Raw genomic sequence first — 89,921 nt, 5'->3', positions numbered from 1 at the left:
CCGGTGAGCGCTCAAATCGCCTTCGGGTGAAAAAGAAAACCCCACGTTGAGAAAACGTGGGGTTGGTCAGCAGTCTGACGCCACGGCAAGCCGTGGCGTTTTTCTTGTGGCGCGCAGCGGGAAATCAGTCGGCCCAGCTCAAGCCGCCGCTATACCCGACGATCAAAATCAGCAAGCCGAAGCCGATGCGATACCACGCGAACGCCGTGAAATCGTGCGACGCGACGTAGCGCAGCAGCCAGCGCACGCAGACGAAGGCGCTGATGAACGCCGCGATCAGTCCGATGGCGAAGAGGCCGAGATCGTCCACGGTCAGCGTGCGCCAGTACTTCGCCATTTCGTAGATCGTCGCGCCGAAGATGATCGGAATGGCGAGGAAGAACGAAAACTCGGTGGCGACGCGCCGCTCCAGCCCGAACAGCATCCCGCCGATGATCGTCGCGCCCGAGCGCGACGTGCCGGGAATCAGCGCGAAACATTGCGCGAGACCGACCTTGAAGGCGTCGCCGTAGGTCAGGTCGTCGACGGAATGCACGCGTGTCAGCGCGCCGCGTTCGCGCTGGCGCGCTTCCGCCCACAGAATCACGATGCCGCCGATGATCAGCGCCACCGACACCGGCACCGGCGAAAACAGCACCGACTTGATGTGCTTCTCGAACAGCAGGCCGAGCACGATGGCGGGAATGGTCGCGATGATCACATTGATCGTGAAGCGCCGTGCGTCGGCGCGCACCGGCAGGCCCGTCACCACCGAGCCGATTTTCGCGCGGTATTCCCAGCAGATCGCCAGAATCGCGCCGAATTGAATGACGACGTCGAAGGTTTTCGACTGTGCGTCGGTGAAGTTCAGCAAGCTGCCCGCCACGATCAGGTGCCCCGTGCTGGAGACCGGCAGGAATTCGGTCAAGCCCTCGACGACGCCGAGAATCAGCGCCTTCACCATCAATATCCAGTCCATCCGTCAGCCCTTGTTCGCTGTTATCGCCGTTGGTTGTCAAACATGCCGCGCAGAGTTTTCGACTCACTTCTCGACGATCTGCACACGTATGCCGTTTGTAAGGACTGTGATTGTACCGGGTTCGTAAGACACGCCGGCGAACTGGAGTTCTTCGGGCTTGAAGGTGTGAATCGGATAACGGTCGAGCAATTGCGCCGCGAGTTGCGCGCCGACCGACGCAATCTGTTGGTTGTACTGCGCGGCGTCACCGTTGAACTGCGCGGCGTCAACAGTCGGCGACATGAGAATGACCGAACGGCTCGGTGCGTCGTAGCCGAGCTGCGTCGAGAGCGTGAACACGCCCGTCACGGGATTCGGCATGAAAGGGGTCGCGAGGCGCGCATCGACGCGCACCGTCACGCGATTGCGATCCGGTGCCATGCCGGCGACGGGATTGCTCAGGACCACGTCGAAAATCTGCGATGCGGTGCGCTGCAGCGGAAACTTGCGCGCGACCGCGTCCTGAACCTGCTGCGTGGAAAATGTGTAGTGATCCGGAATGAACGGGAATATCGAGTTCGAAGCGGCTCTTGCCTTCGCTGCGAAAGTGAGTGCGGGCAGCGACATCAGCGTGGCCAGCACGAACCGGCGCCGCAGCGGCGCGACGGGTTCCGTCATGCGTGATCCTCCAGTGCTTTTTCTTCACATCTGCGCCGTGCGGCGCGGTCCGGGCTTGGACTGCGGCGCGTCACGACAGTTGCGTCGGCAGCGTCTCACGCTCCAGCCGCTCGATCCACTTCAGCGCATGTTCCCGCGTCTCGCCGCACATCTCGTTCGATGGCTGCAATCCGCCGCAGCAGGCCGGCCTGCGCGGATCGCCGAAGATCTTGCAGCGCAGGTCGCTATCCAGTTGCACGCAACGCTCGCCCGCGCGCTTTCCATGCGGCATGCCCGGAATCGGACTCGAAATGGAAGGCGCGATGCAGCACGCGCCGCAACCTTCGCGGCAGGCATGAGGCGAAGAAACGATCGGCATGACGATACGGGAACGACGAGATCAAACCGGCATTGTCCCACGCCTTCACATTGCGCTTCGTCAATCAATGACGTCGGGCTGCGACCTTATCACGCAACGCCCACACCCGGCCGCCGATTACACTCGGACGATTCCCAGAGGTTCGTCATGTCTCCCGCCGCCCCGCTCTTTCGCCCCGACCTGCTCGCGCGCTACGATGCGCACGGCCCGCGCTACACGTCCTACCCTACCGCTGTCCAGTTCGCCGAATCGTTCGATCCCGCGCATTACCGCGAAGCCGCGCAGCGCGGTCCGGCGAACGCCGACCTCTCGCTGTATTTCCACATTCCGTTCTGCGACACCGTCTGCTTCTACTGCGGCTGCAACAAGGTCGCGACGAAAAACCGCGCGCATGCGCGCCCGTATCTCGATCGCATGAAGCGCGAGCTGGCGCTGCAGGCCGCGCTCTTCGACGCATCGCGCCCGGTCACGCAGCTTCACTGGGGCGGCGGCACGCCGACGTTCCTCTCGCACGACGAGATGGCCGAGCTGATGTCCGCCACGCGCGAACACTTCGCGCTCGTCGACGACACGCGCGCCGAATATTCGATCGAAGTCGATCCGCGCGAGGCATCGGCGGACACGATCGCGCTCCTGCGTGAACTCGGCTTCAACCGCCTGAGCCTCGGCGTGCAGGACTTCGACGAACGCGTGCAGCGTGCCGTGAACCGCATCCAGCCGAGAGAAATGACCGAAACCGTGCTGAACGCCGCGCGCGAGCACGGTTTTCAGTCGGTGAGCGTCGATCTGATCTACGGCTTGCCGCATCAGACCGTCGAGCGCTTTTCGCGCACGCTCGACGCGATCATCGAACTGAGGCCGGATCGCGTTTCAGTATTCGGCTACGCGCACATGCCCACGCTTTTCAAGATGCAGCGTCAGATCGACGAGAGCGCGTTGCCCTCGCCCGCCGTGCGCCTCGCGATTCTGGAACGCGTGATCGCGCGCATGAGCGAGGCGGGCTATGTGTATATCGGCATGGACCATTTCGCGCTGCCCGGCGACGAACTCGCGCGCGCGCTCGAAGCCGGCACGCTCCAGCGCAACTTCCAGGGCTACAGCACGCATGCGGACTGCGATCTGATCGGCATCGGCGCGTCGTCGATCGGCAAGATCGGCGATGTCTACGCGCAGAACGCCCGCGAGCTGGCCGATTACGCGAGCGCGATCGACGCGGGCCAACTCGCCATCGCGCGCGGCGTGCGCCTGTCCGCCGACGACACCTTGCGCCGCGACGTCATCATGCGCCTCATGTGCGGCGGCGAGCTGCGTTTCGACGATATCGCCGCGACTCACGGCATCGACTTTCCCGCGACCTTCGCCGTCGAGCTCGCGCGCCTCGCGCCGATGGCCGGCGACGGGCTCATCGACCTGTCGCGCGATGCGATCCGCGTGCTGCCCGCCGGACGCATGCTGGTGCGCAACGTCGCGTCGGTGTTCGACCGCTATCTCGGGCAAGCCAGCCTGCGGCGTTTCTCGCGCACCATCTGAGCCGCTCGCCGCACGCGTCGGTGGCTTAGAATGTCAGCCACCTTGGGCGGCCCGGCTTCGCGTTGCGGCGCGCCCATCCTTTCACTGCCGATGCGAAGCGCCGGGCACGCCCGGCCTTCTCGCAGACGGCGACGCCACTGCCCGACGCCATGCCGACCACTTCGCCGCAGTTCGCTCCACTCGCTCAACTCGCCGCCGATCTGCGCGCCGGCCGCACGACGAGCCGCGCGCTCGTCGAGGCCGCGCTCGAACGCATCGCCGATCCGGCGGGCCAGGGCTCGACCGTTTTCCTCCAGGTCGACGCCGACCACGCCCGCGCCGCCGCCGATGCGCACGATGCGCTCCTGCGCGCCGGCACGGTGCTCTCGCCGCTCGCGGGCATTCCGGTATCGATCAAGGATCTCTTCGACATCGAAGGCCAGGTGACGCGCGCCGGCTCCAGGGCGCTTGCCGATGCCCCGCCCGCCCGTGCCGACGCCGTGACCGTCGCGCGCCTGCGTCGCGCGGGCGCGGTGATCGTCGGGCGCACCAACATGAGCGAATTCGCGTTCTCGGGCCTCGGCCTCAACCCGCATTACGGCACGCCGCGCTCGCCGTGGCGCGCCGACCCGGCGGACGACGCCGACGCGCGCATTGCGGGCGGATCGTCCTCGGGCGCGGCGGCGTCGGTCGCCGACGGCATGGCGGCGGTCGCGCTCGGCACCGATACCGGCGGCTCCATCCGCATTCCGGCCGCGCTGTGCGGGCTCACCGGCTTCAAGCCGACCGCGAGCCGCATTCCGAAGCAAGGCGGCGTGCCGCTTTCGAAGACGCTCGATTCGTTCGGGCCGATCGGCGTATCGGTCGCGTGCTGCGCGCTCGTCGACCGCATTCTCGGCGGACGCGATCCCGGCGTGCCCGCCACGCGCCCGCTAGACGGCGTGCGCCTCGGCGTGCTGACGAACTACGTGACCGAAGGCGTCGAAACGCCCGTCGCGACCGCGGTGGCCGCCGCCGTGAACCATCTCGCCGCGGCGGGCGCGCTCGTGGAAGACGTGCGCTTCGCGCCGCTCGACCGGCTGCCGGAGATCAATCGCTACCCGCTCGTCGCGATCGAAGCGTATGCGTGGCATCGCAAGCTGATGGCCGAGCGCGGCGGCGACTACGATCCGCGCGTGCTCGCGCGCCTCATGCGTGCCGAAGCGGCCAGCGCCGCCGACTACATCGACCTGTGCGAGGCGCGCGCCGCGATGATCGAGGAAGCCCGCACGACGCTCTGGCAACGTTTCGACGCGATCGTCTGCCCGACAGTTCCGGTGCTGCCGCCGCGCATCGCCGATCTGGCCTCCGACGACGACGCCTTCACGCGCGTCAACGCGCTGATCCTGCGCAATCCGACCGCCTTCAACTTCCTCGACGCCTGCGCGCTGTCGCTGCCCTGCCATCCGCGCGGCGCGGCGCCCGTGGGCCTGATGCTCGCGGGCGCGCCGCATTCGGACGATGCGCTGCTCTCGATCGGCCGCGCCGTCGAAGCCGTGCTGGCGACCACACGTTGAACGCGCGGCGATGCGGCTCTTTTTGCGCATCCGGCGTTCGCGCTAGAATTCCTCGCGATACTCACGCAACTCAGGTGCTTCCTTCTCGAATCGTTGCGAAATAATGAACAACTCTTTACATCACTTCACGATGCATCAGGACGACCGGGTGATGCGCCGCGAGCGACGCCTGCTCGTGCTGCTCGGTTTCGTCAGTCTCGGTCTCGTCGGCGGCGCGCTGTATCTGCAGTTCTTCCATAACGAAGATCCCTGCCCGCTTTGCATCATCCAGCGCTATTTCTTCGTGCTGGTCGCGATCTTCGCGTTCCTCGGCGCGGCGTTTCGCAACTGGCGCGGCATTGCGCTGCTGGAAACGCTCGTCGCGATTTCCGCGCTCGGCGGGCTCGTCACCGCGATTCGCCATGTGTACGTGCAATCGCATCCCGGCTTCAGTTGCGGGTTCGATGCGCTTCAGCCGATCGTGGACGGTCTGCCGCCCGCCGCCTGGCTGCCGCAGGTGTTCAAGGTCGCGGGCCTGTGCGAGACGCCGTATCCGCCGATCCTTGGGCTGTCGCTGCCGCAATGGTCGCTGATCGCGTTCGCGCTCATCTTCGTGCTGGTCGCGGCCAGCCTGCGGCTCAAGCGCAAACTGCGCTCGACGGTGCGGTAATTTCTTCCGGGCGGCCCTTTCGCGCGCCGCCCGTTCTTCCCCGCTTTATCCCCTTCCGCGCGCTTTTCCTTTCGCGCATCAGCGCATCCGCATAATCTTGATACGGGCCCGCCAATCTTTTTGAGATATTGGGGTGTTAAGGTCGTGCCTGGATGGCGATCTACGTGCGCGCAGTCCGATTCGCTCAAAGGCAGCCCGAAGTTTTTCGCGGCAACCCATGAAACGAACGGAAACCGCGTAACGCGCGCCCGGTCCGCAATGTCTTTCTGAATCATGACAACGCAAACCATCCGCTTCTATCAGCGCGGCGCCGTGCGCGAGATCGGCGACGCGCCCGCCACGCGCACGGTGCTTCAGCATCTGCGCGAGACCGCGCTTTGCACCGGCACCAAGGAAGGCTGCGCCGAGGGCGATTGCGGCGCGTGCACCGTCGTGATCGGCGAACTCGACGCGCGCGGCCAGCTTGCGCTCAAAGCCGTCAACGCGTGCATCCAGTTTTTGCCGACGCTCGATTCGCGCGCGCTCTTCACTGTCGAAGACCTGCGCGGCGCAGACGGCGCGCTGCATCCGGTGCAGCAGGCGCTCGTCGAATGTCACGGTTCGCAGTGCGGTTTCTGCACGCCCGGCTTCGCGATGTCGCTGTGGGCGCTCTATCACAGCCATCCGCGCGATGCGGGGCCGCCGTCGCGCGATGACATCGCCACGGCGCTGTCGGGCAATCTGTGCCGCTGCACGGGCTATCGGCCGATCGTCGATGCGGGGCAGCGCATGTTCGACACCCCGCGCCCGCCTTTCGATGCCGACGCCATCGCCCGGCAACTCGCCGCGATCAAGCGCACGCAAACCTTCGAGTATCAAGCCTTCCACGCGCCCGTCACGCGCGCCGAATTCGCCCGGCTGCGCGCCGCGCATCCGAACGCGCGGCTGCTCGCGGGCAGCACGGACGTCGGCCTGTGGGTGACGAAGCAGTTCCGCGAGCTCGGCGAGATGCTCTACATCGGCAACGTCGACGAATTGAAGACGATCGGACGCGACGCCGGCACGCTGACGATCGGCGCGGCGGCATCGCTCGAAGATGCCTACGCGGCGCTCGCCGCCGACTATCCCGAACTGGCCGAACTGTGGACGCGCTTCGCCTCCCGGCCCATCCGCAACGCCGGCACGCTCGGCGGCAATGTGGCGAACGGCTCGCCCATCGGCGATTCGATGCCCGCGCTCATCGCGCTGAATGCGCAACTCGTGCTGCAAAAGGCCGATAAAACGCGCACGATGCCGCTCGACGCGTTCTATCTCGGCTATCAGAAGACCGCGCTCGACGCGGGCGAATTCGTCGCGGCGATCCGCGTGCCGCGTCCGGTCGCCGCCCTGCGCTTTCGCACCTACAAGGTGTCGAAGCGCTACGACCAGGACATTTCCGCGGTTTGCGCGGCGTTCGCGGTCAGGCTCGACGACGCCAACCGCATCACCGAGGCGCGCATCGCGTTCGGCGGCATGGCGGCGACCCCCAAACGCGCCGCGCGCGCCGAAGCCGCGCTGACCGGCAACGAATGGACCGAAGCCGCCGCGCACGCCGCGATGGCCGCGCTCGATGCCGATTTCCAGCCGCTCACCGACATGCGCGCATCGAGTGCGTACCGGACGAAGGTGGCGCGCAACGTGCTGTGGCGTTTCTATCTGGAAACGCGCCGCGACGCCCCGCTCGCGCTCGCCGAAGTCAACGCGTTCGCGTATGGCTCCCATGTGGAGGAAGCGCCATGAACAAGGCCCGCGATCCGATCCAGCTCGAAGACGCCGCCGGCGCCGCGTTGCCGCACGAATCGGCGGCCCTGCACGTGAGCGGCGAAGCGCGCTACACGGACGACATTCCCGAAGCGCGCGGCACGCTGCACGCGGCGCTTGGACTTTCGCGGCATGCGCATGCGCGCATCGTGTCGCTCGATCTGGATGCGGTGCGCGCGGCCCCCGGCGTCGTCGCGGTGCTCACGGCCGACGACATCCCCGGCGAGAACAATTGCGGCCCGGTGCTGCACGACGATCCGATCCTCGCAGCAGGCGAAGTCCAGTATCTCGGCCAGCCGGTGTTCGCCGTCATCGCAGAGACGCACGATCTGGCGCGCCGCGCCGCCGCGCTCGCGAAAAGCGAGGACGTGGTGCGCTACGAGCCGCTCGAAGCCGTCCTCACGCCGCGTGAAGCGAAGGCGCGCAATCAGTTCGTCCTGCCGCCGCTGCATCTGCGGCGCGGCGATCCGGCCGCACGCATCGCGGCGGCGCCGCATCGTCTGAAAGGCGAGTTCGAAGTCGGCGGACAGGAGCAGTTCTATCTCGAAGGACAAGTCGCGTACGCGCTGCCGCAGGAGCAGGACGGCATGCTCGTTCATAGCTCGACGCAGCATCCGAGCGAAATGCAGCAGGTCGTCGCGCATATGCTCGGCTGGCCGACGCATGCCGTGCTGTGCGAATGCCGTCGCATGGGCGGCGGCTTCGGCGGCAAGGAATCGCAATCGGCAGTGTTCGCATGCGTCGCGGCGCTTGCGGCGCATGTGCTCAAGCGCCCGGTGAAGCTGCGCGCCGACCGCGACGACGACTTCATGATCACCGGCAAGCGTCACGATGCGGTCTACGAATACGAATGCGGCTTCGACGACGACGGCCGTATCGCGGGCGCGCGGGTCGAAATCGCGTTGCGGGCGGGCTATTCGGCGGACTTGTCGGGCGCGGTCGCGACGCGCGCCGTGTGCCACTTCGACAACGCCTACTATCTGAGCGATGTCGAAATCCGTGCGCTGTGCTGCAAGACCAACACGCAGTCGAACACCGCGTTTCGCGGCTTTGGCGGCCCGCAAGGCGCGCTCGTCATGGAAGTGATGCTCGACGAAATCGCGCATCGCCTGAAGCGCGATCCGCTCGACGTGCGGCGCGCGAATTACTATGGCATCGGCGAGCGCAACGTGACGCCTTATGGCCAGCCGGTCGCGGACAATGTCATCGCGCCGTTGACCGATGCGCTGATCGCATCGAGCGAATACGCAACGCGCCGCGCGGAAGTCGCCGCGTTCAATGCGAAAAGCCGCGTCCTGAAACGCGGCATCGCGTTCACGCCGGTCAAGTTCGGCATCTCGTTCAACGTGCCGTTTCTGAATCAGGCCGGCGCGCTCGTGCATGTCTACAAGGACGGCTCGGTGCTCGTGAACCACGGCGGCACCGAGATGGGCCAGGGCCTCAACACCAAGGTCGCGCAGGTGGTCGCGAGCGTGCTCGGCATCGGCCTCGCGCACGTGCGGGTGACGGCCACGGATACGTCGAAGGTCGCCAATACATCGGCGACGGCGGCATCGACGGGAAGCGATCTGAACGGCAAGGCCGCCGAAGCCGCGGCGCTCGCGATCCGCGCGCGCCTCGCCGATCTCGCCGCCCTGCAGCTCGGCTGCAAAGCGGCCGACGTCGAATTTCATGGCGGCGGCGTCGAGGCGAACGGCGCGCGGCTGCCCTTCGATCAGCTCGCCGCCGCCGCGTATCTCGCGCGCGTGCAGTTGTGGTCCGACGGCTTTTATTCGACGCCGAAAGTCCATTGGGACGCGAAGACGCTGCAAGGCCACCCGTTCTATTACTTCGCGTATGGCGCGGCCGTGTCGGAAGTCGTCGTGGATACGCTCACGGGCGAATGGAAGCTGCTGCGCGCCGATCTGCTGCACGACGCGGGCCGCTCGATCAATCCGGCCATCGATATCGGGCAGGTGGAAGGCGGCTATATCCAGGGCATGGGCTGGCTCACGACCGAGGAGCTCTGGTGGAACCGCGACGGCCGCCTCATGACGCATGCGCCTTCGACCTACAAGATTCCGGCCGTCAACGATGCGCCCGCCGTCTTCAACGTCGCACTTTATGACAACGATAACGCCGAGCCGACGATCTTCCGTTCGAAAGCGGTTGGCGAACCGCCGCTCCTGCTGTCGTTCTCGGTGCTGCTCGCGATACGCGCGGCGATCGCCTCGGTGGCGCCGGATAACGCCGATGCGCCGAAGCTGCGCGCGCCCGCGACGCCCGAAGCGATTCTCGACGCGCTCGACGCGCTAGCCGTTCCGGCGCGGGAAGCCGCCCCGGTAAACTAGCGCCCGCGACGACCTTTCGACGATTCTTCTCTGGAGCCCCATCGATGCAAGTTTGGCTGAACGACCTGCAACACCTGCTCGCGCACGGCGACGCCGTCGTGCTCGTGACGGTCGCGCGTGTCGAAGGCTCCGCGCCGCGCGAGCCGGGCACGAAGATGATCGTCACACGCGAGGACGCGCGCTACACGATCGGCGGCGGCCATCTGGAATGGAAGGCCATCGAGACCGCACGGCAAGTGCTGAAGGACGGCATGCGCACGCAACGCATGCGCAGGCTGGAGCGTTTCGCGCTGGGCCCGAGCCTCGGCCAATGCTGCGGCGGCGCGGTCGTGCTGGCGTTCGAGCGGCTCGACGTATCGGACCTCAACTGGGTGACGACGCTCGCGAAACGCACGGCGCAGGGTTTGTCGACCGTGCGCAGCGTTTCGTTCGCGCCGCTGCCCGATGCGGTGATGCTCTCCGATCCCGAGCCGGGCGCGACCGACGCCGACTGCCTGTTGTGGGACGGCGCCGGTTTCGACGAAAGCGGCGCGCTGCTCACGGAAACCCTCGCGCCGCGCGACTTCCAGGTCGTGCTGTTCGGCGCGGGTCATGTGGGCGCGGCGCTGGTTCGCGTGCTCGCCACGCTGCCCTGTCACGTCACGTGGGTCGATTCGCGCGACGCGGCTTTCCCGCCCGCGCAGTTCGTGCCGGACAACGTGTCGATCGAGCCGAACGACGCGCCGGACGAAGCCGTCGACAACGCGCCGCCCGGCGCGTACTTCCTCGTGATGACGCACAACCACACGGTCGATCTCGCGCTGGCCGAGTGCATCCTGAAACGCGGCGATTTCGCGTTCTTCGGGATGATCGGCTCGTTCACCAAGAAGAAGCAGTTCGAGCACCGGCTCGCGGCGCGCGGCATCGACCCGGCGCGTATCGCGCGCATGGTGTGTCCGATCGGCATCGACGGCATCGTCGATAAAGCGCCCGAAGTGATCGCCGTCGCAGCGGCAGCCCAACTGCTGCAGGCGGTCGAAGCCCATGCGCTCACAAGGTCGTCGCAGACCGCTTGACCACGCTGTATCCCCTGCAATCGCCCTGATAGAAATAAGCCCCATGAATCCCACACTCGCCGACAAGATTGCGCGCGCGCCCAAAGCCGAGCTGCATATCCACATCGAAGGGTCGCTCGAACCGGAACTGATCTTCGAGCTCGCGAAACGCAATAACGTGAAGCTCGCGTACGACTCGATCGACGCGCTGCGCGCCGCTTACGCATTCACCGACCTGCAATCGTTTCTCGACATCTACTACGCGGGCGCGAGCGTGCTGCTCACCGAGCAGGACTTCTACGACATGACGATGGCCTACGTCGAGCGCGCGCTCGCGGACCACGTCGCGCACACGGAAATCTTCTTCGATCCGCAGACGCACACGGAACGCGGCGTGCCGATCGAAACGGTCGTCGCGGGCATCGACGCCGCCCTGGCCGAAGGCGAGAAGCGCGGCCTGTCGAGCAAGCTGATTCTCTGCTTCCTGCGCCATCTTTCCGAAGAAGACGCGCTCGCGACCTATGAAAGCGCACTGCCGCTCTTCGACACGTACAGCCACCGGCTGATCGGCGTCGGGCTGGATTCGTCGGAGCGCGGCCATCCGCCGTCGAAGTTCGAGCGCGTGTTCGCGAAAGCGCGCGAGCGCGGCCTGAAGCTCGTTGCGCATGCGGGCGAGGAAGGCCCGCCGTCGTATGTCTACGAAGCGCTCGATCTGTTGAAGGTGGATCGCGTCGATCACGGCGTGCGCAGCATCGAGGACGCGGCGCTCGTCGCGCGTCTTGCGGATGAACGCATCGCGCTGACCGTCTGCCCGCTGTCGAACCTCAAGCTCTGCGTGTTCGACGACATGACGAAGCACACGCTCAAGGACCTGCTCGATCAGGGCGTCGCGGTGATGATCAACTCCGACGATCCCGCCTATTTCGGCGGCTACGTCAACGCGAACTACTTCGCAATCGTCGATGCGCTGAAGCTCACGGATCACGAGGTCTACACGCTGCTCCGAAACAGCCTCGAAGCCTCGTTCGTCACCGAAGCGGAACGCGACGGCATGATCGCGCGCCTGGATCAGTACTGGAAGCAATAAAAGAAGAAAGATGGATACCACAGCAAGCACTCAACGCGATAACACCGCGCTCGAACGCTTTTTCGGCATTCGCGCGGCGGGCTCGCGCACGAAGACCGAAGTCGTCGCGGGCATCACGACCTTTCTCACGGCGATGTACATCATCGTCGTCAATCCGGGTATTCTGTCGGCGGCGGGCGTGCCCTTTCCGGCGGCGTTGACGGCGACCGTCATCGTCAGTTTTCTCGGCAGCTGCGCGATGGGCCTCTACGCGCGCAACCCGGTGCTGGTCGCGCCCGGCATGGGCATGAACGCGCTCTTCGCGTTCGTCATGGTGCACGGCGGCAAGATGCCGTGGCAGACCGCGCTCGGCTGCGTGTTCTGGTCCGGCGTGATCTTCGCGGTACTCGCGGCGTTCAACGCGCGCAAGCTCGTCGTCGATGCGATTCCGGCGAATTTGCGGCACGCGGTATCGTGCGGCATCGGCTTGTTCATCAGCCTCATCGGTCTGGTGAACGCGAAGTTCGTCGTCGGCGATCCGGTCACGGTCGTGCATTCGGCGTCGCTGAATCCGGTCGTCATCACGTTCCTCATCGGGCTTGCCGTCACGACGGTGCTCGTCGCGCGCAAGGTCACGGGCGCGCTGATGCTCGGCATCGTGTTCACGACGATCATCGCGATTCCCATCGGCCGCTTCTATGGCGACGGCACCGCCTACTGGCCCGCCGCCATCGCCACGAAAACGCTCGTCAACTGGAACGGCCTCTTCGCCTCGCCGGATTTCTCGGCGGTCATGCAGCTCGACTTCATGGGCGCGCTGAAGGTGATCTACTGGCCGTTCATCTTCGTGATGCTGTTCACGTCGTTCTTCGACGCGCTCTCCACCTTCATGGCGATTTCCGAAGCCGGCAAGCTCTACGACCGCGACGGCAATCCGCGCAACATCCGCCAGTCGATGATGGTCGATTCGTTCTCTGCCCTGATCTCCGCGCCGCTCGGCACGAGCCCGGCGAACGCGTATATCGAATCGGCGGCGGGCATTTCGGCGGGCGGGCGCACGGGACTCGTCGCGGTCGTCGCCGGATTGTGCTTTCTGCCGTTCCTGTTCCTGTCGCCGCTTCTGTCGCTCGTTCCGGCGATCGCGACGGCGCCCGCGCTCGTGCTCGTCGGCGTGTTCATGATGGAAGCGATCACGAAGATCGAATGGCATCGCTTCGACGAGGCCATTCCCGCGTTCCTCGCGATGATCCTGATTCCGCTGACCTACTCGATCACCGACGGCGTCGCGTATGGCTTTCTCGCGTTCGTCGTGCTCAAGACGGCGACGGGGCGCGCAAAGGAAATCAAGCCGGCGATGTGGATCATCGCGGCTTGCGCTTTGGTACTGCTTTCGCAGTTGTAAATTCTAGATATCGGAGACGTTGCACCATGACACAGACCGCCTACCGCGCCCAGTTGCTGACCTTTCGCGAAGACCCCGCGCATGCCGCCGATGGCGCGGTCTACGAGGCCGACGGCCTTCTGATCGTCGAGGACGGCAAAGTGAGCGCGGCGGGCGCGTATGCGTCGCTTCGCGACACGCTCTCGCCCGACGCGACCGTCCACACGATGCGCGACAAGCTGATCGTGCCGGGTTTCATCGACTCGCACATCCACTATCCGCAGACGGACATGATCGCGTCGCCTGCGGCTGGCCTCCTGCCCTGGCTCAACACGTACACGTTTCCGACCGAGCGCGGCTTCGAGAATCCGGCGGTCGCGCGCGAGACGGCGAGCTTTTTCATCGACGAACTGCTTGCGTGCGGCACGACGACCGCGCTCGTCTACTGCACGGTGCACAAGCAATCCGCCGATGCCTTCTTCACGGAAAGCGAAGCGCGCAATCTGCGCATGGTCGCCGGCAAGGTGCTGATGGACCGCAACTGCCCCGAGTTTCTGCGCGACACGGCGCAGTCCGGCTACGACGACAGCGCGGAACTGATCGCGCGCTGGCACGGGCGTGGGCGTCAGCATTACGCGCTGACGCCGCGTTTCGCGCCGACCTCGACCGAAGCGCAACTCGAAGCGTGCGGCGCGCTCGCGCAGAAGCATCAGGACGTGTTCATCCAGAGTCACGTCGCGGAAAACACCGACGAGATCAAATGGGTCGAAAGCCTTTTCCCTGGGCATCGCAGCTATCTCGACATCTACGATCACTACGGCCTGCTGCGCCGCCGCGCGGTGTACGGCCACTGTATCTATCTCGATGACCGCGACCGCGAGCGCATGGCGGAAACGGGCGCGGTGGCGTCGCACTGCCCGACGTCGAACCTGTTTCTCGGCAGCGGCCTGTTCGATTTCGAGAAGGCCGGCGCGTCGAACATGCCGGTCGCGCTCGCGACGGATGTCGGCGGCGGCACGTCGTTTTCCATGCTGCAGACGATGAACGAAGCGCACAAGGTCGCGCGCCTGACGGGCCATCATCTGACCGCGACGCGCATGTTCTGGCTCGCGACCACGGGCGCGGCGCAAGTGCTCGAACTCGACGACAAAATCGGCACGCTCAAGCCGGGCAGCGAGGCGGATTTCGTCGTGCTCGATCCGAACGCGACGCCGCTGCTCGCGCGCCGCACGGCGCGGACCGAATCGCTGGAAGAACTGCTGTTCGCGTTCGCGCTGCTCGGCGACGATCGCGCGGTGTTCGAGACGTATGCCGCCGGCAAGCGCGTGCATTCGCGCGACACGCGCAAGACGGCGAAGCTGGAGCTGGCGGCCTGAAACGCCTGATCCGTCAGCGATTCATCCGACAAGCGGCCCGCGGGCCGCTTTTTTGTCGGCGCGGTTCGTCTGCCCGGCCACGCGAGCGCAAGGTTTTGCTCGACGTTTTGTGCGGATTTGTTGCATTCTCGCTAAAGTGCAAGCTGTCCTGAACATCGCGTCGACATGAAGCACATCGCCCGAATCCGAATCGCCCTCGCCGTGACGCTTGCGTCGCTCGCTGCGCTCGCGCATGCGAAGCCGATCGAAGCGCAGCTCGACTGCAAATCGACCGCGCATGATTTCGTCGCGCCGTTGCAGCAGAGCGGGCTGCTCGAAACCAAACCGATGCGCGTGGAGCCGAACTCGGTCAACGCGTTCAAGCCCGTCAAGGGCGCGACGCTGACGGCGTACGGATTCAAGGTGTATGTGGTCGTGGCGTATCAGAAGGACGATCCGATCTTTCGGCCCGGCAAAGGCGAACCGATCGCCGATTCGGCGTATGGCGTGGTCGTGTGGGGCGGCGACGCGGAAGTCGCGGAGAAAGTGAAGGCCGCGGGCAGCGACGCGGATGTACACCACGTCGCGCCCTTCATCACGGCGATATTCTGCAAGCCGTGATCAGCGCACCAGTTCCACGAACGCCGAGATCAGCCGATCCATGTCGTTCGCGTCGAGCGCGCCCATCGTCGAGATGCGGAACAGTTCCTTCGACAAACCGCCCTGCCCTGCATAGATCACGAAGCCCTTCGCCTTGAGCGCGTCGTGGAGCTTCTCGTAGGTCATGCCCGCGGGCAGCCGGTACGCCCGCAATACCACGGACGATTCTTCCGGCGGCAACGCGCTCGCCATGCCGAGCGACGCCAAGCCCGAGCGCATCTGCTCCGCGAGCTTCGCATAACGCTGATGACGCGCGCGCCAGCCACCCTCTTCCTCGAACTCGCGCAAAGCTTCGACGAGCGCGTAGTACGCGTGCACCGAGGGCGTGAACGGCGTATTGCGCTCGTCCTGCAGCTTTGCGAGCCGGGCGATGCCGAGGTAGTACGTGCGGTTCGCAGCCTTCGCGAGCGCATCGCGCCGCGCAATGACGAACGCCGCGCCCGGCACGCCGTGCAGGCACTTGTTGGCCGTCGCGGCAATCGCGGCGATGCCGCCGCCGTCGAAATCGATGGCCTCCGCGCCGAAGCTGCTCACCGCATCGAGCAAGAGGCCGATGCCGCGCTCCGCGCACGCGCGCGACAGGCGGTCGATCGCGTTCAGGCGGCCGGTCGTCGTCTCGTGATGGATGATCGCGACGTTCGTGAATGTCCCGCCGTCGAGCCGTTCGATGATCGCGTCGATGTCCGGCGCCTGCATCCACTCGTACTTGATGACTTCGTGATCGATGCCGTATTGCTTCGCGATCTGCGCGATGCGATCGCCGTACACGCCGTTTTCCACGACGAGCAGCCGCCCGCCTTCCGGCACGAGGCCGGCGATCATGCTTTCGACCGCGGCGGTGCCCGAGCCCGTCATCAGCACGGCGCTCCATGTGGCCGGATCGAGCGCGTAAGCGGCGACGAGACGCTTTCTCGCCTCGTCCTGAAGATCGAAGAACTCCGGCTCGCGATGACACAAGTCGGTTTGCAGCAGGCTCTGACGCACGCGTTCGGTGAGCGTGACAGGACCGGGATTGAGCAGCAGCATCAACGGCCTCCTAGGTGTTGTTGCAGGCGCGCGCGCACGTCTTCGGGCGTGATCTTCGGGCGCGGCAGGTCGCCCGGCGTGCCGGTTTTGATCGACAGGCGGGCAAAGCGCACGCCGTCGACATCTTTAGCGTCGAAAAGACGGTCGATCACGCCGATGTCGTCGCCATCGAGCGCAAGCGCGTAGCCGCACGCCGCCGCGATCGACGCGAAATCGACGCCGCGTGAAACGGTAGCCTGGCCGCCGGTCGATTCGTGCGCGCCGTTGTCGAGCAGCAGGTGAATCAGGTTCGGCGGGCCGTATGCGCCGAGCGTCGCGAACACGCCCATGCGCATGAGCGCGGCGCCGTCGCCGTCGAGCGCGACGACGCGCAGATCGGGACGCGAGAGCGCGAGCCCGAGCGCCATCGGCGTAACGCAGCCCATCGAGCCGACAAGATAGAGCTGGTTCTCGCGGTCGTCGATCGCGTACAACTCGCGTCCGCAAAAGCCCGTCGATGCGAGCACGACCGTCGAATCCTTCGGCGTGTTCGCGATGACTTTGGCCAGCGCATCGTGACGCGTCACGCGCTCGCCTCCGAAGCGCTGCACGGCCGCCGGCTGCGCGGGCGCGCGCACGCCCGACAAGCCCGTCTGCTTCAGTTCATACGGCGCGACGCTGCCCTTTTGCATGACGAGCGCATACGGACGGCCGGTGCTGTCCATGTACGCCGTCGCGCGATCGAGCGCGGGGCCGATCTCGTCGGCGGCCGTCGGGAACAGCGCCCACGGAATTTCCATGGTGTCGAGCATCTGCGGCGTGATCGGGCCCATCAGCGCGTGCTGCGGCTCGTCGTGGACGCCCGGCTGGCCGCGCCACGTGACGATCAGCAGTTGCGGCAGACGGAAGGTCCACGTCAGCGACGTCAGCGGGCTCACGGCGTTGCCGAGACCGGAGTTCTGCATCATCGCGATGCCGCGGCGCTTACGCTCTTTGGCGAACTCGCCGCCGAGTGCGACGCCCGCGATCAGCGCGACGGCATCGCCTTCGTTCGCCGCCGACACGTAGTTGAGCGTGTCGTCCTGCAGCACGTAGTTGATGAAGGGCGTGAGAAACGAGCACGGCACGCCCGCGTACCAGTCGAAACCGCGCTCGCGCGCCGCTTCGACGAACTGGGCGGCCTCAATCACGCGCGTTCTCCGCGCCTTCGGAGCCGATCGGCGTCTGACCGTGCGCGAAATCGCCCGCGCGGCGGAAATCGTCGAGATCGTTCACGCCGCGCCAGTGGCCGTGCACGTACTGCACTTCGATCTTCTGACCGGCGGCGATCAGCGCGTTCAGCAGCGCGGCCATGTCGAGCTGGTCGAAATCGGTGCGCTGCTGCAGCGTGTCGAGCGTCGCGAGCAAACGCTCGCGCGCGCCGCCGCGCACCTTGATGAGACCCATCCAGCGGCCCTGCGGCGCGCGATTTTCGATCAGCGACTGCCCCGCGCCAACCACGCTTTCGAGCCACACTTTCTGGCCGAAGAGCGCGCGGTCGTCGCCGGTCGAGCAGTACGCGAAGTCGGTGACGGTGTCGCCCGCCTGCGGCGCCTGCGACGAATCCACGACCACGCAGAAATCGCTGTCCGATTCCGTCAGATCTCGCAGGATGTAGCTGCGGAACAGCAGATCGCCGTAGGAAATCACGGTGTCGCCGTTCATGTGCTTCGCGGCGCAGGCGAGCGAGGCGAGCTCGCCCGTCGTTTCATGCCGTTCGTTGACGACGAGACGGATGCCGCCCGACTCGATCGCGTCCGCGCGATATCCGCCGACGACCGTGATGTCGTTGATGCTTTCCTTCTTGAACGCCTCGACGAGATGGCGCAGAAGCGGCTTGCCCGCGACCGGCAGCATGACCTTCGGACGCGCTTCGGTCAGCGCTTCGAGGCCCGCGCCGCGGCTTGCGGCCAGCACGATCGCGCTGCGCTTTTCATTCGCCGCCGTCAGATAGATGTTCTCGGCGGCCGAGTATTCGTCCGCGTCCTGCAAACGGAAAATCTCGTTCACCGCCGCGATGCGGTCTTCCACGTTGACGAGCGTCTCGCTGTCGTGGATTTCCTTCGCAATCGCCTGCATCGCCGACACCGCGCCGCGAATCAGATGGTTCGCCCAGATCACGCAACTGATGCCCGCCTGACGGAACGCATCGGTCGGTGTGCTGTAGTACTTCGTCGGCACGATGACGAGCGGGCCGCGCCCTGCCCACTCACGCGCGAACGTGAGGATCTCGTCCGGCTTCGAGAGCTTCGAATGAATCAGGATCGCGTCCGCGCCCGCCTGACGGTATGCCTCGGCGCGCTTCAACGCTTCTTCCATGCCCCAGCCCGCGATCAGCGCCTCGACGCGCGCGACGATCGAGAAATTGGGATCGCTCTGCGAATCCTTGCCGGCCTTGATCTTGCCGCAGAATTCGTCGATGTCCGCGAGCGGCTGCGCCTCGCCATTGATGAAGCTGTTGGTCTTCGGAAACTGCTTGTCTTCGATGCACACGCCCGCGATGCCGCGCTGTTCCAGCTTCCTCACGAGCCGGCGCACGTTGTTGAAGTTGCCGTAGCCGGTGTCGCCGTCGAGGAGAATCGGCAGATCGCTCGCGTCGGCCATGAATTCAAGGTTGTCGACGACTTGCGTCCAGCTCGCCTCGTTGTTGTCGCGCACGCCGAATTGCGCGGAAATCGACAGGCCCGAGCCCCAGATCGCCTTGAAGCCCGCTTCCTTCGCGATGCGCGCGGAGATGCCGTTGTGCGCTTCCATCAGGAATTCGAGGCGATTGCTTTGCAGCATTTCGCGCAGGCGCATCGTGCGCGAGTAGCCGACCGGGATTTGTGTGAGTGCGTTCATTGTTGCGAGGCTCCTGCAAACTGACGCAGCGCGTTGAGTTGCGGCAGCACTTCGTCGGCCGCGCGCTTCACGTCGTTCTGAAAATCGATTTCGATCCACGGCGCGCCGGTCACATCGGCGATATCGAACACGTGGCGCGGGTTGTCCAAGTTCTCCAGCAACAGGTCGCGCACCGCTTCTTCATGCGGCATCTTCGCGCGGCCCGTCGCGACGTAATCGGCGCAGATTTCGGCGAGGCGCGTGGCGGTCTTTTCGTCGAAGCGGAAAAAGCCCACGGATTCGCCGATGGTGTCGTACGCGAGCCCCGCCGCGACCTGCTTGCGCAACTCGACCGGCACGCCGTTTTCAACGCACAGTTTCACGGGCTCGTCGCCCGCTTCGAAATCGCGGTCGATCAGCAGACGGTTCACGCTGCCGCCCGCGACGAGCGGCGCGAAAATGCGCTCGTCGTAGAGCACGTCGGCGTCCATCAGGAGGACATCGCCGCCGCGCGTCATCGCGTCGCGCGCGGTGTGCACGGACAGCACGCTGCCGAGCGTGAATTCATCGTTGACGACGATTTCGGTCTTCGGCTTCCAGTCGATCGCGGCGAGTTCCGCTTCGATCTGCTCGCTCTTGAAGCCGGTCACGAAGACGACTTCATCGACATTCGCGGCTTTCAGAAAGTGGAGGTGCCGTTCGAGCAGAGACGCATCGCCAAAGCGCAACAGACACTTCGGCTTTTGCTGGCCTTCGGGCTGAACGAGGCGCAAGCCCATCCCGGCCGCAAGAATAATTGCGCGCATGGTTGTGTTCCCTTCGTGGGTGATCAGTCGATATCCGGCACGCGCGCGAGACGGCGGCGCTGCCAGCCTTTTTCAACGAAATGCAGATAGACGATGCCCGGCACGCCGAGCAGCAGCTCGCGCGCGCGCTTGGCGAGCGAGAGCGCGAGCGCCGCCTCGGGCGGCAGGCCGATCAGGCGCGCGAGCAGCAGATAGCCGCCTTCCTGCACGCCGAGCGAGCCGGGAATGGCGAAGGCCGCGCCGCGTATCGCCTGGCCGAGACTTTCGAGCAGGAGCGCTTCGGTCCAGCCGACCGGATGGCCGAGCAGATGCAGCGCAAGCCACACCTCGCCCGTGCCGACGATCCAGCCGATAAAGCTCAGGCCGAAGCTCGACGCCACTTTCGCGCGCTCGCGATACAGCTCGTGCACGGCGGCATCGACGGCTTCGGCGCGCGTGACGAGCGACGACCAGTCGCGCTTGGCCGAAAATTTCGCGGCGATGCCGGAGGCGAAACGCATGGCGCGGCCAAAGAGACCGCGCCGCTGCGCGAGATAGAAGCCGAAGATCATGAGACCGATGACGCCGATCACCGCCAGCACGGCGATCGTCACCGTCGAGGACGAGCCGCCCGCCGCGAAGCCCGTCAGCAGTACGACGCCAATCAGCGCGAAGATGAGTTGCGCGACGGTCTGCATCGTCGTGCTGATGGTGATGACGGCGGCCGCGTCGCGCGCGCGCATGCCGCGCTGAGCGAGATAGCGGACCATCAGCATCGGACCGCCGATCTGGCCGGCGGGCATCAGGCTGTTCACCGATTCGCCGGCCCAGCGCGCGAGCAGCGCGTCGCGCAGGGAGACGTCGCGCTCCTTGCGGGAAAAGAGCACGCTGATCGCGAAGGCATCGACGAAAAGCGGAACGAAGTGAAACGCCGCGACCGCGACGAGCCCCCAGCCGGCGGCGGCGAGAGTCGCCGCGACCGAGCCGAAGCCCTGCCAGCCGAGCAGCGCAATGAACAGCACCACGCCGACCGACAACAGAAATGTGCCCGCGCGGCTCATGCCTGCCCGTTCTTGCCGCCGTTGCGGCGAAAGACCTGCTTGAATCCGAAATACGCGATCGAATCCTTCATGTTCGAGATGAAGCGCTGAAACGGTCGCATGTTCGGGTTCGTCACGTATTCGAACGTGAGCGACACGCGCATTTCGTTCTCGCGAAGGGGCGTCACGCGATGGCGCAGCTTGTCGCCGTCGAAGAACACGAACGCGCCCGGCGGATACTGCACCGCGCCCGGCTGCGCAGCAGCGCCCGGCGTCTTGGTGTGCAGTTCGTATTCGAGCGCGCAGGACGAGTCGTCGATCACGCCGAGCAGCAGCGTGTAGCGGCGGCCATCGTAATACGACGTGTCGTAATGCCAGCCGATATGGTCGCCCGGACGCGTGTAGAAATAGAGCGCGTAGGCGTGCGGATCGTCTTCGGGCGAGAGTTGCAGCTTGTCGCCGGTGAGCGCCTCCAGCCACTTGATGAGCGCCTCGGACCGGTACAGATCGGCGATGAACGGCGCGAGCTTGTCGAGCGTGTGACGGCTCACGCTGCCGCCCGCCTTGTGACCCGGCAGGTAGTTGCGGTTCACGGACGGTAACGTGTCGTGCACGGCGGCGATCAGGCGCTCGGTGTAATCGCGCGGCAGGAAATCCTCGATGTAGAGAAACGAGCCTTGCTTGCCGTACTCGTTGCGCAGCGTCGGCGTGGGCAGCGCGGCGAGGCGCGCGTTCAGCGTGGCATCGATATCGCGCTCCGACAGGCGCGCCGCCTGCGCCGCGCCTCGTTCCTGCATCGGGGTGTTGACCGGAATTGCCGTATCGCTCATCTCACCGCCTGGAAATCGTTGCTCTTATTCGCATGCGACGCTTGCGCGCGCTGCTTCATCTGTTTGCTGACGCGCTGATAGTCAATCGCCACGTACACCGCGAAGAGCGGCGCGCCGATCGCCGCGGCGATCAGAAACGGCGTCATCCCGTTCAGGATGGTCACGACGGGCAGCAGATACAGCACGTCTTCCGTTTCGAAACCGGCCATCGACGCCTGCTTCGTGCCCGACTTGCCGACCATCGACTCGATGCGCATGCGCAGGAAAAAGATCAGCGCAACGGCCACGCCCGCGACGCCGCCGAGCCATTGCGCGGGCAGGAACATCGACGGATGATGCACCGCCACGTAGAACCCGATGCCGAGAAACAGCAGCACGGTCACGAGCGCATCGGCTGCGAGGTCGTAGAAGTGGCCGATCTTGCTCGACTGGCCGCTGATGCGCGCGAGCTCGCCGTCCGTGTGATCGACGAGATTCGACAATGCGATGAGGAGCGCGCCGAGCGTGCAGAGCCAGAACTGACCGAGCGACAGATAATACGCCCCGGCCAGGCCGATGGCGAGGCGCAGCGTCGTCAGATGATTGGGCGTCACCGGCGTGCCGACGAGCGGCGTGACGAGGCGGCGGGCGAGCCGCGCGTCCCACGTCGTGGGCTGGGGAACGGCTTCAGGATTGGGCGGACACGATTTTGTCATCACGGAAATATATCGCTAATTGCGCGAAGCTGCATATATTGCGGCTTCGTAACGCGGCGATAATTCCCAGTTCGATCAAGGCCGCCGGGCGTTTTTGAAATGGCGCGTGGCGATCCCGCGTACGACGGCGCGACGCGCGCCGGAAATTATTTCCGGTGCGTGCGGGCGCCGCCGCCGCCACGCTCATTCGACGGTCTTGGACGCAGGCGCAGGCGCGACGCCGCGATCGGTCGGCGTCAGCGAGGCCGCCGTCTCGTTCGAGATGCCGCCGTTCTTGTCCACGGGCAACGTCACGGTGCGCACGGTGCCATTGCCGAGCGGGAAATCCGCGAGCGCGCTGCGCGTCAGATAAGGCATCGCCTGATAGAGCGAGGGGTCGCCCGTCGAATTCACCGCCGTCACCTTGTAGACCTCGCGGCCGGTCTGGCGGTCGGTCATGCGAATCTGCAGTGCGTGGATGTAGACCGGATAGCTCTGATCGACGTAACCGGTCGGACCCCACGGGCCGTACGGCCCCCAGCCGCCCCATGGCCCCCAGAACGGACGGCCGTAGGGCCCGTACATGGGCCATGGATCGTAATAGACCGGCTGGCGCACCGTCACGAGGTCGCCGCGCACCGAATACCCGAGCGCCACCTGATAGCGCGCGCTCGCGTCCGGCGTCTGCCGGAAGTTGTACTTCGACAGCTCGTTCGCCACGAGCGTCTCGTAAGTCGTCTGCTCGATGCTGTTCTGCTGCTCGCCCTGGCGCGCGAATGCGTAGGTGCGGGTCGCGTCGCTGCCGCTCCAGTCGGAGAAGGCGGTCACCTGCGTCTGCACATAGGTCGTGCAGCCCGAAAGCCATAGCGCGGCGAGTACCAGCAACCACTGGCACAGCGCCTTGATCGGAACATTCATGGTCGTCCTCACTTCGGAAACTGCTCTTCTTAGTTATAGATAGCGCGCGCAATCCGCGCACGCACCCCGGTCATATGCCAAGGCCTGGCAAAGCAGCAGCGGGCGGCGCTCACGATCGACGGGCGTTTTGTACAATGGTTCGACATGCCGCGCCAGCATTCGTGCCGTGACAGAATGTCCGCGCAATGCGCCCGCGCCGCCCCATTCACTTTGAAGATCCCGCCATGTCAACCACGACCGCATCCGCAGTGATCCGCCGCCAGGACTACACGCCGCCCGCGTTTCTGATCGACTCCGTCGCGCTCGAATTCGACCTCGTGCCGGCGCGCACCGTCGTGAAGAGCACGATGACGCTGCGCCGCAATCCCGACGCGCAAGGCGACGCGCCCCGGCTCGAACTGATGGGCGAGCAACTGGAATTCGTGAGCGCGGCGATCGACGGCGTCGCGCACGCGGATGTCCGTGTTCACGAGAACGGACTGTCCATCGGCGGTATTCCCGCGGCGGATGCCTTCGAGCTTAGCATCGAGAGCATCTGCAATCCGGCGGAGAACACGACGCTCTCCGGACTTTATGTCTCCAGCGGCAACTTCTTCACGCAGTGCGAAGCCGAGGGCTTTCGTCGCATCACCTACTTCCTCGATCGCCCCGACGTGATGGCAACCTACACCGTCACGCTGCGCGCCGACAAATCCGCGTATCCGGTGCTGCTATCAAACGGCAATCTGATCGAGGAAGGCGAATTGCCCGGCGGCCGTCACTTCGCGAAATGGGAAGATCCGTTCAAGAAGCCGAGCTATCTGTTCGCGCTCGTCGCGGGCAAGCTCGTGTGCATCGAGGAACGCATCCAGTCGGGCTCGGGCCGGGAGAAGCTGCTGCAAGTGTGGGTCGAGCCGCACGATCTCGATAAAACCCGTCACGCAATGGATTCGCTCATCCATTCGATCCGCTGGGACGAAAAGCGCTTCGGGCTGGAGCTGGATCTGGACCGCTTCATGATCGTCGCGGTGAGCGACTTCAATATGGGCGCGATGGAAAACAAGGGGCTCAACATCTTCAACACGAAGTACGTGCTCGCCAATCCGGAAACGGCGACGGACACGGACTTCTCCAATATCGAGGCCGTGGTCGGCCACGAGTACTTCCATAACTGGACCGGCAATCGCGTGACGTGCCGCGACTGGTTCCAGTTGAGCCTGAAAGAAGGCCTGACCGTGTTCCGCGATCAGGAATTTTCCGCCGACATGGCCGCGGGCGACGCCGACGGCGCCGACGGTGGACAAAGCAGCGCCGCCGCGCGCGCGACCAAGCGCATCGAGGACGTGCGCGTGCTGCGTCAGATGCAGTTCGCCGAGGACGCCGGCCCGATGGCGCATCCCGTGCGGCCGGAAAGCTACGTCGAGATCAACAACTTCTACACGATGACCGTCTACGAGAAAGGCTCGGAAGTCGTGCGGATGTATCAGACGCTCTTCGGCCGCGACGGCTTTCGCCGCGGCATGGACCTCTACTTCCAGCGCCACGACGGTCAGGCCGTGACCTGCGACGACTTCCGTCACGCGCTCGCGGATGCGAATCATCGCGATCTCGCGCAGTTCGAGCGCTGGTACAGCCAGGCCGGCACGCCGCGCGTGTCGGTGCGCGCCGAGTACGACGCCGCGAAGAAGCGTTACACGCTGACGCTCGCGCAGGGCTACGGCGAAGGGTCGGAAGCGGCGCGCGAAACGCAGAAAGGGCCGTTGCTGATTCCGTTCTCGGTCGGCCTTATCGGGCAGAACGGCGCGGATCTGCCGCTGCGCCTCGAAGGCGAGAAGGAGCCGAACGGCACGACGCGCGTGCTCGAATTCACCGGGCGCGAGCAGTCGTTCACCTTCGTCGACGTGAACGAGGCGCCGCTGCCGTCGCTGCTGCGCAATTTCTCGGCGCCGGTGATCGTCGAATACGACTACACGAACGACGAACTCGCGTTCCTGCTCGCGCACGACAGCGATCCGTTCAACCGCTGGGAAGCCGGCCAGCGTCTCGCCACGCGCGAATTGCTCGGGCTCGCCGAGCGCGCGGCCAGTGGCGAAGCGCTGTCGATCGACGATCAGGTGATCGCGGCGTTCGCGCGCGTGCTCGACGACACCACGCTCACGCCCGCGTTCCGCGAACTGGCGCTGATGCTGCCGTCCGAAAGCTACCTCGCCGAGCAGATGGCCGTGTCCGATCCGGCCGCCGTGCATGCGGCGCGCGTCTTCATGAGCCGCCGTCTCGCCTCGCAGTTGCGCGAGAAATGGATCGCGACGTATCAGGCGAACCGCACGCCGGGCGAATACCGGCCGACGCCGGAAGACGCCGGCAAGCGCGGCCTGAAGAATCTGGCGCTGGCTTATCTGAGCCAGCTCGACGATCCGCGCGAAGCGGTCACGCTTGCGCAGGCGCAATACGACGCCGCCAACAACATGACGGACCGCTCGGCGGCGCTTGCGGCCCTGCTGCTCGCGAGCGCGACTCAGGGCGCGGATGCGAGCGTCGCGGACGCGGCGCTGGCGGACTTCTATCGCCGCTTCGAGAACGAGGCGCTCGTCATCGACAAATGGTTTGCGCTCCAGGCGACGCAACGCGGCGGGCCGGACCGCAAGGTGATCGAGATCGTGCGCAAGCTGATGCAGCATCAGGCGTTCAACATCAAGAATCCGAACCGCGCGCGCTCGCTGATCTTCAGCTTCTGCAGTGGCAATCCCGCGCAGTTCCATGCCGCAGACGGCTCGGGCTACGCGTTCTGGGCCGAACAGGTGATCGCGCTCGACGCGCTCAATCCGCAGGTCGCGGCGCGCCTCGCACGCGGGCTCGAACTGTGGCGCCGCTTCACGCCGAAGCTGCGCGAAAAAATGCATGCGGCGCTCTCGGAAGTCGCATCGAAGGCGAAATCGCGCGACGTGCGTGAGGTGGTGGAGAAAGCGCTCGCAGCCTGAGCGCCGTTTCGCCGGGTTTTATCCGATGTTTGACGGCCGCCGCGCGAGGTTCGCGCGGCGGCCGTTCTCGCTTATGGCGGATGCTGTCACATCGACGCGACAGGTCGAGCGGTTAGAATCGTGGATATTCGTCTAACGCTCACGGAGTCCCGCATGTCCTCCATTTCCAGCCGTACCACGCTTTCCAAGTATCTGATCGAGCAGCAACGCGAACACCAGAACCTCCCCGCCGACCTGCGGCTTCTGATCGAGGTGATCGCGCGCGCGTGCAAGCAGATCAGCTACCACGTCAGCAAGGGCGCTCTGGGCGAAGCGCTCGGCTCCGCCGGCAGCGAGAACGTTCAGGGCGAAGTGCAGAAAAAGCTCGACGTGTTGTCGAACGAAATCCTGCTCGAAGCCAACGAATGGGGCGGCAACCTCGCCGCGATGGCATCGGAAGAAATGGAAAAGATCTTCCCGATTCCCAACCGCTATCCGAAGGGCAATTACCTGCTGACGTTCGATCCGCTCGACGGCTCGTCGAACATCGACGTGAACGTGTCGATCGGCACGATCTTTTCGGTGCTGCGTTGCCCGGACGGCGTCGAGCCGAGCGAGCAGGCGTTCCTGCAGCCGGGTTCGCAGCAGGTCGCGGCGGGCTACGCGGTGTACGGCCCGCAGACCGTGCTCGTGCTCACGACCGGTCACGGCGTGAACTGCTTCACGCTCGATCGCGAGCTGGGCTCGTGGGTGCTCACGCAGCGCGACATGAAGGTGCCCGTCGAAACGCGCGAATACGCGATCAACGCGTCGAACACGCGTCACTGGTATGAGCCGGTGCAGCGCTACATCGACGAGCTGAACGCCGGCAAGGACGGCGCGCGCAAGGAAGACTTCAACATGCGCTGGATCGCGTCGATGGTCGCCGATGTGCACCGCATTCTGAATCGCGGCGGCATTTTCATGTATCCCGCCGACAAGCGCGATCCGTCGAAGCCCGGCAAGCTGCGCCTGATGTACGAAGCGAATCCGATGGCCTTCATCGTCGAGCAGGCGGGCGGTGCAGCGACGAACGGCGAGCAGCGCATTCTCGATATCCAGCCGACGAGCCTGCATCAGCGCGTTGCGGTGTTCCTCGGCTCCAAGAGCGAAGTCGATCGCGTGACCCGCTACCATCTCGATCAGAAAAATTGATCTTAGGTATTGCCAAGACGAAAAATGCTCTGCATAATCTCACTTCTTCGTTGCTGACGAACTAAACGAACGCAACAGAGGGGCCGGAATAGCTCAGACGGTAGAGCAGCGCATTCGTAATGCGAAGGTCGGGGGTTCGATTCCTCTTTCCGGCACCAGAGAGAATTCAGGCAGCACATAAAAACCCGCGTACACGCAAGTGACGCGGGTTTTTGCTTTGGTTTGCGCTTTCGCAACAATTCCCTGCGCTGTGCACGCTATTGCGATTTACCGCAAAAATCGGCTTCACCGATTTCACGTTAGCGCTCGCCGCCCGCCTGATTCTCCTTATATGTGCGGTTACGTACAACAACAAGCTATTTTCCGCCCTGCACCATCAAGCGTCAACGCAGGTTTCCCGGTATCGTTATATCCATAGAGGAAAAGCTACAGTTTAAGTACGCGGCGGTCGAGATTGCGCGAAGCCATGCGCGGCGCGGCTCTCGGACCGTTCTCCGCAGCACTGGAAACCGTACTTTTTGCAGCAATGGATTTGAGGGCCGGTAATGATCTACCGACATCTTTACCGGCCCGAAGACGAACGATCATGCGTTGATGAGTTACCCGCGCGATTCGGCTCAAGCCGAAGCCGCCGCGATCCGATAACGCATAACTAGAGGGACCCGTATTTGGTATTCGGCTGTATGCGGCGGCGCAAAAAGCCGCATCGGCCAGTTGGCGCAATTGCCGTAGACATCAAGGAGAGAAATCATGGACGCAAGACCGACGAAAATCCCGACGCCCGACAAGGTGTATTGTCCGGATCCGGAACCGGTTGGCGTCGAATTTCTCGCGACGGAACTGCCCGAGCACGTGCGCGCGTTCTTCGATGAACAGCGCAACTCGTCGCAGTCGAAGTAGGCGGACACGCTGGATCACGCCGTCGTCGTGAGAACGACGCCCGCCGCGCGCGGCGCACACGGACCGACCGGTCCGCGCATGGCTCACGCCAGGACGCGTCGCGCTCTTCGTTCATGACCGCCCGGGCGAGTCGTGTGGACACGGCTCGTCTCTCACATTCAGGTTGAAGCGGGCGGTGCGTTATTCTGGCGCTTTTGCCCGGACACCGATGCGCCGTCGATCGAACACCTCCCTCCTCGCTTCCGCCTTCGCCTGCGTGCTCGCGTTCGCCGCGCCCGCATCCGTGCACGCCGATGGCGACGACACCCCGTTCACCAATATCATCGCGCTCGTTTCGCAACGGCTCGCGCTCGCCGAGCCGGTTGCGCGCTGGAAGTGGGCGAAGCACGAACCGATCACCGACGCGCCCCGCGAGGAGGCGCTGCTCAAACAGGTCGAGGAAAAGGCCAGAGCCGCTCAGGTCGATCCCGCGTTCGCGCGGCAGTTCTTCCGCGATCAGATCGATGCGAGCAAGGACGTGCAGAACGTGCTTTTCGCCAACTGGCGCGCGGTCAGGGCCGCGCCGGAAGAATCGCCGCCCGATCTCGCCAATGACACGCGTCCGAAACTCGACCGACTGACGCAATCGCTCGTGTCGGCGCTCGCTCACGTCGAGCCGATTCGCCACGCCGACGACTGCCCGATGCGCCTCGCCGAAAGCGTCGCGCGATGGAAGCATCTGACGCGCTACAACTCGTCGATGAACGAGCCGCTCATGCGCGCGCTGTCGCACGTCTGCGCGACGGGCGGCGTGGGCGCGGTCGGCTGATCGCGCTTTAGAGCGTGGCGGCGTGCATCGCCGCGGTGAGCGGCGTCACGGCAAGCCCGCGCGCGAGACGCTCGCTGAGCACGCGATAGGTCGCCAGTTCGAAGCCGGACGTGGCCGCGCCCGCATGCAGCGCGCCCGCCTGCGGCAGCGTTGCGGCGGAGCCGAGATAGCACCAGTTGTCGATGACGTGCCACACGCGCTGCCCCGATGCCGCATCGCGCTCTTCGATTGCGATCGCGCCGCCGTACGGCCACGGCGCGCCGCGCATGTCTGCGCTTCGCGACTTCGACGCGCGATTGTGCGCCGGGCGCGCGGCGGCAATCCATTGCGCCTCGGCCAGCATCGCACCGATCTCGCCGCCCGTTGCCTTCCATTCGACGCGGCGCACGAGTGAGGCGAGACGCATGTCCTTCGCCGAACGCCTCGGACCGACGAGATGCGCGCGCACGCGCTGGCGCAGCTTGACGCTGCGGCCTGCGTAGAGCGGCGCGTCGTCGTCGCCATAGAACATGTACACGCCGCAGCCTGCAGGAATCTGCTCGATCGTGTCTTCGTCGATGTGCGCGGCGAGCTGGAACCGCCGCGTCACGCGCTCCAGATGCGTGCGCACCACATCCGGCGCGTGCGCGCTGTGCAGGTGTTGCCAGAACTGCCAGAGCAGATCGGCGTCGGCAAGCGCCCGGTGGCGCGCGGCAGGCACCAGCGCGTGCCGTTCGACGAGCGCATCGAGGCCGTGGCGCGTCTGCTCCGGGTACACGGCGCGGGAAAGCTGCACCGTGCAGAGCACGTCGGGCGCGAAACGAAGCCCCAGACGCCTGAATTCGCCCTTGAGAAAGCCGTGGTCGAAATGAGCGTTGTGCGCAACGAAGAGACGCCCGTTCATCCGTTCGAGCAAGTCCGCGGCGAGTTGCTCGAACGTGGGCGCATCGCGGACCATCGCGTCGGTGATGCCCGTCAGTTGCTGGACGAAAGCGGGAATTGGCTTTTGCGGATTGACCAGCGACGTCCATTGCGAGACGCCCGACGGCCCGACTTCCACGATGCCGATTTCGGTGATGCGGTCCACGCCGAAGGTGCCGCCGGTCGTTTCGAGATCGACGAATGCGATGGGCGCGGAAGGAAAGGCAGAGTGTTCAGACGGGTCGAGGTGCATCGTGGACGGCGTGGGAGGCGGCGCGGAAGGCGGAATGGAGCGTGCGTCGGATTGCCCATTCTAACGCAGCACGGTGTGGTGGGCTTTCGACGGACGCGCTTGAAGATCGATGGATGTTCTGCGCCCTAGAGGCAGCGGATTTCTAGAGCACGGGTTATCGTCTTTGTAGGAAAGCAATAGCGTGTAACCCGTAATAACTTTCCCCGATTACCGGAAATATTTATTTGATCCGGCGCGGACGAATGCCAGTGATCGAGCACGTCTGGGTCGATATTCGGCGAAGCATCGGTCAGGCGACGAAAGACGGAGCGGTAAGGCAAGCCGGGCAAGGCGCGGCGAGCTTTGGCGTCGGTGCGGGCGCAACTGAATACAGCCGTACTTAAAATCACCGTTTTGATTTTAATAATCAAACATCGATTAACAGCAGGACTCTTCCCCGCAAAGTTTCGGGCGCTTCCAATTCGGAATTTTTCCGACGCCCTTCAAATGAAATCATTAAACTTTCTGGAAACGTATTGATAGCACAGTGACGCGCGTGAGAATCAACCCGCCTCTCCACGCACAAGCATTCATTCCACTTGCTCGATTCTCTGGCATTAAGCATTCTGGAAAGTAAGTCGCGACTTAATTGTAATATCGAACATCGTTCGAGTCGCGCGGGTCCTCAATCGCTCACGCCATACGACACCTCATCACAGCCCCGCCCGGCGCGGCGTTCGGACGCATCGACCGCGCAAAAAAAAAGCGCGACCGGGAAGTCGCGCTGACAAAGTTTGGAGATCTTTTTCCGTCAACGAAAAAGTCTGCTTCGGAAAGCAGAATCCGCAGTATAGCGATCCGATCCGAATGTATTACCTGCAAAAATAGCAAACTTCTGTTTCAAATATCTCAACAATGCATTTCTGCCATTCAGCCGCCATTTTCAGCATCGGTTGATGTAGCGCATGCGCAACGTCGATTGGTTGACACCTCTCGCCTTACGGCTTTATTCGCCGGTAAATCATTGTATATAAACAAAAATACACGATGCGACGATCATTGCCGCATCAACAATGGTTTATTGCGGAAATTGGAACGCCTCGTTCTGTAACGCCGTCTTTACACTTCGTCTGGTCCGGAAACAAATGTGTCGCAACGCCGATGCATGCTCATCCGCCCCGCGCCTCTCGCAGCGCGCCGGTTCGAGGTTTCCTCAAGCCTGGGTCCCCGGCCCTATCTGCTCTCGGAGTTACAAAGATGAAAAAGACTCTCATGGTCGCTGCCCTGTCGGGCGTTTTTGCTACCGCCGCCCATGCGCAAAGCAGCGTCACGCTGTACGGCCTGATCGATGCGGGCATCACCTACACGAACAACCAGATCACGACGGTCGGCGGCCCTGGCCACAGCAACTTCAAGGCGACGAGCGGTCAGGTGAACGGCAGCCGTTGGGGCCTGCGCGGCGCTGAAGACCTCGGCGGCGGCCTGAAGGCGATCTTCACGTTGGAGAACGGCTTCAACATCATGAACGGCCAGAACGGTCAAGGCGGTCGTGAGTTCGGCCGTCAGGCGTTCGTCGGTCTGTCGAGCACGCAATTCGGCTCGATCACTCTCGGCCGTCAGTATGACTCCGTGGTCGACTTCCTCGGGCCTCTGGCTCTGACGGGCACGCAATACGGCGGCACGCAGTTCGCCCACCCGTTCGACAACGACAACCTCGACAACACGTTCCGCGTGAACAATTCGGTCAAGTACACGAGCGCGAACTACGCCGGCTTCAAGCTGGGCGCGATGTACGGTTTCTCGAATGAAGCAGGCGGCTTCGCGGATAACCGCGCGTACAGCGTCGGCGCGTCGTACAACTACGGCCCGTTGAACGTCGCCGCAGCGTACATGCAACTGAACAACGTCGGCTCGCCGACGAACAACGTCAACGGCGCGATCACGACCGACAACACGCCGTTCGTCGCTGGCCGTCAGCGCATCTTCGGCGGCGGTCTGAACTACGCGTTCGGCCCGGCAACGGTTGGTTTCGTGTTCACGCAGACGATGCTCGACAACGCTTCGTCGATCACCAGCGTCGGCACGCAAGGCGCCGGCTCGATCAACCTGACCGACGGCCACGTTCGCTTCACGAACTACGAAGTCAACGGCCGTTACAACCTGACGCCGGCTCTGTCGCTCGCCGGTGCTTACACGTACACGGACAGCCGCATCGACGGCGAAAAGCCGAAGTTCCACCAGTTCAGCCTGCAGACGGCCTACGCGCTGTCCAAGCGCACCGACGTGTACCTGCAGGGCGAGTATCAGCACATGACCGACAAGGACAACCTGCCTATCGGCGCAGTGATCAACGGCGTCGGCATGTCGTCGAACTCGAATCAGGTTTCGGCGACGGTTGGCATGCGTCACCGCTTCTAAGATTCAACGGCAGTTCAGTTGTGGAAAAGCCGCTCTTCGGAGCGGCTTTTTTTCGTCTGCCGGTCAGGCAGGCCGCTGCGCTCAGTTCGCGCTCAACTCGGGTAGCGCACATCCAGAATATCGATCTGCTGCACGCCCGCCGGCGTGTGCAAAGCGACCGTATCACCGATTTTCGCCTTCAGGAGCGCACGCGCGACCGGCGAGATCCAGCTCACATAACCACGCTCCAGATCGACTTCGTCCACGCCGACGATCGTTACGGTCTTCACGTCGCCGTCGTCGCCCGCGTAGTCCACCGTCGCGCCGAAAAAAACCTGATCGACGTTCTCCTGCTTGCTGCTGTCCACCACTTCCGCGAGATCCAGGCGCTTGCCCAGAAAGCGGATGCGCCGATCGATCTCGCGCAGCCGCCGTTTGCCGTAGATGTAGTCGCCGTTCTCCGAGCGGTCGCCGTTGGACGCGGCCCACGAGACGAGCCTCACCACCTCGGGCCGCTCGTTGTCGAGAAGCTGCAGGAGCTCGTCACGCAGCCGCTGATGGCCCGCCGGCGTGATGTAGTTCTTCGTGCCCGCCGGAACGTCCGGCTGGCCGAGGTCGAGGTCGTCGTCGGTGTCGTCCGACTCTTTGACAAATGCCTTGTTCATGATGCGGATCGATAACGGAATCTGAGAAGTTCTGGCTTTGCAAACATCAAGTTACCACGCCTCGCGCCCGTTTCGTCGACAGAAAGATCGAAACATCGGCCAAAACCGCTTCCTTTTTTAAATTACCTTGGCTATAATTCCGCTTCTGCGTGCGGCTGTAGCTCAGTTGGATAGAGTACTTGGCTACGAACCAAGGGGTCGTGGGTTCGAATCCTGCCAGCCGCGCCACTTTTTCTGATGTTCTCGAATGAGGGCATCAAGCGCTTAACCACAAGCGCAACGCAGTATAAGCAGTACCGTTTTGCGTGCGGCTGTAGCTCAGTTGGATAGAGTACTTGGCTACGAACCAAGGGGTCGTGGGTTCGAATCCTGCCAGCCGCGCCACTTTTTCTGATGTTCTCGAATGAGGGCATCAAGCGCTTAACCACAAGCGCAACGCAGTATAAGCAGTACCGTTTTGCGTGCGGCTGTAGCTCAGTTGGATAGAGTACTTGGCTACGAACCAAGGGGTCGTGGGTTCGAATCCTGCCAGCCGCGCCACTTTTGAAGGGCCTTCCAAACGGAAGGCCCTTTTTGTTTGTGCGCGCCGGAATGGCCTACTGACGCGGAACCGGGCTGATATCGCCGATATGCCTCTCCGGCGACGGCATATCCTCCACCGGAGCCGTCGCGCTCGATTCACCGATCGGTTCCGCACGCTCGCCAAGCAGCGACTGGGGGCGCCGCAAGTACTCGTCCTCCACCTCGTCGCCGAACGCGTGCCGCACGAACGCGCGCAGCAATGCGATCCGCAGCGACGGTCCCCGCCCTTCCACCGGCTTGCCTTCCTTCCCGAACGTCACGCTGCAGCTCACCTCGCCGCGCCCGTGATCCTGCATCTCCAGCTTGCAGGCGCGCTCCAGGACGACCGATGCGGCCTCCCATGACGTCGATGGCAGAAAGCGTCCGTCCCAGGGCTTGCCGCGGTCGTTGCCGCGGATAGAGAGCGTCTCTCCGCTATCGGTGAAGTGGATTTCGCGGATGAATTCGTGCAGCCCGCGCGCGACCCAGTAATCGAGCGTGGTGCCTTCGAGATCGGAAGTGTTCATGCGGCGCCTTCTCCTGTTCGTCGGACGACGACAGGCATGCATGCCGCGTACCCGCGCCGGCGCGTCAGTAGTCGGCGCGCTCGCGGTCGATGCGCATGCCGCCGTCCTGATTGCGGTGATGCGGTTCGTCGCTCGGACGCTCGCGCGCGATGCGCATCACGTCCGGATTGGTGCGCACGCGGCGCATGACGTTGGCCAGATGCACGCGGTCGCTGACCTGAATCACGAAGCGCAGCAGCTTGGCTTCCTGCGACACGTCCTCGTCCATCGCGATATGCACGATGTTCGCATCCGCCGACGTGATGTCCGCCGCGACGCGGGCGAACACACCCTTCGTGTTCTTCACGAGCACCTTCACGGCGACGTCGAAGAGACGGCCTGGCTGCGGCGCCCATGCGACGTCGATCCAGCGGCCCGGATCGCGCCGGTGGATGCGCTGCGCGACGCGGCATTCCGTCGTGTGAATCGCCATGCCGAGGCCGATGCCGATATAGCCCATGATGTCGTCGCCAGGAATCGGGCGGCAGCACGGCGAAAGCTGCACCGACATGCCTTCGGTACCCGTGATGACCACCGGCGGCGCGGTGTTCGTGCTGTGGTGCTCGCGCGGATGATCTTCGTCATCGGCGATACCGTTCATCAACACTTCGATGCGCTTGGCCATGACCGCCGCCACGCGCCGGCCGAGACCGATGTCCGCGAAAATCTCCTGGCGCGTCTTGTTGCCGGTCCACAGCACGAGTTTTTCCCAGACTTCCGGCGTGACATCCGAAAGCGCGAGGCCGTAGCCCTTGAGACTCTGATCGACGAGCCGCTCGCCCAGTTGCACCGACTCGTTCAGGCGCATCGTCTTCAGATAGTGACGGATGGCCGAGCGGGCCTTGCCGGTGCGCACGAAGCCGAGCCACGCGGGATTCGGTTTCGAATACGGCGCGGTGATCACTTCGACGATATCGCCGCTTTTCAGCTCCGTGCGCAGCGGCAGAAGCTCGTTGTTGATCTTCACCGCGACGCACTGATTGCCGAGGTCGCTGTGAATCGAATAGGCGAAATCGAGCGCCGTCGCGCCGCGCGGCAGCGGCATGATCTTCGACTTCGGCGTAAACACGTAGACCGCGTCCGGGAACAGGTCGATCTTGACGTGTTCGAGGAATTCGCTCGAATCGCCCGCTTCGCTCTGAATGTCGAGCAGCGACTTGAGCCACTGATGCGCGCGCTTTTGCACATCGTTGAGATCGGCGCCGCCATTCTTGTAGAGCCAGTGCGCCGCGACGCCGGCTTCGGCGATCTCGTGCATCTTGCGCGTGCGAATCTGGAACTCGATCGGCGCGCCGAACGGGCCGACGAGCGTGGTATGCAGCGACTGATAGCCATTCACCTTCGGAATGGCGATGTAGTCCTTGAACTTGCCCGGCACGGGCTTGTACAGCGCATGCAGCGCGCCGATGCACGTATAGCATTCGAGCGCGCTCTCGACCACGACGCGAAAGCCGTACACGTCGAGCACCTGCGAAAACGACAACTGCTTGTCGCGCATCTTCTTGTAGATGCTGTAGATCGTTTTCTCGCGGCCGGTGACTTCCGCGTTGATCTTCGCGTCCGCGATGGTGCGCTGCACCGCCTCGAGAATCTTGCCGACCACTTCGCGCCGGTTGCCGCGCGCCGCCTTCACCGCTTTTTCGAGCGTGGCGTAGCGATTCGGATTGAAGTTCGCGAAGGAAAGATCCTGCAGCTCGCGATACGTATTGTTCAGACCGAGCCGATGCGCGATCGGCGCGTAGATATCCAGCGTCTCGCGCGCCACGCGCCGGCGCTTTTCCGGCGGCACCGCACCGAGCGTGCGCATGTTGTGCAGCCGGTCGGCGAGCTTGACGAGAATGACGCGCACGTCGCGCGCCATCGCGAGCAGCATCTTGCGGAAGTTCTCCGCCTGCGCTTCCTCGCGATTGCGAAATTCCATCTTGTCCAGCTTGGACAAGCCGTCGACCAGTTCCGCGACTTTCGCGCCGAAGCGCTCCGCGATCTCCGTCTTGGTCACGCCCTGATCTTCGATCACGTCGTGCAGCAGCGCGGCCATGATCGATTGCGCGTCCAGCTTCCAGCCCGCGCAGATTTCCGCGACCGCGACCGGATGCGTGATGTACGGCTCGCCGCTCTGGCGATACTGCCCGAGATGCGCTTCGTCGCTGAAATGGAACGCCGCCTTGACTTCCTTGATTTCCTCGGCGGAGATGTAGCCGGCGAGCGTGTTCGTCAGTTTCGCGATGGAAACGACGTCGTGCTTGCGCGGCTGTTCAGGCGTGGCGGTCGGGCCGAACAGGTGGCGAAACGACTGTTCGAGGACCGCGTCGATGTACTTGCGCGCCGCATGCGGCTTGTCCGCATCGAGCACCGAATCCTGATCGATGTCGATGTCGGGGTCCACGGCGGCGGAGATGGGCAACGGTGTCTGACTCATCTTCGCCTCCGTGGTGATGTGACGCGTTGGGTTGTCGGTTGCAGAAATTGAAACCGGGATGCCGCAGCCCTTAGACGGGCACCTTCTTCAACATTTCGATGCCGACCTGACCCGCCGCGATCTCGCGCAGCGCGACGACGGTAGGCTTGTCGCGGCTCTCGATTTTCGGCGTGTGGCCTTGTGCGAGCTGACGCGCGCGATACGTCGCCGCGAGCGCGAGCTCGAAGCGATTCGGGATTTGTTTCAGGCAGTCTTCGACGGTGATGCGGGCCATGTTGAGTTCCTTCTCGATATGGGTTTTATTCTACCTTATGTGACCGAACGACCCGGTCACGGCGGCGTGTCAGGATTGCGGCGTCGAATGAATACCGAGATCCACGAAAAGCTGCGTATTGCGCGCGTATTGCGACGTGAAGCGCAGGCGCGTCGCGGCCACGAGACAACGCAGTTCCGCGAGCGCGCGATCGAAGTTTTCGTTGATCACCACATACTCCGCTTCCGATGCATGCGCCATTTCGCTGCCGGCCGCGAGCAGCCGCCGCACGATCACTTTTTCGGAATCCTGGCCGCGTTTCTTGAGGCGGTCTTCGAGCGCGTCGAGCGACGGCGGCAGAATGAAAATCTCCACCGCGTTGCGAAACTGCTTCTTCACCTGCTGCGCGCCCTGCCAGTCGATTTCGAGCAGCACGTCGTGGCCCTGCTTCATCTGATCGGCGATCCACAGCTTCGAGGTCGCGTAATAGTTGCCGTGCACTTCGGCGCTTTCCAGAAACTCGCCGTTTTCGCGCCGCTCCATGAATTCGTCGACGGACACGAAGTGATACTGCACGCCGTTGGTTTCCTTCGAACGCGCCTCGCGCGTCGTGTACGAAACCGACAGCAGAATCTCCTTATCCTCGGCGAGCAGCGCGTTCACGAGCGTGGACTTGCCCGCGCCCGACGGCGCGACGACCATAAACAGGTTGCCGGGATAGATGCCCGTATAGTGGCTGTGCGAGCGGTGCGTGGTATTCGGCATGATGTTGCGTTACTCCAGATTCTGTACTTGCTCGCGCATCTGCTCGATGAGCAGCTTGAGCGTCATCGATGCATCCGCGAGTTCCTTCGCCGCCGCCTTCGAGCCGAGCGTGTTCGCTTCGCGGTTAAGCTCCTGCATCATGAAGTCGAGGCGCTTGCCGACCTTGCCGCCCTTTTGCAGCACGTGGCGCGTTTCGTTCAGATGCGCGGTGAGGCGCTGCAATTCTTCGGCGATGTCGATGCGAATGCCGTACATCGTCACTTCCTGACGAATGCGTTCGGCGATTTCCTCGCGCGGCACGCTCGTCGACGTTCCGCCTTCGTTCGTCGCAATGCCCAGCGCATCCTGCAAACGCTCGACGATCTTCTGCTGATGCTTCGCGATGAGTTCGGGGACGAGCGGCGTGATGCGCGCGACGATCGCTTCCATTTCCGTCACGTTGTCGATCAGCACTTTGCCCAGTGCCGCGCCTTCGCGCGCGCGCACTTCGATGAGATCCGCGATTGCCTGCTTGCCGCATGCGAGCACCGCTTCGCGCAACGTTTCCTGCGATACCGCGCTTTCGGCGAGCACACCGGGCCAGCGCAGGATTTCGCCGGTGCGCATGCGCTCGGCATCGGGAAAGACATCGAGCACGGCGCGTTCGAGCGTCGCGAGCTGCGTGAGCGCCTCGCGGTTGAGCGCGCCCGCGTTTGCCGTCTGCTCGACGCGATTCAGATTGATGCGGATATCGACCTTGCCGCGCGAGAGCTTGGACATCAGCATTTCGCGCAATTGCGGCTCGGTTGCGCGCACGTCTTCGGGCATCCGGAAGTTCAGATCGAGAAAGCGCGAATTCACCGTGCGCAATTCCACCGATACACCGACGCCCGAACCGCCCGCGCCATTGGGTCCCGCGCCATCCGCGACGACTTCGCGCGTCGCGCTGGCATAGCCTGTCATGCTGTAGATCATGGTACGTCTCGCGATGTGAGCCTTCCTTGCGAAGGCCGATTCAACGAAACGCCCGGCGCTCTCGAAAGTGCTTTGGGGATGGCACGCGTTTGGCGGCCGGGCGAGGAATCCGCATTATCCCATTTTTGTCGCGCGGCCCGCCCGGTCGGCATGTCCGCCACCGACGCCTGCCGGTGAATAACGATAAAATCGGCGGCGAATGACGATAAACATCGCTGGGATTTCCCGTCCAACTTTCTCGAACCCGATCCATGACCGACTCTCCCCTGCTCAAGCCTTCTCCCCCGCGCCCGAGCGGCCGCCGCGCGAATCAGCTGCGCGACGTGCGCATCACGCGCAATTACACGAAGCACGCGGAAGGCTCCGTGCTCGTCGAATTCGGCGATACCAAGGTGATCTGCACGGCCAGCATCGCCGAGCGCGTGCCCGAGTTTCTGCGCGGACGCGAACAGGGCTGGCTCACCGCGGAATACGGCATGCTGCCGCGCGCGACCCACACGCGCAGCGACCGCGAAGCCGCGCGCGGCAAGCAGACGGGCCGCACGCAGGAAATCCAGCGTCTGATCGGCCGCGCGCTGCGCTCGGTGTTCGATCTCAACGCGCTCGGCGCGCGCACGCTGCACATCGACTGCGACGTGATTCAGGCCGATGGCGGCACGCGCACGGCGAGCATCACGGGCGCGTTCGTCGCAGCGCACGACGCGGTGAGCAAGCTGCTCGCGGCGGGCAAGATCGCGAAGACGCCGGTGAAGGACTTCGTCGCGGCGATTTCGGTCGGCATTTTCGAAGGCGCGCCGGTGCTCGATCTCGACTACGACGAAGACTCGCAATGCGATACCGACATGAACGTCGTGATGACGGGCGCAGGCGGTTTCGTCGAAGTGCAGGGCACGGCGGAAGGCGCGCCCTTCACGCGTGACGAGATGAACGAACTGATCGCGCTCGCGGACAGCGGCATCCGCGCGCTGATCCTGAAGCAGAAGGAAGCGCTGGAGAGTCATGGTGTCTGATGCGCATGGTCTGAGCCGCGTCGTGCTCGCATCGAACAATGCGGGCAAGCTGCGCGAGTTCGCATCACTCCTGGATGCGGCGGGAATCGAGCTGATCGCGCAGGGCGAGCTTGGCGTGCCCGAAGCGCCGGAACCGCACGCGACGTTCGTCGAGAACGCGCTGGCGAAGGCGCGGCATGCGTCGGCGCTCACCGGCCTGCCCGCGCTCGCCGACGACTCCGGCCTCTGCGTGCGCGCGCTGGACGGCGCGCCGGGCGTGTACTCCGCGCGCTATGCGTCGATGAACGGCGAAGCGAAAAGCGACGCCGCGAACAACGCGAAACTCGTCGCCGATCTCGCCAACCACGCCGATCGCCGCGCGTACTACTTCTGCGTGCTCGTGCTCGTGCGTCACGCCGACGATCCGGAGCCGCTCATCGCCGAAGGCCGCTGGCACGGCGAAGTGCTCGATGCGCCGCGCGGCGCGCACGGCTTCGGCTACGACCCGCACTTCTTCCTGCCGGCGCTGAACGCGACCGCCGCCGAACTCGATCCCGCGCGCAAGAATGCGCTGAGCCATCGCGCGCTCGCGCTGCGCGATCTGCTGCAACGACTGAAGGAACTTGCGTGAGCGCCGGACCGAAGACGATCAACGTGGTGCAGGCTTTCACGTCGCCGGGCAGCATCCGGCTGACATCGCTGCCGCCGCTCTCGTTGTACGTGCATTTCCCGTGGTGCGTGCGCAAGTGCCCGTACTGCGACTTCAACTCGCACGAATGGAAGGACGACGCGTTTCCCGAGGAACGTTATCTCGACGCCTTGCGCGCCGACCTCGAAAGCGCGCTGCCGCTCGTGTGGGGACGGCAGGTGCATACGATTTTCATCGGCGGCGGCACGCCCTCGCTCCTGTCGGCGAAAGGGCTAGACCGGCTGCTTTCGGACGCGCGCGCGCTCCTGCCCATCGACGCCGACGCCGAGATCACGCTCGAAGCGAATCCGGGTACTTTCGAAGCGGCGAAGTTCGCGTCGTTTCGCGCGAGCGGCGTGAACCGTCTGTCGATCGGCATCCAGAGCTTCAACGAGGCGCATCTGAAGGCGCTCGGCCGGATTCACGATGCAACGCAGGCCCGGCGCGCCGTCGAGATCGCGGCGAAGCACTTCGACAACTTCAATCTCGATCTGATGTTCGCGCTGCCGCAGCAATCGCTCGACGAATGCAGGCACGATATCGAAACGGCCATCTCGTTCGCGCCGCCGCATCTGTCGCTCTATCACCTGACGATGGAGCCGAACACGGTCTTCGCCAAGTACCCGCCCGCCCTGCCCGACGACGACGCTTCCGCCGACATGCAGGACTGGATTCACGAGCGCACGCGCGCGGCGGGCTATGAGCGCTACGAAGTGTCGGCGTATGCGAAGCCGCACCGGCAGAGCCGGCACAACCTGAACTACTGGCGTTTCGGCGACTATCTCGGCATCGGTGCGGGCGCGCATACGAAGCTGTCGTTTCCGTCGAAGATCCTGCGTCAGGCGCGTTTCAAGCATCCGGCGAGCTATATGGATCACGCGCTTGCGCCCGATGAAACCCCGATTCAGGAAGAACGCGAAGTCGGTCCGCGCGATCTGCCATTCGAGTTCATGCTCAACACGCTGCGTCTCGTCGAAGGCTTTCCCGTGCATGCGTTCGTCGAGCGCACGGGTCTCGCCCTGTCCGCGATCGAGCCCGCGCTCGTGCAAGCGGAGAAGCGCGGGCTGATTACGCGCACCATCGAGCGCATCGCGCCGACCGAGCTCGGCCAGCGCTTTCTCAACGATCTACAGGAGCTGTTCTTGAAGGACTCGAAGAATTGAGCGCGCCGACGATGACGCCGGGCTCGGTGATGCGGCATCGCCCGTTCGCGCTTTTCTGGACCGCGCGGGTGATGTCTTCGGTGGCGTTTCAAATGATGTCGGTCGCGATCGGATGGCAGGTGTATTCGATCACGCACAGCGCCTACGCGCTCGGTTTTGTCGGTCTCGCGCAGTTTCTGCCGATGTTCGTGCTGACGCTCGTCGTCGGGCACGTTGCGGATCGGTACGACCGGCGCACGATCGCGTATGTGTGTCAGGCTATCGAGGGCGTCGGCGCGCTTGCGCTGTGCCTCGGCGCATGGCACGGCTGGGATAGCGTCGCCCCCATTTACGCGATCGCGATGATCACCGGCGCCGCGCGCGCGTTCGAATCGCCGTCGATGGCGGCGTTGCTGCCGAACCTCGTCGCGCGCTCACAACTGCAGCAGGCGACCGCGTGGTCGACTTCGGCGAACCAGACCGCGATGATCCTCGGTCCCGCGATGGGCGGCCTGCTGTACGGCCTCGGCGCGCTGACCGTGTATGGCGCGGTGACGATCGCGTTTCTGGGCGCGGCGTCGGCGGTCGCCGCAATCAGGATCGACGAGGCCGTGCGCATGCGCGCGCCCTTGTCGTTCGAAGCGTTGTTTTCCGGCATCGGCTTTATCAAGAGCAAGCCGGTGATTCTCGGCGCGCTGTCGCTCGATCTGTTCGCCGTGTTGCTCGGCGGCGCGACGGCGCTCTTGCCGGTGTACGCGCGCGACATTCTGCATACCGGCCCGTGGGGGCTTGGCGTATTGCGCGCGGCGCCCGCCGTGGGCGCGCTCGCCGGGTCCATCTGGCTCGCGCATCATCCGCTGCGCCAGCGCGCGGGCACGGCGCTGTTCGGCGGCGTGATCGCGTTCGGCATCGCGACGATTCTGTTCGGCTTGTCGCGCGATATCGGATTTTCGCTGCTGGCGCTGGCGGCACTCGGCGCGTCGGATGTGATCAGTGTGGTCGTACGCTCATCGCTCGTGCAGTTGCAGACGCCCGACGAGATGCGCGGACGCGTCGGCGCGATCAATTCGCTGTTCATCGGGACGTCGAATCAGCTCGGCGAATTCGAATCGGGCATGACGGCGGGGCTGTTCGGCGCGGTGCCGGCGGTGCTGATCGGCGGAATCGGCACGATTGCCGTCGCGTTTTTGTGGATGCGCTGGTTTCCCGCGCTGCGGGCGACGAAATCGCTCGAAGGGTGACGTTCCTCTCTTCGCCGATGAGTTGCGCTACAATACGCGCCTTGCTGGAGGTGTGGCCGAGCGGTTTAAGGCACCGGTCTTGAAAACCGGCGAAGGAGCGATCCTTCCGTGAGTTCGAATCTCACCGCCTCCGCCAGAAGTGAACAGAAAGCCTCGTAAGTTCAAAGACTTATGAGGCTTTGTCGTTTCTGTTCTCGCCAGACTCATTCAGCGGAGCGTACCGCCGGGCTAGTCGAAGGACTCGGGGGCAATCTTGCCCTGCGTGATGACCAAATGCGCTGCGTTGACTCCGGGCGCGAAAAAACGCCAATCTTCCTCTTCCTGTATTGCATCGGGGATTACTGTGAGACGCAACTCATGCGATAGAGAAAGCAACAATCCACTTGCTTCGTTCACTGCGACGGATTCAACAGTTGGCGCGACGGCGTCTCCGAATAACAACTGTTGAAGGCGCGCAACGGTAGCACTCGCTTTCTCATCGCCTCCTCGAAGGTCGTCTTCCGTTGCAGCAACACGCCCAGCTTGTTCAAGTCGCCATGCACATTGGACGTGAAGCGCCCACGCACCCACATGTTTCACGGCCCCTCTGAAGTTGGTCACAGGACGCAGCGCACCGAATCCCAAGGTGAGCATGTCGGCAGCATGGTTTACGCTGCTCAACTCTAGCCCTTGAAGTACCGAGAGACGTCGCTCGATTTCCTTTCCAGAATTAATCATCAAATTATTCCACTTTTGATTTGCGCGGTTCACCAGAGATCAAACATGTCCTTCGCGCGCTCCATGATTTCGTGATAGCCGAGGCCCTCGCCCGAAATTTCATCGTGGAGTTGCCGGGCTTGACCGGGAGTCAGGCGCAAAATTCTCGCAATGTCATTAGTTTGTTTGTTCTGTGCTTGATTGTTGCCGGGCGTGCCTTGACTACCTGCAACGTCTACAACATCCGTGCTTAGCGTGTCCGGCTGATACTCGAACGGCTGCGCGTCACTAAGCGGTGAACCGCCATCGCTGTCGTCAGCATCCCCGAAGCTTTTGAGCGTCGACTCGCTGTCGCTGTCATGGTCGAAACTCGCGCCGCCGAGCGCAGCTACTGCGACTGCTTCGACAGCCCCCAGCCAATCGGAACCGCTGCCGCCACAGCTGCCGTTTGCGTCACCTGCGCCGGATGCGAAGTCGCGCGCGGAACCAAGGTCAGAGCGGAGCATATCGGAACCGAACCCCGAATCGACATTGGCGCGCTTGAGCGCCGCGAACTCGCGCAGGTCCAGAACTTCGTCGCTCTTGGCATTGAAGCTGACGCCGCCGGCTGCCTTTGGCCAGTATTGCGGCGCATACCACTTGTACACCTCTTGCCCGCTCCACCAGTACCGTTTGCGATTGATCGCGGGCACGAGGCGGCCATCCTGAACGGCGCGGCGCAGCACACGCGTGATGCCGTCGCCATCGACCGGAACATCCCAACTCGATACCCGCAACTCGTGACGAATGAAATCGACATACCGCCGGAACTCGGTGCTCAGGTATGCGCTACGTCGATCGATGCGCGGCCGAAACAGCCGGTCGAAATCTCGCCGGTCTTGCGCGATCTGCCTCTGTTGCTCTTTCTCCTTATTGCCGCGCTCTTCGTAGGGCAGGTCTCCGTATGGGTGAGTCCGCCACATAAACCAGTCAATCTGATGAAACTCGCGTCGAGTCATCAACGTGCATTGCCAGCCAAAGCCGCCTGACAGCGGCACATACAGCGCATTGAACGAGCGGCCCCATTTGGGAAACGCCATGTCACCTCCATATTTGACAGGATTGCTAATTCTAATAGGCAGCAATTTGCTGTCAGTGGAGACGTCTCAAAAACGAAGTTCTCTACGGACACCGCGAAGACTCAACCTGAACCGTGCACGGTGACGATGCGGTGTATCGCCCCTCGCCTTGCCACGCAGCGACCGTCACCAAAGCGTCTCATTTGACTTCAGTTCTTTCAGCCGCTTGTCGTCAACACCAAATTCAGACAATACGCATATCCGATACTCCCCACCCCACGTACATTGCCCTTGTCTCCATCCCGAGTTTTCCCCCATTCTCGGGTAACGGAGACCTTCAATGGGTAAGGTTGGATTTTGGCCTCGCAGCGCGCGAGGCCAGTTTTTTTCCATCACCTGCAAATCGATGTGAACACGGCGGCCATGGCGCCATCTAACCGCCTCATCGAGACAACGCGGAGAACCGCCCATGAAGTCACGCCGCCTCATGCCCGTCCTCTTCGGCTGCGCCATCGCCGTGAGCCTGCCGACGCATGCCCAGCCTCAGCACAACGCGCAATGGCGCGCGACCGAAGCCACGTTCTTCGATCTGATTCAGAACGGATATGGAATCGTCGCGGTAACGAGTGTCGCCGCGCGAAGTACGGGCTTGCCCGAAGACACCTACGTGCTTCAGAAAACCAATAGCGTCTATCGCTGCGTGGAAACGCGGGCGGCCGAGACCGGCACGGCCCGATCGACCGCGCCCCTACGCTGCGCCGAGCTAGTCAAGCCATACACGGACTGACTCGAAAAATTCAATTGTCGTCCGACCTGACGGGCGGACGCACATGCGGAACGGGCTCCGCTTTGGCCGCATCCGTCTTCGGCGCGCTTCGCTTCGAGTCGCTCTTCACATGCGTCGCGGACGCCGGTTGCTGCCGGGCGGGCGCGCCCGACGGCGCAGGTTGGGTTTTGCGTGACATGATCTTCTCCCGAGAAGCCGGGGACATCCCCTTGATACCTTAGCACCGCCGCGCTCACGCCGCGCACGCGCACCGCGGCGGGTCTCAGCCGACCTTCAGGCGACCTTCAGCCGACGGGCGCTTCGCCCTCTCCCGTCTGCTTCCCGGGCCGGTCGTTCGGGCCTTGCTTGCGGTTTTCGTCATCGCGCTCGGGCAACTTGCTTTTTTCGTTGTCGCTATGCTCGACTGACTTGCCGTCATCCGGCCGATTCGTCTCGGTGCTCATGGCTCCCTCCTCGATTGCTTTCAGATAGTTCATGGGCAGCAAATCTCGCGCCCGAACGCGCGGCGGCGCACATTTTCGTCTCACTCTCCGTCTTTGCAGCGACTACCATTGAAGTAACGTCATCTTTTCGATGCTTGCGATGTTCGCGTCACGCTTTCGCCTTGTCGTCATTGCGCTCACCGGCGCACTCGCGATGAGCGCCTGCACGATCACGCCCCCGCCGGGCGTCGTGGCGACGCGTGCCGTCGCGCCGCCCGCGCCCGGTCAGACGCTCGACCAGTACAAGGCGCAGATCGCGCAGCGCATCTTCGAACGCAATCCGTCGCTCGTGCTCAAGGGCACGCCGCAAGCGATGCTGCGCTCCTTCGTGCTGGTGTCCTTCACGGTGGACCGCGGCGGGCGGGTCGTCGAATCGTCGGTATATCGCACCAATGGCGACGACGAAGCCGAGGCCACCGCGCTCGCGTCGCTGCGCCGCTCGGCGCCCTTGCCCGCGCCGCCCTCGCGTCTCCTGAACGGCAACGGTCAACTGGAGCTCTTCGAAGGCTGGATGTTCAACGACAACGGCCAGTTCCAGCTCCAAACGTCGCACTCGCCCCAGGCGACGAGCCTCGATTGATTGGCGCGCGCCGCGCACGCTCGTTATAATTTTTGACACCCCTGCCGGACCGCGTCCGGCGCCGCCTTCGCCTCGCGCCCATCCCGCGTGACGCGCGAAGCGCCCGAGCGCAGCCAGGCTGCGCCGTCATCGCACGCGCTACTCGCGCCGTCGAACCCATCGCATCGCAATCCTTACAAAAAGCCGACGCGCATCGGATCGCCCTTGCCCGGCGATGCGCGCGACAATGCTTCGCACCACGGCAACACGACAACGGAGACACTATGGCCGCACCCTCGCTTTCCGCCGCACAGCCCGGCGACGGATCTCAAAGCGCGTCGCGCGTAATTTTCGCGAGCTTCATCGGCACCGCGATCGAGTTCTACGATTTCTATGTCTACGCGACCGCCGCCGCGCTCGTCATCGGGCCGGTGTTCTTTCCGCACGACTCGCCCGCCGCGCAGGCGCTCTCCGCGTTCGTCACGTTCGGCATCGCGTTCTTCGCGCGGCCCATCGGCTCGTTTCTGTTCGGCCACTTCGGCGACCGCATCGGCCGTAAATCGACGCTCGTCGCCTCGCTGCTGGTGATGGGCGTCTCCACGACGCTCATCGGCTTCGTGCCCGGCTACGATTCGATCGGCAGCGCGGCGCCGATCCTGCTGTGCATCCTGCGCTTCGGGCAGGGCATCGGGCTTGGCGGCGAATGGGGCGGCGCGGCGCTGCTCGCGACGGAATACGCGCCGCAAGGCAAGCGCGGGCTCTTCGGCATGTTCCCGCAACTCGGGCCGTCGATCGGCTTTCTCGCGTCGAACGGGCTGTTCTTTGGCCTCGCGCTCTCGCTCACAGACGAGCAGTTCCGCAGCTGGGGCTGGCGCGTGCCGTTCATCGTCAGCGCGGTGCTGGTCGCGCTCGGCCTCTACGTGCGGCTGAAGATCGCGGAAACGCCGGCGTTCCGCGCCGCCGTCGAGCGTCACGAGCGCGTGAAGGTGCCCGTCGCGACGCTCTTGTCCAGCCATCTCGCGCCGACGCTGCTCGGCGCGTTCGCGATGGTCGTCTGCTACACGCTCTTCTACATCTCGACGGTGTTCTCGCTGTCCTTCGGCGTCGCCAAGCTGCATTTCGCGCGCGAGACGTTCCTCGGCCTGCTGTGCTTCGCCGTGCTCTTCATGGCGATCGCCACGCCGATCTCGGCCATCGCCAGCGACCGCTTCGGGCGCAAGCCGGTGCTGGTCGTCGGCTGCGTCGCGGCGATCCTGTCCGGCTTCGCGATGGCCCCGCTCCTCGGCAGCGGCAACACGATCCAGGTCGCGCTCTTTCTCACGATCGAGCTGTTCCTGATGGGCGTCACCTTCGCCCCGATGGGCGCGCTTTTGCCCGAGCTCTTTCCGACCAACGTCCGCTACACGGGCGCGGGCGTCGCCTACAACCTCGGCGGCATTCTGGGCGCGTCGGTGGCGCCGTATATCGCGCAACTGCTGGCGAATCGCGGCGGACTGTCGTGGGTGGGCGGCTACGTGTCGGCTGCGGCTGCGGTGAGCCTCGTCGCGGTGCTGTGCATGCGCGAGACACGGCATATCAAGCTGGACTGAAGCAGCGGCGAACCGGCGCGCTCAGCGATCGCGCCGGTTGCTGATGTGCGCGGGCAGCGGCCCTTTCATGACGGGAAGGCGCGACGCCTGCCGCTCGGCGACCTTCGCGCGCGCCGCCTTCGCCGCCTTGCGATCCGCCCAGAAGCGCGCAAGCCACAACAGACTGGCGATGGCGATGCCGTCGGCGATGAGTCCGAGAATCCAGTGCGACGGATAGCGCCCGAGGCCGAGCACGCCCATCGCGCGCAATGCCGAATCGAGCACGAGCGAAACGCACGCGCCCGCGATGAAGCACACGAGCCCTTGCTGCCCGATCGTCACGATGCCCGGCAGCCTGCGCGCGAGGCGGGCGACCCAGCCCGCATACACCGCGCGGGCGACGATCCAGGCGATCGCCGCGAAGCTCACGATGCGCAGCGTCGCGAGGTTCTGCTTCATGTATCCGGGCGGCGCTTGCGTTTCGAGGAACAGCTTGAAGAACGCGAACGTCAACGCGAGGGCGATCGCGCCCGCCGTCAGCCAGCGCGCGATCTTGCCGGCGTGGAACGTGCCGCTGACCGGCTGAATGCGCGCCAGCACGCCGGTCATGAACATCAACTGCCACGCGAACGGATTGAACGACCACGCTTCCCCGTACGTGCCGGGCAAAAAGCGCAGGAGCGGCATGGCCGCGAGCCACACGAGCAGGCTGCCGAACACGGCGACGACCGGTCTTTTCTGAGCAAGCGGCACGATCACGGGCACGGCCAGCGCGAAGACCGAATACATCGGCAGTACGGCGGAGAGATACGGCTGCTGACGCAGCAAGGCGATGTCGACGACGAGGCCGGCCGGGCGCGCGAGGAAGGCGGGCCATTCCGTGTACTGGACCATCGGCGTATCGATCTTGAGCGCCATCAGCAGTCCGCCGCCGATCAGCATGAGAAACGCCGTGAACAGATACGCGCGATAGATCTCCCAACTGCGTTTGAAAAAGCGTCGGCGGGCCGCTGAATCGCTACGGCGAGTCGCAAGCGCCGTATAAGCCGCCGCCGACGCATAACCTCCGAGAAATACGAATACTTCGGCGGAATCGCAAAATGCGTATTGATGCAGCGTAAAGCGCGATAGCACGCTTCCCGTTATATGGTCCACCGCGATAATGAGCAGCACGATTCCCCGAAAGAAATCGACTTCGAGAGAACGCGTCGGGGAAGTCATCTGGCGAATGCTCCACGAACCTGCGGTTTCGGCGCGCCGCCGGAATGGCAATGGCGCATATAGGGGGTTTGTACTGAGTCTGAAAAGAAAATTCCCTGAATCAGCAGGTATTTAAATTAACACTCGATGCCCGTCGGCAAGCTGGCGGGAAAATGACTTTTTCGTCCGCTTTCCAGTAAAAACGTCGCTGCTTATACTCGAAGAAGCTTGAAAAAAGTTCGACAGATCGCCTTACGCAACGGGAGAGGCCATGAATATTCATTTGCAAAGCGCGCATCTCGTCGCGATCGTCACCATTGCGCTTGTGACGGCGCTGCTGCTCGCAGTGAAGTTTCGTCCGGCGACTTGGCGCGGCGTCGTTCTGGAAGCCGTCGTGGCGAACGTCGGCGCGATTCTGGCGGTACTCGCCTTCGAAGTGCTGACCGCGTGATCTCGCCGAGCCTGCGGAAATTTTCATTTCGATTGAACTTTTCTCCGCGCGTACGCTCGTAGCAAGTACTGCTGTGTGCGTGGTCCGGCTTTCGGACCTGAACGCGGCTCTCTTCTCCTCTCCGCTCCTGCTTATGCGGGAGCGTTTCTTGGGCGCCCGGCGAAAGCCTCGCGCCTCTTCTTTTTTCTGGCCCCTTCGTTCGCCGCCGCCGTGTGAAGACGCGCGACGGCGAATGAACGGGCTATGCGATTCAGATCCAGTGACCCGGAATGTAGCGGTACCGCCCGCGGAACGGCGCCCACACGCCCGGCGCCCAGCGCGCGCCCGGCCGCACGGCAATCCAGTGGCCTGGCACCCACACATAGCGGCCTTCCCAGTTCCAGTGTCCCGCATCCCACACGAAGCCGGCGCGTGCTGCCGGAACAGGCTCGAAACGCGGCGCGGGCGGCGCGCTCGGTGCAACGATCACCACGTCGGCGAACGCTCCGGACATGCTCACGACGCAGGCGGCAAGCAACGCGGCCCGGGCAAGCAGATGACGACAGGACAGTTTCATGATCGACCTCGTTTTCCTAAAGACATTGAACGCGCGCGTGGTGCGCGGATGAAGGCTTCGCGGCTAAGAAACATCCGCGTCTTTTCTCAATGTGCGAGGGAGAACGCGCGATGACACGCGCGGAAGGTCGATCAGGTTGAATTTGGAACAGTTTGTCGATGATTGTCCGACAAATGTCACAGCGAAGGCGCGACCGCTCGATGCATCATGCAGTGCTACGCAAACGATAACGCACCAGGAAAAAGAGCCGGAATCACATGATTCCGGCTCTTTTCGAGAAACATGGCGCCGCATGCGCGGCGCGCGGCATCACGCCTGCGGAATCTCTATCTTCACTTCCAGCACTTCGAGGTCGTCCTGACGTTCGAGGCTCACTCGAATATCGTCATCGGAAATCTTCACGTACTTCGAAATCACGGCAACGAGTTCTCGTTGCAACGCCGGCAGATAATCGGCGGCGGCTTTGCCACCCGCGCGCTCGTGCGCAATGATCAACTGCAAGCGTTCCTTCGCGACCGAAGCGGACTTTCTTTTCTCGCCCAGCAAAAACGAAAGAATCGACATTGCGTCCCCTTACTTGGTGCCGAAGATGCGTTGCAACAGCCCTGGCTTCTGATAATCGGTGAAGCGCAGCGTCTTTTCCTCACCGAGGAAACGCGACACCACGTCCTTGTACGATTCGGCGACATCCGTGCCGTCCAGATGCACCGCCGGCAAGCCCTGGTTCGATGCATGCAGCACCGCTTCCGATTCCGGAATCACGCCGATCAGGTCGATGCGCAAGATCTCCTGAATGTCCGACAGCGACAGCATCTCGCCTTCGGAAACGCGTTTCGGGTTGTAGCGCGTGATCAGCAGATGCTCCTTGACCGGCTCTTTGCCTTCGATCGCACGCTTCGTTTTCGACGACAGGATGCCGAGAATGCGGTCCGAGTCGCGCACGGACGACACTTCCGGATTGGTCACGATGAGCGCTTCGTCGGCGAAGTGCATCGCCATCAGCGCGCCGGATTCGATACCCGCCGGCGAATCGCAGACGATGTATTCGAAGTCCATCTTGATCAGTTCCTCGATGACCTTCTCGACGCCTTCGAGCGTGAGCGCGTCTTTATCGCGCGTCTGCGAGGCCGGCAGGATGTAGAGGTTCTCGCTCTTCTTGTCCTTGATGAGCGCCTGATGCAGATTCGCTTCGCCCTGGATGACGTTGATCAGGTCGTACACCACGCGGCGTTCGCAACCCATGATGAGGTCGAGATTGCGCAGACCGACGTCGAAGTCGATCACGGCCGTCTTGTGGCCGCGCAATGCGAGCGCCGATGCGAAGCTCGCGCTGGTGGTCGTCTTGCCGACGCCGCCCTTCCCCGAAGTCACCACAATGATTTTTGCCATACAAGTACCTTGTGTTCGTCAAATAGGTCCGCTCGCGCTGTCTTCGAGCGCGCGCCGCGGGAATCGGGCGCGCGAGCCGATACAACTCGTCAGGTCAGCCGCAGCGGTTCGATCATCAGTTTTTCTTCTTGCAGCCAGATCTGCACCGGCTTGCTCGCGACATCGGCGGGCAGCGGGTTCTCGGTCGTCCGATAGATGCCCGCGATGGAAATCAGTTCCGGCTCGAGACAGGTGCAGAAGATGCGCGCGTCGAGATTGCCATGCACGCCGGCGAGCGCGCGGCCCCGCAACGGCGCATAGATATGGATATTGCCTTCCGCGATCACCTCGGCCCCGTACGACACGAGCCCGAGCACGATCAGATCGCCCTTCGCGTAGACCTGCTGGCCCGAGCGCAGCGGACGGTCGATGATGGTCGCGGGCTGCGGCAGGCTCGCGGGCGGCGGTTCCTTCGCGACCGCCGCTTCGATCACGGCGGCGGCTTCGGTGTTCGGCTTCGCTTCGTCGGCCGAGGGCTTGGGCGCGCCGCGCCTGTCGCGTGCTTCGAGAATCGGCAGGCCGCCTTCGTTCGCCCATTGAATCGCCCACGTCTGCGCGGGCAGCGCGACGATGCCGATCGGACGCATGCGCACGCTCTTGAGCAAGGCTTCGAGATCGACGAGCGAGACGCGCTCCTGTTCGGCGAGACGGCGCACGTCGATGGCGACGACATCGCCTGCGAAGAATTCGGGAGTCGCCTCGAAGCGCCGCGTGAGTTCAGTGCGCAGGGCATTGAGGTCGGGAGTCTTGACGACGAAGAGAAGCGTGTCGACGGAGCCGCTGCGCAGTTCGAAGAAGGGCGTTTTGTTGAGCGACATAGGAACGGCCAAAAATTTTGCGTATTTTACAGGCGTTGTCGCACACGGCCATAATTTTTAGGACCGATTCAGCTATCGATAACGAGAAATGCGGGCGCGAAGTGCGCACGACAGGCACGCGGATACCGGGCACAGGACACGCACTGACGTGCGTTAGAGGTCGTCTTCGGCCTGCATGTGACGCACGAAGAGCGACTCGGCTTCTTCCTCGTGCGACGGCATCGCGCGGCGCTCGCCCGTCGGGCCGAAACCGAGACGCTCGTAGAAGCGCATCGCGGTGCGGTTTTCCTCGGAGATCCACGCATGCACCTCGGCGGCGCCCTGCGCGGCGAGCCATCGCGTCGCGACGTTCATGAGCAGCTCGCCGCCGCGCAGATGCCGCACGGCGGGCGCGACCCAGAGCGCGCTCACGAATGCGCGCGCGCCCGGCGTCTCTTCGATGTACGCGTGCACGAGACCGCAGGGATGACCTTCCGTGTAGAGCAGGAACGTCGCGAGCCGCGGCGAATTCGCATGCAGCGCCGCGGTTTCTTCGAACGACGACGGGTCGACGAGCAGCGCATCTTCAAGCGTTTCGCCGAAAGCGTACGGCGCTTCGCGCAGCGATGCCGTGCGAAGCTCGCGCAAAACCGAACCTTGTTGCGCGGCGATGCGGCTGACGGTCAATGAGGGACTCATGCGTGCGCTCATGCAGACTATTTCTCTCTGGCTTTCAGGCTCTTTAGCGCGTGCGGCTCTGTCGGCCGGTCCGGCGCGCAGGCCATTGGCATAGCTTCAACCGAACGGGCGTACCCGTCAATTCCTAAATCCGGGAAACTGCTTTACAACGCACACGGGCGTAGCCCGCGGCGCTCAGGGCGCTTCATAAGCGCCGGTACCGTCCGGCCACGGCGTGAGGAGTTCGAAGCCCTCTTCGGTCACGGCGACCATGTGCTCCCATTGCGCCGAAAGCGAGCGGTCCTTGGTCGTCACGGTCCAGCCGTCGCGCGATTGCTGGGTGGCCGCGCGGCCCGCGTTGATCATCGGCTCGATGGTGAAGACGAGGCCCGGCTTGAGGCGCAGGCCCGCGCCGCGCTGGCCGTAGTGCAGCACTTGCGGATCTTCGTGATAGACGCGGCCGATGCCGTGGCCGCAATACTCGCGCACCACGGAAAAGCCTTCGCGATGCGCGACGCTCTGAATGGCCGCGCCGACGTCGCCGAGCGTCGCGCCCGGGCGCACTTCGCGGATGCCGGCGACCATCGCTTCATAGGTCGTCTCGGTGAGGCGGCGGGCTTGCTCGCTCGGCGCGCCGGCGTAATACATGCGGCTCGTGTCGCCGTAGTAGCCGTCCTTGATGATCGCGACATCGATGTTGATGATGTCGCCTTCCTTCAATTCTTTCGGTCCGGGAATGCCGTGGCACACGACGTGATTCACCGACGTGCACACCGTTTTCGGAAAACCCATGTAGCCGACGTTGGCGGGGATCGCTTTCAGTTCGTCGACGATGAAGCGATTGCAGATGGCGTCGAGTTCATCGGTGGTGACGCCCGGGCGGACGTGTTCGGCGATCATCGCGAGGACTTCGGCGGCCATGCGGCCGGAGATGCGCAACTTTTCGATGTCTGCGGGGGTCTTGAGCGTGATGGCCATTGAGCAATGCGATGGGTTCGTGCCGGGTTCTTGCTGCCTGGCGCGGGCGTTTTCGCCGGTGTTTGCGGCGGGCGGCGCGCGAGGACAATGGGGCCGATGATAGCACTCCCGCGCAGCGCCGCCTCTCGAAGGACCGCCTGGGCGCGGCATTTCGGGGTTGCCGCGCTCATCGCGCGCTCTTGTGGCGAGCGCGCGTTTGTGTTTTAGTGGCCCGTTTTCAGACTTGCCGGAGCGTTATGACCTTGCATCGATTTGCCTTCTTCTGCGCGGCGCTGTCGGGCGCGGCCGCCCTTGCAGCATGCAGTTCGACGAGCGAGCCGGAGCTGCGCGCTTCGAAGCCCGTGATTCACGTTTCGTCGGCGCGGGCGGCGTCGGATATATCGAGTTGTCTGCAGCGGATGATTCCATCGGCGCAAGCAAGACGCGATCAAGGCTCGACGGAGTTGATGGTCGGATCGAATGCATGGCTCGTGACGCTGACGCCTTCGGTATATGGATCGGTGGTGAAGGTGCAGCAGTCGTCGAGTGACGATGGTGGCGTGCCGGAGCCGGAGCTTCGGTTTGATATTGCGAGGTGTACGACTTGAGGGGCGTTTTCTAGGGGTGGGGTTGGTGATTTGGTGTTTTGGATCATGAGGTTATGATCTAGGGTTTCCTCCGCGTGCGCGGAGATAGACCTTAGAGCGACTGAAGTTAGTGATAGATTGATCGGTTTCCTCCGCGTGCGCGGAGATAGACCTTGCAGCGTGCAAAAGACGAAGAATCGCGCAGCGTTTCCTCCGCGTGCGCGGAGATAGACCGACGCGCGAAAGTTCAACGACGCGCGCTTGTTCGTTTCCTCCGCGTGCGCGGAGATAGACCTTGACGATGACCGTACCGCCCGGAATGTACTGAGTTTCCTCCGCGTGCGCGGAGATAGACCCGCCGACGATGTGTTAGTAAGCGCCGTCGTCAAGTTTCCTCCGCGTGCGCGGAGATAGACCCTCGTCTTTCCTGGCAGACGGTTCTGTGTTCTCGTTTCCTCCGCGTGCGCGGAGATAGACCCCGCTCATAGGTCGGACCCAACGGCATCGTCAGGTTTCCTCCGCGTGCGCGGAGATAGACCCGACATCAGCTCTGCCGTGCTGGCCTCGCTGGGGTTTCCTCCGCGTGCGCGGAGATAGACCCCCGCCGACTCGCGCGAAACGCCATTCGCAAAGGTTTCCTCCGCGTGCGCGGAGATAGACCGTGAAAAAACAACCTGTGGAGTTTGTTGCAACCGTTTCCTCCGCGTGCGCGGAGATAGGCCCACGTGACTCTGGAAGGCGAACGCTGGGACAGCGTTTCCTCCGCGTGCGCGGAGATAGGCCTCCATCGCTCGCGTATCACGATGCCATCGCGATGTTTCCTCCGCGTGCGCGGAGATAGACCCGTGCTGCCGATCCTGCAGGACAAGAACAATCAGTTTCCTCCGCGTGCGCGGAGTTAGGCCTGTCGAGGCTCGATCTGCACGCCGCACAGCGTGTTTCCTCCGCCCCCAGCGGAGCCCCAAAACAAAAACCCCGCAAGCCTGACGACTTGCGGGGTTTTCAGATTTTGGCGGAGAGGGTGGGATTCGAACCCACGGTACGGGAAAACCGTACGCCTGATTTCGAGTCAGGTACATTCGACCACTCTGCCACCTCTCCGGCTACCAGTTCATTTGACAACTTACTGGCCTTCGTGAGCCGGTCGTTGCTCAACGAAGAACGAAAGTATATCGAACTCTTCCGACCTTTCCAAGCCCCTTTTTGCAAATAGGTGTCAAACGGAAGCTGCGACTTCGATCCGTTCCGCACCGCGCATGTACGGGCGCAACGCGGCGGGAATCGTCACCGAACCGTCCGCGTTCTGGAAGTTCTCCAGCACCGCGACGAGCGTGCGCCCGACCGCCAGCCCCGAGCCGTTCAGCGTATGCACGAACTCCGGCTTGCCCTGCGCGTTGCGAAAGCGCGCCTGCATCCGGCGCGCCTGAAACGCCTCGGTATTCGAGCAGCTCGAAATCTCGCGATACGTGTTCTGCGCCGGCAGCCACACTTCGAGATCGAACGTCTTCGCCGCCGAAAAGCCCATGTCGCCCGTGCACAGCGTAATCACGCGATACGGCAATTCCAGCTTCTGCAGAATGGTCTCCGCCTGGCCGACCATCTCGTCGAGCGCTGCGTACGAATGCTCCGGCGACGTGACCTGCACCATCTCGACCTTGTCGAACTGATGCTGGCGAATCAGACCGCGCGTATCGCGTCCGTACGAGCCCGCCTCCGAGCGGAAGCACGGTGAATGCGCGGTGAGCTTCACCGGCAGCGCGTCCGCTTCGAGGATGCTGTCGCGCACCGTGTTCGTGAGCGAGATCTCCGACGTCGAAATGAGGTACTGCGTGACCGTGTTCTCGTCGCCGCCCTTCTCGACGCGGAACATGTCGTCGGCGAATTTGGGCAACTGGCCCGTGCCGTAGAGAATCTCCGGATTCACGATGTACGGCGTGTACGCCTCGGTATAGCCGTGCTGCTCCGTATGCGTGTCGATCATGAACTGAGCGAGCGCGCGATGCAGCCGCGCAATCTGCCCGCGCAGCAGCGTGAAGCGCGCGCCCGACAGCTTCGCGCCGGTTTCGAAGTCGAGGCCGAGCGGCGTGCCGACATCGACGTGATCGCGGACTTCGAAGTCGAACGCACGCGGCGTGCCCCAGCGCCGCACTTCGACATTCTGCGTTTCGTCGTTGCCCACCGGCACGCTTTCGTGCGGCAGATTCGGCACGGTCAGCATCAGGTCCGACAGACGCTTCTGAACGTCATCCAGCTTCGCCGCCGATTCCTTCATCGTGTCGCCGATGCCGCTCACTTCCGCCATCACCGCCGACGTGTCCTCGCCGCGCCCCTTCATCGCGCCGATCTGTTTCGACAGGCTGTTGCGGCGTGCCTGCAGTTCTTCGGTGCGGGTCTGGATCTCACGGCGCTCGGCTTCGAGCGCGGCGAACGCGGCGACGTCGAGCGTGTAGCCGCGATCGGCGAGGCGCTTCGCGACGCCGTCCAGGTCTTTGCGGAGGTGTTGGATGTCGAGCATGGCGGGGGCTGCTTTGATAAGTAATCGGAAACGCCGATTTTAGCGCACGGTCATCGCGCGCCGGTCGCAAACGCGCACCGGTCGGCGAAACGCCGAATGCGTGTGCGCGAAACGGCCGCGCGCGGCTTCAACGCCCGGACTTCAGCGTTTCTTCTCCTCGCGATGCTCGCGCCGCCAGGCCTCGTCGAGTTCGGCGAGCCGGTCGAGCTTTTCGCCGATCTTGCCTTCGAGCCCGCGCGGCGTCGGCCGGTACCAGTGCGGATCGCGCATGCCGTCCGGGAGATAGGTTTCGCCGGCCGCGTACGCGTCGGGCTCGTCGTGCGCGTAACGGTATTCGTGCCCGTAGCCGAGCTCCTTCATCAGCTTGGTCGGCGCGTTGCGCAGATGCACCGGCACCCCGCGCGACTGATCCTTGCTCACGAAGCGCCGCGCCTCGTTGTACGCGTTATATCCAGCGTTCGATTTCGGCGCGACCGCCAGATAAACCAATGCCTGCGCAAGCGCCAGTTCGCCTTCGGGCGAGCCGAGCCGCTCGTACGTCTCGGCTGCGTCGAGGGTAATGCGCGCGGCGCGCGGATCGGCGAGGCCGATGTCTTCCCACGCCATGCGCACGATGCGCCGCGCCATGTAGCGCGGGTCCGCGCCGCCGTCGAGCATGCGGCAGAACCAGTACAGCGCGGCGTCCGGATTGCTGCCGCGCACCGATTTGTGCAGCGCGCTGATCTGGTCGTAGAACGCGTCGCCGCCCTTGTCGAAGCGGCGCAGGTTTTCCGCGAGCGCGCTGCCGAGCAGCGCGCCGTCGACGTCGGTCTGCTTTTGCTGCGCCGCCGCGCGCGCGACGATTTCCAGATTGTTCAGGAGCTTGCGGCCGTCGCCGTCGGCGGAACCGATGAGCGCGTCGCGCGCTTCGTCGGTGAACGTGAGGCCGCCGAGCTCTTTCGTCGCGCGTTCGAGCAGTTCCTTCAGTTCGTCGGCGTCTAGGCTCCTCAGCACGTAGACCGCCGCACGCGACAACAGCGCGCTGTTCACCTCGAACGACGGATTTTCAGTGGTCGCGCCGACGAACACGAACAGGCCCGACTCCACATGCGGCAAGAACGCATCCTGCTGGCTCTTGTTGAAGCGATGCACTTCATCGACGAAGACGAGCGTCTGATGCCCGTTCGCGCGATGAATCTGCGCCGTCTCCACCGCCTCGCGGATATCCTTCACGCCCGACAGCACCGCCGAGAGCGAGATGAATTGCGCATGGAACGCGTCGGCCATGAGGCGCGCGAGCGTGGTCTTGCCGACGCCGGGCGGGCCCCAGAGAATCATCGAGTGCGCCTCGCCCGATTCGAACGCGACGCGCAGCGGCTTGCTCGGTCCGAGCAGATGCTTCTGGCCGATGACGTCGTCGATGGTGCGGGGGCGCAGGCGCTCCGCGAGCGGAACGGTGCCACGGTTTTCTTCGAACATGTGCTTGGGTCGGCGCAGCGAATGCGCGTGAGCGTCAATCGGCGCTTGCTCGATTGGCGCGGGTGAATCAAAGACGGCGATAATCTTGCCCTTTTCCGGCGCGCGTGCCCATTGGCCAAATGGCCAGGTTGTCGCGCAAGGCAATCAGACCGCAGAATCGGACAATTATGACAGCCGGGCGGGCGTACGCGTTCAGCCCGTCCGGACAATATAGGGAACCAAACCCATGCAGCAAGAGACTATCGGCCAACACGACGACAGCGCCACGTACGCGCCGCTCACGCCGGTGCCGCCCGAGCGGCGCGCGTTCGGCACGAGCGATGCCTTCGCGCTGTGGTTTTCGCTCGGCATCGGCCTGCTCGTCGCGCAGGCGGGCGCGCTGCTCGTGCCGGGCCTGTCGCTGCCGCACGCGCTGGTGGCGATCGCCATCGGCACCTCGATCGGCGTCGTGCTGCTCGCGCTTGCGGGCGTCGTCGGCACGGATACGGGGCTCGCGGCGATGTCGTCGCTACGCCCGACGCTCGGCGTGCGCGGCGCGTCGGTGCCGGCCGTGCTCAACGCGATCCAGCTCGTCGGCTGGGGCTCGTTCGAAATCATCGTGATGCGCGATTCCGCCGATGCGCTCGCGAAGCAATCCTTCCATTTCTCGATGCCGCTCGTCTGGACGCTCATCTTCGGCGCGCTCGCGACGCTGCTCGCGGTGAGCGGACCGCTCTCCTTCGTGCGGCGCTTTCTGCGCTCCTGGGGCATCTGGCTGCTGCTCGGCGGCGCCGGCTGGCTCACGTGGAATCTGCTCGCAAAGCACGATATTTCCGCGCTGATGTCCCGTCCCGGCACGGGCGAGATGGCGTTCGGCGCGGGCATCGATCTCGTGGTGGCGATGCCGCTTTCGTGGCTGCCGCTGATCGCCGACTACACACGCTTCGGCAAGAGCGCGGGCGGCACGTTTCGCGGCACGCTGCTCGGCTACGGCATTGCGAACCTGTGGTTCTATGCGCTCGGCGCGATCTACGGACTCGCGGCGGGCGGAGGAGACGCGCTCCTGACGACCGCGTTCGCGCAGGCGGGCGGAGGCCTCGCGCTGTTTCTCATTCTGATCGACGAAACCGACAACGCTTTCGCCGACATCCATTCCGCCGCCGTTTCGACCGGCACGTTCTGGGCGCGCGCCAGCGTGCCGATGCTCTCGTGCGCGTTCGGCGCGCTGTGCACGCTGGTCGCGCTCGTCGTCGAGATGGGCAAGTACCAGAACTTCCTGCTGCTCATCGGCTCGGTGTTCGCGCCGCTGTTCGGCGTCGTGCTGGCGGATCACTTCATCGTGCGAAAGCGCCGCATCGACGCCGCCGTGCTCGGCGACGTGCACGGCCGCTACGGCTATTCGGGCGGCTGGCACGTGAGCGCGTTCATCGCGTGGGGCATCGGCATCGCCGCGTATCACGCGATCAATCAATGGCTGCCGAATCTCGGCGCGACGCTGCCCGCGCTCGCACTCGGCGCGGTGTGCTATTTGCTGCTGGTGTCGGGCAAGCGCCGCGCGTACGCGTAGGCGCTATTTCGCCGTCCGGTACTCCACGCCCGGCAGCACGCACAGCAGTTCGAACGCGAGATTCGCGCCGAGCAGCGCGGTCGTGCCGAACGGGTCGTAAGGCGGCGCGACCTCCACGAGATCCGCGCCGACGATATTCAGCCCGCGCGCGCCGCGCACGATTTCCAGTGCCTGCGGCACCGTCAGCCCGGCAATTTCCGGCGTGCCCGTGCCCGGCGCGAAGGCCGGATCGATACCGTCGATATCGAACGTGATGTAGACCGGGCCGTCGCCCATCTGCGCGCGCACTTCCTGCATCAGCGGCGCGAGCGATTTGTTCCAGCACTCTTCGGTCTGCACGACGCGAAAGCCCTGCTCGCGGCACCAGTCGAAATCGCCGGCTTCGTAACCCGTGCCGCGCAGGCCGATCTGCACGACGCGCGAGCAATCCAGCAAGCCCTCTTCCACCGCGCGGCGAAACGGCGTGCCGTGCGCGATCTTCTCGCCGAACATGGTGTCGTTGACATCCGCGTGGGCGTCGATGTGAATCAGCCCGACCTTGCCGTGCTTCGCGTGAATCGCGCGCAGGATCGGCAGCGCGATCGTGTGATCGCCGCCGAGCGTGAGCGGCTTGCAGCCGTGCTTCAGAATTTCGCGATACGCGCGCTCGATGCGGTCGATCGAATCGAGGAGGTTGTACGGATTGATCGCGACATCGCCCAGATCCGCGACGCGCAGCGAGTCGAACGGCGCGGCGCGCGTCGCCATGTTGTAAGGCCGCAGCAGCACGGATTCGCTGCGCACCTGACGCGGCCCGAAGCGCGCGCCCGTGCGGTTGGACGTGCCGAGATCGAACGGCACGCCGACGAAACACGCATCCAGCCCTTCGGCCGACGGAACGTGCGGCAGACGCATCATCGTCGTGATGCCGCCGCAGCGCGGCATCTGGTTGCCCGACAGCGGCTGCGGGCGCTCGGCGCGCTGTTCGAGAAAGTGCGAATCGAAGTGTTCGGCGGGCGCGAAGAGCGAAGACGGCGAGGTCGTATTCATGGCGTCGAATGAATGTTCGTTGCGATACGACCATTATCAGCCGCTTTTCGGCGAAGTTAAAATGGCGACGAAAATACCTTAACATCGATATTTATCGATGTTTCGCCGCCGCACATGTTCACTCACCTTTCCGATCTCGATCTGCGCCTGATCCGCGTCTTTCTCGCCATCGTCGATGCGGGCGGCGTGTCGTCCGCGCAGGCCACGCTCAACGTCGGGCAATCGACCATCAGCACGCAGCTCGCGACGCTCGAAACGCGGCTCGGCTACCGGCTCTGCGAACGCGGGCGCGGCGGCTTCGCGCTCACTTCGCGCGGCGAGCAGTTCGTCGATGCGTGCAGGACGCTGCTCGCGGCCGTCGACACGTTCGATTCCACCGCGCGCAACGTCGGCCGGAAGCTCGTCGGCACGCTCACGCTCGGCATGATCGGCAACACGCCTGTCAGCGCGAATGCACGCGTGAGCGAGGCGATCGCGCGTTTCCGGCAGCGCGACGAATCGGTGCGCCTCGCGGTGCTGGTGCGCTCGCCCGGCGAGCTCGAAGAGATGCTGCTGTCGGAGCGGATTCAGATGGCGATCGGCTATTTCTGGCATCGCGTGCCGTCGCTGGAATACACGGAAATCTTCGCGGAGGATCAACTCGCGTATTGCGGACGCGAGCATCCGCTGTTCGCGCGCGCGGGGCGTGTGAGCGCGGCGCAGGCGTTCGAGCACGACTGGGCGTGGCGCAGCTATCCGCTGCCCGAAGCCGGCGAACTCGTACCGCGCCATATCGGAGCGGTCGCGGACAACATGGAAGCCGTCGCGATGCTGGTGCTCTCGGGCCGCCACCTCGGCTATCTCCCCGAGCATTTCGCCGCGCCGTATGTGAAGGAAGGGCTGCTTGCGCCGCTGAATCCGAAAACGATGCGCTATCGCGTCGCGTTTCAGATGGTCACGCGGGCGACACGTGCGAGCGGCGTGCGCGGCGCGAAGCGCGAGATCGTGGAAGCGTTCATCGAGGACATGCAAGCCGCGCATTCATGATTTTTAGCAGCAATTTAAACGATGAAACTGCTTTTTTGCACCGACAGTTTTTGACAATTTAGTTATCGAAAGTACATTGTCAGAACAATCAGATTTCTCCTAATATCAGCTCGCGCGCATCTCAAAAATAAGCCGAAGCACGACACGCGATATGTCCAACAGGGGGAAACGATGATGAAACGAAACGGTGCACATGTGACACTGCTGATCGCTCTGACAGGCGCGTCGGTCCTTTACCCGATGACAGGCGCAGCGACGACTCGGGTCCCGGGCGGCGTCATCACATTCAGAGGCGCGTTGGTCGCGCCGCCGTTCGATGTGTCCATCGGAACTACGCCAACGCTGGGCGTATCGACCGCCGAACAGACGCGCAGCGGCGAGTCGTCCGGCAACACCCTATACGTCACGTACGGCGCCGATCCACGCAATCCGCCCAACGCGGACGTTTCCCTATCGGTTGCGGGCCACGCGACGAACGGCGGCCAGGCGCTTGCCGCGAGCTTTAGCGACGGCAAGGGACGCAAGATGACGCCGGGTATCGGCGGGGAATACCACCTCGGCGCACTCGGCGGAACGCTGGCGATACGCGCGAAGGACGATGCATCTTCCTCCGCCACACGCGTGACGATCGTGACGAACTATCGCTAGCGAACGTGCGGCTCGCGCGAGCCGCACTACGAAGGCGTTACCCGTTGATCACGTCCGCGCCCTTCGGCACGGTGAACTTGAAGGTGTCGCTCTTGATCGGCGGGTTCTTCTGAATGTTCGAGAACGTGAGGAGCGTGACGTTGCCGAACACGTCGTGCAACTCCATCGCCTGCAGGTTGCCGTCCTTGAAGCCGATGCCGACCGTCTCGAACTGCGTGTCCTTCGACTTCGGCGTGAGTTCGAGCCAGTCGATGCCGCCCTTCTCGCCCGCATCGCGCAGGTTGAAGTTCTTGTCCAGATCGTTGCTGCCGAAGAGAATCGCCGCGGGGCTCGCGCCGAGCGCGCCGCCGAGCGTGCGCACCGTGACCTGATTCAGATCCTTGTCGTAGACGTAGAGCTTGTCGCCGTCGGCCTGAAGGACTTGCGAATACGGCTTCTGATACGACCAGATGAACTTGCCCGGACGCGCGAACATGAAGGTGCCGCTCGACGTCGCGCCCTTGGTCGGCACCGCGTTCGAGGTCGCGCCGTTGTTCGTCTTGCCCGGCGCCTTGATTTCCTGCTGCGTGAAGTCGCCGCGCGCCGCATGAACCTGCGACACGAACGCCTTCAACTGCTCCGTGCCGCTCGCGAACGCGTGCGACGCGAACAGCATCGACGCCGAAAAGATCGCCGCGCCGAGCGCCTTCGTGAAGGGATTCCCCGTAAATTGCTTCATCGTTATGTTCTCCGTTGGGACGCGCGCGTCATTCCGCCTCGACGCTTGCGTCATTCCGCATCGCGCGCCGGCGAGAGGATTTCGCGGTTGCCGTTCGACGACATCGCCGACACGAGCCCCGAGTTTTCCATCTGTTCGAGCAGACGCGCCGCGCGGTTGTAGCCGATGCGCAAGTGCCGCTGCACGAGCGAGATCGACGCGCGCTTGTTCTTGATCACGACCTCGACGGCCTGATCGTACAAAGGATCCGACTCGCCGTCGGCGCCGCCGGTTCCGCCCGCGCCCGCCGAGCCTTCGTCGCCGTCGCCCGCGAGACCGCCTTCGAGAATGCCCTCGATATAGTTCGGCTCGCCGTGCTCCTTGAGCTTCTCGACGACGCGATGCACTTCCTCGTCCGACACGAACGCGCCGTGCACACGCACCGGCAGACCCGAGCCCGGCGGCAGATAGAGCATGTCGCCCATGCCGAGCAGCGATTCCGCGCCCTGCTGATCGAGAATCGTGCGCGAATCGATCTTCGACGACACCTGGAACGCCATGCGCGTCGGCACGTTCGCCTTGATGAGGCCCGTGATGACATCGACCGAAGGCCGCTGCGTCGCGAGAATCAGGTGGATGCCCGCCGCGCGCGCTTTCTGCGCGATCCGCGCGATCAGCTCTTCCACCTTCTTGCCGACCACCATCATCAGGTCGGCGAGCTCGTCGATCACCACGACGATGTTCGGCAGGCGCGTGAGCGGCTCGGGTTCGTCGGGCGTGAGGCTGAAGGGGTTCGGAATCTTTTCGTCGCGCTTCTTCGCTTCGTCGATCTTCGTGTTGAAGCTCGCGAGATTGCGCACGCCCATCTTGCTCATCAACTTGTAGCGGCGCTCCATTTCGGCGACCGCCCAGTTGAGCGCGTGGCCCGCCTGCCGCATGTCGGTGACGACGGGGCACAGCAAGTGCGGAATGCCTTCGTAGACGCTCATTTCGAGCATCTTCGGATCGATGAGGATGAGGCGCACCTGATCCGCGCTCGCCTTGTAGAGCAGCGAGAGGATCATCGCGTTGATGCCGACCGATTTGCCCGAGCCCGTGGTGCCCGCGACCAGCAAGTGCGGCATCTTCGCGAGATCGGCGCAGACCGGATTGCCGCCGATATCCTTGCCGAGACCCATCGTCAGCGGCGAGGCGCCGTTCGCATAGACCTCGGAGCCGAGAATCTCGGAGAGCTTGACCGTCTGGCGGCGCTGATTCGGCAATTCGAGCGCCATGAAGTTCTTGCCCGGAATCGTCTCGACGACGCGAATCGACACGAGCGACAGCGAGCGCGCCAGATCCTTCGCGAGACCGACGATCTGGCTGCCCTTCACGCCCGTCGCCGGCTCGATTTCATAGCGCGTGACGACCGGCCCCGGATACGCCGCGACCACGCTCACGTCCACGCCGAAATCCTTCAGCTTCTTCTCGATGAGGCGCGACGTGTATTCGAGCGTGTCGGCAGCGATGGTTTCCTGCGTCTTCGGCGGCGGATCGAGAAGCGCGAGCGGCGGCAGCGTGGAATCGCCCGGCAAGTCCTTGAAGAGCGGCACCTGCTTTTCCTTCTCGGCACGTTCGGAGCGCGCGGGCGCCGGCGCGGCGGGCACGATCATCACCGGCTCGTGATCCTCGCTTTTCTCGCGCGAACGCACGACCTTGCCCTCGCGCTTGGACGCGGCTTCCTCGCCGAGCTTGCGGTCCCGGCCGGCTTCGCGGCGCAATTGCGCGCCGGTGATTGCGTTGAGGATGCCGTCTCCGACCTTCTCGCAGACCGACAGCCACGAGAAGCGGAAATACAGCGACAGGCCGATCGCGAGCGCGATCAGCAAAAAGAGCGTTGCGCCGGTGAAGCCGAGCGCATGCGAGACGTGCCGCGCGACGACATCACCCACTACACCGCCCGGCGCGCGCGGCAACTGCACCTTGAGCGACCACATGCGCAGCGCCTCGATGCCGTCGGAGGCGAGCAGCACGAGCACGAACGCGAAGGCTTCGGCGAGCCAGGTGCGGTCTTTGGGCGCGTCTTCATCGACGGCGGGCGGCTGCGTGATTTTTCGATAATTCGCGATGATGCGCCGCGCGAGCAGCACGATCAGCCAGTACGAAGACAGCCCGAAGACGAGCAGCAGGATATCCGACGTATAAGCGCCGACGCGCCCCGCCCAGTTGGCGATGTGATCGACGCTCACCGCGTGGGTCCAGCTCGGGTCCTTGCGGCTGTACGAGAGGAGCGCCATGACGAGGAACAGTCCGAGGGCGACCTGGAGAATCCATCGAATCTCGGTGAAGAGCCGCGACATGCGGTGCGGCAATGCCTGCGGGCTCGCGGAATAAGTAGCTTTGGCCATTGATTCGGTGTCGCTTTCTTGCGGCCTCTCGCCTGTTGCGCGGGGCCGCATGGAACGGTGGCCTATTGTAAACGCTGCATTGCGGTGAAAGGCGCAAAAACGGGCGGCTTCTTGCAACCTGTAACACTCGTCACGGCTGCGTCATCTGCGCGAATCCGCGCTGATCCACGCATTTCGCCTATCAATCCGATTGAAAGGTTCACTCGGAAGGCTTTTCCGGCGGCCTTTATAATGCCCCTTTTGCACCTAAATACGGTTCAGCGGAAGCCTCGACGCGCCTTTTGCCGTCACCGCTGGCGTCGCTATTGCTGCATCGCAGACGCCAGACAGGCTTCCAGACTGACCATCGATAACGGACCATCATCATGTCTTCGCCCAAACACGCCAAAGTGCTGATTCTCGGTTCCGGCCCCGCCGGCTACTCCGCCGCTGTCTACGCCGCGCGCGCGAACCTGTCGCCGCTGCTCATCACGGGCCTCGCGCAAGGCGGCCAGCTGATGACCACGACCGACGTCGAGAACTGGCCGGGCGATCCCTCGGGCGTCCAGGGTCCCGAACTGATGCAGCGTCTCGAAGAGCACGCGCGCGCGTTCAACACCGACATCGTGTTCGATCACATTCATACCGCGAAGCTCAACGAGCGTCCGATGCGCCTCATCGGCGACTCGGGCGAGTACACCTGCGATTCGCTCATCATCGCCACGGGCGCGTCGGCGCAGTATCTCGGCATGCCGTCGGAAGAAGCGTTCATGGGCAAGGGCGTGTCCGCCTGCGCGACCTGCGACGGCTTCTTCTATCGCAACGGCGAAGTCGCGGTGATCGGCGGCGGCAACACGGCCGTCGAGGAAGCGATCTATCTTGCGGGCATCGCGAAGAAGGTCACGGTCGTGCATCGCCGCGACAAGTTCCGCGCCGAGCCGATCCTGATCGACCGGCTGCTCGCGAAAGAGAAGGAAGGCGTCGTCGATATCAAATGGAATCACGTGCTCGACGAAGTCCTCGGCGACGACTCCGGCGTCACCGGCCTGCGCATCAAGGACACGCAAAGCGGCCAGACCACCGATCTCGCGCTGCAGGGCGTGTTCGTCGCGATCGGCCACAAGCCGAACACCGATCTCTTCGCCGGCCAGCTCGAAATGAAGGGCGGCTACATCATCACGAAGGGCGGCACGAGCGGCGACGCCACCGCGACGAGCCTCGCGGGCGTGTTCGCGGCAGGCGACGTGCAGGATCACGTCTATCGCCAGGCGATCACGAGCGCGGGCACGGGCTGCATGGCCGCGCTCGACGCGCAGCGCTATCTTGAGACCATCAACGAGACGCCGACGCCGCATTCGATGAGCCACGAAGCGGATCGCTGATCGACCCTTCGACGCGAACGGCGCGCGGCGAGCCGGTAAAATGAATGCCAGCCGTCTCGCGTGACGCACGCTGGTCAGCAACGGGCCACGGTTCGCGCCGCCGGCCCGTTTTTGTTTCGGCGCGCGTGCGCCGCGGTCCGAGCCCGATTTTCGACGATTTCCGCTGGCCGAACGATGCCGAAGAACCTCCCCCATCCGAACGAACCGAAAGCCCGGCAGAAGCCCGCGCCGCGGCCCGTCGAGCCTGCGCCGAGCAAGCCGGCCGACGTCGCCGCGGCCGTCCGGCGCGAGGGGCTCGCGGGCCTGTCGTCGCTGAAGCGCGCGCTGAAGGACAGCGCCGAGAAGCGTGAAGTGCAGCGCGTCGCGGCGGTGCGCGCCGAGCGCGAAGCCGTCGCGGATGCCGACGAGTTCCGTCGCGCGATCGGCGAAGTCGAGCGGCTCAAGACGCCGCCGCGCACGACCATCACACGCGTGCCGCCGCCGCCCGAGCCGCTGCAAAGCCGCCGCGACGAGGAAGCCGTGCTGCAGGAAGCGCTCTCCGACGAATACGACCCGGAAAGCCTGCTCGATATCGATGAAACGCTGTCCTACTACCGTCCCGGCATCAGTCAGGAAGTCGTAAAGAAGCTGCGGCGCGGCGCGTGGATCGTGCAGGCGCAACTCGATCTGCACGGCATGCGGCGCGAGGAAGCGCGCGAGGCGCTCGCCGAATTCATCCGCGAAGCCGTGAAGCGCGGACTGCGATGCCTGCGCGTGATTCACGGCAAAGGTCTCGGCTCCATCGGCAAGGCACCGGTGCTCAAGGGCAAGGTGCGCGCGTGGCTCGTGCAGAAGTCGGAAGTGATCGCGTTCTGTCAGGCGCGGCCGCACGACGGCGGCGCGGGCGCGGTGCTCGTGCTGCTGCAGCCGGGCGGCGCGCCGCGGCATCACAACCATCCGCAGGACAAAACGCAAGGGCAGCGCCTCGGCAAGAACCCGCATCCGGGGCCGGACAGTGCATCCTAGACTCAGCCTCGCCATTGCGGTCATGGAGGCGCTCGCGATTTTCGCGTACGCCTTCTCCGGGCTCATCGAGGCGCGCAAGCGCCGGCTCGACGCGGTCGGCGCGTTTCTCGTCGCGCTCGTCACCGCGTTCGGCGGCGGCACGGTGCGCGACGTGCTGCTCTCGCGCCGCCCGTTCTACTGGGTCGAGCACCAGGATTACGTGCTCTTCATTTTCGCGATGGCGATTTTCGCGCCATTCTTCCTGCGTGTGACCTCGCGTCTGTTCGATCAGCGCGCGCTCCTCGTCACCGATGCGGTCGGGCTCGGTCTCTTCAGCGTGTCGGGCACGTCGATCGCGCTCGACGCGCAAATGCCCGCCTTCACCGCGACGATGATGGGTGTCATCACCGGCGTGTTCGGCGGCGTTCTGCGCGACGTGCTCTGCAACGAAGTACCGCTGATCCTGCGCGACTCGCGCCCCTACGCGGTCTGCGCGTTCGCCGGCTGCTGGATCTATCTCGGGCTCGAACGGCTCGACGTCGACACGATCTACAACGTGCTCGCGTCGACGGCGTTCATCCTGCTTGCGCGTCTCGTCACCTACAAGTTCGATATCCGTCTGCCGCACTAGCGGCCCGCGACAGACGGCGCTCGCGCGAAACGGGCGGGAAAACCCGTCCTTTTGCTACAATCGCGGAGTTTTCAAGCCCCGCATCCGGCCGCGATGCAACCGCTCCGGTCGTCATCACGCACACAGAACATGAACATCGAGCAAGCGCGTTTCAACATGATCGAGCAACAGATTCGTCCGTGGGAAGTGCTGGACCAGGACGTGCTGAACCTGCTCGCGATCGTCAAGCGCGAGAACTTCGTTCCCGCCGCGTACCGCAACATCGCTTTCGCGGACCTCGAAATTCCGCTGCCCGGCGGCGAGCGCATGCTCGCGCCCAAGATCGAAGCGCGCATCCTGCAGGAGCTCGCGATTCACAAGGGCGAAACGGTGCTGGAAATCGGCACGGGTTCCGGCTACATGGCGGCGCTGCTCGCGCATCGCGGCCGCAGCGTGACGACGGTCGAAATCGCCCCCGAACTCGCCGATTTCGCGAAGCAGAACCTCGCGGCCAACGGCGTGACGAACGTGGAAGTGATCACCGGCGACGGCGCGCTTGGCTGGAATCAGGGCGCGCCTTACGACGTGATCTGCGTATCGGGCGGGCTGCCCGTCATTCCGCAGGAATTTCTGGAGCAGCTGAAAATCGGCGGGCGCATCGCCGCGTTCGTCGGGGCCGCGCCGGTCATGAAGGCGCAAATCATCACGCGCGTGGACGAAAAGCAGTTCCGCGTGTCCGATGTCTTCGAAACGCTCGTCGCGCCGCTGAAGAACGCGGTGCATCCGTCGCTCTTCAAGTTCTAAGCCGAAAGCGCGGCGCCGGCCCGGCCGGCACCGCGCGTCCTGCCGGAATCTCCATGCAAAACCTGACCGCACCCGAACTCGCCGCGTGGCTCGCGGATGCCTCGCGCCCCGCCCCCGTTCTGCTCGACGTGCGCGAGCCCTGGGAAATCCAGACGGCGCAGATGGCGAACATCGTGTCGATCCCGATGCGCGACATCCCCGCGCGCAGCGAGGAGTTGGACGACGAAGCACAGATCGTCTGCATCTGCCATCACGGCGCGCGCAGCGCCCAGGTCGCGATGTTCCTGGAATCGCGCGGCTTTACGAAGACGTTCAACCTGTACGGCGGCATCGACGCGTGGTCGCGTCAGGTCGATCCGTCGGTTCCCACGTACTGATCTTTTCTCGGGCCGTGCGTCATCCCGCGCTCGACCACAGCGCCGTGCCCTGCGGCGAATAGATCACGAGATGACCGTCTTTCTGGATCAGCGCGTACGAGCCGGGAACGTTCGTGCGCGTCTGCCAGACCACCGCGCCGCTGCTGTCGTACATCACCAGATTGCCGTCTTCCTGCATGCGCAAGCGCACGCCAGGCGCGCCGCTCACCTTCGATGACCAGATCGTCGAACCGTTGAGCACGGCGACGAGAAAGCCGTCCCCCTGCAGGTTCAGCCGCACATTTCCGCTGCATGCCGGCAGCGATCCGCCCATCGCGATGCCCTCTCCCATCGAGAGGCGGCCGCACGCGCTTGCCGAGCTGATCAGCGGCAGCGAGGCGAACCAGGACAGATCGACCGCATCGGCGATCGCCTGCATGCCCGCGTCGTTCGGATGCAGGTTGTCGCCGCTGTTGTAGGCACGCGCGAACGCGGTGGACGTCGCGCTGCCCGCCGGATCGCCCAGCGCCGCCGCCTGGTCCAGCACGGCATCGCACCCGCTGGCATTCTTGTCGCGCAGGAACGCATTCACCGTCTGGCGTGTTGTCTCGATGTCCGGCGTCCACTCGTCCAGGCCTTGAAACGGCGTGAGCGTCGAGCAGATCGCCATCACTTTCGCCTGGTTCGCCTGCGACACGAGCTGCTGATAGGCGTCCATGATCCGCTGCGCACTCTGCGGATTGCCGTTGACGAGGTTGTTCACCGCATCGTCGGAAATGATCACCCACTTCACGTTCGTCTGCCCGATGACGTCGCGGCCGAAGCGCGTCAGGCCGGCCTGGCCGTTGCCGTCCGCGAAAAGCTCGTTTCCGCTGATGCCCTGATTCAGCACGCCCACGTTCATGCCCGCGCGGATGAGCCGTTCCGCGAGCCGGTTCGGCCAGCGGCCGTTCGTGTTGGGCGTGGACGAGAAGCCATCCGTGATCGATGCGCCGAACGTCGCGATCGCGCCCGTCGCGGCGGCGTTCATCACGTCGAGGCCGGTCAGAAAGTAGTACGACTGCTCGCCCGCCGCGTTCACGACGCCCGCTGCGAACTCCGTGTCCGCGCTGACGTCGCCGGGCGCGATGTAGTTGTCCTGCAAGCCCTGCATGTGGCCCGTCGAGCGCGGCGGCGTCTTCGACGGCACATGGAAGCTGATGGCGAGGTCGTCGAGCGGCAGCACTTCGAACGCGACCGCATCGCTTTGCACCGTGCCGCCCACCGGGATCGTCACATACGGCTGACCCTTGAACGTCACCGGCTTGTCCGTGCCCGGCACCGTGCGCGGGCCGCTCGCACGGCGTGCGATATGCACGTCGCCGAGCGTGACCGGCTGCGTGCCGAAGACATTGGAAAACGTCATCCGCGCCGCCGTGCCGCCGATGCTCGTATGCACGATGTGACGAATCGTCTGGTTGTTGAAGCCGGGATCGCCCGTGATGTCGGTCGAGGCCGCCCAGGTGCCGGTCCACGGTGCATTGGTGATGACGCCCTGCGCGAAATAGTGCGATGTATCGGGCCACGACAGAAACACAGCCAGCGCGAGTCCGATGAACCTATGAAGTCGTCGTTTCACGTCGCCTCCTGTGTGATGGGCAGCGTCGCATCGAATGCGCGCAAGCCATCATTCAAATTGTTGGTGTGGAACTAGACCATGCGGCCAGATCGATAGCCGTGCGCTGGCGTACAGACAGCGGAAAACCCCAAGTCGAAAAAGAAAGAGCCGCATGACCGTTCGTCATGCGGCTCGTTTTTCGAGCGACCGATGTTGGTTGTTATCAGACGATATTCATTGCCAGCGCGCTCGCGCGGTAATGCTCCGCCGCCTTCTGCGCGTCGCCGAGCTGCTCGTGCAGACGGGCGAGCGCGCGATGCGTGCGGATCTTGAGCGGTTCGTTGTGCTCGGTATCGGCGAGCTTGAGCGCCGATTCGAGGAACGCCTGCGCCTTGCCCCACAACTGCTGATGCAGGCACAGCCGCCCGAGCGTGAAGAGCAGATCGGCGTCTTCGGAGCGCTCCTTCTGCCAGGCCTCGGCGCGCTGGATCAGCGGGAAGGCATCGCCGCCGACGACGCAGTCCGGGTAGCGCCGCAGCAGCCGCGCGTCCCAGTTATGCGCGAGCGCATCCTCGACGATCTTCCTCGCCTCCGCGCGCCGGTCGAGCGCGATCAGCAGTTCGGCGGCGAGGTCGGCGAGACGCGGCGACTGGCGCTCGGTCGCCGACAGCGACTGCCACAGTTCGAGCAGCGCGTCGGGATTGTGGCGCCGGTCGCGCAGCAGGTTTTCCGCCGCCACCTGACGCAGCCGCACCGCGACCGCCGGATGCAGCGCCTCGCGCTTTTCCAGCATGCGCACGAGCTTCAGCACCTCGCCCCAGTTCTTCAACTGCTGCTGGGCGCGCAGCGCGATCTGCTGCGCATGGATGCGCCGGCCGCCCTGCGCCTGCATCTCGGTGAGCGCGACGAGCGCGCCGTCGGCGTCGCGGCCATCGGCGCGCATGTCGGCGGTGGCCATCAGGCGCGCGTCCTGCCAGTCCGTGCCGGCAACCTGCGCGAGCCATTCGTCGCGGCGCGCGTACTCGTGCAGACGATGCGCCGCGTTCGCGCCGATGAGCCCGGCCGCGCCCTTGTTGGATTCGGCGGAAAGCGCGTCGCGCGCGGCCTTTTCCGCCTTCGAGAAGCGTCCGGCATACAGATGCCCGATCGCATCGCGCAAGGAGGCATTCGCCTTCGCGAGCTTGCTGCGCGCGCGGTACGCGGCCACGCGCGCCGGCATTTTCCATACGCCGCGCACCGCGCGGATGATCCCGTAGAGCACGATGAACAGCACGACGAGCGCCACGACGAACAGGTTGAGCGACACGTCCACGCGATACGGCGGCATCACGAGCAGGATTTGCCCGCCGTTGAAGCCGCCGACGGTCGCGATGATCACCGCGAAGGCGAACAGCAGCGCGAGCCAGATGAGTCCTCGAATCGTCATCATCCGCCTCGCTTGAACTGATGGACGGCGGCAAGGCTCGCGTTCAGATTCGGCACGGCGACGGCGAGCGACGCCTGATCGACCTGCTTCACGAGATCGCGCACGGCCTGAACCTTTTTCGACGATGCATCGAAGTAGCGCGCAAGCGCGGCGTCGGCGGCGCGCAGGTCCGACTTGAGCGTCGGCTCGCTGCGCGAAAGCAGCGACAGACGCGCGGACAACAGTCGCAGCTTCACGTTCTCGCGCACGAAATACCCCTGATCGGGCGATGTGAGCATGGCGTCGGCGTTGTCGATGCGCCGCACGGACACGAGGCTCGACAGTTGCTGGCCGATGCCGCCCGTGATCTGACGCCACAGCACCTTCCAGCGCGGCTCGCCGGTCGCCGCCGCGATCGACGCGCTATCGGCCGGCTCGGCGGCCTGCGCCCGCGCGCGCTCGATCGGCGCTTCGCCGGACAGCGGCAACTGGCCGATCTGGTCGATGGCCGTGTCGAGCTTGATCGCGAGGCCGGTGAGGTCGGTCGTGGGCGCGGATTTCAGCTTGTCGATGTCCGCCGCGATCGCCTTGCGGATCGCCACGACTTGCGGGCCGGTGGTCGAAGCGAGGCGCTCGTCGGCGCTTTGCAGCGCGAAGAGCGCGAGCTGAACGTTGCCGGTCAGTTGCAACTGCTGGCTCGCGCTCGACAGAATCTGCTCGACTTCGGCGACCGTCCAGTCGTCGCGATTGCTCGCGAGATCCTGATATTGCTGCTGCAGCGCCTGGCTGTGCGCTTCGGCGTCCGCAAGCTTGCCTTGCAGCTGGATGATCTGCGTGTTGAGCGTGGTGGTCGCGCTCGCGGCCTGATCGGCTTTCGCGCGCAGATCGGCGTTCTGTTCGTCGGCCTGGGCGAGACGTTGCGACAATTGCGTGTCGGCGCGATCGAACTTGCGGTTCAGCACGAAGGCGCCCGCGCCCGCCGCCACCGCCAGAATGACGACCACGAGCCACAACAACACGATGCCCGCGCCGCCGCGATGCTTCTGCTGCTCGAAAGGCGTGAAAGGCGTGTTCGGCGGCAGGGGCGGTGTCACGTTCGGCTGAGGTGAAGCTTTCTTGGAATCGTTCGAATCAGTCATGCGTGATTGAGCCGTTTCATAGGCCGTTGAGTGAGCCGGCGCGGTGGCCGGATTGGCGTGCGCCGGCGCGGATGGGGAATGAACCGAGCTCGATGCGCTCGCTCGTGCGTGGGCCTCCGCTTCGCGTTGCGTTTCTACGGCCGGGAACAGCGCTTCCAGCGAATGTGCGATGCGTTCGTCGCCCGCGCCGGACACCGTAATCCTATCAAAACCCGCTCCCCGCGCGGCTTCGGCGATGCGCGGATGCGGGCACACGAGCGGCGCGCGTTTCAGGCGCGCGATTTCGTCGGCGGTGAGATGCTCGTGCGCGAGTTCCGCGAGATTGCGCACGCCTTCGGAACTCGTCAGCAGCCATGCGTGCGGCTGCCCGGCGAGCAGTTCGTGGATGCGCTCCCACTTCTGCATGGACGGTTCGGGCAGCACGCGCCGGTACGCGCTCGCCTTCTCGACCTTCGCGCCGGCTTCCGCGAGGCGCTCGGCGAGCCATTCGCGGCCGCCGTCGCCGCGCACGATCAGCACGCGTTTGCCTTCCAGACCGTTCGTGCCGAAATGCGCTTCGATGGCCGTATAGAGCGCTTCGGAATCGAAACGCGGATCGGCGTCTTCCGCCGATGGGCTGATCACGCGATGCGACGGCGCTGTCACGCCCTGCCGCGCGAGCGCCGCGACCGAGCCGGGACCGACGACCGCGACCGGCAGATCCGCGGGCCACGGCGCGCCGAGCCGCCCGAACGCATGATCGATCGCATTCGGCGACACGAACACGACGAGCGCATAACGCCCGGACGCGTCCGGCGGCAGATACAGCTCGTCGAGCGCGGCGCGCAACGGCGCGTCGTCCGCGATGGGGGCAATGTCGATGAGCGGGAATTCCAGCGTCTCGAATCCGGCGCTCGTGAGGAGCGCGAGCAGCGCGGACGACTGTCCGCCCGGACGCGTGACGACGACGGTGGCGCGGCGCTCGCTCGCCATCAGGAGGCGGGCCCCGAGGGCGCGGTGTTCGGGCCGTCCGTGCGGCTCATCGTCGTGAGCGCGTTGACGATCTCGATCGCGCCCTGCGCCTCGAGATCCGCCGAGACGCGTTGGCCCAGCGCGAGCGCGCCGGCGAGATCGGGCGAACGGACGGTCTCTTCGGCGCGCAGCACGCGACGGCCATCGGGCATCGACACCGCGCCGCGCAGAAAGAGCGCGCCGTCGCGCCATACGGCGTGGGCCGCGAGCGGCACTTCGCAACTGCCGCCGAGCGCGCGCGAGACCGCGCGTTCCGCTTCGACCGCGAGCGCGGTTTGCTCATCGTGCAAGGGCGCGAGCCATGCGGCCATGTCGGCGCGATCCGCGCGAATCTCGATGCCGAGCGCGCCCTGCCCCGCCGCCGGCAGACTGTCGGCCGGATCGAGCAGCGCCCGGATGCGCGCTTCGAGACCGAGCCGCTTCAGGCCAGCCGCCGCGAGAATGATCGCCGCGTACTCGCCGCGATCGAGCTTGGCAAGACGCGTGTCGAGATTGCCGCGCAGCGGACGCACATCGAGATCAGGAAAGCGCGCGCGGATCATCGCTTCGCGGCGCAGGCTCGACGTCCCGACGATGCTGCCCGCGGGCAGCGCCGCGAGCGATTCGAAGTGCGGCGACACGAAGGCGTCGCGCGGATCTTCGCGCTCGAGAATGGCGCCGAGCGTGAAGCCTTCGGGCAGTTCCATCGGCACGTCCTTGAGCGAATGCACGGCGAGATCGGCGCGGCCGTCGGCGAGCGCGGCTTCGAGTTCCTTGACGAAGAGACCCTTTCCGCCCACCTTCGACAAGGTGCGATCCAGAATCTGATCGCCGCGCGTCGTCATTCCGAGGATTTTCACGTCGCAAGATGGATATAATTTGTGCAGCGCACACCGCACATGCTCGGCCTGCCACATCGCAAGCCGGCTTTCCCGCGAAGCGATCGTGATGCTTGCGGGCGGTGTCGTGGAATGCGTCTCGGAATTCATTGATGCTCGATCGAATGACGGGATGGATGAATAGACATTAGCGAACAATGGTAGCACGCACGCCACGGTCCACCGACACACGGGCAGCGCGCGAGAGCCTTGTCCGGTGCGCCTTTCGGGGCGTCCACGGTGTGTTTTCACCGGCGCGAACGGCAGCGGTTGCCGCCTCGCGCGCGATGAACGCGCCGTGGCGCGCCCGACGCCGCGGCATGCATTCGCCGGTTTGACGCACGGCCGTTCGCGCGGTGTGCGGTTTCCTGTCCGATGCGGCGCCCTCTAAAGGTTGCGGCATCCTGTCGATGTGCCTGGCTTCGCAGCTTCTGAGAGGAACCCAACGTGACGTCTTCTGGATCGGCTCGCCCGACGCGCCGCAATGCCGCATCGCCCCAGTCTTCCTCCTCCGACGCGCCCCGCCCGGCGTCGTCGCCCATCGTCACGAAGGCCGCGAAGGCCGCAACCGCGGTGAAAGCGTCGAAAGCGGCCATCGCGCCGAAGCCGGCGAAGAAAGCCATCGCCGCGAAAACCGTTCGCGCAAAAACACCGCGCGCGAACGGCACGCCGGCGCCGAGACCCGCGAGCCGCACGCGCGACGACAAGGACCGCCCGCTCTTCGAAGACATCCGCTTTCTTGGCCGGCTGCTCGGCGAAGTGCTGCGCGAACAGGAAGGCGACGCCGTGTTCGATGTGGTCGAGGCCATCCGTCAGACGGCCGTGAAATTCCGCCGCGAGGACGACGTCGAAGCCTCCCAGACGCTCGAAAAGAAGCTGCGCGCCTTGTCGCCGGAACAGACGGTTTCGGTCGTGCGCGCGTTCAGCTATTTCTCGCATCTCGCGAATATCGCGGAAGACCGTCATCACAATCGGCGCCGCCGCATTCACGCGCTCGCCGGTTCGGGCTCGCAGCCCGGCACCATCGCCTATGCGATCGAGCGCATGCGCGAGCACAAGAACATCAGCGCGACGCGCAAGATGCTCGAAAAATTCTTCGGCGATGCGCTGATCGTGCCCGTGCTGACCGCGCATCCGACCGAAGTGTCGCGCAAGAGCATTCTCGACGCGCAGCACGACATCGCGCGCCTGCTCGCCGAGCGCGATCAGGAACTGACCGCCCGTGAGCGCGCCAATAACGCAGCCGTGCTGCGCGCGCGCGTGACCTCGCTCTGGCAAACACGCATGCTGCGCGACACGCGCCTTTCCGTGACCGATGAAATCGACAACGCGCTGTCTTACTACCGCGCGACTTTTCTCGCGGAAATCCCCGGTCTTTACGCCGATATCGAAGCCGCACTTGCCGAGCACGGCCTGCCCGTGCGCCTGCCGCCGTTCTTCCAGATGGGTAGCTGGATCGGCGGCGACCGCGACGGCAATCCGTTCGTCACGGGCGAAACGCTCGAAACCGCGATCACGCGTCAGGCGATCGTGATCTTCGAGCACTATCTGGAAGAGGTGCACAAGCTCGGCGCGGAACTGTCCGTGTCGAATCTGCTGGCCGGTTCGAGCGATGCACTGAAAGCGCTCGCCGATGCGTCGCCCGATCAGTCGCCGCATCGCACGGACGAGCCGTACCGGCGCGCGCTCATCGGCATCTATACGCGGCTTGCCGCGAGCGCGCGCGTGCGGCTCGGCGAAGGCGTGGTTTCGGTGCGCAGCGCGGGACCAGGCGCGCCGCAGATTCGCGCGACGCCCTACGCCGATTCCGCCGAGTTCGTGGGCGATCTGCACGTGCTGGTCGACTCGCTTGCCGAACATCACGGCGAGTCGATGTCGATCCTGCGTCTGTCGCCGCTCGTGCGCGCGGCGGAAGTCTTCGGCTTCCATCTCGCGAGCATCGACTTGCGGCAAAGCTCGGACATCCACGAAGCCGTGATTTCGGAACTGCTCGCGCGCGCGGGCGTGGTCGCGGATTACGCGTCGCTGTCCGAAGAGCAAAAGCGCGAGGTGCTGCTGAAGGAACTCGCGCAGCCGCGTCCGCTGCGTCTTCCGTATGCGCAGTATTCCGATCTCGCAAAAAGCGAGCTCGGCGTGCTTGAAGCGGCCCGCGAGACGCGCGAAAAATTCGGCGCGCGCGCGGTGCGCAACTACATCATCTCGCACACGGAAACCGTCAGCGACCTGCTGGAAGTGATGCTGCTGCAGAAGGAAACCGGCGTGCTGCACGGCTGCCTCGGCGCGAAGGACGATTCCCCGCGCGACGGCCTCATGGTCATTCCGCTCTTCGAAACCATCGAAGATTTGCGCAACGCGTCCGTCATCATGGGCGAGTTCTTCGCGCTGCCGGGCATCGACGCGCTCATCGAGAATCAGGGCAACGAGCAGGAAGTGATGCTCGGCTATTCCGACAGCAACAAGGACGGCGGCTTTCTCACGTCGAACTGGGAGCTGTATCGCGCGGAACTGGCGCTCGTCACGCTCTTCACGGCGCGCGGCACGACGCTGCGGCTGTTCCACGGGCGCGGCGGCACGGTCGGACGCGGCGGCGGCCCGACCTATCAGGCGATTCTGTCGCAGCCGCCCGGCACCGTCGACGGGCAGATCCGCCTCACCGAACAGGGCGAAGTGATCGCGAGCAAGTTCGCCAACGCGGAGATCGGGCGGCGCAATCTGGAGACGGTGGTCGCCGCGACGCTCGAAGCCTCGGTGCTGCCGCACGAAAACGCGCCCGCGCAACTGCCGCAATTCGAAGCGGCGATGCAGACGCTTTCCGACTCCGCGATGGCGGCGTACCGCGCGCTCGTCTACGAGACGCCCGGCTTCACCGACTACTTCTTCCTCTCTACGCCGATTTCGGAGATCGCGGAACTGAACATCGGCAGCCGGCCGGCTTCGCGCAAGCTGCAGGACCCGAAGCAGCGCAAGATCGAGGATCTGCGCGCGATTCCGTGGGGTTTCTCGTGGGGACAATGCCGTCTGCTGCTCACGGGCTGGTACGGCTTCGGCAGCGCGGTGACGGCCTATCTCGACAAAGCCGGCTCCGACGATGAACGCGCGAAGCGCCTCGCCATGCTGCGCAAGATGCACAAGACGTGGCCGTTCTTCAAGAACCTGCTGTCGAACATGGACATGGTGCTCGCGAAGACCGATCTCGCCGTCGCGTCGCGCTATGCGCAGCTCGTCAGCGACAAGAAGCTGCGCAAGCTCGTGTTCGACAAGATCGTCGCGGAGCACCAGCGCACGTGCGACGTGCTCGGCGAAATCACCGGGAAAGCCGATCGTCTCGCCGACAACCCGCTGCTCGCGCGCTCGATCAAGAACCGCTTCCCGTACCTCGATCCGCTCAATCACCTTCAGGTGGAACTGCTCAAGCGCCACCGCGCCGGCGATCAGAACGTGCGGCTGCGGCGCGGGATTCACCTGACGATCAACGGTATCGCGGCGGGATTGCGCAATACCGGCTGATGCGCGTGCCGGGCGAAGCGGCGTCAGTCGCGCCGCTTCGCCTCGATCATCATCGCGTCCAGCTCGAACGAGCCGTCTTCCTCTACGCCGAAGTACTGGCGCACTTCATCGGGCGCGTTCTTCCACATCGATCTGATCGCCGCGACGCGTTCTGGCGGCGTGCGCATGCGCGCAACCCACGATTCGAATTCGAGCGGAATGCGCCAGCGTTCGGTCACGCGCGCGTCGAAACCGGCGGCGTCGAGCATCGCGATCCATTCGTCGGCGCGATAGTCGCGGATATGCGATGCATCGCGCAGGAGTTCGATCGCCTGAATGTGCGTGTCGTAGAGCGGATCGTCAATGCCCGCGATATCGATGAACTTGAGCCGCCCGCCCGGCTTCAGCACGCGATGCGCTTCTTTGAGCGCCGCCGGCACGTCACGCCAGTGATGCGCGCTCATGCGGCTCACGGCCCAGTCGAACGAGGCGTCGTCGAACGGCAGCTTTTCCGCCGCGCCCTGCTGCGTGCGGATGGTCGCGAGGCCGCGATCTTTCGCGGCGGCATCGACGGTGGCGAGCATCGGCGGCGCGATGTCGTAGGCGACGACTTCGCGCACGTGCGGCGCGACGGCAAAGCTCGCGTGACCGGCGCCGCATCCCATGTCCAGCACGCGCGCATTGCCGCACGTCGCGGCGAAGGTCGCGGCGAGGTTCTCCAGGTCCGCGCCGCTCGCGTGAACCTGGCTCGTGAGATAGGCGGCGGCGGTCGAGCCGAACGCGTCGGCGACTTGATCGTGGTGTTTCATCGTGGGTGCTCCGGTTTGGAGGGTCTGTTCACCTATAAAACGTGCATGCGAATGCCCGAAATCGGCTGCAGTGCAAGGAGCGCGGCGCGCCGTTTGGCCGCTCCAAACAAGCGACGCGCGACGCCGCAATGCGGCCGATTTCGGGCGTTCCCCTAGATAAAATTCAAAATTCAGGGGTTGCCCCGTAAAGGGCCGCTCGCCGCGTCATGCTCCTCGCGAATACGCCCGGTATTAGCTTCGTCGCATTCCTTGCGATCGGCCCTTTACGGGGCAACGTAGGCACGTTTTATAGGTGAACAGACCCTAGGCGTGTGCCGCTACAATAGAGCGCGCTTTGTACCAGTACAAGTTGAGCAGATATCCTGGTATCCGAAACACCAGCCGACGCAGTCCGTATGAGCCGCCCCGAACGTCCAGAACCTCAGACCGAAACCGCCGCGCACGCGCTCGGCGAATTCATCCGCGCGCATCGCGAACGGCTTTCGCCGCAGGCCGTCGGGCTCGCGCCCGGACCGCGCCGACGCACGCCGGGATTGCGCCGCGAGGAAGTTGCGCAACTGTGCGGCGTAAGCCCGACCTGGTACACGTGGATCGAGCAAGGCCGCCCGGTCTCCGCGTCCGCCGACGCTCTGGCGCGCATCGCGGTCGCGCTTCAGCTTTCGCGCGCCGAACGCGCGTATCTGTTCGAACTCGCCGCCCAGCGCGATCCCGCCGAGCCGGACCCCGCCTCGCAGGACGCGCCCGCGGCGCTGTTGCAGACGGTCGCGCTGATCGGCGCGCCGGCCTACGTGCTCGACCGTCAATGGAACGCGCTGCGCTGGAACGAGCATGCGGCCGATCTCTTCGTCGGCTGGCTCGACGGCGCGAACGACCGCAATCTGCTCACCTACACGTTCACGTCGCCGGCGGCGCGCGCGCTGATCGTCGATTGGGACACCCGCGCACGGCGGCTCGCCGCCGAATTCCGCGCCGACTCGATCCGCCATCTGAACGATGCGCCGATGCGCGCGCTCATCGACTCGCTCTCCGCCGCGAGCGATGCCTTCGCGCGCTACTGGGCCTCGCAGGACGTGTTCGAGCGCGAAGGCGGCGAGCGCGCGTTCGATCACCCGTCGCGCGGGCGGATCGTGTTCAATCAGATCACCTTCAAGCCGGCGCACCGCGAGGATTTGAAGCTCGTGATTCTGGTCGGGTCGCCATAGTGTCGAATGTTAAAATTCCCGACTTCCCGAAGCCGCATCGAACCCAACCTCCGTTGAGAACACCATGACGTCCCAACTCCACAAAAAAGGCGAAGCCTGGTCGGCTCGCTTCTCCGAGCCGATGTCGGAGCTCGTCAAGCGCTACACGTCGTCGGTGTTCTTCGATAAACGTCTCGCGCTCGTCGATATTCAAGGCTCCCTCGCGCACGCCTCGATGCTCGCGGCGCAGAAAATCATCAGCGCCGACGACCTCGCCGCGATCGAGCGCGGCATGACGCAGATCAAGGGCGAAATCGAGCGCGGCGAGTTCGAGTGGAAGCTGGATCTGGAAGACGTGCATCTGAATATCGAGGCGCGTCTGACGGCGCTCATCGGCGATGCCGGCAAGCGCCTGCACACCGGCCGCTCTCGCAACGATCAGGTGGCGACCGATATCCGCCTGTGGCTGCGCGGCGAGATCGACCGCATCGGCGCGTTGCTCAAGGACTTGCGTCTCGCGCTCATCGACATGGCCGAGAAACACGCCGACACCATCATGCCCGGCTTCACGCACTTGCAGGTCGCGCAGCCGGTGACGTTCGGGCATCACCTGCTCGCGTATGTGGAGATGTTCTCGCGCGACGCCGAACGCATGCAGGACGCGCGCAAACGCGTGAACCGCCTGCCGCTGGGCGCGGCGGCGCTCGCGGGCACGAGCTATCCGATCGACCGTCAGGCGGTCGCCGCGACGCTCGGCTTCGACGGCATCTGCGCGAATTCGCTCGACGCCGTGTCCGACCGCGATTTCGCGATCGAATTCACGGCGGCCGCCGCGCTCGTTATGACGCACGTCTCGCGCTTTTCCGAAGAGCTCGTGCTGTGGATGAGCCCGCGCGTGGGCTTCATCGATCTGGCGGACCGCTTCTGCACGGGCTCGTCGATCATGCCGCAGAAGAAGAACCCCGACGTGCCCGAACTCGCGCGCGGCAAGACGGGCCGCGTGAACGGTCATCTGATGGCGCTGCTTACGCTGATGAAAGGCCAGCCGCTCGCGTACAACAAGGACAATCAGGAAGACAAGGAACCGCTCTTCGATACCGTCGATACGGTCGCGGACACGCTGCGCATCTTCGCGGAAATGGCCGCGGGCATCACGGTGAAGCCGCAGGCGATGCGCGCGGCGGCGTTGCAGGGCTTCTCGACCGCGACCGATCTCGCGGACTATCTCGTGAAGCGCGGCCTGCCTTTCCGCGATGCGCACGAAGCGGTCGCGCACGCGGTGCGTATCTGCGACGACCGCGGCTGCGACCTCGCGGATTTGTCGCTGGACGCGATGCGTATCGAGTTGCCGAACGTCGCGCATCTCATCGGCGAGGACGTGTTCGAATATCTGACGCTCGAAGGGTCGGTCGCGAGCCGCAATCATCCGGGCGGCACCGCGCCCGATCAGGTGCGCGCGGCGGCGCAGGCGGCGCGCGCGGCGCTGTGATGCCCTGACGCTTCGCGCTTCGAGACAAGGCCGTCCGCGATGACGGCCTTTCTTTTTGCCGCGTGCGTCTTCATGTCTCGACCCCGCGCCGATTAATTTCGGGATAATCCGATGGTCGTCCACTGTGCTCATCGATACGCCCGGCCATGATCATCCGCCCCAAGCTCAACTGGTTCCGGCTGCTGTTCGTATGGCGCGGTTCGGTGCTGCCGCAACTGCTGCCGCGCCTCGGGCTGATCTTCGCGCTGTCGGTCGCGGCGATTTTCATGCACGACCACATGCGCCACTATCCGATCGGGCTCGGCACGCCGCCGTTCGCGCTCGTCGGCATCGCGCTCGCGGTGTTTCTCGGCTTTCGCAACAGCGCGAGCTACGAGCGCTGGTGGGAAGGCCGCAAGCTGTGGGGCGCGCTGCTCAACACGTCGCGTTCGCTCGGGCGCCAGGCGCTGTCGCTGCCCGAGCCGCGCGATGCAGCCGAGTCACGGCGCTTTCTGAGCGCGCTGGGCGCACTGGCGCACGCGCTGCGCCATCAGTTGCGCGGCTCCGACGCCCTCATCGATCTCGCGCCGCGCCTGCCGCCTGAACTGCATGCGCGCGTGGCGTCGGCGCAATTTCGGCCCGCCACGATCATGCTCTGGCTCGGCGAATGGGTCGCCGATCGCAAGCGCCAGGGCGCCATCGACGGCTACGCGCTGCTCGCGATCGAACACAATCTGAATGCACTGTCCGATGTGATCGGCGGCTGCGAGCGCATCGCATCCACACCGCTGCCGTTCTCGTATTCGGTGATGATCCACCGCACGATCTATCTCTTCTGCGCGCTGCTGCCTTTCGGGCTCGTCGATGGCGCGGGCCTGCTGACACCGCTTTTCGCGCTGCTCGTCGCCTACGCGTTCATGGCGCTGGAGGCGATCGCCGCGCAGATCGAGGACCCGTTCGGGCTCGAAGAAAACGATCTCGCGCTGAATGCGATCTGCGAGGCGATCGAGGTCGCGTTGCATGACATGGCGAAAGATGCGGGTTTTGAGATGCCGCCGAAACCCTTCGCGCCGCCGCGCGATTTCATTCTCGACTGACACTTTCACCAAACGACACAATCAGTTTCACGCTCCTGGATGTTGTGCATGTACGACTTCGTTCATAATCGCACCGACTCATCCCGGAGGAAAAGTTTTGAAACTGTTCTACAAAGCAGGCGCCTGTTCCCTTGCATCGCATATCGCGCTCGAAGAATCAGGGTTGCCTTACGAAATCGAAGCCGTCGATCTCAAGACCAAGCTCACCGCGAGCGGCGCGGATTTCACCCAGATCAACGCAAAGGGCTACGTGCCCGCCCTCCTGCTCGACAACGGCGAATTGCTGACCGAAGGCCCGGCGATCATGCAGTATGTCGCTGACCAGGTTCCGGCGAAGCACCTCGCGCCGCTCAGCGACGGCATGGCGCGTTATCGCCTGCAAAGCTGGCTCACGTTCATCGGCACGGAGTTGCACAAGAATTTCTCGCCGTTCTTCAACCCGGCTGCGAGCAGCGACTGGAAAGCCGCGGCCATGGCGAATCTCGAGCGCCGTCTCGGCTATGTCGCGCAACAGGTCGACGACAAGCAGTTTCTGCTCGGCAACGAATTCAGCATCGGCGATGCGTATCTCTTCACCGTGCTCGGCTGGGCGAAGCACATCGATCTCGATCTCGGCAAGTGGCCGGCGCTCGTCGCGTATCAGGAACGTGTCGGCGCGCGTCACGGCGTGCAGGCGGCCATGAAGGCCGAAGGCTTGCTGTAATCGGTCATCAAGCCTCGAATGAACAAACGGCCCTTGCGGGCCGTTTGTTTTTGCATCACCTCAATCGCGCACGCAATCGACAAAATACTCGATGCGCCCATTGATCATCTCGCCGACGAGCCCGTGGATATCCGTATGGAAGCCCGGGAAGCGCTCGTTGAACTCGCGCGCGAAGCGCAGATATTCGACGATCGTGCGATTGAAACGCTCGCCCGGAATCAAGAGCGGAATGCCCGGCGGATACGGCGTCAGCAGGATCGACGTCACGCGCCCTTCGAGCTCGTCGATAGGCACGCGGTCGATCTCGCGGTGCGCGAGCTTGGCGAACGCTTCGGAAGGCTTCATCGCCGGCTCCATGCTCGACAGATACATCTCGGTCGTCAGGCGCGCGATGTTGTTCGCGCGATAGACGCTGTGAATCTGCTCGCACAGATCGCGCAGGCCGATGCGCTCGTACGACGGATGCTGCGCGACGAACTCCGGCAACACGCGCCAGAGCGGCTGGTTGTTGTCGTAGTCGTCCTTGAACTGCTGGAGTTCGGTGACCATCGAGTTCCAGCGGCCCTTCGTGATGCCGATCGTGAACATGATGAAGAACGAGTAAAGCCCCGTCTTCTCCACGATGATGCCGTGCTCCGCCAGATACTTCGTGACAATCGCGGCCGGAATGCCGCTCTCGCCGAACTCGCCGTCCACGTCGAGTCCGGGCGTGATGATCGTCGCCTTGATCGGATCGAGCATGTTGAAGCCTTCCGCGAGCGGGCCGAAGCCGTGCCAGCGGTCGTTGGGCTTGAGCATCCAGTCCTCGCGGTCGCCGATGCCCTCTTCGGCCAGCGCGTCCGGACCCCAGACCTTGAAGAACCAGTCGTCGCCGTACTCAGCATCGACCTTGCGCATCGCGCGGCGGAAATCGAGCGCTTCCGCGATCGATTCTTCCACCAGCGCCGTGCCGCCCGGCGCTTCCATCATCGCGGCGGCCACGTCGCACGACGCGATGATCGCGTATTGCGGCGACGTCGACGTATGCATGAGATACGCCTCGTTGAAGCGATGGCGGTCGAACGTGCTGTTCTCGCTGTCCTGCACGAGAATCTGCGAGGCCTGCGAAATGCCCGCGAGCAGCTTGTGCGTGGAGTGCGTCGCGAACACGAGCGCGCCGGTGCGCGGACGGCCCGCGCCGATTGCATGCATGTCCTGATAGAACGAGTGGAACTCGGCGTGCGGCAGCCAGGCTTCGTCGAAATGCAGCGTGTCGAGCATGTCGCCGAGCAGGTCCTTGATCATCTCGACGTTGTAGATCACGCCGTCATACGTGCTCTGCGTGATCGTCAGGATGCGCGGCTTGATCTTCGGGTTCTTCGCCAGCGCCTCGCGCGCGAACGGATTCGCCTCGATCTTCCGGCGGATGTTCTCCGGCTTGAATTCGTCGCGCGGAATCGGTCCGATGATGCCGAAGTGATTGCGCGTCGGCGTGAGGAACACGGGAATTGCGCCCGTCATCATGATCGCGTGGAGGATCGACTTGTGGCAGTTGCGGTCGACCAGCACGATATCGCCGGGCGCAACCGTCGCGTGCCACACGATCTTGTTCGACGTCGAGGTGCCGTTGGTCACGAAGAACAGGTGATCCGCGCCGAAAATGCGCGCCGCATTGCGCTCCGAGGCCGCGACCGGGCCGGTGTGATCGAGCAGCTGGCCGAGTTCTTCCACTGCGTTGCAGACGTCCGCGCGCAGCATGTTTTCGCCGAAGAACTGATGGAACATCTGGCCGAGCGGATTCTTCAGGAACGCAACGCCGCCCGAATGCCCCGGACAGTGCCACGAATACGAGCCTTCGTCCGCGTACTGCACGAGTTCCTTGAAGAACGGCGGCGCGAGCGCATCGAGATACACCTTCGCTTCGCGAATCACATGGCGCGCGACGAATTCCGGCGTGTCCTCGAACATGTGGATGAAGCCATGCAGCTCGCGCAGGATGTCGTTCGGCAAATGGCGCGACGTGCGCGTTTCGCCGTACAGGAAGATGGGGATGTCCGCGTTGCGACGGCGCACTGCGTTGATGAACGCGCGCAGCGCCACGATGGCCGACGCGAGTTCCGGCGTGTCGCCCTCGACCACGACGTTGTCCGCGTAGGGCAACAGTTCGTCGTCATCGATCGAAAGAATGAAGCACGACGCGCGGCTCGACTGCTGCGCGAACGCGGCGAGATCGCCGTAGCTCGTCAGGCCGAGCACTTCGGCGCCTTCTTTCTCGATCGCCTCGGCGAGCGCCCGAATGCCGGAACCCGAAATATTCTCGGAGCGAAAGTCTTCGTCGATGATGACGACGGGAAAGCGGAACTTCATGAGGCGAATCTCCAGAATGGAAACGACCGCTGGCCGGGACGCAATCCCGAGGCGAGCGGTCTTTCGACAAGCTTTAGTGCGTGCGCGTTCTAATAAGCGCGATCAGGTTTTCGGCAAGGTCACGCCGTGCTGCCCCTGATACTTCCCGCCGCGATCCGCGTACGACGTCTCGCAGATCTCGTCGCTTTCGAAGAACAGAACCTGGGCGACGCCCTCGTTCGCGTAGATTTTGGCAGGCAAAGGTGTCGTATTCGAGAATTCGAGCGTCACGTAACCTTCCCATTCCGGCTCGAACGGCGTCACGTTGACGATGATGCCGCAGCGCGCGTACGTGGACTTGCCAAGGCAGACGGTCAGGCACGAGCGCGGGATGCGGAAGTATTCGACCGTGCGCGCAAGCGCGAAGGAATTCGGCGGAATGATGCAGACATCGCCCTTGAAGTCGACGAACGATTTTTCATCGAAGGCCTTCGGGTCGACGATCGTGGAATTGATGTTCGTGAAGATCTTGAATTCGTCCGCGACGCGGATGTCGTAGCCGTAGCTCGACGTGCCGTAGCTCACGATCTTGCGGCCGTCCTCGGCCACGCGCACCTGATCGCGCACGAACGGCTCGATCATCTTGTGCTCTTCCGCCATGCGGCGAATCCACTTGTCGGACTTGATGCTCATAGGGGGCGTTACCTGGCTGTGAAGGCTGCGGGCTTGTGACGCCGCGCCGTCTGACGAACGAAAGCGCGTATTTTACGCGATTGGTCGAGCGGCCGAGACCTGCGTGCGTGTCGCCGCGCGACTAGCGGCGGATCACGCCGCAGGCGAGCGCCGGGCCGACGTTGTGCGGGGCGCTCGCATACGGGTCCATGGCTTCGCGGTGCAGCATGATCGCCCGTGAAATGACCGAGCGCACGCCGTCGAGCGAGACGTCCGTCGCCACGATGAAGCCCGTGGCCGAACCGGTTGCGTCCGCGTGGATATTGCCGAGCTCGCCTTCGAGGCGCGCGCTTGCCTTCCTGCGCTCGGCGGGCAGCGCGAAGACCGGGCTCGCGTCCTGATCGTTCACGGCGATGCAATCGCCGCGCTCGTGCACGGCGAGCGCGTGATCGCTGTTCGGCGGCATGTCGGTGAGACTGTACGAGACCTGGACGCCGTCCGCGCGCTCGATCAGCGTGACGGTGCCGCGCGCCGCGTTGCCGGGCGTCGGCTGAAGCACCGCGTCCGCGCGTTTCTCGTGATTCTGGAAGATGAGGCCGCAACCGCTCAGCATCACGCTGAAAACGGCCATCGCGATCAAGGCGCCCGGCGTCCTTGCTGCCCTCCCGTCGAATCTGTGTCTCATGCGATCCTCTCGGCGGCCCGCGAACGCCCTTTGCGTCCGCGCTGCCGCGCATCGAAGGCGACATGATACCGCGAGCCGCATTGCACAAGGCTCGCGAAGATTCGTTGGAATGCTCGAAATCAGGTGTTCTGCACGACGATGCTCGGAAACTTCGAGGTCATGTCGCGCTGACGCTCGGCAATCGAAATCGCGACGCGGCGCGCGATCGCGCGATACGTTTCCGCGATGCGGCTGTCCGGGTCCGACACGACGGTCGGCCGGCCCGTATCGGTGCGCTCGCGAATGGCGATATCGAGCGGCAGTTGCCCGAGAATCTCCACGCCGTATTCCTTCGCCATGCGCTCGCCACCGCCCGCGCCGAAGATGTGCTCCTCGTGGCCGCAGTTCGAGCAGATGTGCGTGCTCATGTTCTCGACGATGCCGAGAATTGGAATGCCGACCTTTTCGAACATCTTCAAGCCCTTCTTCGCGTCGAGCAGCGCGATGTCCTGCGGCGTCGTCACGATCACCGCGCCCGTCACCGGCACTTTCTGCGACAGCGTGAGCTGAATGTCGCCCGTGCCCGGCGGCATGTCGACGACGAGGTAATCGAGATCCTTCCAGTTCGTCTGACGCAGCAGTTGTTCGAGCGCGGACGTGACCATCGGGCCGCGCCAGACCATCGGGTTGTCCTGCTCGATCAGAAAGCCGATCGAATTCGCCTGGATGCCGTGGCCTTCGAGCGGGTTCATCGTCTGGTTGTCGGGCGACTCGGGGCGCCCCGTGATGCCGAGCATCATCGGCAACGAGGGGCCGTAGATGTCGGCGTCGAGCATGCCCACCGATGCGCCTTCGGCCGCGAGCGCGAGCGCGAGGTTGGCAGCCGTCGTGCTCTTGCCGACGCCGCCCTTGCCCGACGCCACCGCGATGATGTTCTTGACGTTCGGCAGCAGCTTCACGCCGCGCTGCACCGCATGCGCGACAACTTGCGACGACACGTCCACGGCGACGTTCGCGACGCCGGGCACCTGCCGCAGCGCGGTCTCGACCTGCTCGCGGATTGCGCCGAACTGCGTCTTCGCCGGATAGCCGAGCACGACGCTCACCGCGACGTTCCCGCCATCGACCGTGACATTGCGCATGCTTTTGGTATCGGCGAACTTGCGGTTGGTGTTCGGATCGGTCAGTGTGGCGAGTGCGGCGTCGATCTTGGCGCGGTCAATACTCATCGGGACTCCATTGGAACGGTTGTTGCTTATCGCCTTCGGC

General features: G+C 64.3%; 80 protein-coding genes, 6 tRNA genes and 1 CRISPR repeat array. Of the genes, 42 read left to right on the top strand and 44 right to left on the bottom strand.

What is annotated here, in order from left to right:
• Window positions 1–124 precede the first annotated feature (124 nt).
• The 3 genes from AWB70_RS28805 to AWB70_RS28795 all read right to left on the bottom strand — a co-directional run bounded on the left by AWB70_RS28805 (window position 125) and on the right by AWB70_RS28795 (window position 1,973).
• Window positions 125–958: an undecaprenyl-diphosphate phosphatase gene (locus AWB70_RS28805; RefSeq protein WP_014190767.1), complete on the bottom strand. Its 834-nt coding sequence runs from the start codon at window positions 956–958 to the stop codon at window positions 125–127.
• Between the two features lie 63 nt (window positions 959–1,021).
• On the bottom strand, window positions 1,022–1,615 hold the full coding sequence (locus tag AWB70_RS28800) for a DUF1439 domain-containing protein (protein WP_014190766.1): 594 nt from the start codon (window positions 1,613–1,615) through the stop codon (window positions 1,022–1,024).
• Window positions 1,616–1,685: 70 nt separating this feature from the next.
• On the bottom strand, window positions 1,686–1,973 hold the full coding sequence (locus AWB70_RS28795) for a YkgJ family cysteine cluster protein (RefSeq protein WP_053567702.1): 288 nt from the start codon (window positions 1,971–1,973) through the stop codon (window positions 1,686–1,688).
• Window positions 1,974–2,120: 147 nt separating this feature from the next.
• Between AWB70_RS28795 and hemN the strand changes: the two genes are divergently transcribed.
• The 10 genes from hemN to AWB70_RS28745 all read left to right on the top strand — a co-directional run bounded on the left by hemN (window position 2,121) and on the right by AWB70_RS28745 (window position 15,253).
• On the top strand, window positions 2,121–3,503 hold the full coding sequence (hemN, locus tag AWB70_RS28790; protein ID WP_053567701.1) for an oxygen-independent coproporphyrinogen III oxidase: 1,383 nt from the start codon (window positions 2,121–2,123) through the stop codon (window positions 3,501–3,503).
• Window positions 3,504–3,652: 149 nt separating this feature from the next.
• Window positions 3,653–5,038: an amidase gene (locus AWB70_RS28785; RefSeq protein WP_053567700.1), complete on the top strand. Its 1,386-nt coding sequence runs from the start codon at window positions 3,653–3,655 to the stop codon at window positions 5,036–5,038.
• A gap of 130 nt (window positions 5,039–5,168) precedes the next feature.
• Window positions 5,169–5,687 (top strand): disulfide bond formation protein B, encoded by a 519-nt coding sequence (locus AWB70_RS28780; protein WP_014190762.1) that lies wholly within the window; start codon window positions 5,169–5,171, stop codon window positions 5,685–5,687.
• 273 nt (window positions 5,688–5,960) lie between these two features.
• Complete coding sequence (gene xdhA, locus AWB70_RS28775) at window positions 5,961–7,445, top strand: xanthine dehydrogenase small subunit (RefSeq protein ID WP_053567699.1); 1,485 nt, start codon at window positions 5,961–5,963, stop codon at window positions 7,443–7,445.
• Complete coding sequence (gene xdhB, locus AWB70_RS28770) at window positions 7,442–9,796, top strand: xanthine dehydrogenase molybdopterin binding subunit (RefSeq protein WP_053567698.1); 2,355 nt, start codon at window positions 7,442–7,444, stop codon at window positions 9,794–9,796. The genes xdhA and xdhB overlap by 4 nt, the downstream gene beginning before the upstream one ends.
• Window positions 9,797–9,840: 44 nt before the next feature.
• Window positions 9,841–10,851 (top strand): xanthine dehydrogenase accessory protein XdhC, encoded by a 1,011-nt coding sequence (xdhC, locus tag AWB70_RS28765; protein ID WP_014190759.1) that lies wholly within the window; start codon window positions 9,841–9,843, stop codon window positions 10,849–10,851.
• A 43-nt stretch (window positions 10,852–10,894) separates the two neighbouring features.
• Entirely contained in the window at window positions 10,895–11,917 is a 1,023-nt protein-coding gene (locus tag AWB70_RS28760) for an adenosine deaminase (RefSeq protein WP_053567697.1), read from the top strand.
• A gap of 10 nt (window positions 11,918–11,927) precedes the next feature.
• Window positions 11,928–13,298, top strand: a complete 1,371-nt coding sequence (locus AWB70_RS28755) for an NCS2 family permease (protein ID WP_053567696.1) — start codon at window positions 11,928–11,930, stop codon at window positions 13,296–13,298.
• Between the two features lie 26 nt (window positions 13,299–13,324).
• A complete protein-coding gene (guaD, locus tag AWB70_RS28750; RefSeq protein ID WP_053567695.1) occupies window positions 13,325–14,653 on the top strand; it encodes a guanine deaminase in 1,329 nt (442 codons plus the stop codon).
• A 165-nt stretch (window positions 14,654–14,818) separates the two neighbouring features.
• Window positions 14,819–15,253: a hypothetical protein gene (locus AWB70_RS28745; RefSeq protein ID WP_053567694.1), complete on the top strand. Its 435-nt coding sequence runs from the start codon at window positions 14,819–14,821 to the stop codon at window positions 15,251–15,253.
• Here AWB70_RS28745 and AWB70_RS28740 read toward each other — a convergent pair whose 3' ends face one another.
• The 8 genes from AWB70_RS28740 to AWB70_RS28705 form a co-directional block, all read right to left on the bottom strand.
• Window positions 15,254–16,318, bottom strand: a complete 1,065-nt coding sequence (locus AWB70_RS28740; protein ID WP_053567693.1) for a 2-aminoethylphosphonate aminotransferase — start codon at window positions 16,316–16,318, stop codon at window positions 15,254–15,256. It abuts the gene before it with no gap.
• On the bottom strand, window positions 16,318–17,487 hold the full coding sequence (gene aepY / locus AWB70_RS28735) for a phosphonopyruvate decarboxylase (RefSeq protein ID WP_053567692.1): 1,170 nt from the start codon (window positions 17,485–17,487) through the stop codon (window positions 16,318–16,320). Before aepY ends, AWB70_RS28740 begins: the two co-directional genes overlap by 1 nt.
• Window positions 17,480–19,177 carry a phosphoenolpyruvate mutase gene (aepX, locus tag AWB70_RS28730; protein WP_053567691.1) on the bottom strand — a complete coding sequence of 566 codons (1,698 nt, stop codon included), beginning with the start codon at window positions 19,175–19,177 and terminating at the stop codon, window positions 17,480–17,482. The genes aepY and aepX overlap by 8 nt, the downstream gene beginning before the upstream one ends.
• Complete coding sequence (locus tag AWB70_RS28725; RefSeq protein ID WP_053567690.1) at window positions 19,174–19,962, bottom strand: phosphocholine cytidylyltransferase family protein; 789 nt, start codon at window positions 19,960–19,962, stop codon at window positions 19,174–19,176. Before AWB70_RS28725 ends, aepX begins: the two co-directional genes overlap by 4 nt.
• Before the next feature lie 23 nt (window positions 19,963–19,985).
• Window positions 19,986–21,002, bottom strand: coding sequence for a flippase-like domain-containing protein (locus tag AWB70_RS28720; RefSeq protein WP_014190750.1), 1,017 nt, complete (start codon window positions 21,000–21,002; stop codon window positions 19,986–19,988).
• Window positions 20,999–21,811, bottom strand: a complete 813-nt coding sequence (locus tag AWB70_RS28715; RefSeq protein ID WP_053567689.1) for a HalD/BesD family halogenase — start codon at window positions 21,809–21,811, stop codon at window positions 20,999–21,001. The genes AWB70_RS28720 and AWB70_RS28715 overlap by 4 nt, the downstream gene beginning before the upstream one ends.
• Window positions 21,808–22,506 carry a CDP-alcohol phosphatidyltransferase family protein gene (locus tag AWB70_RS28710; RefSeq protein WP_053567688.1) on the bottom strand — a complete coding sequence of 233 codons (699 nt, stop codon included), beginning with the start codon at window positions 22,504–22,506 and terminating at the stop codon, window positions 21,808–21,810. Before AWB70_RS28710 ends, AWB70_RS28715 begins: the two co-directional genes overlap by 4 nt.
• 183 nt (window positions 22,507–22,689) lie before the next feature.
• On the bottom strand, window positions 22,690–23,403 hold the full coding sequence (locus tag AWB70_RS28705; protein WP_053567687.1) for a DUF4136 domain-containing protein: 714 nt from the start codon (window positions 23,401–23,403) through the stop codon (window positions 22,690–22,692).
• A gap of 224 nt (window positions 23,404–23,627) precedes the next feature.
• On the opposite strand from AWB70_RS28705, the gene pepN reads away from it, so the two are divergent.
• The 5 genes from pepN to AWB70_RS28685 all read left to right on the top strand — a co-directional run bounded on the left by pepN (window position 23,628) and on the right by AWB70_RS28685 (window position 29,241).
• Entirely contained in the window at window positions 23,628–26,360 is a 2,733-nt protein-coding gene (gene pepN / locus AWB70_RS28700) for an aminopeptidase N (protein ID WP_053567686.1), read from the top strand.
• 153 nt (window positions 26,361–26,513) lie between these two features.
• A complete protein-coding gene (locus tag AWB70_RS28695; RefSeq protein WP_014190745.1) occupies window positions 26,514–27,533 on the top strand; it encodes a class 1 fructose-bisphosphatase in 1,020 nt (339 codons plus the stop codon).
• Between the two features lie 82 nt (window positions 27,534–27,615).
• Window positions 27,616–27,691 (top strand) — tRNA-Thr (locus AWB70_RS28690).
• A 592-nt stretch (window positions 27,692–28,283) separates the two neighbouring features.
• On the top strand, window positions 28,284–28,433 hold the full coding sequence (locus AWB70_RS39115; protein WP_167350979.1) for a hypothetical protein: 150 nt from the start codon (window positions 28,284–28,286) through the stop codon (window positions 28,431–28,433).
• A 208-nt stretch (window positions 28,434–28,641) separates the two neighbouring features.
• Window positions 28,642–29,241, top strand: a complete 600-nt coding sequence (locus AWB70_RS28685; protein WP_014190743.1) for a chorismate mutase — start codon at window positions 28,642–28,644, stop codon at window positions 29,239–29,241.
• 7 nt (window positions 29,242–29,248) lie between these two features.
• On the opposite strand, the gene AWB70_RS28680 is transcribed toward AWB70_RS28685, so the two are convergent.
• Window positions 29,249–30,394: an exonuclease domain-containing protein gene (locus tag AWB70_RS28680; RefSeq protein ID WP_053567685.1), complete on the bottom strand. Its 1,146-nt coding sequence runs from the start codon at window positions 30,392–30,394 to the stop codon at window positions 29,249–29,251.
• A gap of 1,236 nt (window positions 30,395–31,630) precedes the next feature.
• Here AWB70_RS28680 and AWB70_RS28675 point away from each other — a divergent pair.
• Window positions 31,631–32,791, top strand: coding sequence for a porin (locus AWB70_RS28675; protein WP_041730198.1), 1,161 nt, complete (start codon window positions 31,631–31,633; stop codon window positions 32,789–32,791).
• 92 nt (window positions 32,792–32,883) lie between these two features.
• Here AWB70_RS28675 and greB read toward each other — a convergent pair whose 3' ends face one another.
• The gene (gene greB, locus AWB70_RS28670; protein ID WP_014190740.1) at window positions 32,884–33,435 is read right to left on the bottom strand and encodes a transcription elongation factor GreB; all 552 of its coding nucleotides are present in this window, start codon (window positions 33,433–33,435) and stop codon (window positions 32,884–32,886) included.
• 151 nt (window positions 33,436–33,586) lie between these two features.
• Here greB and AWB70_RS28665 point away from each other — a divergent pair.
• The 3 genes from AWB70_RS28665 to AWB70_RS28655 all read left to right on the top strand — a co-directional run bounded on the left by AWB70_RS28665 (window position 33,587) and on the right by AWB70_RS28655 (window position 33,975).
• Window positions 33,587–33,663: transfer RNA gene (locus AWB70_RS28665), tRNA-Arg, on the top strand.
• Between the two features lie 79 nt (window positions 33,664–33,742).
• Window positions 33,743–33,819: transfer RNA gene (locus AWB70_RS28660), tRNA-Arg, on the top strand.
• A 79-nt stretch (window positions 33,820–33,898) separates the two neighbouring features.
• Window positions 33,899–33,975, top strand: a tRNA-Arg gene (locus AWB70_RS28655).
• Between the two features lie 56 nt (window positions 33,976–34,031).
• Here AWB70_RS28655 and AWB70_RS28650 read toward each other — a convergent pair.
• The 5 genes from AWB70_RS28650 to AWB70_RS28630 form a co-directional block, all read right to left on the bottom strand.
• On the bottom strand, window positions 34,032–34,523 hold the full coding sequence (locus tag AWB70_RS28650) for a phage protein NinX family protein (protein ID WP_053567684.1): 492 nt from the start codon (window positions 34,521–34,523) through the stop codon (window positions 34,032–34,034).
• 64 nt (window positions 34,524–34,587) lie between these two features.
• On the bottom strand, window positions 34,588–36,981 hold the full coding sequence (locus tag AWB70_RS28645) for a RelA/SpoT family protein (protein WP_081478139.1): 2,394 nt from the start codon (window positions 36,979–36,981) through the stop codon (window positions 34,588–34,590).
• Window positions 36,982–37,051: 70 nt separating this feature from the next.
• Complete coding sequence (rpoZ, locus tag AWB70_RS28640) at window positions 37,052–37,255, bottom strand: DNA-directed RNA polymerase subunit omega (RefSeq protein ID WP_006999799.1); 204 nt, start codon at window positions 37,253–37,255, stop codon at window positions 37,052–37,054.
• A gap of 69 nt (window positions 37,256–37,324) precedes the next feature.
• Window positions 37,325–37,999, bottom strand: a complete 675-nt coding sequence (gene gmk, locus AWB70_RS28635; RefSeq protein ID WP_014190737.1) for a guanylate kinase — start codon at window positions 37,997–37,999, stop codon at window positions 37,325–37,327.
• Between the two features lie 9 nt (window positions 38,000–38,008).
• On the bottom strand, window positions 38,009–38,953 hold the full coding sequence (locus tag AWB70_RS28630; protein ID WP_014190736.1) for a YicC/YloC family endoribonuclease: 945 nt from the start codon (window positions 38,951–38,953) through the stop codon (window positions 38,009–38,011).
• 251 nt (window positions 38,954–39,204) lie between these two features.
• Here AWB70_RS28630 and rph point away from each other — a divergent pair, with 251 nt between their 5' ends.
• From rph to AWB70_RS28605, 5 genes are all read left to right on the top strand, one after another.
• The gene (rph, locus tag AWB70_RS28625) at window positions 39,205–39,963 is read left to right on the top strand and encodes a ribonuclease PH (RefSeq protein WP_053567683.1); all 759 of its coding nucleotides are present in this window, start codon (window positions 39,205–39,207) and stop codon (window positions 39,961–39,963) included.
• Window positions 39,953–40,573: an RdgB/HAM1 family non-canonical purine NTP pyrophosphatase gene (gene rdgB, locus AWB70_RS28620; protein WP_053567682.1), complete on the top strand. Its 621-nt coding sequence runs from the start codon at window positions 39,953–39,955 to the stop codon at window positions 40,571–40,573. The genes rph and rdgB overlap by 11 nt, the downstream gene beginning before the upstream one ends.
• The gene (hemW, locus tag AWB70_RS28615) at window positions 40,570–41,793 is read left to right on the top strand and encodes a radical SAM family heme chaperone HemW (protein WP_053567681.1); all 1,224 of its coding nucleotides are present in this window, start codon (window positions 40,570–40,572) and stop codon (window positions 41,791–41,793) included. The genes rdgB and hemW overlap by 4 nt, the downstream gene beginning before the upstream one ends.
• An 11-nt stretch (window positions 41,794–41,804) precedes the next feature.
• Window positions 41,805–43,013 (top strand): MFS transporter, encoded by a 1,209-nt coding sequence (locus AWB70_RS28610; RefSeq protein ID WP_200826447.1) that lies wholly within the window; start codon window positions 41,805–41,807, stop codon window positions 43,011–43,013.
• Window positions 43,014–43,059: 46 nt separating this feature from the next.
• Window positions 43,060–43,149, top strand: a tRNA-Ser gene (locus tag AWB70_RS28605).
• Window positions 43,150–43,241: 92 nt separating this feature from the next.
• Here AWB70_RS28605 and AWB70_RS28600 read toward each other — a convergent pair.
• Window positions 43,242–43,763 (bottom strand): hypothetical protein, encoded by a 522-nt coding sequence (locus tag AWB70_RS28600; protein ID WP_235024381.1) that lies wholly within the window; start codon window positions 43,761–43,763, stop codon window positions 43,242–43,244.
• Complete coding sequence (locus AWB70_RS28595; protein ID WP_053567678.1) at window positions 43,760–44,788, bottom strand: hypothetical protein; 1,029 nt, start codon at window positions 44,786–44,788, stop codon at window positions 43,760–43,762. Before AWB70_RS28595 ends, AWB70_RS28600 begins: the two co-directional genes overlap by 4 nt.
• Window positions 44,789–45,236: 448 nt before the next feature.
• Between AWB70_RS28595 and AWB70_RS28590 the strand changes: the two genes are divergently transcribed.
• Window positions 45,237–45,554, top strand: a complete 318-nt coding sequence (locus tag AWB70_RS28590; RefSeq protein ID WP_053567677.1) for a hypothetical protein — start codon at window positions 45,237–45,239, stop codon at window positions 45,552–45,554.
• Between the two features lie 10 nt (window positions 45,555–45,564).
• Here AWB70_RS28590 and AWB70_RS38895 read toward each other — a convergent pair whose 3' ends face one another.
• Both AWB70_RS38895 and AWB70_RS28585 read right to left on the bottom strand, forming a co-directional pair.
• Window positions 45,565–45,732, bottom strand: a complete 168-nt coding sequence (locus AWB70_RS38895) for a hypothetical protein (protein ID WP_159680332.1) — start codon at window positions 45,730–45,732, stop codon at window positions 45,565–45,567.
• 106 nt (window positions 45,733–45,838) lie between these two features.
• Window positions 45,839–45,997, bottom strand: a complete 159-nt coding sequence (locus AWB70_RS28585; RefSeq protein WP_167350978.1) for a hypothetical protein — start codon at window positions 45,995–45,997, stop codon at window positions 45,839–45,841.
• A gap of 139 nt (window positions 45,998–46,136) precedes the next feature.
• On the opposite strand from AWB70_RS28585, the gene AWB70_RS28580 reads away from it, so the two are divergent.
• The gene (locus AWB70_RS28580; protein ID WP_041730959.1) at window positions 46,137–46,616 is read left to right on the top strand and encodes a TonB family protein; all 480 of its coding nucleotides are present in this window, start codon (window positions 46,137–46,139) and stop codon (window positions 46,614–46,616) included.
• A gap of 263 nt (window positions 46,617–46,879) precedes the next feature.
• Window positions 46,880–48,184: an MFS transporter gene (locus AWB70_RS28570; RefSeq protein WP_053567674.1), complete on the top strand. Its 1,305-nt coding sequence runs from the start codon at window positions 46,880–46,882 to the stop codon at window positions 48,182–48,184.
• A 21-nt stretch (window positions 48,185–48,205) separates the two neighbouring features.
• Here the strand turns inward: AWB70_RS28570 and opgC are convergent, their stop codons facing one another.
• Window positions 48,206–49,384, bottom strand: coding sequence for an OpgC domain-containing protein (opgC, locus tag AWB70_RS28565; RefSeq protein WP_053567673.1), 1,179 nt, complete (start codon window positions 49,382–49,384; stop codon window positions 48,206–48,208).
• Window positions 49,385–49,634: 250 nt separating this feature from the next.
• On the opposite strand from opgC, the gene AWB70_RS28560 reads away from it, so the two are divergent.
• The gene (locus tag AWB70_RS28560; RefSeq protein ID WP_014190725.1) at window positions 49,635–49,814 is read left to right on the top strand and encodes a hypothetical protein; all 180 of its coding nucleotides are present in this window, start codon (window positions 49,635–49,637) and stop codon (window positions 49,812–49,814) included.
• Window positions 49,815–50,064: 250 nt separating this feature from the next.
• On the opposite strand, the gene AWB70_RS28555 is transcribed toward AWB70_RS28560, so the two are convergent.
• From AWB70_RS28555 to map, 6 genes are all read right to left on the bottom strand, one after another.
• Window positions 50,065–50,370, bottom strand: a complete 306-nt coding sequence (locus AWB70_RS28555; RefSeq protein ID WP_053567672.1) for a YXWGXW repeat-containing protein — start codon at window positions 50,368–50,370, stop codon at window positions 50,065–50,067.
• 309 nt (window positions 50,371–50,679) lie between these two features.
• Window positions 50,680–50,934: a cell division topological specificity factor MinE gene (gene minE, locus AWB70_RS28550; protein WP_006999197.1), complete on the bottom strand. Its 255-nt coding sequence runs from the start codon at window positions 50,932–50,934 to the stop codon at window positions 50,680–50,682.
• Between the two features lie 9 nt (window positions 50,935–50,943).
• Window positions 50,944–51,759, bottom strand: a complete 816-nt coding sequence (gene minD / locus AWB70_RS28545) for a septum site-determining protein MinD (protein WP_014190723.1) — start codon at window positions 51,757–51,759, stop codon at window positions 50,944–50,946.
• An 89-nt stretch (window positions 51,760–51,848) separates the two neighbouring features.
• Entirely contained in the window at window positions 51,849–52,616 is a 768-nt protein-coding gene (minC, locus tag AWB70_RS28540; protein ID WP_014190722.1) for a septum site-determining protein MinC, read from the bottom strand.
• Window positions 52,617–52,769: 153 nt separating this feature from the next.
• Entirely contained in the window at window positions 52,770–53,294 is a 525-nt protein-coding gene (locus tag AWB70_RS28535; protein ID WP_014190721.1) for a GNAT family N-acetyltransferase, read from the bottom strand.
• Window positions 53,295–53,468: 174 nt separating this feature from the next.
• Complete coding sequence (gene map, locus AWB70_RS28530; protein WP_053567671.1) at window positions 53,469–54,251, bottom strand: type I methionyl aminopeptidase; 783 nt, start codon at window positions 54,249–54,251, stop codon at window positions 53,469–53,471.
• Window positions 54,252–54,549: 298 nt separating this feature from the next.
• Between map and AWB70_RS28525 the strand changes: the two genes are divergently transcribed.
• Window positions 54,550–54,780, top strand: a complete 231-nt coding sequence (locus tag AWB70_RS28525; RefSeq protein ID WP_159680330.1) for a hypothetical protein — start codon at window positions 54,550–54,552, stop codon at window positions 54,778–54,780.
• Window positions 54,781–54,901: 121 nt separating this feature from the next.
• Window positions 54,902–55,719: direct repeats of the CRISPR family, unit length 25 nt; unit sequence GTTTCCTCCGCGTGCGCGGAGATAG.
• A 108-nt stretch (window positions 55,720–55,827) separates the two neighbouring features.
• Here AWB70_RS28525 and AWB70_RS28520 read toward each other — a convergent pair.
• The 3 genes from AWB70_RS28520 to AWB70_RS28510 form a co-directional block, all read right to left on the bottom strand.
• Window positions 55,828–55,918 (bottom strand) — tRNA-Ser (locus AWB70_RS28520).
• Window positions 55,919–56,033: 115 nt separating this feature from the next.
• Window positions 56,034–57,332, bottom strand: coding sequence for a serine--tRNA ligase (gene serS, locus AWB70_RS28515; protein WP_053567670.1), 1,299 nt, complete (start codon window positions 57,330–57,332; stop codon window positions 56,034–56,036).
• Window positions 57,333–57,473: 141 nt separating this feature from the next.
• Entirely contained in the window at window positions 57,474–58,790 is a 1,317-nt protein-coding gene (locus AWB70_RS28510; protein WP_041730193.1) for a replication-associated recombination protein A, read from the bottom strand.
• A gap of 226 nt (window positions 58,791–59,016) precedes the next feature.
• On the opposite strand from AWB70_RS28510, the gene cytX reads away from it, so the two are divergent.
• Window positions 59,017–60,336 (top strand): putative hydroxymethylpyrimidine transporter CytX, encoded by a 1,320-nt coding sequence (cytX, locus tag AWB70_RS28505; RefSeq protein ID WP_053567669.1) that lies wholly within the window; start codon window positions 59,017–59,019, stop codon window positions 60,334–60,336.
• A gap of 3 nt (window positions 60,337–60,339) precedes the next feature.
• Here cytX and speB read toward each other — a convergent pair whose 3' ends face one another.
• Window positions 60,340–61,365 (bottom strand): agmatinase, encoded by a 1,026-nt coding sequence (speB, locus tag AWB70_RS28500; RefSeq protein WP_053567668.1) that lies wholly within the window; start codon window positions 61,363–61,365, stop codon window positions 60,340–60,342.
• Window positions 61,366–61,479: 114 nt separating this feature from the next.
• On the opposite strand from speB, the gene AWB70_RS28495 reads away from it, so the two are divergent.
• Window positions 61,480–62,391, top strand: a complete 912-nt coding sequence (locus AWB70_RS28495) for a LysR family transcriptional regulator (protein ID WP_053567667.1) — start codon at window positions 61,480–61,482, stop codon at window positions 62,389–62,391.
• 318 nt (window positions 62,392–62,709) lie between these two features.
• Window positions 62,710–63,039, top strand: a complete 330-nt coding sequence (locus AWB70_RS28490) for a hypothetical protein (protein ID WP_235024380.1) — start codon at window positions 62,710–62,712, stop codon at window positions 63,037–63,039.
• Between the two features lie 37 nt (window positions 63,040–63,076).
• On the opposite strand, the gene lolA is transcribed toward AWB70_RS28490, so the two are convergent.
• Together lolA and AWB70_RS28480 are read right to left on the bottom strand one after the other, a co-directional pair.
• Window positions 63,077–63,757 carry an outer membrane lipoprotein chaperone LolA gene (gene lolA, locus AWB70_RS28485; protein ID WP_053567665.1) on the bottom strand — a complete coding sequence of 227 codons (681 nt, stop codon included), beginning with the start codon at window positions 63,755–63,757 and terminating at the stop codon, window positions 63,077–63,079.
• Between the two features lie 50 nt (window positions 63,758–63,807).
• Entirely contained in the window at window positions 63,808–66,123 is a 2,316-nt protein-coding gene (locus AWB70_RS28480) for a DNA translocase FtsK (RefSeq protein ID WP_053567664.1), read from the bottom strand.
• Between the two features lie 365 nt (window positions 66,124–66,488).
• Between AWB70_RS28480 and trxB the strand changes: the two genes are divergently transcribed.
• The 5 genes from trxB to AWB70_RS28455 all read left to right on the top strand — a co-directional run bounded on the left by trxB (window position 66,489) and on the right by AWB70_RS28455 (window position 70,259).
• Window positions 66,489–67,484 carry a thioredoxin-disulfide reductase gene (trxB, locus tag AWB70_RS28475; RefSeq protein ID WP_014190710.1) on the top strand — a complete coding sequence of 332 codons (996 nt, stop codon included), beginning with the start codon at window positions 66,489–66,491 and terminating at the stop codon, window positions 67,482–67,484.
• A 174-nt stretch (window positions 67,485–67,658) separates the two neighbouring features.
• On the top strand, window positions 67,659–68,489 hold the full coding sequence (locus AWB70_RS28470) for a Smr/MutS family protein (protein ID WP_053567663.1): 831 nt from the start codon (window positions 67,659–67,661) through the stop codon (window positions 68,487–68,489).
• The gene (locus AWB70_RS28465) at window positions 68,479–69,099 is read left to right on the top strand and encodes a trimeric intracellular cation channel family protein (protein ID WP_014190708.1); all 621 of its coding nucleotides are present in this window, start codon (window positions 68,479–68,481) and stop codon (window positions 69,097–69,099) included. The genes AWB70_RS28470 and AWB70_RS28465 overlap by 11 nt, the downstream gene beginning before the upstream one ends.
• 129 nt (window positions 69,100–69,228) lie before the next feature.
• Complete coding sequence (locus tag AWB70_RS28460) at window positions 69,229–69,882, top strand: protein-L-isoaspartate O-methyltransferase family protein (protein ID WP_014190707.1); 654 nt, start codon at window positions 69,229–69,231, stop codon at window positions 69,880–69,882.
• Window positions 69,883–69,935: 53 nt separating this feature from the next.
• The gene (locus AWB70_RS28455) at window positions 69,936–70,259 is read left to right on the top strand and encodes a rhodanese-like domain-containing protein (protein WP_014190706.1); all 324 of its coding nucleotides are present in this window, start codon (window positions 69,936–69,938) and stop codon (window positions 70,257–70,259) included.
• Window positions 70,260–70,278: 19 nt separating this feature from the next.
• Here AWB70_RS28455 and AWB70_RS28450 read toward each other — a convergent pair whose 3' ends face one another.
• The 4 genes from AWB70_RS28450 to hemC all read right to left on the bottom strand — a co-directional run bounded on the left by AWB70_RS28450 (window position 70,279) and on the right by hemC (window position 76,358).
• The gene (locus AWB70_RS28450; protein WP_053567662.1) at window positions 70,279–71,856 is read right to left on the bottom strand and encodes a GDSL-type esterase/lipase family protein; all 1,578 of its coding nucleotides are present in this window, start codon (window positions 71,854–71,856) and stop codon (window positions 70,279–70,281) included.
• 202 nt (window positions 71,857–72,058) lie between these two features.
• Window positions 72,059–73,261, bottom strand: a complete 1,203-nt coding sequence (locus tag AWB70_RS28445) for a heme biosynthesis protein HemY (RefSeq protein WP_014190704.1) — start codon at window positions 73,259–73,261, stop codon at window positions 72,059–72,061.
• Complete coding sequence (gene hemDX, locus AWB70_RS28440; protein WP_053567661.1) at window positions 73,261–75,351, bottom strand: fused uroporphyrinogen-III synthase HemD/membrane protein HemX; 2,091 nt, start codon at window positions 75,349–75,351, stop codon at window positions 73,261–73,263. Before hemDX ends, AWB70_RS28445 begins: the two co-directional genes overlap by 1 nt.
• Window positions 75,351–76,358, bottom strand: coding sequence for a hydroxymethylbilane synthase (hemC, locus tag AWB70_RS28435; RefSeq protein WP_053567660.1), 1,008 nt, complete (start codon window positions 76,356–76,358; stop codon window positions 75,351–75,353). Before hemC ends, hemDX begins: the two co-directional genes overlap by 1 nt.
• A gap of 336 nt (window positions 76,359–76,694) precedes the next feature.
• Between hemC and ppc the strand changes: the two genes are divergently transcribed.
• Window positions 76,695–79,754, top strand: a complete 3,060-nt coding sequence (gene ppc / locus AWB70_RS28430; RefSeq protein ID WP_053567659.1) for a phosphoenolpyruvate carboxylase — start codon at window positions 76,695–76,697, stop codon at window positions 79,752–79,754.
• A 23-nt stretch (window positions 79,755–79,777) separates the two neighbouring features.
• Here ppc and AWB70_RS28425 read toward each other — a convergent pair whose 3' ends face one another.
• Complete coding sequence (locus AWB70_RS28425) at window positions 79,778–80,542, bottom strand: class I SAM-dependent methyltransferase (RefSeq protein WP_053567658.1); 765 nt, start codon at window positions 80,540–80,542, stop codon at window positions 79,778–79,780.
• A 395-nt stretch (window positions 80,543–80,937) separates the two neighbouring features.
• Here AWB70_RS28425 and AWB70_RS28420 point away from each other — a divergent pair, with 395 nt between their 5' ends.
• From AWB70_RS28420 to gstA, 4 genes are all read left to right on the top strand, one after another.
• Window positions 80,938–81,744, top strand: a complete 807-nt coding sequence (locus tag AWB70_RS28420) for a helix-turn-helix transcriptional regulator (protein WP_053567657.1) — start codon at window positions 80,938–80,940, stop codon at window positions 81,742–81,744.
• Between the two features lie 64 nt (window positions 81,745–81,808).
• On the top strand, window positions 81,809–83,212 hold the full coding sequence (gene argH, locus AWB70_RS28415) for an argininosuccinate lyase (protein ID WP_014190698.1): 1,404 nt from the start codon (window positions 81,809–81,811) through the stop codon (window positions 83,210–83,212).
• Window positions 83,213–83,358: 146 nt separating this feature from the next.
• Entirely contained in the window at window positions 83,359–84,288 is a 930-nt protein-coding gene (locus AWB70_RS28410) for a bestrophin family protein (protein ID WP_053567656.1), read from the top strand.
• Between the two features lie 97 nt (window positions 84,289–84,385).
• Window positions 84,386–84,991, top strand: a complete 606-nt coding sequence (gene gstA / locus AWB70_RS28405) for a glutathione transferase GstA (RefSeq protein ID WP_053567655.1) — start codon at window positions 84,386–84,388, stop codon at window positions 84,989–84,991.
• A 60-nt stretch (window positions 84,992–85,051) separates the two neighbouring features.
• On the opposite strand, the gene AWB70_RS28400 is transcribed toward gstA, so the two are convergent.
• From AWB70_RS28400 to apbC, 4 genes are all read right to left on the bottom strand, one after another.
• On the bottom strand, window positions 85,052–87,337 hold the full coding sequence (locus tag AWB70_RS28400; protein ID WP_014190694.1) for an arginine/lysine/ornithine decarboxylase: 2,286 nt from the start codon (window positions 87,335–87,337) through the stop codon (window positions 85,052–85,054).
• 102 nt (window positions 87,338–87,439) lie between these two features.
• A complete protein-coding gene (gene dcd / locus AWB70_RS28395) occupies window positions 87,440–88,009 on the bottom strand; it encodes a dCTP deaminase (RefSeq protein ID WP_014190693.1) in 570 nt (189 codons plus the stop codon).
• 121 nt (window positions 88,010–88,130) lie between these two features.
• Window positions 88,131–88,673 carry a superoxide dismutase family protein gene (locus AWB70_RS28390; protein ID WP_014190692.1) on the bottom strand — a complete coding sequence of 181 codons (543 nt, stop codon included), beginning with the start codon at window positions 88,671–88,673 and terminating at the stop codon, window positions 88,131–88,133.
• A 119-nt stretch (window positions 88,674–88,792) separates the two neighbouring features.
• Complete coding sequence (apbC, locus tag AWB70_RS28385) at window positions 88,793–89,881, bottom strand: iron-sulfur cluster carrier protein ApbC (RefSeq protein ID WP_014190691.1); 1,089 nt, start codon at window positions 89,879–89,881, stop codon at window positions 88,793–88,795.
• Window positions 89,882–89,921: the final 40 nt, after the last annotated feature.

Origin of the sequence: Caballeronia cordobensis, from assembly GCF_001544575.2 — a bacterium.
GTDB classification, from domain to species: domain Bacteria; phylum Pseudomonadota; class Gammaproteobacteria; order Burkholderiales; family Burkholderiaceae; genus Caballeronia; species Caballeronia cordobensis.
Note: the sequence above shows the minus strand (reverse complement) of the source record. Positions and strands in the feature narration are given on the sequence as shown.

Excerpts from the sequence above, each read along its gene's own strand:
- AWB70_RS28805 (WP_014190767.1), bottom strand. The coding sequence starts at position 958 with ATGGACTGGATATTGATGGTGAAGGCGCTGATTCTCGGCGTCGTCGAG.
- AWB70_RS28800 (WP_014190766.1), bottom strand. The coding sequence starts at position 1,615 with ATGACGGAACCCGTCGCGCCGCTGCGGCGCCGGTTCGTGCTGGCCACG.
- AWB70_RS28795 (WP_053567702.1), bottom strand. The coding sequence starts at position 1,973 with ATGCCGATCGTTTCTTCGCCTCATGCCTGCCGCGAAGGTTGCGGCGCG.
- hemN (WP_053567701.1), top strand. The coding sequence starts at position 2,121 with ATGTCTCCCGCCGCCCCGCTCTTTCGCCCCGACCTGCTCGCGCGCTAC.
- AWB70_RS28785 (WP_053567700.1), top strand. The coding sequence starts at position 3,653 with ATGCCGACCACTTCGCCGCAGTTCGCTCCACTCGCTCAACTCGCCGCC.
- AWB70_RS28780 (WP_014190762.1), top strand. The coding sequence starts at position 5,169 with ATGCATCAGGACGACCGGGTGATGCGCCGCGAGCGACGCCTGCTCGTG.
- xdhA (WP_053567699.1), top strand. The coding sequence starts at position 5,961 with ATGACAACGCAAACCATCCGCTTCTATCAGCGCGGCGCCGTGCGCGAG.
- xdhB (WP_053567698.1), top strand. The coding sequence starts at position 7,442 with ATGAACAAGGCCCGCGATCCGATCCAGCTCGAAGACGCCGCCGGCGCC.
- xdhC (WP_014190759.1), top strand. The coding sequence starts at position 9,841 with ATGCAAGTTTGGCTGAACGACCTGCAACACCTGCTCGCGCACGGCGAC.
- AWB70_RS28760 (WP_053567697.1), top strand. The coding sequence starts at position 10,895 with ATGAATCCCACACTCGCCGACAAGATTGCGCGCGCGCCCAAAGCCGAG.
- AWB70_RS28755 (WP_053567696.1), top strand. The coding sequence starts at position 11,928 with ATGGATACCACAGCAAGCACTCAACGCGATAACACCGCGCTCGAACGC.
- guaD (WP_053567695.1), top strand. The coding sequence starts at position 13,325 with ATGACACAGACCGCCTACCGCGCCCAGTTGCTGACCTTTCGCGAAGAC.
- AWB70_RS28745 (WP_053567694.1), top strand. The coding sequence starts at position 14,819 with ATGAAGCACATCGCCCGAATCCGAATCGCCCTCGCCGTGACGCTTGCG.
- AWB70_RS28740 (WP_053567693.1), bottom strand. The coding sequence starts at position 16,318 with ATGCTGCTGCTCAATCCCGGTCCTGTCACGCTCACCGAACGCGTGCGT.
- aepX (WP_053567691.1), bottom strand. The coding sequence starts at position 19,177 with ATGAACGCACTCACACAAATCCCGGTCGGCTACTCGCGCACGATGCGC.
- AWB70_RS28725 (WP_053567690.1), bottom strand. The coding sequence starts at position 19,962 with ATGCGCGCAATTATTCTTGCGGCCGGGATGGGCTTGCGCCTCGTTCAG.
- AWB70_RS28720 (WP_014190750.1), bottom strand. The coding sequence starts at position 21,002 with ATGAGCCGCGCGGGCACATTTCTGTTGTCGGTCGGCGTGGTGCTGTTC.
- AWB70_RS28715 (WP_053567689.1), bottom strand. The coding sequence starts at position 21,811 with ATGAGCGATACGGCAATTCCGGTCAACACCCCGATGCAGGAACGAGGC.
- AWB70_RS28710 (WP_053567688.1), bottom strand. The coding sequence starts at position 22,506 with ATGACAAAATCGTGTCCGCCCAATCCTGAAGCCGTTCCCCAGCCCACG.
- AWB70_RS28705 (WP_053567687.1), bottom strand. The coding sequence starts at position 23,403 with ATGAATGTTCCGATCAAGGCGCTGTGCCAGTGGTTGCTGGTACTCGCC.
- pepN (WP_053567686.1), top strand. The coding sequence starts at position 23,628 with ATGTCAACCACGACCGCATCCGCAGTGATCCGCCGCCAGGACTACACG.
- AWB70_RS28695 (WP_014190745.1), top strand. The coding sequence starts at position 26,514 with ATGTCCTCCATTTCCAGCCGTACCACGCTTTCCAAGTATCTGATCGAG.
- AWB70_RS39115 (WP_167350979.1), top strand. The coding sequence starts at position 28,284 with ATGGACGCAAGACCGACGAAAATCCCGACGCCCGACAAGGTGTATTGT.
- AWB70_RS28685 (WP_014190743.1), top strand. The coding sequence starts at position 28,642 with ATGCGCCGTCGATCGAACACCTCCCTCCTCGCTTCCGCCTTCGCCTGC.
- AWB70_RS28680 (WP_053567685.1), bottom strand. The coding sequence starts at position 30,394 with ATGCACCTCGACCCGTCTGAACACTCTGCCTTTCCTTCCGCGCCCATC.
- AWB70_RS28675 (WP_041730198.1), top strand. The coding sequence starts at position 31,631 with ATGAAAAAGACTCTCATGGTCGCTGCCCTGTCGGGCGTTTTTGCTACC.
- greB (WP_014190740.1), bottom strand. The coding sequence starts at position 33,435 with ATGAACAAGGCATTTGTCAAAGAGTCGGACGACACCGACGACGACCTC.
- AWB70_RS28650 (WP_053567684.1), bottom strand. The coding sequence starts at position 34,523 with ATGAACACTTCCGATCTCGAAGGCACCACGCTCGATTACTGGGTCGCG.
- AWB70_RS28645 (WP_081478139.1), bottom strand. The coding sequence starts at position 36,981 with ATGAGTCAGACACCGTTGCCCATCTCCGCCGCCGTGGACCCCGACATC.
- rpoZ (WP_006999799.1), bottom strand. The coding sequence starts at position 37,255 with ATGGCCCGCATCACCGTCGAAGACTGCCTGAAACAAATCCCGAATCGC.
- gmk (WP_014190737.1), bottom strand. The coding sequence starts at position 37,999 with ATGCCGAATACCACGCACCGCTCGCACAGCCACTATACGGGCATCTAT.
- AWB70_RS28630 (WP_014190736.1), bottom strand. The coding sequence starts at position 38,953 with ATGATCTACAGCATGACAGGCTATGCCAGCGCGACGCGCGAAGTCGTC.
- rph (WP_053567683.1), top strand. The coding sequence starts at position 39,205 with ATGACCGACTCTCCCCTGCTCAAGCCTTCTCCCCCGCGCCCGAGCGGC.
- rdgB (WP_053567682.1), top strand. The coding sequence starts at position 39,953 with ATGGTGTCTGATGCGCATGGTCTGAGCCGCGTCGTGCTCGCATCGAAC.
- AWB70_RS28610 (WP_200826447.1), top strand. The coding sequence starts at position 41,805 with ATGACGCCGGGCTCGGTGATGCGGCATCGCCCGTTCGCGCTTTTCTGG.
- AWB70_RS28595 (WP_053567678.1), bottom strand. The coding sequence starts at position 44,788 with ATGGCGTTTCCCAAATGGGGCCGCTCGTTCAATGCGCTGTATGTGCCG.
- AWB70_RS28590 (WP_053567677.1), top strand. The coding sequence starts at position 45,237 with ATGAAGTCACGCCGCCTCATGCCCGTCCTCTTCGGCTGCGCCATCGCC.
- AWB70_RS38895 (WP_159680332.1), bottom strand. The coding sequence starts at position 45,732 with ATGTCACGCAAAACCCAACCTGCGCCGTCGGGCGCGCCCGCCCGGCAG.
- AWB70_RS28585 (WP_167350978.1), bottom strand. The coding sequence starts at position 45,997 with ATGAGCACCGAGACGAATCGGCCGGATGACGGCAAGTCAGTCGAGCAT.
- AWB70_RS28580 (WP_041730959.1), top strand. The coding sequence starts at position 46,137 with ATGTTCGCGTCACGCTTTCGCCTTGTCGTCATTGCGCTCACCGGCGCA.
- AWB70_RS28570 (WP_053567674.1), top strand. The coding sequence starts at position 46,880 with ATGGCCGCACCCTCGCTTTCCGCCGCACAGCCCGGCGACGGATCTCAA.
- opgC (WP_053567673.1), bottom strand. The coding sequence starts at position 49,384 with ATGACTTCCCCGACGCGTTCTCTCGAAGTCGATTTCTTTCGGGGAATC.
- AWB70_RS28560 (WP_014190725.1), top strand. The coding sequence starts at position 49,635 with ATGAATATTCATTTGCAAAGCGCGCATCTCGTCGCGATCGTCACCATT.
- AWB70_RS28555 (WP_053567672.1), bottom strand. The coding sequence starts at position 50,370 with ATGAAACTGTCCTGTCGTCATCTGCTTGCCCGGGCCGCGTTGCTTGCC.
- minE (WP_006999197.1), bottom strand. The coding sequence starts at position 50,934 with ATGTCGATTCTTTCGTTTTTGCTGGGCGAGAAAAGAAAGTCCGCTTCG.
- minD (WP_014190723.1), bottom strand. The coding sequence starts at position 51,759 with ATGGCAAAAATCATTGTGGTGACTTCGGGGAAGGGCGGCGTCGGCAAG.
- minC (WP_014190722.1), bottom strand. The coding sequence starts at position 52,616 with ATGTCGCTCAACAAAACGCCCTTCTTCGAACTGCGCAGCGGCTCCGTC.
- AWB70_RS28535 (WP_014190721.1), bottom strand. The coding sequence starts at position 53,294 with ATGAGTCCCTCATTGACCGTCAGCCGCATCGCCGCGCAACAAGGTTCG.
- map (WP_053567671.1), bottom strand. The coding sequence starts at position 54,251 with ATGGCCATCACGCTCAAGACCCCCGCAGACATCGAAAAGTTGCGCATC.
- AWB70_RS28525 (WP_159680330.1), top strand. The coding sequence starts at position 54,550 with ATGCAGTTCGACGAGCGAGCCGGAGCTGCGCGCTTCGAAGCCCGTGAT.
- serS (WP_053567670.1), bottom strand. The coding sequence starts at position 57,332 with ATGCTCGACATCCAACACCTCCGCAAAGACCTGGACGGCGTCGCGAAG.
- AWB70_RS28510 (WP_041730193.1), bottom strand. The coding sequence starts at position 58,790 with ATGTTCGAAGAAAACCGTGGCACCGTTCCGCTCGCGGAGCGCCTGCGC.
- cytX (WP_053567669.1), top strand. The coding sequence starts at position 59,017 with ATGCAGCAAGAGACTATCGGCCAACACGACGACAGCGCCACGTACGCG.
- speB (WP_053567668.1), bottom strand. The coding sequence starts at position 61,365 with ATGAATACGACCTCGCCGTCTTCGCTCTTCGCGCCCGCCGAACACTTC.
- AWB70_RS28495 (WP_053567667.1), top strand. The coding sequence starts at position 61,480 with ATGTTCACTCACCTTTCCGATCTCGATCTGCGCCTGATCCGCGTCTTT.
- lolA (WP_053567665.1), bottom strand. The coding sequence starts at position 63,757 with ATGAAGCAATTTACGGGGAATCCCTTCACGAAGGCGCTCGGCGCGGCG.
- AWB70_RS28480 (WP_053567664.1), bottom strand. The coding sequence starts at position 66,123 with ATGGCCAAAGCTACTTATTCCGCGAGCCCGCAGGCATTGCCGCACCGC.
- trxB (WP_014190710.1), top strand. The coding sequence starts at position 66,489 with ATGTCTTCGCCCAAACACGCCAAAGTGCTGATTCTCGGTTCCGGCCCC.
- AWB70_RS28470 (WP_053567663.1), top strand. The coding sequence starts at position 67,659 with ATGCCGAAGAACCTCCCCCATCCGAACGAACCGAAAGCCCGGCAGAAG.
- AWB70_RS28460 (WP_014190707.1), top strand. The coding sequence starts at position 69,229 with ATGAACATCGAGCAAGCGCGTTTCAACATGATCGAGCAACAGATTCGT.
- AWB70_RS28455 (WP_014190706.1), top strand. The coding sequence starts at position 69,936 with ATGCAAAACCTGACCGCACCCGAACTCGCCGCGTGGCTCGCGGATGCC.
- AWB70_RS28445 (WP_014190704.1), bottom strand. The coding sequence starts at position 73,261 with ATGACGATTCGAGGACTCATCTGGCTCGCGCTGCTGTTCGCCTTCGCG.
- hemDX (WP_053567661.1), bottom strand. The coding sequence starts at position 75,351 with ATGGCGAGCGAGCGCCGCGCCACCGTCGTCGTCACGCGTCCGGGCGGA.
- hemC (WP_053567660.1), bottom strand. The coding sequence starts at position 76,358 with ATGAATTCCGAGACGCATTCCACGACACCGCCCGCAAGCATCACGATC.
- AWB70_RS28425 (WP_053567658.1), bottom strand. The coding sequence starts at position 80,542 with ATGAAACACCACGATCAAGTCGCCGACGCGTTCGGCTCGACCGCCGCC.
- AWB70_RS28420 (WP_053567657.1), top strand. The coding sequence starts at position 80,938 with ATGAGCCGCCCCGAACGTCCAGAACCTCAGACCGAAACCGCCGCGCAC.
- argH (WP_014190698.1), top strand. The coding sequence starts at position 81,809 with ATGACGTCCCAACTCCACAAAAAAGGCGAAGCCTGGTCGGCTCGCTTC.
- AWB70_RS28410 (WP_053567656.1), top strand. The coding sequence starts at position 83,359 with ATGATCATCCGCCCCAAGCTCAACTGGTTCCGGCTGCTGTTCGTATGG.
- AWB70_RS28400 (WP_014190694.1), bottom strand. The coding sequence starts at position 87,337 with ATGAAGTTCCGCTTTCCCGTCGTCATCATCGACGAAGACTTTCGCTCC.
- dcd (WP_014190693.1), bottom strand. The coding sequence starts at position 88,009 with ATGAGCATCAAGTCCGACAAGTGGATTCGCCGCATGGCGGAAGAGCAC.
- AWB70_RS28390 (WP_014190692.1), bottom strand. The coding sequence starts at position 88,673 with ATGAGACACAGATTCGACGGGAGGGCAGCAAGGACGCCGGGCGCCTTG.
- apbC (WP_014190691.1), bottom strand. The coding sequence starts at position 89,881 with ATGAGTATTGACCGCGCCAAGATCGACGCCGCACTCGCCACACTGACC.